This window comes from Pseudomonas sp. BIGb0381, from assembly GCF_024809815.1.
Lineage (GTDB): Bacteria > Pseudomonadota > Gammaproteobacteria > Pseudomonadales > Pseudomonadaceae > Aquipseudomonas.
The window spans coordinates 57,672-173,014 of the sequence record NZ_JANUEN010000002.1; the positions used below are offsets into that span (position 1 = coordinate 57,672).

The 115,343-nt window shown below is 59.2% G+C and carries 93 protein-coding genes and 11 pseudogenes (1 of these 104 only partly in view); 44 read left to right on the top strand and 60 right to left on the bottom strand.

Annotated features, from left to right (window positions below):
- Positions 1-87: 87 nt before the first annotated feature.
- Positions 88-354 (top strand): annotated as a pseudogene (locus M2397_RS06635) (chemotaxis protein); the annotation flags it as partial.
- Between the two features lie 8 nt (positions 355-362).
- Here the strand turns inward: M2397_RS06635 and M2397_RS06640 are convergent.
- The 6 genes from M2397_RS06640 to M2397_RS06665 form a co-directional block, all read right to left on the bottom strand.
- On the bottom strand, positions 363-1,274 hold the full coding sequence (locus tag M2397_RS06640; RefSeq protein WP_259242473.1) for a DMT family transporter: 912 nt from the start codon (positions 1,272-1,274) through the stop codon (positions 363-365).
- 264 nt (positions 1,275-1,538) lie between these two features.
- Entirely contained in the window at positions 1,539-2,501 is a 963-nt protein-coding gene (locus tag M2397_RS06645; RefSeq protein WP_259242474.1) for a bifunctional GNAT family N-acetyltransferase/nucleoside diphosphate kinase regulator, read from the bottom strand.
- Positions 2,502-2,965: 464 nt separating this feature from the next.
- Positions 2,966-3,472 carry a ClbS/DfsB family four-helix bundle protein gene (locus M2397_RS06650; protein WP_131696482.1) on the bottom strand — a complete coding sequence of 169 codons (507 nt, stop codon included), beginning with the start codon at positions 3,470-3,472 and terminating at the stop codon, positions 2,966-2,968.
- A 99-nt stretch (positions 3,473-3,571) separates the two neighbouring features.
- Positions 3,572-3,898 carry a DUF2388 domain-containing protein gene (locus M2397_RS06655; RefSeq protein WP_131696481.1) on the bottom strand — a complete coding sequence of 109 codons (327 nt, stop codon included), beginning with the start codon at positions 3,896-3,898 and terminating at the stop codon, positions 3,572-3,574.
- A gap of 71 nt (positions 3,899-3,969) precedes the next feature.
- Positions 3,970-4,557 carry a hypothetical protein gene (locus M2397_RS06660; protein WP_259242475.1) on the bottom strand — a complete coding sequence of 196 codons (588 nt, stop codon included), beginning with the start codon at positions 4,555-4,557 and terminating at the stop codon, positions 3,970-3,972.
- Between the two features lie 49 nt (positions 4,558-4,606).
- Entirely contained in the window at positions 4,607-5,845 is a 1,239-nt protein-coding gene (locus M2397_RS06665) for an MFS transporter (protein WP_145338632.1), read from the bottom strand.
- 155 nt (positions 5,846-6,000) lie between these two features.
- Here M2397_RS06665 and M2397_RS06670 point away from each other — a divergent pair, with 155 nt between their 5' ends.
- Positions 6,001-6,813, top strand: a complete 813-nt coding sequence (locus M2397_RS06670) for a bifunctional 2-polyprenyl-6-hydroxyphenol methylase/3-demethylubiquinol 3-O-methyltransferase UbiG (protein WP_145338633.1) — start codon at positions 6,001-6,003, stop codon at positions 6,811-6,813.
- Between the two features lie 137 nt (positions 6,814-6,950).
- On the opposite strand, the gene M2397_RS06675 is transcribed toward M2397_RS06670, so the two are convergent.
- Positions 6,951-7,337: a TIGR03067 domain-containing protein gene (locus M2397_RS06675; protein WP_259242476.1), complete on the bottom strand. Its 387-nt coding sequence runs from the start codon at positions 7,335-7,337 to the stop codon at positions 6,951-6,953.
- A 393-nt stretch (positions 7,338-7,730) separates the two neighbouring features.
- Between M2397_RS06675 and M2397_RS06680 the strand changes: the two genes are divergently transcribed.
- Complete coding sequence (locus M2397_RS06680; RefSeq protein WP_259242477.1) at positions 7,731-9,038, top strand: Wzz/FepE/Etk N-terminal domain-containing protein; 1,308 nt, start codon at positions 7,731-7,733, stop codon at positions 9,036-9,038.
- 264 nt (positions 9,039-9,302) lie between these two features.
- Positions 9,303-10,202, top strand: a complete 900-nt coding sequence (gene lpxO, locus M2397_RS06685; RefSeq protein ID WP_131696475.1) for a lipid A hydroxylase LpxO — start codon at positions 9,303-9,305, stop codon at positions 10,200-10,202.
- Positions 10,203-10,220: 18 nt separating this feature from the next.
- Here lpxO and ligD read toward each other — a convergent pair whose 3' ends face one another.
- Positions 10,221-12,698, bottom strand: a complete 2,478-nt coding sequence (ligD, locus tag M2397_RS06690) for a DNA ligase D (protein WP_259242478.1) — start codon at positions 12,696-12,698, stop codon at positions 10,221-10,223.
- A 24-nt stretch (positions 12,699-12,722) separates the two neighbouring features.
- On the bottom strand, positions 12,723-13,562 hold the full coding sequence (locus tag M2397_RS06695; RefSeq protein ID WP_259242479.1) for a Ku protein: 840 nt from the start codon (positions 13,560-13,562) through the stop codon (positions 12,723-12,725).
- Between the two features lie 184 nt (positions 13,563-13,746).
- Between M2397_RS06695 and M2397_RS06700 the strand changes: the two genes are divergently transcribed.
- The gene (locus M2397_RS06700) at positions 13,747-14,061 is read left to right on the top strand and encodes a hypothetical protein (RefSeq protein ID WP_145338638.1); all 315 of its coding nucleotides are present in this window, start codon (positions 13,747-13,749) and stop codon (positions 14,059-14,061) included.
- 12 nt (positions 14,062-14,073) lie between these two features.
- Positions 14,074-15,231 carry a PQQ-dependent sugar dehydrogenase gene (locus tag M2397_RS06705; RefSeq protein ID WP_259242480.1) on the top strand — a complete coding sequence of 386 codons (1,158 nt, stop codon included), beginning with the start codon at positions 14,074-14,076 and terminating at the stop codon, positions 15,229-15,231.
- Positions 15,232-15,273: 42 nt separating this feature from the next.
- On the opposite strand, the gene M2397_RS06710 is transcribed toward M2397_RS06705, so the two are convergent.
- Positions 15,274-15,753, bottom strand: a complete 480-nt coding sequence (locus tag M2397_RS06710) for a nuclear transport factor 2 family protein (RefSeq protein WP_259242481.1) — start codon at positions 15,751-15,753, stop codon at positions 15,274-15,276.
- Positions 15,754-15,807: 54 nt separating this feature from the next.
- Entirely contained in the window at positions 15,808-16,371 is a 564-nt protein-coding gene (locus M2397_RS06715) for a TetR/AcrR family transcriptional regulator (RefSeq protein ID WP_259242482.1), read from the bottom strand.
- Positions 16,372-16,496: 125 nt separating this feature from the next.
- On the opposite strand from M2397_RS06715, the gene pssA reads away from it, so the two are divergent.
- Positions 16,497-17,840: a CDP-diacylglycerol--serine O-phosphatidyltransferase gene (pssA, locus tag M2397_RS06720; RefSeq protein ID WP_131696468.1), complete on the top strand. Its 1,344-nt coding sequence runs from the start codon at positions 16,497-16,499 to the stop codon at positions 17,838-17,840.
- A gap of 439 nt (positions 17,841-18,279) precedes the next feature.
- The gene (locus M2397_RS06725; RefSeq protein ID WP_259242483.1) at positions 18,280-21,717 is read left to right on the top strand and encodes a hypothetical protein; all 3,438 of its coding nucleotides are present in this window, start codon (positions 18,280-18,282) and stop codon (positions 21,715-21,717) included.
- A 42-nt stretch (positions 21,718-21,759) separates the two neighbouring features.
- On the opposite strand, the gene efeO (M2397_RS06730) is transcribed toward M2397_RS06725, so the two are convergent.
- The 6 genes from efeO (M2397_RS06730) to M2397_RS06755 form a co-directional block, all read right to left on the bottom strand.
- Entirely contained in the window at positions 21,760-22,578 is an 819-nt protein-coding gene (gene efeO / locus M2397_RS06730; protein WP_131696467.1) for an iron uptake system protein EfeO, read from the bottom strand.
- Between the two features lie 25 nt (positions 22,579-22,603).
- Positions 22,604-23,908, bottom strand: a complete 1,305-nt coding sequence (gene efeB / locus M2397_RS06735) for an iron uptake transporter deferrochelatase/peroxidase subunit (RefSeq protein ID WP_131696466.1) — start codon at positions 23,906-23,908, stop codon at positions 22,604-22,606.
- A 14-nt stretch (positions 23,909-23,922) separates the two neighbouring features.
- The gene (gene efeO / locus M2397_RS06740) at positions 23,923-25,125 is read right to left on the bottom strand and encodes an iron uptake system protein EfeO (protein WP_259242484.1); all 1,203 of its coding nucleotides are present in this window, start codon (positions 25,123-25,125) and stop codon (positions 23,923-23,925) included.
- 10 nt (positions 25,126-25,135) lie between these two features.
- Positions 25,136-25,981, bottom strand: coding sequence for an iron uptake transporter permease EfeU (gene efeU / locus M2397_RS06745; protein ID WP_131696464.1), 846 nt, complete (start codon positions 25,979-25,981; stop codon positions 25,136-25,138).
- 126 nt (positions 25,982-26,107) lie between these two features.
- Positions 26,108-27,100 carry a hypothetical protein gene (locus tag M2397_RS06750; protein ID WP_259242485.1) on the bottom strand — a complete coding sequence of 331 codons (993 nt, stop codon included), beginning with the start codon at positions 27,098-27,100 and terminating at the stop codon, positions 26,108-26,110.
- On the bottom strand, positions 27,097-28,695 hold the full coding sequence (locus M2397_RS06755; RefSeq protein WP_145338645.1) for a J domain-containing protein: 1,599 nt from the start codon (positions 28,693-28,695) through the stop codon (positions 27,097-27,099). The genes M2397_RS06750 and M2397_RS06755 overlap by 4 nt, the downstream gene beginning before the upstream one ends.
- 127 nt (positions 28,696-28,822) lie before the next feature.
- Here M2397_RS06755 and M2397_RS06760 point away from each other — a divergent pair, with 127 nt between their 5' ends.
- The gene (locus M2397_RS06760; RefSeq protein ID WP_259242486.1) at positions 28,823-29,839 is read left to right on the top strand and encodes an AraC family transcriptional regulator; all 1,017 of its coding nucleotides are present in this window, start codon (positions 28,823-28,825) and stop codon (positions 29,837-29,839) included.
- 19 nt (positions 29,840-29,858) lie between these two features.
- Positions 29,859-30,383 (top strand): hypothetical protein, encoded by a 525-nt coding sequence (locus M2397_RS06765; RefSeq protein WP_259242487.1) that lies wholly within the window; start codon positions 29,859-29,861, stop codon positions 30,381-30,383.
- Positions 30,384-30,510: 127 nt separating this feature from the next.
- Here the strand turns inward: M2397_RS06765 and M2397_RS06770 are convergent, their stop codons facing one another.
- The 9 genes from M2397_RS06770 to M2397_RS06810 all read right to left on the bottom strand — a co-directional run bounded on the left by M2397_RS06770 (position 30,511) and on the right by M2397_RS06810 (position 44,422).
- Positions 30,511-31,926 (bottom strand): efflux transporter outer membrane subunit, encoded by a 1,416-nt coding sequence (locus tag M2397_RS06770; protein ID WP_259242488.1) that lies wholly within the window; start codon positions 31,924-31,926, stop codon positions 30,511-30,513.
- Positions 31,923-35,102 (bottom strand): efflux RND transporter permease subunit, encoded by a 3,180-nt coding sequence (locus M2397_RS06775; RefSeq protein ID WP_259242489.1) that lies wholly within the window; start codon positions 35,100-35,102, stop codon positions 31,923-31,925. Before M2397_RS06775 ends, M2397_RS06770 begins: the two co-directional genes overlap by 4 nt.
- Positions 35,103-35,117: 15 nt before the next feature.
- A complete protein-coding gene (mexE, locus tag M2397_RS06780) occupies positions 35,118-36,359 on the bottom strand; it encodes a multidrug efflux RND transporter periplasmic adaptor subunit MexE (RefSeq protein WP_131696459.1) in 1,242 nt (413 codons plus the stop codon).
- Positions 36,360-36,616: 257 nt separating this feature from the next.
- Positions 36,617-37,465 (bottom strand): HNH endonuclease, encoded by an 849-nt coding sequence (locus M2397_RS06785; RefSeq protein ID WP_131696458.1) that lies wholly within the window; start codon positions 37,463-37,465, stop codon positions 36,617-36,619.
- Positions 37,462-39,759, bottom strand: a complete 2,298-nt coding sequence (locus M2397_RS06790; RefSeq protein WP_259242490.1) for an ATP-binding protein — start codon at positions 39,757-39,759, stop codon at positions 37,462-37,464. The genes M2397_RS06785 and M2397_RS06790 overlap by 4 nt, the downstream gene beginning before the upstream one ends.
- Before the next feature lie 165 nt (positions 39,760-39,924).
- Positions 39,925-42,135: a GMC family oxidoreductase gene (locus M2397_RS06795; protein ID WP_259242491.1), complete on the bottom strand. Its 2,211-nt coding sequence runs from the start codon at positions 42,133-42,135 to the stop codon at positions 39,925-39,927.
- Positions 42,132-42,644, bottom strand: coding sequence for a sorbitol dehydrogenase (locus M2397_RS06800; protein ID WP_259242492.1), 513 nt, complete (start codon positions 42,642-42,644; stop codon positions 42,132-42,134). Before M2397_RS06800 ends, M2397_RS06795 begins: the two co-directional genes overlap by 4 nt.
- Positions 42,641-44,008 carry a cytochrome C gene (locus tag M2397_RS06805; protein ID WP_259242494.1) on the bottom strand — a complete coding sequence of 456 codons (1,368 nt, stop codon included), beginning with the start codon at positions 44,006-44,008 and terminating at the stop codon, positions 42,641-42,643. The genes M2397_RS06800 and M2397_RS06805 overlap by 4 nt, the downstream gene beginning before the upstream one ends.
- A 156-nt stretch (positions 44,009-44,164) precedes the next feature.
- Positions 44,165-44,422, bottom strand: coding sequence for a sterol desaturase family protein (locus M2397_RS06810; protein WP_259242496.1), 258 nt, complete (start codon positions 44,420-44,422; stop codon positions 44,165-44,167).
- A 217-nt stretch (positions 44,423-44,639) separates the two neighbouring features.
- On the opposite strand from M2397_RS06810, the pseudogene M2397_RS06815 reads away from it, so the two are divergent.
- Positions 44,640-44,750: pseudogene (locus M2397_RS06815) on the top strand (carboxymuconolactone decarboxylase family protein); the annotation flags it as partial.
- Between the two features lie 18 nt (positions 44,751-44,768).
- Here the strand turns inward: M2397_RS06815 and M2397_RS06820 are convergent.
- From M2397_RS06820 to M2397_RS06835, 4 genes are read right to left on the bottom strand one after another with little or no spacing between them, the layout of a single operon-like run.
- A complete protein-coding gene (locus M2397_RS06820; protein WP_259242497.1) occupies positions 44,769-45,278 on the bottom strand; it encodes a response regulator in 510 nt (169 codons plus the stop codon).
- Positions 45,275-47,590: an ATP-binding protein gene (locus M2397_RS06825; protein ID WP_259242498.1), complete on the bottom strand. Its 2,316-nt coding sequence runs from the start codon at positions 47,588-47,590 to the stop codon at positions 45,275-45,277. The genes M2397_RS06820 and M2397_RS06825 overlap by 4 nt, the downstream gene beginning before the upstream one ends.
- The gene (locus tag M2397_RS06830) at positions 47,587-48,240 is read right to left on the bottom strand and encodes a response regulator transcription factor (protein WP_131696451.1); all 654 of its coding nucleotides are present in this window, start codon (positions 48,238-48,240) and stop codon (positions 47,587-47,589) included. Before M2397_RS06830 ends, M2397_RS06825 begins: the two co-directional genes overlap by 4 nt.
- Complete coding sequence (locus tag M2397_RS06835; RefSeq protein ID WP_184742115.1) at positions 48,237-49,415, bottom strand: sensor histidine kinase; 1,179 nt, start codon at positions 49,413-49,415, stop codon at positions 48,237-48,239. The genes M2397_RS06830 and M2397_RS06835 overlap by 4 nt, the downstream gene beginning before the upstream one ends.
- Before the next feature lie 164 nt (positions 49,416-49,579).
- Between M2397_RS06835 and M2397_RS06840 the strand changes: the two genes are divergently transcribed.
- Positions 49,580-50,098: an SgcJ/EcaC family oxidoreductase gene (locus tag M2397_RS06840; RefSeq protein WP_259242499.1), complete on the top strand. Its 519-nt coding sequence runs from the start codon at positions 49,580-49,582 to the stop codon at positions 50,096-50,098.
- 248 nt (positions 50,099-50,346) lie between these two features.
- On the opposite strand, the gene M2397_RS06845 is transcribed toward M2397_RS06840, so the two are convergent.
- Both M2397_RS06845 and M2397_RS06850 read right to left on the bottom strand, forming a co-directional pair.
- Positions 50,347-52,434, bottom strand: a complete 2,088-nt coding sequence (locus tag M2397_RS06845) for a TonB-dependent receptor (RefSeq protein ID WP_259242500.1) — start codon at positions 52,432-52,434, stop codon at positions 50,347-50,349.
- Positions 52,435-52,517: 83 nt separating this feature from the next.
- Positions 52,518-52,907 carry a DUF2946 family protein gene (locus M2397_RS06850; protein WP_259242501.1) on the bottom strand — a complete coding sequence of 130 codons (390 nt, stop codon included), beginning with the start codon at positions 52,905-52,907 and terminating at the stop codon, positions 52,518-52,520.
- A 201-nt stretch (positions 52,908-53,108) separates the two neighbouring features.
- Here M2397_RS06850 and M2397_RS06855 point away from each other — a divergent pair, with 201 nt between their 5' ends.
- The 14 genes and pseudogenes from M2397_RS06855 (at position 53,109) to M2397_RS06920 (ending at position 67,646) form a co-directional block, all read left to right on the top strand.
- Positions 53,109-53,294 (top strand): hypothetical protein, encoded by a 186-nt coding sequence (locus M2397_RS06855; RefSeq protein WP_259242502.1) that lies wholly within the window; start codon positions 53,109-53,111, stop codon positions 53,292-53,294.
- A gap of 655 nt (positions 53,295-53,949) precedes the next feature.
- Entirely contained in the window at positions 53,950-56,847 is a 2,898-nt protein-coding gene (locus tag M2397_RS06860; protein ID WP_259242503.1) for a PAS domain S-box protein, read from the top strand.
- Positions 56,847-57,476 (top strand): response regulator transcription factor, encoded by a 630-nt coding sequence (locus M2397_RS06865; protein WP_184742118.1) that lies wholly within the window; start codon positions 56,847-56,849, stop codon positions 57,474-57,476. The genes M2397_RS06860 and M2397_RS06865 overlap by 1 nt, the downstream gene beginning before the upstream one ends.
- Positions 57,477-57,792: 316 nt before the next feature.
- Positions 57,793-58,824: a methyl-accepting chemotaxis protein gene (locus M2397_RS06870; protein WP_259242772.1), complete on the top strand. Its 1,032-nt coding sequence runs from the start codon at positions 57,793-57,795 to the stop codon at positions 58,822-58,824.
- A gap of 13 nt (positions 58,825-58,837) precedes the next feature.
- A complete protein-coding gene (locus M2397_RS06875; protein ID WP_027605685.1) occupies positions 58,838-59,206 on the top strand; it encodes a response regulator in 369 nt (122 codons plus the stop codon).
- 33 nt (positions 59,207-59,239) lie between these two features.
- On the top strand, positions 59,240-59,557 hold the full coding sequence (locus M2397_RS06880) for a lipid asymmetry maintenance protein MlaB (protein ID WP_131696443.1): 318 nt from the start codon (positions 59,240-59,242) through the stop codon (positions 59,555-59,557).
- Positions 59,558-59,561: 4 nt separating this feature from the next.
- A complete protein-coding gene (locus M2397_RS06885; RefSeq protein WP_259242504.1) occupies positions 59,562-61,706 on the top strand; it encodes a chemotaxis protein CheA in 2,145 nt (714 codons plus the stop codon).
- Between the two features lie 917 nt (positions 61,707-62,623).
- Positions 62,624-63,247 (top strand): annotated as a pseudogene (locus tag M2397_RS06890) (methyl-accepting chemotaxis protein); the annotation flags it as partial.
- A 321-nt stretch (positions 63,248-63,568) separates the two neighbouring features.
- Positions 63,569-64,147, top strand: a pseudogene (locus M2397_RS06895) (methyl-accepting chemotaxis protein); the annotation flags it as partial.
- Positions 64,148-64,150: 3 nt separating this feature from the next.
- Positions 64,151-64,663, top strand: a complete 513-nt coding sequence (locus M2397_RS06900) for a chemotaxis protein CheW (protein ID WP_131696441.1) — start codon at positions 64,151-64,153, stop codon at positions 64,661-64,663.
- Between the two features lie 55 nt (positions 64,664-64,718).
- Positions 64,719-65,243: a chemotaxis protein CheW gene (locus M2397_RS06905; protein WP_131696440.1), complete on the top strand. Its 525-nt coding sequence runs from the start codon at positions 64,719-64,721 to the stop codon at positions 65,241-65,243.
- 21 nt (positions 65,244-65,264) lie between these two features.
- Complete coding sequence (locus tag M2397_RS06910) at positions 65,265-66,068, top strand: protein-glutamate O-methyltransferase CheR (RefSeq protein ID WP_259242505.1); 804 nt, start codon at positions 65,265-65,267, stop codon at positions 66,066-66,068.
- Positions 66,061-66,579, top strand: coding sequence for a chemotaxis protein CheD (locus M2397_RS06915; RefSeq protein ID WP_131696438.1), 519 nt, complete (start codon positions 66,061-66,063; stop codon positions 66,577-66,579). The genes M2397_RS06910 and M2397_RS06915 overlap by 8 nt, the downstream gene beginning before the upstream one ends.
- Complete coding sequence (locus tag M2397_RS06920; RefSeq protein WP_131696437.1) at positions 66,576-67,646, top strand: chemotaxis response regulator protein-glutamate methylesterase; 1,071 nt, start codon at positions 66,576-66,578, stop codon at positions 67,644-67,646. Before M2397_RS06915 ends, M2397_RS06920 begins: the two co-directional genes overlap by 4 nt.
- Before the next feature lie 30 nt (positions 67,647-67,676).
- On the opposite strand, the gene M2397_RS06925 is transcribed toward M2397_RS06920, so the two are convergent.
- The 8 genes and pseudogenes from M2397_RS06925 to M2397_RS06960 all read right to left on the bottom strand — a co-directional run bounded on the left by M2397_RS06925 (position 67,677) and on the right by M2397_RS06960 (position 76,261).
- Complete coding sequence (locus M2397_RS06925) at positions 67,677-69,323, bottom strand: AMP-binding protein (RefSeq protein WP_259242506.1); 1,647 nt, start codon at positions 69,321-69,323, stop codon at positions 67,677-67,679.
- A 116-nt stretch (positions 69,324-69,439) separates the two neighbouring features.
- Positions 69,440-69,709, bottom strand: a pseudogene (locus M2397_RS30405) (methyl-accepting chemotaxis protein); the annotation flags it as partial.
- Positions 69,695-70,708, bottom strand: a pseudogene (locus tag M2397_RS30270) (PAS domain-containing protein); the annotation flags it as partial. The pseudogenes M2397_RS30270 and M2397_RS30405, both read right to left, overlap by 15 nt.
- Positions 70,709-70,727: 19 nt before the next feature.
- Positions 70,728-71,987, bottom strand: a complete 1,260-nt coding sequence (locus M2397_RS06940) for a GTP-binding protein (RefSeq protein ID WP_259242507.1) — start codon at positions 71,985-71,987, stop codon at positions 70,728-70,730.
- Complete coding sequence (gene nthB / locus M2397_RS06945; RefSeq protein ID WP_131696433.1) at positions 71,984-72,646, bottom strand: nitrile hydratase subunit beta; 663 nt, start codon at positions 72,644-72,646, stop codon at positions 71,984-71,986. Before nthB ends, M2397_RS06940 begins: the two co-directional genes overlap by 4 nt.
- Before the next feature lie 40 nt (positions 72,647-72,686).
- Positions 72,687-73,271 carry a nitrile hydratase subunit alpha gene (nthA, locus tag M2397_RS06950; protein WP_131696432.1) on the bottom strand — a complete coding sequence of 195 codons (585 nt, stop codon included), beginning with the start codon at positions 73,269-73,271 and terminating at the stop codon, positions 72,687-72,689.
- Between the two features lie 84 nt (positions 73,272-73,355).
- A complete protein-coding gene (locus M2397_RS06955; protein ID WP_259242508.1) occupies positions 73,356-74,870 on the bottom strand; it encodes an amidase in 1,515 nt (504 codons plus the stop codon).
- A gap of 332 nt (positions 74,871-75,202) precedes the next feature.
- Positions 75,203-76,261: a phenylacetaldoxime dehydratase family protein gene (locus M2397_RS06960; RefSeq protein ID WP_167655305.1), complete on the bottom strand. Its 1,059-nt coding sequence runs from the start codon at positions 76,259-76,261 to the stop codon at positions 75,203-75,205.
- 241 nt (positions 76,262-76,502) lie between these two features.
- Here M2397_RS06960 and M2397_RS06965 point away from each other — a divergent pair, with 241 nt between their 5' ends.
- Complete coding sequence (locus M2397_RS06965; RefSeq protein WP_131696429.1) at positions 76,503-77,438, top strand: helix-turn-helix domain-containing protein; 936 nt, start codon at positions 76,503-76,505, stop codon at positions 77,436-77,438.
- A 172-nt stretch (positions 77,439-77,610) separates the two neighbouring features.
- Here M2397_RS06965 and M2397_RS06970 read toward each other — a convergent pair whose 3' ends face one another.
- Entirely contained in the window at positions 77,611-78,192 is a 582-nt protein-coding gene (locus M2397_RS06970) for a helix-turn-helix domain-containing protein (protein ID WP_131696651.1), read from the bottom strand.
- Positions 78,193-78,348: 156 nt separating this feature from the next.
- On the opposite strand from M2397_RS06970, the gene M2397_RS06975 reads away from it, so the two are divergent.
- Both M2397_RS06975 and M2397_RS06980 read left to right on the top strand, forming a co-directional pair.
- Entirely contained in the window at positions 78,349-79,242 is an 894-nt protein-coding gene (locus tag M2397_RS06975; protein ID WP_259242510.1) for a DMT family transporter, read from the top strand.
- Positions 79,243-79,467: 225 nt separating this feature from the next.
- The gene (locus M2397_RS06980; protein ID WP_259242511.1) at positions 79,468-81,276 is read left to right on the top strand and encodes an ABC transporter ATP-binding protein; all 1,809 of its coding nucleotides are present in this window, start codon (positions 79,468-79,470) and stop codon (positions 81,274-81,276) included.
- A 52-nt stretch (positions 81,277-81,328) separates the two neighbouring features.
- Here the strand turns inward: M2397_RS06980 and M2397_RS06985 are convergent.
- Positions 81,329-81,550 (bottom strand): annotated as a pseudogene (locus tag M2397_RS06985) (UTRA domain-containing protein); the annotation flags it as partial.
- Between the two features lie 27 nt (positions 81,551-81,577).
- Between M2397_RS06985 and M2397_RS30275 the strand changes: the two are divergent.
- A pseudogene (locus tag M2397_RS30275) lies at positions 81,578-81,871 on the top strand (hypothetical protein); the annotation flags it as partial.
- Between the two features lie 36 nt (positions 81,872-81,907).
- Here the strand turns inward: M2397_RS30275 and M2397_RS06990 are convergent.
- From M2397_RS06990 to glcD, 4 genes are read right to left on the bottom strand one after another with little or no spacing between them, the layout of a single operon-like run.
- Complete coding sequence (locus tag M2397_RS06990; RefSeq protein WP_259242512.1) at positions 81,908-82,309, bottom strand: heme-binding protein; 402 nt, start codon at positions 82,307-82,309, stop codon at positions 81,908-81,910.
- Positions 82,306-83,547 carry a glycolate oxidase subunit GlcF gene (gene glcF / locus M2397_RS06995; RefSeq protein WP_259242513.1) on the bottom strand — a complete coding sequence of 414 codons (1,242 nt, stop codon included), beginning with the start codon at positions 83,545-83,547 and terminating at the stop codon, positions 82,306-82,308. Before glcF ends, M2397_RS06990 begins: the two co-directional genes overlap by 4 nt.
- A gap of 3 nt (positions 83,548-83,550) precedes the next feature.
- Positions 83,551-84,615, bottom strand: a complete 1,065-nt coding sequence (gene glcE, locus M2397_RS07000; protein ID WP_259242514.1) for a glycolate oxidase subunit GlcE — start codon at positions 84,613-84,615, stop codon at positions 83,551-83,553.
- On the bottom strand, positions 84,615-86,114 hold the full coding sequence (gene glcD / locus M2397_RS07005; RefSeq protein WP_259242515.1) for a glycolate oxidase subunit GlcD: 1,500 nt from the start codon (positions 86,112-86,114) through the stop codon (positions 84,615-84,617). The genes glcE and glcD overlap by 1 nt, the downstream gene beginning before the upstream one ends.
- Positions 86,115-86,346: 232 nt before the next feature.
- On the opposite strand from glcD, the gene glcC reads away from it, so the two are divergent.
- From glcC to M2397_RS07020, 3 genes are all read left to right on the top strand, one after another.
- A complete protein-coding gene (gene glcC, locus M2397_RS07010; RefSeq protein WP_259242516.1) occupies positions 86,347-87,114 on the top strand; it encodes a transcriptional regulator GlcC in 768 nt (255 codons plus the stop codon).
- Between the two features lie 133 nt (positions 87,115-87,247).
- Positions 87,248-87,460 carry a hypothetical protein gene (locus M2397_RS07015; protein WP_259242517.1) on the top strand — a complete coding sequence of 71 codons (213 nt, stop codon included), beginning with the start codon at positions 87,248-87,250 and terminating at the stop codon, positions 87,458-87,460.
- Positions 87,461-87,658: 198 nt separating this feature from the next.
- Positions 87,659-89,797 carry a Tat pathway signal sequence domain protein gene (locus M2397_RS07020; protein ID WP_259242518.1) on the top strand — a complete coding sequence of 713 codons (2,139 nt, stop codon included), beginning with the start codon at positions 87,659-87,661 and terminating at the stop codon, positions 89,795-89,797.
- Positions 89,798-90,312: 515 nt separating this feature from the next.
- Here M2397_RS07020 and M2397_RS07025 read toward each other — a convergent pair.
- Positions 90,313-90,705, bottom strand: a complete 393-nt coding sequence (locus M2397_RS07025; protein ID WP_131696421.1) for an MAPEG family protein — start codon at positions 90,703-90,705, stop codon at positions 90,313-90,315.
- Positions 90,706-90,915: 210 nt separating this feature from the next.
- Positions 90,916-91,797: an SDR family oxidoreductase gene (locus M2397_RS07030; protein WP_145338676.1), complete on the bottom strand. Its 882-nt coding sequence runs from the start codon at positions 91,795-91,797 to the stop codon at positions 90,916-90,918.
- Between the two features lie 168 nt (positions 91,798-91,965).
- Between M2397_RS07030 and M2397_RS07035 the strand changes: the two genes are divergently transcribed.
- Positions 91,966-92,496 (top strand): TetR/AcrR family transcriptional regulator, encoded by a 531-nt coding sequence (locus M2397_RS07035; RefSeq protein ID WP_178116815.1) that lies wholly within the window; start codon positions 91,966-91,968, stop codon positions 92,494-92,496.
- Between the two features lie 199 nt (positions 92,497-92,695).
- On the opposite strand, the pseudogene M2397_RS07040 reads toward M2397_RS07035, so the two are convergent.
- The 6 genes and pseudogenes from M2397_RS07040 to M2397_RS07065 form a co-directional block, all read right to left on the bottom strand.
- Positions 92,696-92,899 (bottom strand): annotated as a pseudogene (locus M2397_RS07040) (OprD family outer membrane porin); the annotation flags it as partial.
- A gap of 130 nt (positions 92,900-93,029) precedes the next feature.
- Positions 93,030-93,587, bottom strand: coding sequence for an AraC family transcriptional regulator (locus M2397_RS07045; RefSeq protein ID WP_259242520.1), 558 nt, complete (start codon positions 93,585-93,587; stop codon positions 93,030-93,032).
- Between the two features lie 157 nt (positions 93,588-93,744).
- Positions 93,745-95,163: a sugar porter family MFS transporter gene (locus M2397_RS07050; RefSeq protein WP_131696418.1), complete on the bottom strand. Its 1,419-nt coding sequence runs from the start codon at positions 95,161-95,163 to the stop codon at positions 93,745-93,747.
- Between the two features lie 96 nt (positions 95,164-95,259).
- Positions 95,260-96,219, bottom strand: a complete 960-nt coding sequence (locus M2397_RS07055) for a sugar phosphate isomerase/epimerase (protein ID WP_184742132.1) — start codon at positions 96,217-96,219, stop codon at positions 95,260-95,262.
- A complete protein-coding gene (locus M2397_RS07060) occupies positions 96,216-97,244 on the bottom strand; it encodes a Gfo/Idh/MocA family oxidoreductase (protein ID WP_145338679.1) in 1,029 nt (342 codons plus the stop codon). The genes M2397_RS07055 and M2397_RS07060 overlap by 4 nt, the downstream gene beginning before the upstream one ends.
- A 13-nt stretch (positions 97,245-97,257) precedes the next feature.
- Positions 97,258-97,386, bottom strand: a complete 129-nt coding sequence (locus M2397_RS07065) for a hypothetical protein (RefSeq protein ID WP_259242521.1) — start codon at positions 97,384-97,386, stop codon at positions 97,258-97,260.
- Positions 97,387-97,584: 198 nt separating this feature from the next.
- On the opposite strand from M2397_RS07065, the gene M2397_RS07070 reads away from it, so the two are divergent.
- The gene (locus tag M2397_RS07070; protein ID WP_145338680.1) at positions 97,585-98,610 is read left to right on the top strand and encodes a LacI family DNA-binding transcriptional regulator; all 1,026 of its coding nucleotides are present in this window, start codon (positions 97,585-97,587) and stop codon (positions 98,608-98,610) included.
- A gap of 108 nt (positions 98,611-98,718) precedes the next feature.
- Here the strand turns inward: M2397_RS07070 and M2397_RS07075 are convergent, their stop codons facing one another.
- Positions 98,719-99,621 (bottom strand): LysR substrate-binding domain-containing protein, encoded by a 903-nt coding sequence (locus M2397_RS07075; protein WP_259242522.1) that lies wholly within the window; start codon positions 99,619-99,621, stop codon positions 98,719-98,721.
- Between the two features lie 158 nt (positions 99,622-99,779).
- Here M2397_RS07075 and M2397_RS07080 point away from each other — a divergent pair, with 158 nt between their 5' ends.
- The 4 genes from M2397_RS07080 (at position 99,780) to M2397_RS07095 (ending at position 101,933) form a co-directional block, all read left to right on the top strand.
- Entirely contained in the window at positions 99,780-100,325 is a 546-nt protein-coding gene (locus tag M2397_RS07080; RefSeq protein ID WP_259242523.1) for a sugar ABC transporter, read from the top strand.
- A gap of 4 nt (positions 100,326-100,329) precedes the next feature.
- Positions 100,330-100,656 (top strand): hypothetical protein, encoded by a 327-nt coding sequence (locus M2397_RS07085; protein ID WP_131696412.1) that lies wholly within the window; start codon positions 100,330-100,332, stop codon positions 100,654-100,656.
- 21 nt (positions 100,657-100,677) lie between these two features.
- Positions 100,678-101,517 carry an MBL fold metallo-hydrolase gene (locus M2397_RS07090; protein WP_131696411.1) on the top strand — a complete coding sequence of 280 codons (840 nt, stop codon included), beginning with the start codon at positions 100,678-100,680 and terminating at the stop codon, positions 101,515-101,517.
- 71 nt (positions 101,518-101,588) lie between these two features.
- Positions 101,589-101,933: a hypothetical protein gene (locus M2397_RS07095; RefSeq protein ID WP_259242524.1), complete on the top strand. Its 345-nt coding sequence runs from the start codon at positions 101,589-101,591 to the stop codon at positions 101,931-101,933.
- Positions 101,934-102,449: 516 nt separating this feature from the next.
- Here M2397_RS07095 and M2397_RS30410 read toward each other — a convergent pair.
- A pseudogene (locus tag M2397_RS30410) lies at positions 102,450-102,578 on the bottom strand (transposase); the annotation flags it as partial.
- On the opposite strand from M2397_RS30410, the pseudogene M2397_RS07105 reads away from it, so the two are divergent.
- A pseudogene (locus M2397_RS07105) lies at positions 102,578-102,835 on the top strand (DUF190 domain-containing protein); the annotation flags it as partial. The pseudogenes M2397_RS30410 and M2397_RS07105 sit on opposite strands and share 1 nt — an antisense overlap.
- Positions 102,836-103,254: 419 nt before the next feature.
- On the opposite strand, the gene M2397_RS07110 reads toward M2397_RS07105, so the two are convergent.
- The 3 genes from M2397_RS07110 to M2397_RS07120 form a co-directional block, all read right to left on the bottom strand.
- On the bottom strand, positions 103,255-103,689 hold the full coding sequence (locus tag M2397_RS07110; protein WP_131696405.1) for a universal stress protein: 435 nt from the start codon (positions 103,687-103,689) through the stop codon (positions 103,255-103,257).
- 66 nt (positions 103,690-103,755) lie between these two features.
- Positions 103,756-106,434 carry a cation-transporting P-type ATPase gene (locus M2397_RS07115; protein WP_405046417.1) on the bottom strand — a complete coding sequence of 893 codons (2,679 nt, stop codon included), beginning with the start codon at positions 106,432-106,434 and terminating at the stop codon, positions 103,756-103,758.
- A 451-nt stretch (positions 106,435-106,885) separates the two neighbouring features.
- A complete protein-coding gene (locus M2397_RS07120; protein ID WP_259242526.1) occupies positions 106,886-109,096 on the bottom strand; it encodes an LTA synthase family protein in 2,211 nt (736 codons plus the stop codon).
- A gap of 298 nt (positions 109,097-109,394) precedes the next feature.
- Between M2397_RS07120 and nhaA the strand changes: the two genes are divergently transcribed.
- The 4 genes from nhaA to M2397_RS07140 all read left to right on the top strand — a co-directional run bounded on the left by nhaA (position 109,395) and on the right by M2397_RS07140 (position 114,322).
- Positions 109,395-110,591 (top strand): Na+/H+ antiporter NhaA, encoded by a 1,197-nt coding sequence (nhaA, locus tag M2397_RS07125; protein ID WP_131696403.1) that lies wholly within the window; start codon positions 109,395-109,397, stop codon positions 110,589-110,591.
- A 273-nt stretch (positions 110,592-110,864) separates the two neighbouring features.
- Entirely contained in the window at positions 110,865-111,818 is a 954-nt protein-coding gene (locus tag M2397_RS07130; protein WP_131696402.1) for a TAXI family TRAP transporter solute-binding subunit, read from the top strand.
- A gap of 81 nt (positions 111,819-111,899) precedes the next feature.
- Positions 111,900-113,927, top strand: a complete 2,028-nt coding sequence (locus M2397_RS07135) for a TRAP transporter permease (RefSeq protein WP_259242527.1) — start codon at positions 111,900-111,902, stop codon at positions 113,925-113,927.
- Complete coding sequence (locus M2397_RS07140) at positions 113,924-114,322, top strand: DUF1850 domain-containing protein (protein ID WP_145338182.1); 399 nt, start codon at positions 113,924-113,926, stop codon at positions 114,320-114,322. Before M2397_RS07135 ends, M2397_RS07140 begins: the two co-directional genes overlap by 4 nt.
- A 69-nt stretch (positions 114,323-114,391) precedes the next feature.
- On the opposite strand, the gene dctM is transcribed toward M2397_RS07140, so the two are convergent.
- Positions 114,392-115,343: the 3' portion of a C4-dicarboxylate TRAP transporter large permease protein DctM gene (gene dctM, locus M2397_RS07145; RefSeq protein ID WP_145338181.1), read on the bottom strand. It continues 332 nt past the right edge of the window; the window shows 952 of its 1,284 coding nt (coding positions 333-1,284); its start codon lies off the right edge, out of view; it ends in the stop codon at positions 114,392-114,394.

The following is a 115,343-nucleotide window of genomic DNA, read 5'->3' on the forward strand; positions in this document are numbered from 1 at the left end:
GCAGCCCGTTCATCGCTGCTACGCATTCTATTGCTACAAGTACGAAGGCATTTGCACCTGTTTCTAGCGTCTGCATATGCAGACGCTTTTCTTTGCCGGTTCCTTTCGACGGACGCGACCGACCGAGCCATGGACAGCGCCGATATCGGCACGTTGAAGCGCCTGAACGGACTGCTGAACCAGGAACGCGCAGCCAGTAAAGAGGCCGAGTCCCGCGCCGATCAGTTCGCCAAGGAACGCAACGACCTTGCCGCCGCAGTAGGCCGCATGGAAGGAAAAATCGAAGCCCTCACCAGTCAGGTTGGCCAGCTCACCGAGCGCGTCACAGAGCAAAGCGAAGAGATTCACCGCCTGTTGTTGGATCAATCCGAAGCTGGTGAGGGTTCTTGCTTCGGCTTGCTCTTGCTGAGAACGAACCACACAGCTAAACAGATGAGCCCGCCGCCGTACAAATGCGCGGCCGAAAGATGTTCATCAAGGAACATCACACCCCACAGCACGCCGAAGGGAGGGATTAGGAAGGTTACGGTCAGCGAACGCACCGGCCCGATATCCGCGATCAAGCGGAAGTACAGAATGTACGCACACGCAGTGCAGATGAAACCCTGCGCAACCAGTGCTATCCATACCTCTGGGTTACCCCAGCTCGCCGGTGGGTTTATTGCGGTGGAGATTCCGAAAAACGGAACGAGAAACAGCGTCGCGCCAATCTGACTACCAAAAGCTACGAGTTTCGCATCAAGCCCACCCTTGTCAGCTACCCATCGTTTAGTCAGAAATCCTGCTGCACCATAGCAACTGGTGGCGACTAAACATGCCAACGCGCCCATGACCACGTTCATTGAAAGTGTGACGGGGCCGGTGCTGGTCAGCAACGTAATGCCCATAAGCCCGATCAAAACGCCGACACCTTTTTTCAGTGTCAACGAATCGCTGAAACACATCCAACCGATCAAGACGCCCATCATCGGTGTGGTCGCATTGAAAATTGCTGAATAGCCGGCAGGTAACAGCAGTGCCGCCACGCTATACATCAAAAATGGGATGCCCGAATTGATAACGCCCAATACCATGATCTGCTGCAGCTTGCCTTTGAAGTCGACTTTGGTTTTTAAAATGGCAAGAATGACGGCCAAGCCAATAGCACCCAACAACACGCGAAAAAATGCAGTCGGCAATGCGCCCAAAACAGGAGCCGAGATGCGCATGAAGAGGAAGCTGGCGCCCCAGATCGCCGCCAGAGCAAGTAGTCGAACATAATCGGATAATTTCATGGGCTGCCTTCAGCGCTGTTCGTTAACTCAAAAATGACTCGAGAATTGCATAGCTAATGCCGCGCAATCCAAGAATTTATTGGAGTGGTTAAGGGGAAAAGGCCAGCTATACGGAAGCCATGGTGGACTTCTCTAAGTTTGGAGTCTCATCGTAAGAATCTTCGAAATGTGCTCGCACTCCGATTCTTGCTGCCGAAAATGTATGTGCGTTTGGGCATCACGCCTTTCGGCGTCTGATGGATGAGTACTGAGCCAAAGGCGCAGTTATAGGTGGAAATCGCCCGCAGCCTCCGGCTGGTAAAGCACTTTCTTGATCTCAATCCGGCGGGTCCGATCAGAAATTCGCCAGTCGATGGCATCTCCCTCCTGATAGCCAAGGATGGCGGCGCCTATATCAGAAGACACGGAATGCTTCCCTGCATTGCTGTCCGCGTCTTCAGGGTAGACCAACGCCACTTCGAGCTCTTCGTCGTCCAGTTGCAGCAAAGCCCTAGAGTTCATCGTGATGACATTGCACGCCACCTGCTGCGGCTTGACGACAATGGCTCGTTCAAGCTCATGTTCGAGCTCAACAACCGCCGAGCCTTGCTCGAACGCGATTAGACCGTAGAGCCTGGCCTTGTCGATTTCAGTGATGTAGATCCTACTGGAGTCGCCACCGGCTCCTTCGCGTAAGAACTGGAGATAGCGTTCCTCCGTCATGGACAATGATTTCAATGTCGGCGTTTCGCTCTCAAGCATAAAGCCGCTGCGCAAAAAGGCTTTTAGCGAGCGCGAATTGTCCGGGTGAATCTTGGCGATGAGCTTCTCGGCCCGCATGTCGAGGAAAGCCAGTTTCATGCCTTCGCGGATCGTGCGGGCGCCTAGGTTTCGGCCCCATTTGTCGCTGTCTCCGATGACCAGGACTATCTCGCAATTTGAGCCGGTCTTGACCAGACGGACAAAGCCCACCGGGGCGTCATGCCGGTCATAGGCCATAAAGAATCTGCCGCCCCGGTTGAATAGATGGGTCAGGATCGGCAACTGAGTTCGATCAATGGCTTGCTCGATGGAGCGGGAGACATGACGCGAATCGCTCAGGTAGCAGGTGACGCGCTCATCCTCTAACCAATTCATTAATGTCAGCGCATGCGCCCGAGTAATTTCAGGGCAGAGCGAAATGAAAGGCCTGTTCATCTTAACCACTCTTATTTGTAAAGGATGGAAGGCCTTCATGGATATGAACATGGCGGCTCTTCGGCAACCGGGCATTTTAAGATATACCGCGAGTAATGGCGAACAGCCTAGAGAGTTTGAAGAAACCATCGTTTTGCCGAGCCCATGCCCAAACCAGTCAAGCGCTCAAGGCTCGATGAAGCCGACTACATTCGGAATGATCAGCGCTGTATCGTTCTGTCCCTCTCTTCCGTAATGCAGTGGATGCTGAACGGCACCACGCATAGAGAGATGCCTAATTTTTGGGTGGCAACTTCATACCAACAGGCGTTCTGATCGCCGCATAAAGCCGACGCTGCTTTGCAGGTCGGATGCCTGCTTGACGTACTCCGAGCTCGTTGCCGGCGGGGAAATGAAAGGTGTTTCCAGAACGTTGCTTTCGCTTTTTCCGGCGACCCGTGTGTTTCCTGGCGAATCTCAACGCATGCGTGGCGGGATCGTTGATTGCGTCGCGCCGAACAACCGCGGCTGCATTTTCAGCCTTGCACCTTCAGCCACGCACGAATGCGCGTTCGGGCATTGGCGTAAGGAGACGAAGTATTGAACTGAATCATGCGGCCCTTGGGCCATTTTCCGTACCAGGCGCTGCCATAGAGTTCATCGTCTGACCTTGCCGTGATCGTCGCCGCGAGCCGTGTTTTTGCTTCTACCAGGCGGGCAATCAGTTCGTGCCATTCGAGTGCGTTGTGATCTGCATAAAACTTCTGTGCCAGCAGGCCGAGCTGGTTCCATTTGAAGCCGATCTCAGGAAACTCAACCGGTTCACCCCGGTCGTCGCGGTCCAGCCATTTCAGGACCAACTCGTTCCATCCAATCAGGTAGGCCACAAGATCGGCCGGACTCATGGTGGTACCGTCGACATGACCCTTCAGTGTGGCTTCACGCGCACGATCAGGCGCAACCTTGGCCAGATCGCTCATCAGCGTGTTGAAGGTCGTCGTAATGGCCGCAAGCAATTCTGCCTTGGAGGCTGGAACAGCCATGAGTTCCTCCTTCTATCTGCTCTTACGACTGGCACGGAGGGTATGGAAAACTCAGGTTTCCCGAAGCGTTGAGATCAGTCTCGACGAGGCCCCCCGCGCTCAGTAAGTGGTTGCGATCGCCTGCGCGAGCTGCATGTCGGTCATGGGGCGCGTGTGAGGGTCCGAGCGGTAGTGTAGAGATGCCTGCTCAAACTGAGCGCCGCGAATTTCGCCCTCGGAGCCAATGAATGCAAGGGCATCATCCTTCGCTTTTTTCATTATTGAGGGCGAGTAGACCGTAAATGCCGTGGTCCCGCCGAGGATAATGGTCGGGAACAGGGTGGTGGCGCTCAGCGCTCTCTCGACCGGATTCTCCACATACCATGCCATAGCGTTGGTGCTGATCGATGCCATGAGGGCGATTGCCAGCGTCTTCCATGAATTCATTCTTCGATGCTTCCATTGCGGTCGAAGGACGCACGATAACAGAGTCGGCTGAGCGCCAGAAACTCGGCCCGTCAGCAATTAAACACAGGCGCATAACGCTCTTCGCGTTTCTTGAAATGAATCGGGGCCATAGGGACTTTTTCACCGTTGACGAATATGTCCGGGAAGGTGAGCGTGAAATCATTCATATCGCCTTGACCCAATGCTGTTCCTTTGAACCCGTCGTGGAATGTTTTCCTGGGGTCGAAACCGGTCTTGAGTTGTTCAATGGTGACAGGATAACTTTGCCCATTAGCCAGCGTGACCGTGACAACGGGCGATGCCGCGCTGACCCAAAGTGCCGGGGCGGGCTGTTTGACGGCTGCTGTGCGCTGCACCGAGGTATTAGATGGGTAGAGCCGCCCGAACAGGCGCAGTTCAGCTGCGGTTGAGCGCTGGTTGCCCGGCCAACTGGAGGTGCCGGGTGGCGCCACATAGACCAGCACATGAACCCAGTTGAGTGCTTCTGACAGCGGGGCATAGCTCATCGCCGCTTTCGGGCCGGGGCAGGTGCGCGAAAGCAGGGCGTTGCTGCCCACCGTCGACTCCGGATGCAGATAGGGCCCCGTGCTGCATCCTGCAAGCAGAAGCAATAGCGGATACAGGATGTTTTTCTTCATAGGGGCAACTCCATTTGCTGTTTGGGTTCGGCGCACAGTATCGCTTATATCAGGCGGCAGATGCGTGGGGCGCGAAGATGGGCTTCGCCAGCGTCTCCGGCATCGCCAGCCATAACAGCGCCAACGCGACGAAAGCCACACCGGCCAGGGTGAGGAATGCTGCGTTGTAGCCCGCCTGTTGCACCACGAACCCGGCCAAGCTGCTGCTCAGTGCCGCGCCCAGGCCAAATACCGTGGACAGCGCGCCCAGGCTGACGTTGAAACGCCCGGTGCCCTGGGTCAGGTCCTTGACGATCACCGGGAACAGCGCGCCGAAAATCCCCGCGCCGATACCGTCGAGCATTTGCACAGCCACCAGCCAATAGGGATCGCTGGACAGGGTATAGAGCACACCACGCAGCGGCAGAATCATGAAGCCGAACAGCAGCAGCGGTTTGCGCCCCCACACGTCGGCCTTGCTGCCCACCAGCCAGGCCATCGGCACCATCACCAATTGTGCGGCGACAATACACGCCGAGGTCAGCGGTGTGGCCATCTGCAGGTTGATCTGCGAGAGCTTCTGGCTGACCAGCGGCAGCATGGCTGCATTGGCCAAATGGAACAGGGCGCAACAGATGGCGAACAGCAACAGCGGGCGGTTCGCCAGCAGCACCTTAAGCCCGGACGGCTGCTCGTGATCGGCCGCGTGGGCGGGGTCGAAGCCCCGCGCAACCTCATGGTCGATAGCCTTGGCCGAGACACAACTGACCGCGACGACACTGGCCACCGCCATAAAGGCCATCAGGTAGAACACCACCACGGGCCCAAACAGATACGCCAGGCCACCGGCGAGCAGTGCAGCCACAGCGTTGCCGGCATGGTTGAAGGTTTCATTGCGCCCGGTGCGGCGGGTAAAGGCACGTGGTCCGGTAATGCCCAGGGAAATCGCGGAGATGGCCGGAGCGAACACCGAGGCGGCCACGGCGCTGGCCGCCTGGGTCAAGGCAACGAGGCTGAATGAACTGACGAAGGGCAGCAGCAGGCAACTGCCCGTCACCAGCAGGGCGGCAATGGCAATCACTGCGCGTTTGCTGTGCGTGCGGTCGATCAGTGCGCCCGCCGGGCCCTGGGTGATCAGTGCGGCGATACCCGCCAGGGTCATGACCACGCCGATACTGGCGGGGTCCCACTTGTGCACCGCCAGCAGGTAGATGGCCAGGTACGGGCCAAGGCCGTCGCGCACATCCGCCAGGAAAAAATTCAGGCTGTCCAGGGACAGGGTATTACGCAGGTCGGAGGCTCTGGCCATGGCGCAGTCTTCGGAAGGGGCGTTCAACGGCTGAACACTCGATGGGCTAATGACCTGTGCGCTCCACATTAAGTTTCGCCCGCTCCCCCGGGGTTTTAATCCTTGCCCACTTGGCTTATTTTCTGATCCCCCCTGTAAGAATATCTGGAGACGCAATGGACATGCCCTCAGCTCAACAAGCGATTGCCTGCAACAAGGACGCCTGGGACCAATCCGCCGACCTGCACAAAACCACCGAGACCTGGAGCGCACTGCTTGGCGGGGTCCGCGACCCCGGTTTTTCGTGCCTGGACCCCACCATTACCGGTTTGTTGCAGGACATCGGTGTCGCCGGCAAGGACGTGGTGCAACTGTGCTGCAACAACGGTCGCGAAAGCCTGTCGCTGTTCGCCCTGGGCGCGCGCTCGGTCGTTGGCGTCGATCAGTCCAAGGCGTTTCTCCAGCAGGCGCGTGAGCTTGCCGATGTGTCGCCGCATGCTCCTGAATTCATCGAGAGCGACATCCATCATCTGCCGCAACGCTTGCACGCGCGCTTCGATATCGCCCTGGTGACCATCGGTGTACTCGGCTGGATGCCTGATGTGGCGTTGTTCATGCGCCATGTCGCCAGCACGCTGAAGCCCGGCGGTACGCTGGTGATGTATGAAACTCATCCGTTCCTGGAGGTGTTCGATCCCAAGGCGCAAAACCCGCTGCTGCCTGCCAGTTCATATTTCCAGCGTGAGCCTTTTGTGTTGCAGGAGTCGATTGTCTACGAAGGCCAGGGCGACGTGGCTGGACCGACCTCCTATTGGTATGTGCACACCTTGGGGGATGTCGTGAGCGCAGCGATTGGCGCCGACTTGCAGATCAGCCATCTGCAGGAGTACGCCCACTCCAACCGTGAAGAGCTGTACGACCAGTACGAGCACCAACCTGCTCAGTTGCCCTTGTGCTTTACCCTGACTGCCACCCGGCAGCGAGTCTGAGTGGGATTGTCCAGACAAAAAAAAGCCCGCGAGGAGAGGCGGGCCAAGGGATTCACTGGAGTAGGTAGGCTTCACCCTATAAGACTGGAAGTGAAGGCTTTGTGAAAACGTTGTCGCAAATTCGGATGGCGTACGGCTCAGGAGCTCCGTATGAAACTGCGCATGGTTTGGCCTGCACTCGTCTTGAATGAGAGGGGCCTGGGCATACCTTCATCCGCGGCAATGAACACAAATGTATTGCCTTCGAGGCGATAGCTGGCGGGCAAGTGCTTGCCGGCGTCATCGCCGATGGCGTCCACCCAGGTGATGCTCTTGGGACGCGTGGTGCTGTCCAGGAAAAAACGCCCCTCCAACAACACCTCGCCACTGACGGTCTTGACCTCGAAACGGTCGCCGGCAATCGTGGTAATTGCACCTGGAGCGCTGTGGGCATCCACGGGGTTGAGTTCGCCACTGTCTTCGAGTGAGGTTTGCTCCCAGGTGCCTTGAAGGGCTTGAATATCTGGGTCTGAAAGGGATGACATACAAATTCCTTTTGCTGAAAAATTAGTTGCCGGTCGTTCTGAACAAAGCGGTGTTTTCTTTATCTAAAGCGAAAGTTTATGTAGGAACTATCCTATTTTTTATTTTTTTGTAATTTTGCGTTTACCGGCAGGCAATTTGCGTTACTTTGCCTGCCTGTCGGGTAACGTCTCGTAACGAATCGTCTTTACTCAAGGTAGGTGCCACATACAACAGTCGTGTAACCGAAATGAAACCTCCCGCTGCTTAAGTGTGAGGGTTAAGTTAAATGGATGGCCTTTTGATGGCGTAGTGCCGCATTCGTGGTATGCCGGGAAGCTGCCCCCTGTTTATTCGTTGTTAGTCCGATCTGTGTGTTTGGGCGCCGGATTCCAACTCATCAGAGTGTACGAACTTTGAACAATACCCCCCTGCGTCATCAACATTTGGTATCGGACGAAATTGATCTCCTCGAACTGTTTCACGGGATATGGAAGCAAAAAAAACTGGTAATCGGTTGCACGATTCTGGCGGGTATTCTGGGGGTAGGCTATGCGTTTCTTGCACCCAGGGTTTACCAGGTCAGCAGTGTGCTACGGCCAGCGGCGATCAATGAGTTGGATGCTCTTAACCGTTCCGAAGTCTACAGGTTGCCGCCAGCCGAGGCCTTGGCCAAGGTCGGTGCGCAGTTGGACTCCTATGAGGTCCGGCTGGGTTTTTTCAGGGCTAATCCTGCACTGTTCGAAGCCTTCCAACGCCCAGGGCAAAGCCTGGAGCAGAGCTTTGAAGCGTTCAACCAGAACTCCATCAACCTGGTGATGCCTGATCCGAAGAGGCCCGATGAGGCCAGTTCCTATCTGCGCCTGGAAATGCAGTACCCCAAGGGAATTGACGGCGCGGCCATTCTCAACGGCTTCGTCGACTACGCCATTGCGCAGGAGCGCAACCAGGTGGCGTCCGACCTCAAGGTGATCGTTAATAACCGCCTTAACGAACTCAAGGGCAAGATCGATGCTGCGCGTACCAACTACGAGGCGGATAAAGCGTCGAAGACCGCCATGTTGCTGGAGGCTGACGAAGTCAAACGCGCTAGCTTGCAGGACGAGCTCAAGGCCTTGCGGTTGCAGATGAAAATGGAACGCACCAACCGCTTGGCCGAACTGGCCGAGGCGATCTCGATTGCCAAGTCCATTGGCATCAAGAACCCCACTACTCCCTCTGCCCTGGATCGGAATGGACCTCGTGGCTCGAACCAGGTGACGAGTATTGTCTTGACCAATCAGCCGATTCCTTTGTATTTCATGGGCACCGAAGTGCTGGAGGCGGAAAGGGCTGCGCTGCAACAGCGTACCAACGATGATTTCACCAACAGCAGGGTGGCCGAGATCGGCAAGGAACTTCGCATGCTCGACGTCAACCGCGAAGTCGAAATACTCAACGGCCGCAAGAACGAAGATATGTTCCTGCAGGACGTAGAGCCCCTGCGGGCGGAAGAGGCTCGGTTGCGCGGACTGAATATCGACATGAGCATGCTGAAACTGGTCACCGTGGATCGCCAGGCACTGGAACCGCTGAGTCCGATAAAGCCAAGGGTGGGCGCGATCATCGCAATCAGTTTCGTGGGCGGGCTGGTGCTGGGAATATTCTTGGCATTAATTCGACATTTTGTGCAAGCACGGCGTAACCGTGCCGTGTTCGATGATCGCCGGTCGCCACACCAATAGGTCGGGCTGAATACGGAGTGGGGTAGTTGCACGGTCGGCCGCAGAGGCGCCAGCCCAGCACCTTCAGTAGACAGGTTTTCACAATTCTTGATTAACTTTTGGTTACAAACTGTGGCTAAATAACTGCCACGGACCACGTATCGGGTCATTACTCAGCCGATCGTGCCAATTGTGTGAATTGTGATTTCAGACGCTGCTATCCATCCTCAGCCGTTGTGGGCGCGCAGGTGCAGCCTGTTTTCTTCTGACATGTGACGAACCCCCTTGAAACTCATCATTGTTGTTCTCTATGTGGCCTCCATTGCGTATGTACACCTGCGTGGTCGGGTGCGACATAAGCTGGGCCGCCAACTCAGTGATCATTCGACCTTCCTGGCGCCGATCAACTGCTTGCTTTACCTATGCTCCAAGCTACCCGGTCGTCCCTACCTGTCACCCAGTGATTTTCCTGACTTGAGCCCGCTGCAGGCGCATTGGAAGGAGATTCGCGAGGAGGGCCTGAGCCTGATGCGCGCGGGTGAAATCAAGCGTTCCGACCAGTACAACGATGTGGGCTTCAATTCGTTCTTCAAGTCTGGCTGGAAGCGCTTTTACCTGAAATGGTACGGCGAAAGCCACCCTTCGGCGATGAAGCTGTGCCCGCGTACCACCGAGCTGCTGCAGGGCATAGGCTCGATCAAGGCGGCGATGTTCGCCGAGTTGCCACCGGGCTCCAAGCTGGTGCGCCACCGTGACCCTTACGCCGGCTCGTACCGTTATCACCTGGGTCTGGTTACCCCGAATGATCCGGGCTGCTATATCAATGTGGACGGCGAGCACTACTACTGGCGTGACGGTGAGCCGGTGATGTTCGATGAGACCTACATCCACTACGCCGAAAACACCACGCAGCAGAACCGCATCATCCTGTTCTGCGATATCGAGCGGCCGATGAAATATCGCTGGGCTGCAGCGTTCAATCGTTGGTTCAGCCGCAACGTCATGGCCGCCGCCGGCTCGCCCAACGATGCAGGCGACAAGACCGGCGGGCTCAACCGCGCCTTTACCCGGCTGTACAAAATTCGCTTGCGTGGCAAAGAGCTGAAAAAACGCGACCGCACGCGTTACTACCTGGAAAAATGGGCGATCTTTGCCGCATTGGCGCTCATATTTGTGCTGATTTGAGGCCAACCTGGGCGTAAGTCACTCCGGTGGCGTCGCGCCCAGCTTGTCCCACATCTTCTTGCTGATTTTCTGCCGATTGGCATAACCGGCCCATGGGTCAACCTTCAGCCCCTGCAAGCGTTGGTGCAGGTTGGCCACGGTCCATTGCTGGGCGCCACGCAACCCCTTCAATTCCTCGCGACTGACCGGTACCGATACTGGCAGCCCTGGGCGTGCGCGCACCGAATAGGCCGCTACCGTACTGGCGCCGCGTGCATTGCGCAGGTAATCGACAAAGATCTTACCCACGCGGTTTTTCGGCCCGGAGGTGGCGGTAAAGCGCTCGGGCAGTTGCTCGGTCATGAATTGGGCAATGGCCTTGGCAAAGGCCTTTACGGCGTCCCAGCTATCCCGGCGTGCCAGCGGTATGACCAGGTGCACGCCTTTGCCACCGCTGGTCTTGACGAACGCTTCCAGCCCCAGCTCGTCGAGTACCGACAACGTGAGCTGCGCGGCTTCCAGCATGGTTTTCCAGGGCAGCGCCGGGTCCGGGTCGAGGTCGAGCACAAACAGGTCCGGGGTTTCGATTTTGTCCGAGGTGGCGCCCCAGGTATGCAATTCGATGGTGCCCATTTGCACGGCCCCGATCAGGGCTTTCGTCGTGTCGATCTCCATCAGGCGCGCATGGCCTGGGTCCAGTGCCGGGTCCAGTTGCTTGATATTGGGAATGGCGAGGCGTTCCGAGTGCTTCTGGAAAAACTGCTCACCCTCGATGCCTTCCGGAGCCCTGAGCAGGGACACGGGGCGATGTCGCAGGAAAGGCAGGATCCACTCGCTGATGCCCTCGTAGAACTGCGCCAGTTGCTGTTTTTGCGTGCCGCTCTGCGGGTCGATGACACGCTCGGGGTGAGTGATGTTTACGCCGCCGCGTGGCTTAGGGGCTTTCACCGCTTTGAGGGAGTTTGCCGAGCGCGGCTGTTCATGGATGATCTGCGTTGCTGGCTTGTCGGTACGCAACCCCACGAAGGCTGCCTGGCGCACCACGCCTTCACGGGTCCACTCCGTAAACTGCACTTCGCCGACCAGGCGCGGTTCCACCCAGTGCACACCTCGTGCCTGGGCGCTGGTGAGGGGTTTTTCCAGGGGCGATGCGTCGCGCTCCAGCGGGGTGAGTTGTGCGTAGATGTTTTTCAATGAGGCTTGGTCGAAACCAGTGCCCACCCGCCCGGCGTAGACCAGCCCGCCATCGTCATTAACTGCCAGCAGCAGCGCGCCAAAACCGCTGCGCGACCCCTGGGGCCGGGTGTAGCCGACAATCACGAACTCCTGGCGCAGGCGGCACTTGAGCTTGATCCAATCGGTATTTCGACTGGAGACGTAGGGGCTGCCCTTACGTTTGCCGATCACGCCTTCCAAGGCCAGGTCGCATGCACTTTCGAAGATATCGCGTTGATTGGCGGCAAACGCTTCGGAGAAACGCAGCAGTTTGCTGCGGCTACCAGACAAGGCGTCCTTGAGCGCGGCGCGACGCTCCTCCAGCGGCGCCTGGCGCTGATCGCTGCCGTTTAAAAACGGCGCGTCGAACAGGTAGTAGACAATGTCCAGGCTGCGGCCGATATCAAAGGCATTTTGCAGCGCTTGAAAGTCCGGCAGGCCGTCGCCATTGAGGCTGACCACCTCGCCATCCAGCCAGCTGTCCTTGAGCTTTAGGGCGCGCAGGGCCTTGGCCTGGCGTGGCAGGCGTTCGGTCCAGTCGTGGCCGTTACGTGTAAACAGGCGGACCTCGCCGTCGCGGATGCGGGCGAGCATGCGGTAACCATCGAACTTGATTTCGTAGTGCCAATCGCCTTCTGGCGCGCGGTCTACCAGGGTTGCCAATTGCGGTGCGAATTGCTCGGGGAGGGCTGTCGCCTGCTTCTGTGGTTTGGCGCGAGGCTTGGCCTTGGGTTTACCGATGGATGCATCACTGAGGACGCTCTTTGGCTGGGCCTCCACAATGTCATAGTCGGCCGCAGAGCGGGCCTGTTGGTCGTGTTCCTTGATCAGCAGCCACTGCTCCTTGTCGCCGCTGCCCTTGAGGCGCGTACGCACCAGCGCCCAGTCACCCGAGAGCTTCTCACCGACCAGGGTAAATTTGAGTTTGCCGGCGGCGTAGGCCTTGTGCGGGTCGCCATGGGGTTGCCAGATGCCGCGGTCCCACACGATCACGTCGCCGGCGCCGTACTGGCCGGCCGGGATGCTGCCCTCGAAACCGCCATAACTGAGGGGGTGATCTTCAACATGCACCGCCAGGCGTTTCTGGCTCGGGTCCAGGCTCGGCCCCTTTGGCACTGCCCAACTGAGCAGCACGCCGTCGAGTTCCAGGCGGAAGTCATAGTGCAGGTTGCGCGCATCGTGCTTCTGGATCACGAAGCTCAGGGCCGATGCCTCGCGCTTTCGACCTGCTGCGCTACCTGATGGCTCAGCGGTGACCTCGAAATCGCGCTTGCGGTTGTATTCGCTCAGGGGCTTTGCCATGGAGTTCTCCTGTATATGGCAGGCTCAAGAGGCCTTTTTGCCGGCTTTTTTCGCCGCCGGTTTTTTCGTCGTTGGTTTGCCGGCCAGGCTGCGTTTGAGCAGCTCGGTCAGGTCGATCACATCGGCCGACTTGCGTTCCTCGCTGCCTTCCTGGGATTCCACGTCTTCAATCTTGCCGGCCTTGGCTTTCTTCGCCACCAGCGTCATGATTTTTTCCTGGAAACTGTCGCGATAGTCCTCGGGCTGCCAGTCGGCGCTCATGTCTTCCACCAGACGCTTGGCCATGTCCAGCTCGCCCTTGGCCAGGTCGGGTTTGGTCACGTCGCTGGGGAGTTCCAGTTCATCCAGGCTGCGCACTTCAGCTGGCCAGCGCAGCATCACCAGCACCAGCGCCGACTCCAGGGGCATCAGTGCCGCCAGGTGTTGCTTGGTGTGCAACACCACATTGGCCAGGGCGACCTTGCGGGTTTTCTTCAACGTTTCGCGCAGCAGTGCGTAGACCTTGCCACCGCGTTTATCCGGGGCCAGGAAGTAAGGCGTGTCGATGTTCTGCAACGGAATTTGGTCACTGGCGACAAACGCGATGATCTCGATGGTCTGGGTCGACTTGGGGTGGGCCGAGCGGATCTCATCTTCGCTGAGTACCACATAGCGGCCTTTCTCAAATGCCACGCCTTTGACGATATTCTCCTTGGTGACCTCCTTGCCGGTGCTCTTGTTGATGCGCTTGTAGCCCACCGGGTCCATGCTGCGCTTGTCCAGCCAGTCGAAATCCACGCCCTGGGCGGACGTGGCCGAGACCAGCGATACCGGAATATGAACCAGGCCAAAACTGATGGCGCCTTTCCAGATTGCCCGTGGCATACGTGCGATTCCTTAAGAAGAAGCTGTGTTCTGGTGACTCGACGGCTGCGTGAAAAGTTTCCCCCGGCAGATGCGCGGACAGATCGTGTTACACCTGATGAGAAACTATTTAGTTACGAAAGCCGAACCCAGGGCGTAGCGTGGTATCGAAAGCACGTACTCCTCGCCCCAGAGAGGCTTTGTCATGAAAAGCTGTGTGCGTCATCTCGCGGTGCTGGTGTTAGGCCTGGCACTTGGGCCATTTGCCCATGCGCAAAACCTGCCCGGCAGAAGCGATTCCAATAACGGTCCGATCCACCGGGCCAATCCCAACAGCATGCAGGGCACCCAGCCCAATACACCGACGGTGCGTGGCATTCAGACCGTGCCGACCCCGCGTGCGCCGACCCTGGAAAACGGTGGTATCGGCAATCGCTATCCGCAACGCGATGCGACACCCAGCCGCCCGGCCACCGACACCAAAGCCCCCACCTATGATGCCAACGGCAATCGCCGGTAAGGACGCTGTCTTATGTTTATACGCAAAACCCTGCTAGCCACCCTGTGCGCCACCACGCTGCTTGCGCAGACGGCCGTTTATGCTTCCGATGCGCAGCAGTTCCCCAGCGAACAAGGCAGCATCTCCGCGACGCCGATCGCCAAAGGCCTCGATCACCCGTGGGCCGTGGCATTTCTACCCGACCAGCAAGGTTTCCTGGTGACCGAGCGTCCAGGCCACCTGCGCTTTGTCAGTCCGGACGGCAAGCTGTCTGCGCCGTTGACCGGCGTGCCTGAGGTGTGGGCCAAGGGGCAGGGCGGTTTGCTCGATGTGGTGCTGTCGCCGGACTTCAAGCAGGACCGCATGGTCTACCTGACGTACGCCGAAGGCGGTGGCAAAGGCGGTACGGCCGGCACGGCAGTGGGCCGCGGGCGCCTGGCGACGGACATGAGTGGCTTGACCGATTTCAACGTGATCCTGCGCCAGGAGCCGAAACTCTCCACCGGCAACCACTTCGGTTCGCGCCTGGCCTTCGACCGTGATGGCTACCTGTTCGTGACCCTGGGGGAAAACAACGATCGCCCGACCGCCCAGGACCTGGACAAGTTGCAAGGCAAAGTCGTACGGATCTACCCGGATGGCCGCGTGCCCGATGACAACCCGTTCGTCGGTCAACCCGGGGTACGCCCCGAGATCTGGTCCTACGGCCAGCGCAATCCGCAAGGGCTGGCGCTGAACCCATGGAGTGGCACGATCTGGGAAAACGAACATGGGCCGCGCGGCGGTGATGAAATCAACATTATCGAGCGGGGCAAGAACTACGGCTGGCCGCTGGCGACTCACGGCATCAACTATTCGCTCACACCGATTCCCGAGGCCAAGGGCAAGACCGCAGAAGGCACCGTGGCGCCTCATCATGTGTGGGAGAAATCACCGGCTATCAGTGGCATGGCTTTCTACGACGCCGACCGGTTCAAAGCGTGGCAGCACAACGTGTTCATCGGTGCGCTGGCCAGCCAGGAACTGATTCGGTTGCAGTTCGACGGCGACAAGATCATCCATGAGGAGCGTTTGCTGGGCGGCTTGAAGGCACGTATTCGCGATGTGCGGCAGGGGCCGGATGGCTTTCTGTATGTGCTGACGGATGAGGACGATGGGGTGCTGTATCGGGTGGGCCTCAATCAGGATTGAGCAATGAGCCGCAAGCTTGAAGTTTCAAGCTTGCGGCTTCAGTCAAAGCCCCAGAGCGGACAACCCCGGATGCTCATCCGGGCGTCGACCCAGCGGCCAGTGGAACTTGCGTTCGCTTTCCTTGATCGGCAGGTCGTTGATGCAGGCAAAACGATTGGCCATCAGGCCATTCTCGTCGAACTCCCAGTTCTCATTGCCATAGGAGCGGAACCAGTTACCCGAGTCGTCGTGCCATTCGTAGGCATAGCGCACGGCGATGCGGTTGCCGGTAAAGGCCCATAGCTCTTTGATCAGCCGATAATCCAGCTCCCTGGCCCATTTTCGAGTGAGAAAACCCTTGGCCTCTTCGCGGTTATGGGCGAATTCGGCACGGTTACGCCATTGCGTGTCCAGGGTATAAGCCAGCGACACCCGGTGTGGGTCGCGGGAATTCCAGCCGTCTTCGGCCAGGCGCACTTTTTCAATCGCCGATTCACGGGTAAACGGCGGCAAGGGCGGACGTGTTTCTGCGGTAGATGACATCAGGTGGCTCCTTAAAACCCTACAGCGTTATCGAAAGTTGCCAGGCGTGTGGATTCACAGTCCCAATAACGTTCGCGCCATGCATTGCGCGTTATCAGCAGCTGTTGAATCACCCATAACCAGGGCAACGGTAATGGCGCCATCGATCAGGATCAGCAGTTGCGCGGCCTGCCGTTCGGGGTCGGGGGTGCCATGTGCCTGGCACAGTTCGAGTGCGTACTCGAACAATTTCTGTTTATGGGCCTTGGCCAGCAGGCGGACCGGGTCGTGCGGGTCGCCGGTTTCGCCACTGGTGTTGATAAAGGCGCAACCTCGAAAGTCCGCCGAGGCGAACCAGGCCTTGAGGGCGTCGAACAGCGCGAGCAAGCGTTCGCCGCTGCCATCGACGCGCTCCACTTCGCCGTGCAGCCATTGCATCCAGCGCTCGTCGCGGCGCTGCAGGGCTGCGATCACCAGCTCATCTTTATTGGCGAAGTAACGGTAAATACTTTTTCGCGAGACGCCGGCGGTTTTCACCAGGAAGTCCATGCCGGTGGCGGCGATGCCGTGGCGATAGATCAACTTTTCAGTGACGTCGAGGATAATGTCGCGAGTTTCATTGTGGGTCATGTCGTTCATGCTTATGAAAGTAGAACGATCATTCTTCTTGGTCAATAAAAATTTTACTCTCTGGCACTGCGAGACCTGAGCACCCCCATGGTGTAAGCTCGGGGCCTCCTCGGATTCGACCCATTGCGAGCCCTATGCCGTCGTTCTTCAAACGCTCCCTGTTGCCCAAGCTGCGTGGCTTCCCCCTCACTCCCGACGCCCTTGACGTGCTGTCCGGCGCTGACGCGTTTCGCCGCTGCCTGCTGGAAAAAATTGCCCAGGCCACCCGACGCATCTACATCGTTGCGTTGTACCTGCAGCAGGACGAAGCAGGGCAGGAGATCTACGACGCCCTGCACGCCGCCAAGGCGGCGCGGCCGGAGCTGGACATCGTGGTAGTGGTCGACTGGCTGCGCGCCCAGCGCGGGCTGATTGGCGCCGGCAAGCAACCGGGCAACAGCGCCTGGTACCAGGCCATGACGCAGCGCCATGCCAGTGAAGTGCCGGTGTATGGCGTGCCGGTGCAAACCCGCGAGCTGTTCGGCGTACTGCACCTCAAGGGCTTTGTGATCGATGACAGCGTGCTGTACAGCGGCGCCAGCCTGAACAACGTGTACCTGCACAAGTTCGATAAATACCGCTTCGACCGTTATCACCTGATCCACAGCCAGCCGTTGGCCGATTCGATGCAGCATCTGGTGGAGCACGGCCTGGTGACCTCCAAGGCCGTGCACCGCCTCGACCTGCCCAACCTGCCGACCACCCGCAGCCTGCGCAACGACATCGGCGACCTGCGCAGCCGCCTCAAGCACGCGGCCTACGACACCACCGCAGGGCAGTTGCCCAACGGTCACCTGTCGGTCAGCCCGTTGCTCGGCGTGGGCAAGAACAACCCGTTGAACCGGGTGATCCTCGAACTGATCGCCAGCGCCCAGCATCAACTGACTATCTGCACACCGTACTTCAACCTGCCGCTGCCGGTGACCCGGGAAATCAACCGCGCCCTGGCGCGTGGGGTGAAGGTCGACATCATCGTCGGCGACAAAACCGCCAATGATTTCTACATCCCGCCCAGCGAACCCTTCAAGGTGATCTCGGCACTGCCGTATCTCTACGAAATCAGCCTGCGCCGTTTCGCAAAACGCCATCAATCGGTGATCGACAGCGGCCAGTTGAACCTGCACCTGTGGCGCGACGGTGACAACACCTACCACCTCAAGGGTATGTGGGTCGACCAACGCTACACCTTGCTCACCGGCAATAACCTCAACCCTCGGGCGTTCCGCCTTGATCTGGAAAACGCCTTGCTCGTCGATGACCCGCAAGGCCAGTGGCTGGAACCGCGACGTGCCGAGCTGGCGCAGATTTTCCAGCACACTACGCGGATCGAGCGTTACCAGGATTTGCAAACCCTGGTGGATTATCCCGAGGCCGTCGGCAAGTTTTTGCGCCGTGTCAGCCGTGTACGAATCGAGCGGTTGTTGTACCGAATTCTCTAGTAACGGGTGCGTTGCGGCAGACTCGACTTCTTGAGACTTTGCCTCTGCAGCGGCTTTGGCGTGTGTTGTACGTTTTCTATTGACTGTTCTAAGGGACGAGAACTCTCGCCGTTCAATTGGCCAGGGGTTAATAGATATGTACACCACTCGATTCAGCAGTACTGTCCCGGCGCTCAGTGAGTTTCAGGCGCCCTCCCAGGGGGCGTTGTTGCACCCTGTCGCTGTACCTGACAGCCGGTCCAAACGTGCTGCTTTGGATACCGTAACGTCTCGACGCCATTTCCCCAGCGCCGCTGTTGCCGCTGCCGCGGATACCACGCTGCGCAAAAGGCTGGTTCAGTGGTTGACCACGGGCAGCGCGCCCGAAAACCTCATCCCCCCCAATGCATCCATCGCCCCCTTTCTCCAGATGTACAACGCCGCAATCAATGAGCCGGCCGTGCTTGCCTGGTTTGAAGCCAAGGGCCTGAAGCTGTCGACCGTGCGGGTCTTTCGAGATTCGGTGGCAGGCACGGTGACGCGTGATGGCAAGGATACCTTTGAGCGGTTTACAGCCACGGATGGTTCGGGCTGGTGGGAGGTGAGCACAAAGATCAACGCCATCCAGCAGGTTCTGTCACCCCATGACCTGGGTGTGCCCGTTGCTGAAAGCCCTACCCAAGGTGCGGTGCCACGGGACGTGGTGCTGGATTTCTACGGCGTAAGGCCGCCGCTCAATGAACGGGCCTCGGCTGCAACGGGCACACAACTCAAGCGCGAGGGATGGCCCGCGATTTCTTCCACCTTGCGTGATCAGTGGGAGAAACAGTTCAAGCACCTGCTGCAACAGAACGATGACCAGGCAGTGCGCCGGCAATTGGTTGGCCAGTTGCAGCCGATGATCGCGGGCAAGGCGGACGGCGAATCACTCAAGCTGGATAACCATACGGTCTCCATTGCGAGGGGATCGACCCTGGATCAACTCAGTCAAGAGGCACGAAAGCAGTTCAATGCCTTTCTGACGACGCCGACCTTCCGGGATTTCCTTACGAAAGTGGGGTTCGCGGGAGAGGGCCGCGCATACAGGTTGTCCGAGGGGGAGCTCCAGATGCGCAACGCTGCCGGTCAATGGCGATCGTTGCAGGCGTATTTCGACGATGAAATCCAGAAAACCCTGGCCGCCGGCAGCGAAGAAGCACAACAGTCTGCCCGCCAGTTGAACGCGAATCTCGATGATTTGCTGCAGATGAGTGGCAAGACCGGGAATGCCCTGTACAGCACTCGCACCTATGACGCGCGGCAGGCGTTGGCGTTTTATGCCCCTGATGCGCCGCAAACCGTGAGTGACGTGCGTGCCACATTGAGTTGGTTCAATACGTCGTTCCCGCCGCCGCTGCCGGCAGCCGATTACGCAGCCATGCTGCCCTATGAGCAGAGCGTGGGCGCCGCTTTGTCGGCCGATGCTCGTGAGGTATTGAAAGGCATGGCGCCAGCGGTGGTGTCATTGCTTGGACGCTTTACAGGCTCCAGTGTGGTTGAGCAATCGCCGCATGATCCGGACCGCCGTCTTGCCGACTTTTTCGATTCGCCACCGTGTATCGCCAAGGCCGACGAATTGGCCAAGCGGCTGAAGCTTTACGCCGTGGCCGACGGCCAGCCCTTGAGTAAAGCCAAGCGCCATCAACTCCTCGCGGCGGCGCTGAAGCTGAGTGTGAACGCTCCAGTGCCCGGCCGGCCAGGCGTGGTGGCCGGGTATTGGCTTTACCAGCCAGGCAACCTGGGCCGCACACTCAAGGATGTGCGCCAGGACGTGGAAAAACACCTGGAAAGCAAGGGGGTCGATGCCACGCTTTCGTCCCTGTTCGCCCACCTGTTCCTGGCCCACTCCGCACCGGAAATGCTGATCAAGGCCGATCCGGATGTGCCGAGGGAGGCCGCGCAGGCCTTCAACCGTGACCCGCAAAGCGTCAAGATCGGCTCCACCGGCTGGCTGGAAATGCGCCTGGGCTGCGCAATAGCCGATGCACTGTCCGGCGCGGGCAGTTCGCGATTGATGAACCTTACGCAAATCATGGCACTCTCGCGGCTTGACGCGGGTGGTGCAACGCAAGAGACGCTGCTCAAGACCCTGGCGACCAGGCCCTTGTTGGACTGGGCGGTCATGACCGGTATTTTCCCCATGACCCACGACGGCCAGTACTCCCCAGGGGATTATCAGGCCGCAGCACAGGCCTTTACCTCGCGGGAGAAGCAGATCCGCGAGGCCTTCAGCACGCTGACGAAAGAGCCGCCGACCCAGCGCAGCTTGCTGATCGAGCAACTGGTGCCGTTGTTCCCGGAAATGACCGCCGATGAAATACGTGAATTCAGGCTTGAACTGGACACTGACGTGCCCTTTGACCCTCGCCAGCATGCTCATTTGGAATCCCGTCGGCCGTTGCTGACCGATGTCATTCTGACGGAGCAGGTTCGCGATGACCCGTTGCTGGCCGTCGATCATTGGCTCAATACCCGGATCAGTGGGGAGCGACGCTACCGGTTCACCCATCCCGGAGTTTCCCAGGCAACCTTCGAGGCGCGCATCCGGCAGGTGCCAGAGATTGCCCCATTGGTGGAAGCCGCCGTTGATCGGCACATTGCCGATACCCGCGTGGCTCAGGCTACTGCATTGAAACTGATGATTGCCCAGTTGCCTGCGCAGGAACGTCTAGCGCTGGAGGCAGGCAAAATAGAATTTTTCACCGTACGCCAGGAAACCGGGGAAGCCCTGGAGGACGATCAGGGCCCCGACTCCAAAGTCGACGAAAACTGCGGCAGGCATGGTCTGCTGCTGCGTTATGAAACGGGCGTGGTAGAACCAAGGTTCGGTTACTACGAGGTGTTCCCGCGATCGATGCAGATGGTCAAGCGCACCGATTTGCCTTATCGGTTGACACTCAACGGTACTGTCGAGGAGGGCCGCAAGCCCCACGGGCCATTTGCTTATGTGCGCGCTCCGTTCCGGCTGGGGACTGAGCAAGCGTTGGATGTGATGGCCTACCGTTCAGGTTCGCCACCGCGTACGGGGGCCAAATCGAAGGTGATTCTCGACAAAGCCTCCACAGAACTGCCGCCGACGCCGCTGCCACGCCCTGGGGATACGGCGATCCAGCGTGTGCCCGATACCTTTGCTTCGACCAAAACCCAGCGAATTGTCAACGCTTTGCTGGCGCACAGTTTTGACGACAAGCGCGAGGCGCTGATTGAGTTTGCCAACCAACCCACGGGTCTACAGAGTCGACGCACCTATCCGTTTACCTCCGGCAGTCAGCTGTTCACCGCCGAGAACGCTCGTATGATGCTGAGCCTGATCCCGTTTGTGGGGGCGATTTCAGATATTGCACAAGGCAATGTGAAGGAGGGACTCAAGGGCTTGCTGATTGATTTCGCTTCGTTCGCCGCCACAGGAGGGCTGAGTGGGGCGAGCCGATTTTTGCGCGGCGTAAAAAAGCTGGTGCTGTTCAATGGCAAGTCATTCAGCCTGCCAGGGCTCAAAGGCGCCGCGCCGTTGCTACGTAGCCTGTTCAATCCTCTGGACGGTACGATTGACGTGTTCAAATCCGGGTCGAATGCCATCGATGCAATGCGCAAAATCATGAAAGGTGAAGTCGCTCGCCTGGCGCCCGGCCTCTATATGCCGACCACGGCATTCGAGAAGTGTCGTTGGGCGGTGGGCGTTCAAGGTTGCCTCTTCCCGGGAGGCGTTCGATCGTTCAGGGCTGTGTCGGGCGTTCGAACGGGCAACGTGGGGGCTCTTGAAATCCAGGCGATCCAGAAAAATGCCGGGTGGTATGCGATCAATCCCAGCTCTGGCGAGCCCGAGGGTGCACCGCTGAAGCATTTCAGGGTTCGGGGTTGATAGGTGCCGCCCAGGCTCATTGCGAACCTGGGCGGCCACGGATCAGTTCAGGCCCAGCTTGCCACGCAGGGTCGACAGGTCTTCGGCCAGGGTGTTAACCGGACCCACCAGCGCCTTGCGGTCGTTTTCCTTGACCTTGTCATAGGTCTCGAAGCCGCCGTCCTTGGTCTTGTACTTGGCCAGGATCTTGTCCACGGCGGCAAAGTTCTTGTCGACCTTGGCCAGGAAGGCCTTGTCCTGTTTCTCGATCTGGCCACGGAACAGGTCGACGATTTTCTTCGCGCCGTCGATGTTGCCCTGGAAGTCATACAGGTCGGTGTGGCTGTAGCGGTCTTCTTCACCGGAGATCTTGGTGGCGGCGACCTCTTCCAGCAACGCTGCGGCACCACCGACAACTTTCTCCGGCGGGAAAGTCAGGCCGTCGACACGGGTTTTCAGGTCGTTGACGTCGGTGTTGAGCTTGGCCGTCAGGGCTTCCAGGCCCTTGGTCGAGTTCTGCGAGAACAGCGCGTACTCGATGCGGTGGAAACCGGTGAAGTCTTCGGCGGTCACGCCTTTTTCGTGGTCATCGACACGGGAGTCGATCGAGGCGTCGAGGTCGCTGAACAGCTCGGCGATCGGCTCGATGGACTCATAGTGCACACGGGTCGGCGCGTAGAGCTTCTTGGCGGTGGCGAGGTCGCCTTTGTTGATGGCATCGGTAAAGGCCTGGGTCTGGGTGACCAGCTCGCCGATTTCCTCGGTAACGTAGATCTTGTAGTCCGACACCGGGCCTACCAGGTCCAGCGGCGCGGTGGCGGCGAAGGCTGCCAGCGGCGAAAGGGTCATTAACAACGACAACGCGATAGTCGACTTCTTCATGGGACGTTTTCCGCTCTGGTGTGTTTTAGGTGTTGGCAGTGGTTTGAAGGTGCGTGGCAGCGAGCAGCGTGCGCCCAATGAAATCCTTGGGCCCCGTGACCCCCGGCAACGTGAAGAAGTACCCACCGCCGACCGGCTTGAGGTATTCCTCCAAGGGTTCGCCGTTGAGCCGGGTTTGCACGCTGATAAAGCCTTTCTCCAGGTCAGCCTGGTAGCAGATGAACAACAGCCCCATGTCCAGCTGACCGTTTTTATTGACGCCGTTGGAGTAGTTGAACGGCCGACGCAGGATCAGGTTGGCCTGGGTCTGCGCAGTACGCGGGTTGGCCAGGCGGATATGGGCATCAAGCTTGGTCAGCTTGCCTTCCGGGTCCTTGCTGTAGTCGGGTACCTGGGATTCTTTCTGGCCATCCATCGGCGCGCCGGTTGGCTTGATACGGCCGATGATGCTTTCTTGCTCCTGCAGCGGCGTGCGGTCCCAGCGTTCGACGAAGTTGCGGATGATGCGCACCGCCTGATAGCTGCCATGGGCCGCCCAGCTCGGTTCGTCGCTGCCGGGTTGGACCCACACAATCTGGTCCATGGCCTTGCTGTCGTTGGAGTTAGGGTTGGCCGAACCATCGCGAAAACCCAGGAAGTTGCGCGCGCTCTGCGCCGGCTCGCCGGGCTTGGCCGGCGCCTGGGGCGGCACGCTGCCTTCCTGCTTCCAGCGCACCAGCAGCAGGTCGGGCAGGTTCTTCACGATGTCGCGCAGGGCGTGGATATTGGTGTCCGTGGTGTTGGAGCTGAATTGCAGGCTCAGGTCGCCATGGCACTGCGCCGGTTCCAGCGCATCGTTGGGGAAGCCCACCATGCGGCTCAGGCGCTTGGGTTTGACGGCGGCCAGGCCGAAGCGCTCATCGAACAACGATTCGCCGACGGACACGGTGATGGTCAGGTTATCCGGCGTGACCACCGGGCCGAGAATGCCGGAATCGGTGGGCGGCAGCTTCGGGTCGACCTGGGGCACGGTGCCGCCGGTCATCAGGAAGCCGATGCGCTCGTTCAAGGTGCGGAACAGACGCTCCAGGTCTTCGCGGTCGCTGGCCAGGACATCGAACGCCACGACCATGCCGCAGGCCGGGCGAGGGGTGACGATGCCGCTCTGGTGCTGGCCGAAAAAGTCGTGGTGGTCCTGGGTCTTGTCACTGCGCGGTGCGGTAGTCACTTGCTCGGCGGCGGCCGCCATGGCCGGGCAGGTCAGGGTGCTGCCGGCGATGGCGGCACCGGTTGCGGCCATGCCCAGGAGGACACGGCGACGTTGTGCTGAAAACTGTTCTGAATCACTCATGTGTGCGGTCGTCTTCACTGCAGGCCGGAGAGGCCAAGGGCGGGGTCGATTCCATCGAGTGCGGCGGCCAGAGCCTTGGCCTTGTTTGCGATCTGCTTGCGCTGATCGGCGGTAACGCTGTCGTATGTGGCGTAGCCTTTGTCGAGCTTGAAACCCTGGAGCTCGGTATCGAAGGCGGCGAGGGCGCTGTCGACGGTCGGCAGCAGGTCGGCGGCGGACTTGGTCAGCAGCGGACGCATCAGCTCGACCACCTTGTGCGCGGCCTCCAGGTTCGCGGCGAAACCATTCAGGTCGACATGGCTGTAGCGCTCCTCTTCACCGCTGATGGCGCGTACATCCGCCAGGCTGTTGAGGTTGCGCACTACGATGCTGACCAACTGCTCCGGCGGCAGGGACTGCGCCAGCAATTGCTGCTTGAGGGTGGTGACATCGGTCACCAGGCGCTGCGCAATCGGCGCCAGGCCATCAAGGCTGCGTTGCTGGAACAGGCTGTATTCGAGGCGATGGAAGCCGCTGAAGGCCGGGTCTTGCTCACGTTTTTCAAAATAGTCGGCACGGGCGTTGATGGCGTTGTCCAGCTCGGCCAAGCGCTGTGAGGCCGGGGCCAGACGTTGGTAAGCCTCACGGGCCGGCACATACAGCGCTTGCGCTTGGGCCAGGTCGCCAGCGTCGATCGCCTGTTGCAGGGCGGTCACGGCCTTGACCAGGGCACCGCCCTGGCTGCTCAGGTACACGCGAAACTCAGACAGCGGGCCGATAAACGCCACCATCGACGGCTTGGCCTTGGCCTTGGCGTCGGACTCAGCGGTTGGCGTCACATGCAGGGTGCCGCGCGGGTTGCTCAGCAGGCCGCACGTGATCGCATAGTCCCCCGGCAACAGGTTGGCGTTGATCACCTGGCTCAGGCCTGGGGCGATGTTTTCGCGCTCTTCGACCACCAGCACGCCGTCGAGGATTTCCCACTCCACCGCCCGGTCAGAGCGGTTGATGATGCGAAAGCTCGCCCGGCCGGCCGGCACGCTCAGTGCATTGGGCTCGCAGGCGTGGCCATGGATGGTCACGGCGATTTCATTGTGGTTGGTCTGGCGCTTGCTGGCCGCCAGTTGCGAGGCGTAATAGAACAGGCCACCGGCGGCGATCATCACGACCACCGAGCCGGCCACCGCCCAGCGCAGGGCGCGGGGGGGCGAAGCGGGTTGAGGCGTTGGGTTGGACAAGAGACGGTCCTTACTGGCTGGAAACGGAAGAAGGGCTAGCGGCAGGCTTGGCCGGTGCCGCGGGCAGGAAAAACATCACCAGCGCCACCATCAGATAAATCAGATAGGCGCCCAGGGTGCTGATGGTCGGCGCTTCCTGGTAGCCGAACATGCCGGCCAGTACCGAACCGAGCGGGCTGTCCATCGGCAGCACGGCGCTGAAATCGAATAACACGGTCTGCCAGTGGTTCCACACGCCCGCTTCGTGCAGGGCTTGCACCGAGTTGGCGAGGATGCCGGCGGCGACCACGAGGATGAACAAGCCGGTCCAACGGAAAAACGCACCGAGGTTCAGGCGCATGCTGCCGCTGTAGATCAGGAAGCCGACGATGATCGCCAGGACCAGGCCGAGCAGCGCGCCAATCGGCGCGCCTGGGCCTTCGCTCTGTTGGAACACTGCCAGCAGGAAAAATACGGTTTCCAGGCCTTCACGAGCGACGGCGAAGAACACCATGAGGATCAATGCCGTGACCTGGTGTTTGGAACCGGTCAACGCCTGATCAAGCGAGGCGTGCAGCGAATGCTTGATGGAGCGCGCGACCTTGCGCATCCAGAACACCATGGAACTGAGGATGCCCACGGCGACCAGGCCGACGATGCCTTCGAACAATTCCTGCTGCTTCTGCGGAAACTCGGCGCTGACCAGTTCCAGACCACCGCCCACCAGCAAGGCCAGGGCAGCGGCGAGGAATACGCCGATCCACACGGCGGGCATCCACTGGCCACGGCCGGTTTGTTGCAGGTAACTGGCGATGATGCCGACGATCAGCGCGGCTTCAATGCCTTCGCGCAGCATGATGAGAAAGGGGACAAGCATTCGGCACCAGAGCGTAACTAGATAGGAGCCTAAGTTGTAACATAATGATACTCATTACTAAACAGACAATCTTGACGATTGCTGAACAGCGGCTGAACAGCGGCTGAACGGCCCGGAGAAGGCCGTTCAGTAGTCCTGCCCGACGGCCTGGTTATAGGTATCCACCAGCAAGTCAAAGCGGCGTTGTGTTTCAAAGTAATCGGCGTTTAGCCGCTCTGGGTCGGGGGGTTCGCTTGAATGACGGGCAAGTGTTTGCAGCGCGCCAAGGTAGTCGTAACCGGGTTGTCTAATCCGCTGCCACAGCTGCTGGGCCTTGGCGTCGGAGATGGGTAGGTTGGGGCGCAGGTACTGCTGGGCGTGATCCCAGCTCTGCTGTAAGTCGCTCAATGCGTCCGCCAATTGTTTGGGGGATCGCGGGTCAAGGCTGTGCATCGTGTCGCGGGTCTGCAAGATCAGGCCGGGGATAAGCGCCATCTGGTGTTCGTCACGCACCTGCAAGTGTTGCAGCTGTTGCAGGCGTATCCGGCGGTCGGCTGCGTCCACGGCGGCGCGCAGTTCGGATGAGACCGTGAGGAATTTTTCCGCCACAGGGAAGAACCGCGCATCGCTGATCGCCCGCTGCGCAGGGGTAAGGCCTGGGACGGTTGCGTTGGGGTAGAAGTCGAACTCTTTCACCGATGAATAGACCTGCAGCAGGTGGTCCATATAGTCATTGCGAAGCGCGGCGATCTGCGGCAGGTATTTTTGCAGTGCGCTTCTTTGCGAGGACGTCAGCAGGCACAGGTCCGGGCGTTTGGCGTCGTAGTCCAGCAGGCTCAATTGCGGGCCCTGTGCGCGCTGATACCGTTCGGGGAAACGCTCGATGATATCCAGGCTCGGGTCGTTGGCGCGGGGGCTGCGGCTGCGGTAGTTGGAGTACGCCACTCGCCAATTGCTGTCGACCCGGTTGAGGCAGTCGATCACTGGACGCAGCGCCTGGGCTTGCTGGTGTTCAAGCGCTGCCGGGCGGTTGGCCCAGGTTTTCAGCGGGGCGAGCATATCGGTATTCGTCAGCAGGCCCACGGTGCTCAGCGCCAGGGGCACTATGGTGCACAGTGCAGCAAGGGTGATGCGGTTCATGGTGTACACCCCTGCGCGCCGGCTTTGAGGCCACTGCAAGGGCTCATCAGAAACGGTTGCAAGCCCTCGTCACGGTGGATGCGTTGGTTGTTTGCGTATATCAGCGCGGCGCTCAACAACAGGGCGCCGAGGCCCAGGCAGGTGGCCCATTGGCGTGTCGACGGTCGCGCAGGCCAACGCCACGTCAGTGCTGAACGTATCGACGGTCGTCCGAGCACGCGCTGCGCCAGCCCCAGGCCCTGCAGTGTCAACACATAGCCGGCGAACGCGTAATTGCCGAGGATGATCCAGATCAACAGGCCAAGCACCCAGCACGGCAGAATCTCGCGGATCACCAACGGCGGCGGCCGGCGAAAACTCAGCCAGGGCGATAGGTGGGCGGCGAGCTTCTCGTCAATCTCGCCGTAACCATCAGTGACGGGGCGCCAGATCGCCAGGATGAGCAACGCCGGTATGGCGATCAGGAAGGCCCAGGTTGGGACCATGCCGAGGGATTCCATCAAGGTGTGGTCGGTCAGTTGCTGGTCGTGGATCGCCCAGCCGACGGCCATGCCCAGCAAAGCCACAAACATCGGCCAGGGGCGGCTGGTGCGTTCCCAGTCGCGCCAGAAGTAGGGGTCTTCATCGGGCATCTGTGCGCACAGGGCCGGGTACTGGTTGAGCAGGGTTTCGCTGAGAGTACGGCAGGCATTCCAGTCGGACTCGCCGAAGCGTCGAGCAAAGCGTTGGCGTTGTTCCAGTGTCATGTCGCCGAACAGCAACCTGGCCGCGCGCGCCTTCGGGTCACGGCTGTTCAGGCTGGCCTGGTGGTAGGCCTGCGCACTGAAACGCTCCAGTGCATGGCGTGCCTTTAACGCCGACCATTCGGGTTCGGGGCAGTGGTTTTCCAGGTGTTGATCGGACCAGGCCTGCTCGCTGCACAGGCTCTCAAACAGCGCCTCGGACCAGAACGTGCTGGCCAGCAGCGTGCGCGCGAGTACGTCATCGAGCCGCGCATGGCGCGCCAGGGGCTTGAGCCATTCGGTGTCATGCAACTCGATCAGGGCGGCGTTGAAGGCCTCGACCTGTTGTTGATCGAGTAATTCGGTCAACCGCTGCTCAACCTGGGCAAACATCTGCTCCAGCAGCGCGGCCAGGCGATAGTCGGGCAGCCGCGCCGGGGTTTCCCGTTGCCAGGGGGTGAGCCAGTGCAAGTGCGTCACGGCCCAGTCCGCAATCGCGGGTTCCGTGCCACTCAGGCAGCGTTGCAGCAGCAAGGCTTCAAATGCCTCGGTGCATTCATTGTCCTGGGCGTGCTGATAGAGACGCGCGAGATTGGCCGGCGTGGCATCGGCCACCAGGGCCTGCGCCTGGTCGTAGCGCGTGTCGGGCTCGGCGGTAGCGGGCAGCACCGTGTCGACCTGCAACGCTTGCGGCACTTCGACGGGCGCTTCATAACGGCTCCATTGCAGCGCGTGCTCATAGGCCTCGCGCAGGCGCTGGAAGCCGACAGGGTCTTCGTCCGGGCGATGCTGTTTGAGTAACACCGCGTATTGGCGCTTGATACTGCGAGCATCGGCGTCGGACGGCAGCCCAAGTACTTCCCAGCAACTCATCGATACAACTCCCTGTCGGTAAATCCCGGCGCAGAATACCCGAGACCCAAACCCGAGTGCCTACTCTTTTGCCGCGTGACTGCCTAAGATGGCCGCACTTCACGCCACACAGGGCACGGCAGCGCCAATGTTGGAAAAAGACACTATCTCCCTCCACCTCGTGCGCGAAGCCTTGTTGCAAAGCTGCGCACCGGGTCCGGCCACTGTCGAAGTGTTGAGCAAGGTCGGTATCGATCCGGCATTGCTTGAGCAACCCGACGCCCGCGTTCCGGCTACTGCCTACGCCCGTTTGTGGCGTTTGCTGGCAAGGCGCATGGACGATGAGTTCTTCGGCATGGACCCGCGCAAGCTCAAGTCCGGCAGCCTCGAGTTCCTCTGCCGCGCCGCCATTGCACAACCCAGCCTGGCAGAGGGCCTGCAAACCGCCTTGGGTTTCCTCTCACTGATGCTGGAACACCTGCCGGCCCAGTTGGTGCGCCAACAGAGCCTGGCGGAAATCGTGTTGCACGAACCAGAAGCTGAGCCCAATCGAGCATTCACCTATTTCACCTACTGGATGATCGTGCACGGCGTCGCCTGCTGGCTGGCGGGGCGACGCATTCCGATCCTGGCCATTGAACTGCGCTGCCCGCAGCCGGACTTTTGCGATGACTACCAGGTGATGTTTTCCGACAACCTGCGTTTTGATCGGCCACGCACCCGCATGATCTTTTCCGCTGACTGCCTGGACCTGCCGATCAAGCGCAGCCCGGAAGAACTCAAGCGCTTCCTCGCCCACGCGCCGGCCAACATCCTGGTCAAATACCGCAACCCGGACAGCCTGGCTACGCGCATCAAGCACGACCTGCGGCAAATGCCTCCCGACACTTGGCCTGAGACCGAGGGCCTTGCTGCCATTCACTGTATTTCCGCCTCGACCTTGCGCCGCCGCCTGGCGGAAGAAGGCCAGAGCTATCAGGGGCTCAAGGACAGCGTGCGCAAGGAGTTGGCGATCGTGTGGCTGGCTGAACCGCAGATCAGTTTTGCCCAGATCGCCGAGCGATTGGGGTTTGCCGATACCAGTTCGTTCTACAAGGCGTTTCGCAAGTGGGTGGGGTCCAATCCTGGGCATTACCGCAGTTTGATTCTTAACGATGCCGGATAAGTCTTCAGGGAGACAGGTCGTGCTTAAGTCATGGTTTATCTGTATTTGTTGCGCTTTGTTCCCGCTCACCGCCTGGTCGGCCCTGGGTATCGGTGATTTCACCCTGGGCATGCCTCGCTCGCAGGTCATGGACATCCTGCAACGTTATTTTCCGAAGGTGGAACTGGAGAGGAACCTCTCCTATTCGGTGCCGATGCCTTACTACCGCGCGTTGGAACCGTCACGCCCGTATCAATTGGGCAATGTGCCGATCTACGTGGTGGAGGCGTACTTCGACGAAGCCGACCGCCTCAAGCAACTGAACATCGCCTTTAATATCACCGACCCCGAGCGTCTCAAGCCGTTGATACCGTTGATGCGCGAAGCACGCTTGGTTCCGGACACGAACGGGCGCTATGAGGTGATGGTCGAGGAGGGTGAGCTAACCTATTGGGTTTCCAGAATGTTCGAATGGACTACTGTGGAGATCGCTGACAAAGCCGCGTCGAAGGTCAATATTCCGATGCGTTTTCACGTTGATCAGCAAATCAGAGCGACCAGGTAGCCACCCGGCCAACCCAACATGGAGGGTGGCGCTCTGGCGTTGCTGCAGCCAAAAAAAAGCCCCATGACGAAATAGACCACGGGGCTAAAAATTGGCTGGATGCGACCAACCAAAGGAGCTCTTTACGTTACTTGGCAGTCGCCACGACGGTGTCCGGCTTCCAGCCACCCCCCAGCGCCTTGTAGATCGCCACAATCCCGCGATACAGGTCCACTTCGGCCTGGGCCTGGGAGTCTTCGGCGGCGAGGCGTTCGCGTTGCGCGTCGAGCAGGACGAGGAAGTCCACGGTGCCTTCGCGGTAGCGGATCGCGGCGAGGTCGGCGGCGGCGCGGCTGGATTCGCTTTGGCGGATCAGCGAGACCAGGCGTTGCTGACGCTTGCCGTAATCACTGAAGGCATTCTCGGACTCTTCCAGGGCCAGCAACACTTGTTGCTCGTAGGTTGCGAGGGCGCCATCAGCCTCGGCATCCGCGCCGCGCAGACGGGCGCGCACGCTGCCCAGGTCGAATGCAGCCCAGGTGATGCTTGGGCCAAGGGCCCAGGCATTGGCGGCTGAAGAGCCGATCTGCGAACCGCGCCCGGCGGTAAAGCCAAGGAAGCCGCTGAGGCTGACCCGTGGGAACAGGTCGGCCTTGGCCACGCCGATCCGCGCGGTGGCGGCGGCCAGTTTGCGTTCGGCGCTGAGGATGTCCGGACGCCGTTGCAGCAGTTGCCCCGGGTCGCCGATCGGCAACGCCTTGGCAATCGCCGGCAGGTCTTTCGGGCTCAGGTCCACGCTGAGCTTGTCGGGACGCTGGCCGAGGAGGGTGGCGATGCGGTTACGCTCGCGCACTTGTTCGGCCTGCAGTTGCGGTACGCTGGCTTCCACCGCCGCGAGGCGCGCATCGGCACGTTCCACGTCGAGTTGGTCACCCACGCCGGCATCGCGCAGGCTCTCGGTGATGGTGCGCGATTCCTGTTGGTTCTTCAGGTTGGCCAGGGCAATACGTTCACGCAGTTGCGCACCGCGCAGTTGGCCGTAGGCATCCACCAGTTCGGCAATCATGCTGACTTGCAGTTGGTACAGGTCGGCCTCGGCGGCTTGCTGGTCGGCGTCGCTGGCTTCCAGGTTACGCTGGATGCGGCCGAACAAGTCCAGTTCCCAGGCCATGTCCAGGCCCAGGTCATAGCGTTCGCTGTTGACGCGGCGCGTGGTCTGGCCAGGGATTTGCCCCTTGGCCAGGTCACTGCTGGCCCGGCTGGTGAGGGTGGGCATGGCGTCATTGCTGGCGTCATCGCGAATCGCACGGGCCGCTCGCAGGCGGGCAAAGGCGACGCGCAGATCACGGTTGCCCTGCAGCGACTGAGTCACCAGCTGGTTGAGGGTAGGGTCCTCGAACTGCTGCCACCAGATGCCTTCGAACTTGGCGTGGTCATACTGTTTGGCATTCGCCGCGGCGGTGATGTTCGCCGCCTCCGGGGTCTGGGTTTTGTAGTCCGGGCCTACGGCACAGGCGCTCAACGCCAATACCAGCAAACTCGGCAGGAATACTTTCACGCTCATTGCTGTGTCTCCAGCTTCAAGGCCTTGGCCGCTTTGCGCGCTTCGCTGCGCTCCACATAGCGACGGATCAGTACGTAGAACACTGGCGTCAGCAACAGACCGAAGAAGGTCACCCCGATCATTCCGGAGAACACCGCCACGCCCATGGCATGCCGCATCTCGGCACCGGCACCGCTGGACAACACCAGTGGCACCACACCCATGATGAAGGCGAACGAGGTCATCAGGATCGGCCGCAGACGCAAGCGGCAGGCTTCCAGGACCGCAGCGAGCGGGTCGAGGCCTTCCTGCTGTTTGTCCTTGGCGAACTCGACGATCAGAATCGCGTTCTTGCATGCCAGGCCCACCAGTACGATCAGGCCGATCTGGGTGAAGATGTTGTTGTCGCTACCCGAGATGATCACCCCGGTGATGGCCGACAGCAGCGTCATCGGTACGATCAGGATCACCGCCAGCGGCAGGCTCCAGCTTTCGTATTGGGCGGCCAGGACCAGGAACGCCAGCAATACGCAGAGCGGGAACACGAACAGCGCGGTGTTGCCCGAGAGGATTTGCTGATAGGTCAGGTCGGTCCACTCGTAGGTCATGCCGTTGGGCAGTTCATCCTTCAACAGTTTTTCAATCGCCGCCTGGGCCTGGCCGGAGCTGTAGCCCGGTGCCGCGTTGCCGTTGATTTCGGCGGTGATAAAGCCGTTGTAGTGCATCACGCGGTCCGGCCCCGAGGTGTCGCTGACCTTGATAAAGGTCGCCAGCGGGATCATCTCGCCTCTGTTGTTGCGCACTTTCAGCTGGCCGATCTGGTCGGACTCCTGGCGGAACTGTTGCTCAGCCTGCACATTGACCTGATAGGTACGCCCGAAGCGGTTGAAGTCGTTGGCATACAACGAACCCAGGTAGACCTGCAGGGTGTCGAAGATGTCGCTGATCGCCACGCCGTGGGTCTTGGCCTTTTCGCGGTCGATGGCGGCATCGACTTGCGGCACGTTGACCGTGTAGCTGGTGAACAGGCCGAACAGCTCCGGCACGCCGTGGCTCTTGGTGATGACGTTCTGCACTTCTTTGTACAGCTCGTCATAACCCAGGTTGCCACGGTCTTCGATCTGCAGGCGGAACCCGCCGATGGTGCCCAGGCCCTGTACCGGCGGCGGTGGGAAGATCGCCATGTAGGCTTCTTCGATGTTGGCGTACTGGCCGTTCAGCGCACCTGCAATCGCCCCGGCGGACATGCTCGGGTCTTTACGTTCATCGAATGGCTTCAAGGTCACGAACACGATGCCGCTGTTCGGGCTGTTGGTGAACCCGTTGATCGACAGGCCAGGGAAGGCAATCGCGGCTTCCACACCGGGCTGTTTGAGGGCGATTTCCGACATGCGCTTCATCACGTTTTCGGTGCGATCCAGGCTCGCAGCGTCGGGCAATTGGGCGAAGGCCACCAGGTATTGCTTGTCCTGGGCCGGTACGAAACCGGTCGGGGTGTGGGCAAATCCGAAGAAAGTCAGCACCATCAGGCCGGCGTACACGAACAGGGCAATCCCACTGCCGCGAATCACCCGGCGCACAGTGCCCACGTAGCCATGGCTGGCCTTTTCGAAAAAGCGGTTGAACGGACGGAACAACCAGCCGCCGAACAGCTTGTCGAGGACCTTCGAGAAGCGATCCTTCGGTGCGTCGTGACCGCGCAGCAACACGGCGGCCAGGGCAGGGGACAGGGTCAGCGAGTTGAACGCCGAGATCACCGTCGAGATCGCAATGGTCAAGGCGAACTGTTTGTAGAACTGCCCGGTCAAGCCACTGATAAACGCCGCTGGAATGAACACCGCACACAGCACCAGCGCCGTGGCGATGATCGGGCCGGTCACTTCGCTCATGGCTTTTTCAGTCGCCGGGAACGGCTCCAGGCCCAGCTCGATATTTCGTTCGACGTTCTCCACCACCACGATGGCGTCGTCCACCACGATACCGATGGCCAGTACCAATCCGAACAGCGACAGCGCGTTGAGCGAGAACCCGAACAGGTGCATCACCGCAAAGGTACCGATCAACGATACCGGCACCGCCACCAACGGAATGATCGAGGCGCGCCAGGTCTGCAGGAACAGGATCACCACCAGCACCACGAGGATCAGCGCTTCGAACAGGGTGTGCACCACCGCTTCGATGGAACCGCGCACAAAGATCGTCGGGTCATAGGCGATGCGGTAATCCATGCCGGCCGGGAAGCTCTTTTTCAGCTCGGCCATCTTGCTGCGCACATCGTTGGAGATATCGATGGCATTGGAGCCGGGACGCTGGAAAATCGGAATCGCGACGGCCGGCTGGTTGTCGATCAGCGAGCGCAGCGCGTATTGGCTCGACCCCAACTCGACCCGGGCGATGTCCTTGAGGCGCGTGATTTCACCGTTGGCGCCGGCGCGGATCACAATGTTCTCGAACTCTTCCTCGGTGACCAGGCGACCCTGTGTGTTCACCGACAACTGGAAGCTGGTGTCAGACGGTGCAGGCTGGGCGCCCAGGGCACCGGCTGCCACCTGGCGGTTCTGCTCACGGATCGCGGTGACCACATCGGTCGCAGTCAGGTTGCGCGAGGCGGTCTTGTTCGGATCCAGCCATACACGCAAGGAGTAGTCGCCCATGCCGAACAACTGCACGTCGCCCACGCCGCCCAAGCGGGCCAGCTCATCCTTGATATTGAGGATCGCGTAGTTGGACAGGTACAGCATGTCGTAACGCTGATCCGGGGAGGTCAAGTGCACCACCATGGTCAGGTCGGGGGAGGCCTTGTCCACGGTGATACCGATGCGCGTCACTTCCTCAGGCAGTTTTGGCTGAGTCCGCGTCACCCGGTTTTGCACCTGCACCTGCGCATTGTCCAGGTCGGTGCCCAGGGCGAAGGTGATGGTCAGGGTCAGCTTGCCGTCGGCAGTCGATTGCGAGGACATGTACAGCATGCCCTCGACGCCAGTGATGGCTTGCTCCAACGGCGCGGCCACGGTTTCACCGATGACCTTGGGGTTGGCGCCCGGGAAGTTGGCACGCACCACCACGGTCGGCGGCACGACTTCCGGGTATTCGCTGATCGGCAATTGGAACAGCGAGATCGCACCGGCGATCAGGATCAACAGCGACAGCACCGCTGCGAAGATCGGCCGCGAAATGAAGAACTTGGAAAAATTCATCTTGAGTCGTATCCCTTAACCGCGTGGAGCCGCAACGGCTGCGAGCTTGGGCGCGGTTTTTTCCGGCGCCACTTGCTCCAGGTTGCTGGCTTCAAGCGCTTGTCGTTGTTGGGCCAAGGCGGCGAGGGTTTCCTTGCTGGCCATCGGGATGGTTTCCGGTGCGACCGGCGAGCCGGGGCGCGCGCGTTGCAGGCCCTTGACGATAATGGTGTCGTCCTTGTTCAGGCCGCTGCGCACGATGCGCAAGCCTTCGATCTTCGGCCCCAGTTCCACCGCGCGATACGCCGGCTTGTCGCCTTCCATCACCAGCACGAACTTCTTGCCCAGGTCGGTGCCGACGGCCTCGTCGTTGATCAGCACGGCGGAGTAGGTGCCGCTGCCGACCAGCTTCAGGCGCGCATACAGGCCAGGGGTGTATTCGCCCTTGCTGTTATCGAACACGGCGCGACCACGGATGGTGCCGGTGGCCGGGTTGACCTGGTTGTCGACGAAGTTCATCTGGCCCAGGTGCGGGTTGCCGGTTTCGTTGGACAGCCCCAGGTACACCGGGGTGGTGGCGCCACGGCGGCCTTGGCGAGCCAGTTCGGTGTACTTGAGGTACACACGTTCATCGGCGTCGAAGTAGGCGTAAACCTTGTCGGTGGAGACCACGCTGGTCAGCGCGGTAACGTCGGCGGTCACCAGGTTGCCGGCGGTGATTTCGGCACGGCTGACGCGGCCGCTGATCGGCGAGGTCACACGGGTAAAACTCAGGTTCAGCTTGGCCAGGTCCAACTGCGCCTGGATCCCGGCGACGGCGGCGCGGGCTTCCTGGGCGGCGGTGGTGCGCGAGTCGGCCAGTTCGGCGGAGATCGCATTGCTCTGGCGCAGGCGTTCGCCGCGCTGGGCTTCGTTATCGCTGCGGGTGGCGGCGGCTTTGGTTTGAGCCAGTTGGGCTTCAAGGCGGCGCACTTCGGCCTGGAATGGACGCGGGTCGATCTGGAACAGCAGGTCGCCTTTCTTGACCAAAGCGCCTTCGGTGAAAGCGACTTGGTCAATCTGGCCAGAGACCCGTGGACGAATCTGTACGGTTTCGGGCGCTTCCAGGCGACCGGTGAACTCATCCCACTCGTTGACCGGCTGCTCAAGCACCTTGGCTACGCTGACTTTCGCCGCGGGCATGGCGGCCGCTTGTTCCGGGGTCTTGCCGCACGCGCTCATCACCACCACGGCCAGGATCGCCAGGGGGAAGCGCAAATGTTTGAGTGACTGTTCCATGAGGTGCATCCGCCAATGTATTTGAGATGGGCGGATCATGCGCGGCGAGGCGGTATGTCACGAATCGAATGAAGCAAAGGTAACTATCATTCGGAATGATATAAGCGCGGGATCAGCCCTCTAGCATGGGGGTTTCGTTAGGGGGCTATCAATGGGCGTGATGACAAAAGACTGTTGTTGCGTGTGTAACGAACCTCTCAGGTCCGTTGTGTTGAGCCTACATATCCAGAGTGCGGCGTAGCTTGAAGTCTGCGCGATCAGTCGAACGCAAGCTGTTCCTGGATAGCGCGAGTGGGATCATGAGCGAGTTGCTGTTTGCGTGACCGCGTGTGTTTGCGGCCCGATGTTTTCGGTGCCGCATCTTTGGCGGCGTCATCTGGAACCACCCACAGTGCGCTGGCCTTACCGCCGTCGTTCAGCCGTTCGGCAATCGTTATTTCCATGGCATGGCGAAAGGCTTGCAGTTCTGGGCGGTCTGTTGAATCGCCCTGGGCATCCAAGTCATCGATGGTGCGTTGCCAGCCCGCCAGTGCGGGGTAGCTGCGCTTAAGGCTGCGTTTACCGACCACAGCGCTGAGTAATTGGGTGCACAGGTGTTGTCCTTGGGGCGTGAGGCCGTGATAGCTGACGAACTCCTGGCGATTGGTTTCCATACGGATGAAGCGGATATGTTCATCGTAGCGATGGTGACGGGGATGAAAGAAGGTCATGACGTCTGCCGTGGGGTAAAGCGCCGGGGTCCCAGGGAACTTGCCCCAGTCGGCCTTGCCCTTGACCGAGTTGCAATCGACACACGCAATCGCCAGGTTGCGCGGATGCAAGGCGAATTGAGGATAGGTGTCGCGTGACAGCACGTGTTCGATGGGTGCTGCACTCGCATGGTTAAGCAACCAGCGCTTGCAGTAACAACACCTGGGCTCCTGGCGGCTTTTCAGCGCTAAGCGCAAGCGTTTTTTGAGCGCCGCACAGTCGGCTTTGGCAGGGTCGCCCAGCTTGCCCCAGATACTTTTATCAAAAGCCTTTGCCCCCTTGCGCAATGCGTGCAGAAACTTGCGCTGTTCGCTGTAGAGGAGCGCTGCCTTCGGCTCGCCGGTGGGGCGGGTCATGCTGGCAACGCCTGTTGCGCAAGGGCAAAGGTTTCGGTGATGGCAAGACTCGCGTGTTCGATGAGTTGCAGGTCCTGTTGGTAGCGCTTGTCTTCGGCGTCGCCGGAGGTCTTCATGATGGTTGTCATGTATTCCAGTGCTTTCCTGAGGTCTTCATGTTGTTGGGCATACTTACCCGCCTGGCCCCTGTTGGTTGCTCGAATAGCCTCGGTCACAAGCGCCGCGCAGCGCTCGGCGACTTCCCGGTTGTGCGGGGTGTAGGTCTCGAAGCCCTTGAGCAGGATGGTCTCTACTGAGTGGCGCTGTTCAGGCGCAATTTCTGTCAGTTGATTGTCCTTGGCCATAAAACAATGGCTCAGGTTGTCCTTGGCATTGGCAACCAGGGTCGGTGAATGGGTGGCAATCACGAACCGGGTTTGCAGACGTTCTGCCATCAGGCTGAACAGGCTCGGCAGCAACTGCTGCCAACCGACATGCAGGCTCACTTCTGGCTCATCGATCAGCAGCACTTTGCCGGGGCCGGCGCTTGCCATGATTTTGGCGAACAGGAGCAGCACCTGTTGTTCGCCGGAGCTGAGGTCGGTGAATTTCAGCAGGTTGGAATGGCCTTGGCGACTCAATGCGAGACTCAGTCCCTTGAGGGAAACATGTTCACTGACCGCGAGTGCAAGGGGAATGACTTGGGCGGCCAGGTCGAGTGGTCGCAGCAGTTCGTTGAATGCACCACTGGGCGCAAGGTACAGGCGCTGTTTGAGGCCCAGGCGCTCAAGCAGGTTTTCCAGCAACGCCAGGCGCTCAGGTAGCTCGACCGTTTCGACCAACAGGTCGATCAACTTGCGCTCGATGGTTTGCGATGAATACCCGGTACTCGTCCGGTCGCCCAGGTAGCGATAATGAGGATACTTCTCGCGATTGCCCAAGGGAAAACGGTCAATCGGCCCAACCACAATGGCCACACTGGCGGTGGACTGTTGCTGCAGGTGGTCAACCAGAGAAGCCAACAACAGGCTTTTGCCGGCACCATTGTTACCGATGACGTAGGTGCAGGAAGATACGCTGCCTGGTTGCGCGAGCAAGTGCTCCAGCGGGCGCCGGTCGAGCAGTGAAATTTCCCGTACTCGATCAACGGGCGGAACCCGAGTCCCGCCGATGCGGGTCCTGAGCACATCCTTGGTGTCCAGTTCTACGCAAACGCCGTCGACATCCTCATACCCAGTGTCAAACCATTGGGCAAACAGCCCTTTGAGTGAACCCAGCAGCTTCGACTCAGGGTATTGGCTGAAGCGCAACGCTCCATCTGACCGCCATATCTGGTAAATCGCTGCTGAGAAGTAGGCGAGCTCTTCTGCGCTGACCCCCCGAATGCCAGACAGCAATTTGCGTGTGTCGATGCACAACGTTCTGTCTGCCTGGGATTTTTGGCTATTCAACAACCAGGCGTAGTAGCGGGTGGCGTTGCCAGCGTCGTTATAGCTCGTGAAATCGAACACGGCTTCAAGCAGGTCATTGCTGGACAGGTGTTGCTTGAGTTTATCCAGGGCGGCGGGGGTTGGGGTCCGGCCAGGCGTGAACACCATCAGTGTTCGCCCCGTTAACGTGCCTTCTTCGGTCCGTCGTAACAGTGAGACGAAGGGCTGTTTCAAATAGACCGGATTATCCAGCAGTGAGAGGCTCTCACATTTGAAGTCATTCGGCAGACCTTGGATCAGTTCGGCATTGACGCCTTGCACGATCAGTCTGAGTCGGGTCAAGTGGTGCAGGGCCGCGCTACCTTCAACAAGCAAGTATGCAAACCGGCCCTGATGGAGGTCGAAATGCTTGACGAAGGCTTCGCCACTGTAGGGCTCCAGGTCGATCAGCCCTTCATCGCGCGCCAAGCCGGTGGCGAGTGCTCCGCTGATCTGGGCATGGCGGCGGTCGAAACGGGCTTGGGTGGCAAGAAAATAAAAAAGTGCGTCGAACAGGTGGAGGCACTCTTCTCCGTCCAGTTGCTCCGTGACCTCATCCAGCAGCACTGAAAGCTGTTCGTAGGTCTGTTCGTCGCATGCAGTGATTTTTTCGACGAGGCCACAGTGCTCCATCAGCATGTGCACGCTGGCCTGAATGGTGTCGTGGTAGACCCAGTACTTAGTCTCCCGCTCCTTGACCCATTTAGGGCTGTCCCAGTCCACGATTTGCACGGCGAGGACATAGAGCAAAACCTGCTGGAATTGAGCGTCTGTCATCTCGCCCTGAAGCTGACTGGCCTGTGCGCGTGCTAATAGCTCGCCGAGCCAGATATGACTTTCTTCCATGAATGTCCACCTGTTTCCTATGACATTAAAGACCGGGGACCGCTCCCGAGGTGCATGGGTTTGAAGTTTACCTATCGATTCGAGTAGTGGCGAGTAGCCATTTTCGACTGTCTGCCAGCCACCATTCAAAAAATGGGCTGCGGGTTTTCCCCGCAGCCAAGGACCCTACGTGGTACCGAACCCCACCAACACTGTCAGCGCCCCCTGGTTATCCCCCAACCCAACGCCATAACGCCCCTCCAGATCATCGTTGATACACAGCTGCAATTCCCCGGTCTGCCCCGTTGGAATTTCCGCCAGGTCACCCACCAGAAACGGTGTCCCGCTGCTGCTCACACGGCCAATCAGCGCCCCCTCATTAGCCCCCGCCAAGGTGTAGCCCGCCTTGGCGATCAACCCCGGGCTGCCGTTGCCATCGACCATGCCGCCCACCGGGCTGGCCAGCCACTTGCCGCTGACATAACGCACCAGGCGCGGGCTCGGGCCGCTGATCTGCACGCCGGTACCTTGCCACGGCTGGTTGGCCTGCACCTGTACCGTCGCGGCTTTAAGCTCGTTGCACAGGGTGTCGCCGGCCTGGATCGACAGCGCGGCGATGGTCAGGCTTGGGTTGGAGGTGCCGGTGGTGGGGAACACGCCATCGCCCACCAGGAACAGGTTGTTGTGGTCCCAACTGCGTTGGGTCTTGTCCACCACCGAGGTCTTGGGGTCATCACCCATGCGGTAGGTGCCCATCAAGTGCCCTGCACCCTGGAACGAATAGGATTGCCCTTGGTAGGTGAACACCCCAGGCGGGATGTCGGCAGTCAGTTCGGTAGCCCCGAGCAGTTCGGTGATGACATGACTGGCCAGAATACGCGCCTGTTTGAAGCCCTCCTTGGTGTAGTCGGACAGGTCGTAGTGGATTTCCGGGCGCGGGATACCCAGGCGGTCCTTGTATTGGCCGGAAGGCACGATGTAGCAGTTGGCGTTATTGGGATCCTCCTCCACTTGCTCCACCAGGAAACCCACCCGAAATTGCCGCGTAAGCAGGTTGTTCAACTGTTGCACCAGCGCCGTGCCGAACAGCACCTGGGGCGCGCCCGGGTTGTCTGGCAGCGGGTTGGTGTGGCTGACGTTGGTGCCATCAATCAGGTCGGCGACGGTGGTGTACGGGTCGCCGATCGGCCAGTTGAATCCCTCGTTGCCGATCTCGATCCGCCAGGCCGCGCGCTGGCTGCGGAACGCGCCGTCGCGCAGGCTTTCGATGCCGGAGGTGGACACCGGGCCGCGATACGGGAACACCGTCTTGCCCTCGGGCATCAGGCCCCAGGCCAGGTAGATCGGGTGGTCTGCCAGGCTGCGCCCGACCTGGCCGCTGCTGTTGGCCACGCCCTTGGGCCAGGCGCTGCTGGTGGAGTTGAGCAGCAACTTGGGCGTCTCGATGGCATGGGCGGCGATCACATAACGTTGCCCGACGGCAACGCCCGTGCCGGTCGGTGGTCCATCACCGAGCTGGTACTGGATGAACTCGATACCGCTGATGCTGTTGTCCGCCGCGACGGTGACCTTGCTCGCCACGGTCTTGTACAGCACCCGCACATTGCCGGTGTTGAGCGCGTTGTTCATGGTCACCGTGGCATCGTACTTGGCCTGGATCGGGCAGATCGGCGTGCAGTTGGTGTTGCCTGCGCATACCCGTCGCCCGGCATACGGCTGCGAGTTGCGTCCGGCCGGCGTCGGGCTGACCACCAGGGGCAGGCCCTGAAACGCCTGGCCCTGCACCGCGTTGACGAAGCTGCCATCGACCAGCGACAGCGGGATGCTGGTCATCGGGTATTCATAGTTGGCCGGGAAGGTAATGCCCAGGTACGCCTGGTCGGCCACATTCGCCGCCACACCGATTTCCGCCTCGGCACGGCAATACGCGCTTTGCAGGTCGTTGTAGCTGATCGGCCAGTCCACCCCCACGCCGTACAGCGATTTCATTCGAAAATCATTCGGCAGCATGCGCAGGCAAGTGGCGACCCAATGCCAAGTGGTGCCGCCGCCCACGCGCTCATAAGTACTGGTGAACGGCAACGGGCCTTTTTGCACCAGGTAGCTGATGGCGGGGTTGTTCCAGCCATTGATCAGGTCGGCGATGGTCGCGCGCGGTGCGTTCTGTTCAGCCGGGTTGCGCGCCGGGCTCAGGGTGCTCACCGGTGGGTAGGGTGATTCGGGCGTCTTCAGTGTGGCGGTGTAGAAACGCTCCAGGTACTGGTTGCGATTGGGCGGGATCTCCGGCCCCGATTCCAACACCAGCACTTGCACTCCGGCCAGCCCCAATTGATAGGCAATGAGGCTGCCTGCAAGGCCCGCACCGACAATCACCACATCTGCTTGTTCGCTACTCATGACGATGCTCCTGGCTGCGTGCTGGCGGTGACCCCGGTGAAGTCTTCCAGTTTGGGCGGCGGACTGTTCCAGTAGCCGAAGAAGAACTCGCTGTAGCCCATGGGGTGGGCCTGGGCAATACTCCACGCCCAGCTCTGGGTGTAGGCCTCGTCACTCACCACGGTTTGCTCGCCGAGCGGGAACGCACCCTGGGTATACGGCTGGTACCACACGCCCAGCAGCCAGAGCTTCATGATCGCGCGTGCCACCTGGGCGGTTTGCGTCGGTGCCGGTTGGCCGTTCTGCATCAGGATCGCTGTGCCGATTTGCTGCGGAGTCGCCTGGTCGGCCGCCAGCGTGGCGTATTGCGCGAGCAGGGCGCTGAGCACGCTTTGGCCGACACGCGGCCCGATGAAATCGAGAAAGGTCGTGGGCAGGCCGATGGGGTCTACCGAGGGCGCCAGCAGTTCCTGATTGATGCCGGTGAGCACCACGCTCAGGCCGGTGAAATTGTCCAGGTCGGTACTCATGGCTGACTCCTTGTCACACCGGTGGATTGGGCGCGCTCGAGCAGGTAGGTGAAGTCCGCGAAGCTGGTGCGCGGCGACTGGGTAACGTGGGTGGCGGCATTGCCGTGGCAGGCGATGCAGCTCGATGACGCTTGGGGCACGGTGCCCTGGATATAGGTCTCCAACGTGGCATTGGCGAGGAACGATGGTGCCGGGTTGCCCAGCGGCTTGGTGGCAGAGATCTGGCACGGCGGCTGGCCGCTGAGCGTCGGCCACTGGGTGCTGATCAACTGGTAGTTGGCCCATACGCTGTTGGGGTTAACCGTTCGCAGCAGGGTCTGGTAGGTGGTGTTGAGGGCCTTGGTTTCATCCGTCAGCGGTATCTCGCGCACGATCTGCGAGGGCGTGGCCTTCACCGCCGGGTTCCACGGCCTGGGCGGCGGCTGGTTGACCTCGGCCTGGCTGCTGGCGTTGTAGAACAGGTACGGGCCTTTGCGCTCGGCGGGCGGCGTGGTTTTTTCCGGCACATTGTCGACGTGCTCAAAAGTCGACCACACCCACTGCGGCGCGCTGGTGGTCTTGTGCACGATATGCAGGCCCACCAGCCCGACCGGCTCGGCCACGCAGGACTCGGCCACCACCGGCCCTTTGCTCGGGTCGCTGTTGCCCGGCGTATACACCAGGGCGTCGACGCTATGGAAGCTGGCGGGATTGTCGTTGCCGTCCAGCACCTTCCACGAGGCCTTGACCATCAGCGAACCCACCTCACTGGTGTGCGGGTTACCGCAACTGAACGCCACGGCATTGGTCGGGCTGGCGGCAAAAAACGCTTGTTGGCCTTGAATGCTGTAGAGGCCGTTGTTGACGATACCGTCGAACATCGGTTGGTTGACCACGATTTCATTGCGCGTGTACACGCCGCTCTGGTCCACCAGAGGGCCGCTCTCAAACGGCTGGATAAACTCGTCGAGCACATCCGGGACCTTGCCCATCTGTTGCAGCAAGCGCCCGGAACCCTTGCCTTCACAGGCTTTCGGTACGCTGGCGGGCGCGTGAAAAGGCAGCGGCTTCTGCCCTTGGGCCAGGAATATCTGATAGCTCTCCTTATAGCTTTCCCACACGGTGGCCGCGTCCTGCTGGCCGATCTGCACACCGTTATTGGGTTGACCCGTGTCCAGGGCCGGCCAGTTCAGCGCAATGAACGTCTGCCACGACATTTCATCGAAGTTGGCTTGCAGGCTGTCGAGAGAGAAGGGCGGGGTCGCCGTGACATCGAAGGGTATTTGCGTAGACAACGTGGGGGCCGCGACGACCAGGGGGCTCAGCAACGCGCCAAACAGCGCACAGCCGAACCCGGGCCGGGGGCGATGGGTTTCCATTCTCATCGGTATCTCCTAGGCATCAGGTGCCGGGAGACAGTGGGTCCGTCATGGACTCTTCAATGCGCCTCCTGGCACGGGCTAGAGCGTAGATAAGGTTGGCGGCGCAGGAGTGTGGGCGGCTAGATTTGTTCGTAATAAAAACAATCGCCAAGCAGAGGTTCAGGCGTGCTCTGTTCGAATATAAGTGCGAAACACATGGTCCCACAGCGGTGAAGAAACCCCGAAATTCTTCTCGATGCCTTTGCGGTGATGCAGGTCGTGATTGGCCACCAATCCCGGAATAAAGGCATAGGCCCAATGCTGCGGGCGGTGCATCACGTAGTGCAGCGAGATGTAGACGAAATAGCCGACTACGGCACCGATAAAGGCCGAGGTGAGGCCGGTGAACCAGGCGAGCAGCAACAGAACTGGCAGCAAAATGAGGGGTGTGTCACATCGTCGTAATACTGCGAACGGCGGGCGTGTGTTGTGGGCCCGACCCAATGCGTTGGGCCGGCAGTCGTCGACCATTGTTTCTCGTTACTTCAACGCCGATATCGCCAGCGCACCGCGCTTGCTTGCGCCGCCGTTCATTCTTGAGGACTGTCACTTGGATGAGATAACCGACCAACTCCTGAGTGCGGTGAACAGTACCGTGGTCGAGCTGGTCGGGGTTTTCGGCTATTACGCCCTGGTGGCGATGACCCTGAATGTGTTTGCCGTTCGCCGTGATACCGACACACCGCTTCCATTTGCCGAACCTTGAAAACCGAGCCCGCGGGCACTAGCAGCGTCGTGTCGCCGCTGACCCCGGCTGGGCCTCGACGTTGCCGGGCGTGGAGGTAGCACCGCGCCGCTGCAACAATTCAATCTGGTCCGCCGGCACCACCGTACGCAGCGTCTTGTACAGCACCCGGGTTTCCAGCAGGTTCCACACCCGCAGCATGGTTTCCAGCGCGTCCAGGGGTTTGCTGATGAAGTCCCGGGCGCCCAGGGCCAGGGCGCGCAGGCGCGTGTCACGGGTCGCGTCGGCAGTGAGCACCAGGATCGGCAGGTATTCACCCTGGGGGATGCGCCGGTTGAGTTGTTCCAGCACCGCAAAGCCGTCGAACTCCGGCATGTGCAGGTCGAGGATCACCAGGTCCGGTTCGAAGCTGTTGAACAACTCCAGGGTGCGCAGCGGCTGGGTGCTGCTCAGCACGTTGGTCAGCCCTTCGCGCGCCAGCAGTTGCTCCACCAGGTCGAGGTTCGGGCGTTGGTCGTCGATGATCAGGATACGCAGGTCGAGGTTCACGCGGGCTCCGGAAAAGCTTGGTCGAGGTGGGCGAGAAATGCCGGCACGTTGATCGGTTTGTTCAATACCGCGGTGGCGCCGGCCTCCTGCAAGGCCTGGCGGGTAAGGTCGCTGGCGTCGGCGGTGATCATCAGTACCGGTGTGTCGCGGGTGATCAGTGACTGACGCAAGCGTTGCAGCACCTTCAAGCCATTGATGTCCGGCAGGGACACATCCAGCAGAATCAACTGTGGCGCATGCTGCGCGGCGAGGTCCAGGCCCAGTTGGCCTTGCATGCTCGACAGCAGTCGTATGCCGGGCCGGCGCTGCAGCAGGGTTTCGATCAGCGCCAGGCTGGAGAGGTTGTCCTCGATGCACAACACCTTGCCCTCGAAGGTGCTGACGACGGGGGCAGGGCGCTTCAATTCGATGTCGATGCCGGGCGTGGCGATGCTCGGGGCGTGCGCCACGCGCACGAAGGGCAGTTCCAGAGTGAAGCGCGAGCCGATGCCGGGTTGGCTCCGCACCGTGAGTTGGCCGTCCATGTTTTCCAGCAGGCTTTTACTCAGGGCCAGGCCCAGGCCGCTGCCTTCCACATTCGGGTCGGCCCCCAGGCGCTCGAAAGGCTTGAACAGTTGGCCGATATGATCGGCGGCGATGCCGTTGCCGGTATCGCATACCGACACGCGGATACGCTGCCCATGGATGCCGACCTCAATGCTCACTTGACCATCGCGCCGGTTGTATTTGATCGCATTGGACAGCAGGTTCAGCAGCACCTGGGTCAGGCGCTGGCGGTCGGCAACGATGCCCGTATCCGCCGCCAGCGCCGGCAGCGGCTGCAACTGCACGCCCGCGTCGGCGGCCATGGGCGACACCAGCGTCAGCGCTTCTTGCAAGGTGCCCGCCAGCGGGATCGGCACGATATTCAACGCCAGGCTTCCGGCCTCGATCTTGGCGATGTCCAACACTTCGTTGATCAGCGTGAGCAGGTGCTGGCCGGCGCGCAGAATGTGACCGACATCGGCCTTTTGCGCCTTGGGCGCGTCCATGTCCAACAACTGCGCAAAGCCCAGGATCGAGTTGAGCGGGGTGCGCAGTTCATGGCTCATGCGTGACAGGAACTCGCTTTTAGCGCGGCTGGCGCGTTCGGCCTCCTCGCGGGCGGTGCGCAGGGCGATCTCCGCCGCACGGCGGTCGGTGATGTCGCGGGTGATCTTCGAAAATCCGCGCAGGGCGCCGGTGCCGTCGTACTGCGCGGTGATGACTACGCTGGCCCAGAACCGCGTGCCGTCCTTGCGGCAGCGCCAGCCTTCTTCGGTGTAATCGCCGTTGCGGGTGGCCTCGCGTAAGGCCATGTCCGGGTGCTGCGGGCATTCCTGGGGCAGGTAGAACACCGAGAAATGCTGGCCGATGATCTCCTGTTCGGTATAGCCCTTGATCCGCTCGGCGCCGTTGTTCCAACTGGTGACATGGCCCGCCGTGTCGAGGGCGAAGATCCCGTAGTCCTTGACCCCATCGATGATCAGCCGCAAGCGTTCTTCGTTGTCGCGCAACGCGCGTTCGCGTTCGGCCAGTAACAGTCCGGCTTCCACCAGGCTGGTGCCCAACTGGCCGATTTCGTCTTGTTCCGGCGGCTGTGGCAGCAGCGGCGAGCCCAGGGCCAGGCGCTGGGCATTGCGCTGCACATTCTGGACCCGGGCGACAATGCCCTTGGACAGAAACAGCACCGCGACAATCGCCCCGAACAGTCCGCAGATCGCCGCCAGCCAGGTGGAGAGCAACAAGCGTTGGCGGGTCTCGGACGCGGCGGCGCTGCGCTCGGCCAGCAACGACTCCTCGAGGGTGAGCATGCTGCTGATGTGTTGGCGCAGGGCATCGAGGATGTGCTTGTTACTGATCAGGATGGCACTGATGGACTCCGGTGTGGCGTCGCTGTCCTTGAGCATTTCCTCCAGCCCGTCGACCTTGCCGTCGATCAGCGGCTTGATCGCGCTGAGCTGCTCGCGCACCCGTTGATCGCGTACGTTGCGGTCCAGTCGGCGCAGGGCTGACTCGATCTGGGGCTTGGCGTTCAGGTAGCTGGGCAGGAAGTCTTCGCGGCGGGTGAGCAGGTAACCGCGCACACTGGCTGCGGCTTCCGCGAGCAGGGTATGCACGGCCTGAATATCGCTTTGCACGCGCAAAACACGGCGCACATCCTCTTCGGCGCGGGCGGTCTGGCGTTCCGTGGTGTAGATCAGCACCAGGGACAGCAACAGCACCACCAGTGGCAGTGAAATCACGACCAGCGCCTTGCCGCGCAGCGGCAGGTCGGCCCAGCGCCGCTTCATGTTGGTGTCACCAGGCCCAAGGCGATGCCCCGCACGGCGGCCTGGGTGCGGTCGGCCGCACCGAGCTTGCCGATCACCCGCTCGACATGGGCCTTGGCCGTGCCGGTGGTAATGCCCAGGTGTTCGCCGATGGCCCGGTTGCTCATGCCGTTGGCGACCAAACCGAGGACCTGGCGTTCCCGTGGGGTGAGCGGTTCGCTGGGGGCGGCACCGCTGGCCTGGCGTTCGGTCATGCGCCGCAACAGCCGGGCGCTGACCGCCGTGTTGAGCGCTTCGCCGCCAGCGGCCACGTGTTGCAGCGCCTGGATCACCTCGGCACGGTTGGCGTCTTTGAGCAAGTAGCCCACCGCACCGGCATTCATGGCCGCCTCCAGGTACTCGGGGCTGTCGTCCATGGTGAACATCACCACCTTCACCGCCGGCAGGCGTTGTTGCAGCAAGCGTGCAGCGCCCAAGCCGTTAAGCCCGGGCATGCGGATGTCGAGGATGACAATATCCGGCAGCAGTTGCTCACACAGCTCCACCGCTTGCAGGCCATCGCTGGCTTGACCAACCACCTCGAACTGCGGATGGCCGGCCAGCAGGGACACGAAACCGGTGCGCGTGACTTCATGATCGTCCGCCAGCACCAGGCGCAAGACGTGGGTCATTGAGGTACTCCAATCAAGGGGGCTGGCACGCGGGCGTGCAGTTGGGTACCGCCGTCGACCGCGCTGACGCAGGTGAAGCTGCCGCCCAGCAGGCTGGCGCGCTCCTGCATGGTGGCGAGGCCCAGATGCTGGGCGTCATCGAGGGATGGCGCTGACGTGAAGCCTTTGCCGTTGTCGTCCAGCCGCAGGGACGCCTGGCCGTCGTGCAGCGCCAGGGTCAGTTGCACCCGACTGGCGCGCGCATGCTTGAGCACATTGTTGATGGCTTCCTGGCCGATCCGGAACAAGGCGATTTCCACCTGGCTGGGCAAGCGCGTCTCACAGTGCGCCTGCCACACCACGCTGATTCCGGCGTCACGCAGGCGGTCGGCTTCTTTATCGAGGGCTTTGAACAAACCGAAATCATCCAGCACCGTGGGACGCAGGCCCGCGATCAGTTGCCGGCCCTCGCCGACAGAGTGTTGGGCCAGGGTAAGAATCGCCTGCAGGTCGGCGGCCAACGCGTCTGGCAGCGGCGGGCAGCGCCCGGCAAAGCCCTGCAGCCGTTGGTGCAGACCCGCCAGGGTTTGCGCCAGGCCATCGTGCAGGTCGTAGGCCACACGCTTGCGTTCGTCCTCCTGGGCGCGAAGCAAGCGGTTGACCAGGTCGGACAGGGTTTTGTCACGAAGCTTGAGGGTGGTCAGCAGCCGATCGTTTTCCAGGTGGGCCGCCAGCAGGGTGGCGAGCAGCTGCAGGGATTCGCTGTCTTCGTGCTCCGGCGCCCGCAGGCTGACGCTATTGCCCAGCACCAGTACGCCAAAGGCATGGCCATCACCGGCGCGCAACGGCACTTGCAAGACGCTGGGCAAGTCCTCTGCTGGTCGTTCCTGCCAGCACGGCGTGCGCAGGCTGCGGTCGGCGAGGGCGGCCAGGCTGCCCAATCGCGCCGGGTTGCCATGGCGGGCGCTGGTGTAGGCGACGCCCTCGGCGTCCCACTCCTGCAGCAGCCCGTGGTCCATCGCCAGAAACGCGCAGGCCCGCGCGAGCACGTGTTCGCGCATGGCGTCGGGGGCCAGCTGGCGCAGTTGCTGGCCGGTATCCACCAACAGGCGCAGGCGCGCCGTACGGCTTTGCGATTGGCGAAAATGCGCGCGCATGGCCAAGGCGCTGCCGGGATCATGGGGCGTGTCATGCATGGGTGATGCTCCATTGCTGCGGGCGCGAGGGTTAGCTATTAAACAGGGTCGGGCACCTTGGGCGCTATCTGCCAAATGGCATAGGTAAATACCTCCGGTTGGCCGATGGCGGGCAGCGGGCAGGTTGGCAAAGTGGCCTCAACGACGACCACTGGAGTAACGCCATGAAATTCAAGATCGCCCCAATCGCCCTGATGTTTGCCCTGAGCGTACCGTTTGTTCACGCCGCCGAGACGGCCCCGTATGTCTACCGTGAGGTGGCCCAGGCGCCAGCCAATGTGAAAGACCGCGAGATTGCCAGTTTATTCGACCGCTGGAACAGCGCCTTGCAGACCGGCAATGTGAAATCGGTGGTCGACCTCTATGCGCCGGGCGCTGTGTTGCAGCCGACCGTGTCCAACCAGGTGCGCACGACGCCGGATCAGATCAAGGACTACTTTGACCACTTCCTGGCGCTCAAGCCGGTGGGCCAGATCAACTACCGCGAGATTCGCCAGCTGGGCAGCAACGTGGCCATGGACAGTGGCGTCTACACCTTCACCCTGACCGAGTCGGACGGCAAGGTGCGCCATGTGCAGGCACGCTACACCTTCGTCTATGAGCAGGTGGGTGGCCAGTGGAAAATTCTGAATCATCACTCTTCGGCGATGCCTGAAGTGCAGGCCAAGCACGCCAAACAGTAATGATTGGAGGAAAAATGCCCATCCCTTGCCGGGGGTGGGCATTTTTTTGTTATGGCTGGGAGATTGGTCCTGTGACGGATCCATAGCCTGGCGACATTTGACTGATTGTCTCCTATCCAAATGTGGGAGGGAGGCACTACCTCTTCGATGCAGCGCTGTCGCCCAGTAAACTGGAACCTCTGTGGCGAGCGGGACAAGCCCGCTCGCCACAACAGCGCTGTCTGCCGGACGTTCAGCGTTGAGCCCATTCAGAAGTCCAGCGTCACCCCGCTATACAACGCACGCCCGTCACCCGGTGAGTGCAGCGAGGCTTTGGCACCGTCCGGGTCATACCAGGCGTACTCGTAGTAGCGGTTGGTGAGGTTTTTCAGTTGCAGGTCGACGCTGAGCGACTCGGTTACCCGGTACGTCGCCCCCAGGTTCATCAGGACATAGCCGCCGTAAGTGCCCTGGGTGTTCTCGCGTTCCAGGTAGTAGTGGGTCTGGCCGTTCATCCACGCGGTCAGTTGCAGGGCCGGCGTGGCCTTGAAGCTGACGCCGGCGTTGTACAGGTGATGGGGGATGTGGTCGATTTCCTGGCCCTTGCTGTTGGGCAGCGTCGCGCTGGGCTGGAGGATTTTCGAGTACTGCCAGGCATACGCCAGCCAGATCTCGGTGCGTTCATTCGGGTGCAGGTTCAACTGCGCGTCGTAACCCCAGCGGCGGGTTTCGCCGACGTTGTCCGACTCGCCGCTGGGGTCATTGAGCCTGCGGCTAACTTCGCCACTGGCTTCCTGTTGCCAATACGCCACGCGGCCGTCGACCCAGTCGGCAGGGGTGAATTTGATCCCGGTTTCCCAGCCTTCATTGATGGACGGCGCCAGGTCGGTGTCCCTGGGCGGAATCTTGTAGGCCGCCGCGCCGCTGCCGACCTGGAACGTGCGCCCCCAGTTGGCGTACACGCTGGCCACGTCCCAAGGTGAGTACACCACGCTGAGCTTGGGTTGCCTGATCAGCCCGTAGTCGTTGATGTCGTAGTCCAGGCCGGTCATTTCATTGGTGAAGTTGCCCTGGATCTTGTCGACGCGATACGCCGGGATGATCTTCAACGACTCGAACGGCTTGATCTCGGCCTGCATGTAGGCGCCGTAGGTGTCGAAGTCGAACTGCTGGTCGCGGGTTTGCGCCAGGCGCGCGCGGTCCAGGGTGCGGTAGCGCTCGCTCCGGTTCTGTTGCTGTTGGGTATCGGCGCCGCCTTCCAGGGCGAAGTCATACAACCAACTGACTTGCGGGCGCCAGGTCAGCGAGGTGAGGGCACCGTACTGGGTTTCGTAGGCGTCGCGCTCCTGCTGGGCACTGGTGCGCCAGTACTGGGTCCAGCGTCGGTCATCGAACGTGTTGACGTAGGTTTTCGCCGACCAGGCAAGGGTGTCGGTCAGTTCGGTGTCGAAATGCACACTGACCTGATTCATGCGCCGTGTGCCTTTATCGCTGGCGTTGTAGCGGTTGGTCATGGTCGGGTGTCGGCGCGCATCGTCCTCGCTCAAGTAACCGGGCTCCTGTGCCTCGGTTTCGTAGTGACGGGCGATCAGGCCGATGCGGTAGCTGTTGTCGTCAGGGGTGTAGAACCATTTGCCGGACATCGAGAATTTGTCCGCCTCGGCATGGTCGCGGTAACCGGCGGATTTCTGGTAGGCGAAGAAGTAGTTCTGCGTCCAATTGCTGCCCTGGATGCCTTTGGCGAACTGCGTTTCCTGGGTGTTGAAGCTGCCATAACGCAGGCGCGCCTTGGTGTAGTCTCCGCCCGTGCGGGTGAGCATATTGACGTTGCCGGCGATGTTGTTCAGGCCGTAGCGCGCATCGCTGGTGCCACGCACCACTTCGATACTGTCCAGCTCCATCGGGAAAATCATGTCCATGAAGGGCATGTTGCCGTCGTTGCTGTTGCTCGGAATACCATCGATCAGCAGCTTCACCGCATTCACTTCACCTTCGCCGTTGAAGCCGCGAAAGGAAATCTTGCCGGAGGTGGTGCCCTGGTTGAATTCGGTGAGCATCACCCCCGGCGCGCGGCTGAACAGCTCCCAGCTGTAGTTGACCGGCATTTTTTCGAGGATGTCGGCGCCGAGGATATCCACCGAGCTGAGCACGCTGGCGGTACTCAACGGGCCGCTGGCGCCGCTTGCACCCTGGACCGTGACGGTGCCGAGGGTCAGGGCCGAGTCTTCGCTTTTGCCGGCTTGGGCAAGGGCTGAACATAACGGGTTGAGGGCGAACAGGCCGGCTGAAATCAGCGGCCACAGGCAACGGGACACGGCGTGACGCTGCGCACGCGGCGCAGTCAAGAGAACAGGCATGGACATACTTCCTGATAGCCAAAAACTGCAAGGACGTTCCAGTCACCCGCATAGGGCAACTGATAACGCAGGGTTCGGGGCGATCAGGCGACAGGAGAGGCGCGCGGGTTCAGGTCCGGCCAGCGAACCTTGGGTTGCAACGTCGGCAGTAACGGGTTGTCGAGGGCGATATCGGGTGTATAGCGCGGCAGCAGATGCCGGTAATGGCTGGAGGGCAGGGCGGCTAGCCCGGCATGGCCACAGCAGCAATCGCTGTGCTTCATGGCGGTGGGTGCCGGGGCCTGCTGCGAAGGGTCGATCAGCTTGGCAAAGCCTGGCGGCAGGGCTTGCGACACGCCCCCGGAGCAGAAACCACCCCAAAGCATCAGGCCGCTGTCCGGCGTTTGCAGGGCACGGCTCAGCGGCATGGCCAGCATGTTGAGCAACAGGGCCAGGCAGGCGATCCAGGGGCTGATACGTTTGAACATAGCCATCGAAGCAATCGACGCAAAAGGGCGGGTATTTAGCCGCAGTTCAGGCATGAAATAAAACGCGCTATTTTGCCGCAGCACTGTCTTCGGCTGATGAGAGAGGCGTGGCGGCCCCCGGAGGAAATGGCAGTGTGGTTTCGATACCCTGGCGTGCACCGGTTGCTGATAGGGGCATTGAGGTTTATCTCCCGGCCTTACTCAAACATGGGCGCCCGGCTTTGGTTCTATCCGACCGGGCTCGTAAATGCTGTCGAGCGCGGTGAAGCGCGGGTCCAGCACAACTGGCTCGCCCTGTTGGGCGTGCCCGAGGCGCCTCACTCACTGCTGGAATTCCGACGCCTGTACCTGCAAGACTTCCAGGACGGCGAGGGGCTGTTCGAGGGCGAGTAGGGAGTATCGGAGTTTTTAAGGGGGGCACGCTATCAGGCTGTTAGCAGGTGATGTGTAAATAACGCTGGTAAATGAGCTGAATTCATGCGGCATTTTGAGTGTTGGACTAGTTGCAGTGTATTAAACCGCTCGGCACAAATTAAGGAGGGTTTGTTGATAGCTTTAGTTGCTTCTGCCGGTTTGTTTATTGGTGTGTTGTCGGGAGGGTGATAAGGGTAAAGCAGTGTCATCCGAGTGTGCTCACCGCCCTGTGTTGACGTGTATTTTCGGTTTGGTCGTTATCTTGATAAGTCATCGGAGTTACTCAAGGAAAAAGACAGCGTAGACGCTTAAACGCAGCTTCGCTCTGATGTTCGCTTGTCAGTAACGGGGTGTTTGCTCTCGAAAGGATGAGGTTTGGCGTTCATTGGTGTCATAAACTTTGGTCTGGCTGGCGCAGCCCGTAAATGAGGCTACGATAATCTACAGCGTCGCTGTAGAGACCATCCGTATGGTGCTGCTGGTGTGAATCTTACTGGGATGTGTATTCAATCGAATGGGCGGCTACAGGCTTCGCCGGGAAACTGAATTCTTATTCGTCGACCATAAAAACCTTTCGAAGCGTTTACGGTGGGTTATTTCCTGGTCGTAAGAGTAGACGTTTGCAGGAGCTGCGATGGCTGACAAGGAAGTGCTGCAAACCCTTAAAGGCGTACTTGCCTGCCTTTCGGGTGCGGTTGTTGTCTTGGATCGATCTGCCCTGGTCGTCGTGGGTAACCCTGCGTTTTCGGCGTTGCAGCTCCAGCATGGAGTACCACCTGATGCAGGGGCCGAGTTTCTCGCCCTGCTGCGGCCAGAGGACTACGGGCTTTTTTATGCGGCGCTCGAGAAGGCCGATGGAAAGTCCCGGGTGTTTTTTGAGGCGACAGCGAGGGGAGTGGGCCGGTTGGGCGTATCGATAACGCCGTGGCAGCACGACTACTTTATCGCTGAGATTACCCCTGGCCTGGAACTCACTCGCTCTACCGCCGACGGCGAGCGCTTTTCAGATATACCCCTTAAATCGATTTTCGATTCATCCGGTACCGGGTTGGCGCTCGTGGCGCTTGACGGTCGGTGGCTACGGGCCAATAACGTGATTTGCACGCTGTTGGGCTACAGCGAAGCGCAGCTGCAAAGCACCACGTTCATGGCTTTGACCCACCCCGAGGACCGCGAGGTGGGCAAGCAGTTGATAGAAGAGTTGAAGGGCGGTGCACGGCAGGGCGCCACCTTGCATAAACGCTACATCCACCACGACGGTCAGGTTGTCTGGGTACGCTTGACCGTGGGTCTGGTGCGGGACGACCAGGGGCAGCCGATCTGTTTTGTCTCCCAACTGGAAGACATCACCGAGAACTGGCAACTGCGCGAAACCTTGCTGGGCAGCGAGCTCAAATTCCTCACCCTCGCGGAAAACTCACCCAATATCATTGTTCGTTACGATCGCAACTTGTTGCGCACGTACGTCAACCCGACGTTCCTGCTCTTGACCGGCATGTCCTACGACGAAGCGATCGGCGCCAGCCCCATGCAGGAGTCCGGCGACTACCTGAATCAACTGCGTCACGTGGCATCCACAGGCGAGACGGCTCAATTTCTGAATAGCTGGGTGGTCGCGCCCAGTGGTGATTATGTGAGTTGTGTGGTCAGCTTGATGGCCGAGCGCAGCCCTTCAGGTGAGGTGGTGGGGGTGCTGGCGCTCGCCCACGACATCACTGAGCTGCGTAAGCAGCAAGTGCTTGAAGATGCGCGTTTACGCATATTCGAAACCATGGCCACGGGGGCTCCTTTAGACGAAACGCTGGCGTTGCTGGTGGGCTACCTTCAGTTGGCCTTGCCCCACCGTTCCTGTGGTGTCGTGCTTGCCGACCCGCAAAGTCTCGAGTCGTCGGCACGCAAGCCTTCTGCCGCGACTCTTGCAGAAGGCGTTCCTTCAGTCTGGTCCGAGCCCATCGTGGATAACCAGGGGCACATCCTGGGTGCTTTCGAGTTATCTCAGTCGCCTGGTTCCCTGCCGCAAGAGAGCGACCTGCAGCGCGTACGCCAGACCTGTCACATTGCGGCCATTGCCATTGAGCGCTTGCGCTCCGAATCGTTACTCAGGGAGCGCGAGCGCCGTTACCGGGATATTTCCGACCATACCCTGGACATGTTGTGCCTGCTGGAGGTTACGCCACTCGGTGACCTACGCTGCGTTGAGGTCAACCCCGCGTTGCTGCAGGTGCTTGGAAAACCGCATGATGATGTTATCGGCGAGGCGCTGGAGTCGATTTTTGGTCGGTCGAACGCGCGAAAAATCCAGACGCTCTACGAGCAGTGCAGGGCCGCCGCACGGGTGGTGGAGTCGGATGAAGGCCTGCTGGTTCGCAACGAAGTCCGTAACTTGCATTTTACCTTGGTGCCGGTGGCTGATTCCGGCAGCGCGGGCCAACGGGTACTGGTGATCTGTCGCGATGTGACTCATCTGACCAGGGCCCGGCAAAAAGAACTGGAACGCCAGCACGACATCAACGCACTGGTGGAAAACAGCCCGGACGCGGTCGCCCGATTGAGTGCTCAAGGCGAAGTGCTTTATGTCAATGCGCAGTTGAGGAAGTGGGTGGGCGGTGCATGGCCGGAACTGATGGGCATGCCCATGGATGAGGTGTTTCCCCTGAACGCTCAGTCCCAGCTTTTTCGAGAGTTGGTGGCCCAGGTGATTCAGCAGAACAAAGCCACGGAGCAAGAATTTTTATTGTCGGGTTTGAAAACCGCGCCCAAGGTGGTGTTGATCCATTTTGTCCCTGAGCTTGACGGCCAGCGCGTCGTCAGCGTACTGGCCGTGGGGCGCGATATTTCCAAGCTGCGCGCTGCGGAACGCCGCCTGGCCAATTCCAACGCCCAATTACGTGACCTGTCGACCCGCCGGGAAACGGCGCGGGAAGAGGAACGCAAACTGATCGCCAGAGAAATCCATGATGAACTGGGCCAGCACCTGACGGCACTGCGCATGGGCATCTCGTTATTGAGGTTTCAGTTCGGCACCGATACGCCTGAGCTCACCCCTCAGGTCGAGCGCTTGATGGCCCTGACCGATAAGACGATCCAGGTGGTGCGTGATGTCTCCACCAGCCTGCGACCCTCCGCGCTGAACCTGGGGCTGGTGTCCGGTCTTGAATGGCTGACAGCCGAATTCGTCACCTCTACCCGGGTTCCCTGCGCGTTGAACCTGCCTTTGATTCCCTTGACCCTGCCGGACACCCACGTTACCGCTGCATTTCGCATCGTGCAGGAGTCATTGACCAACATCGCCCGCTACGCCGAGGCGACACAGGTCAGCGTGACCCTGACCCCGCAGGAGACGCACTGGCTGCTGGAGGTCCAGGATAACGGCAAGGGGTTTGACCCCGATGCCGTCGGCCGCAAGACGTTGGGCCTGGCAGGCATGCGTGAGCGTGGCTTGATGTTGGGCGGCAAAGTGATCATTTTCAGCCACCCCGGACAAGGCACGACGGTCCAGGCTTTCATTCCGATGCACAAGGATAGGTATTGATGATTCGAATGCTGATCGCAGATGACCACACCATCATGCGCGAAGGGCTCAAACAGTTGTTCTCGCTGGTCGCCGATTTGCAGGTAGTGGCCGAAGCCGAGAGTGGAACGCAACTGATCGAATTGTTGCGTAAGGTCGAGATCGACCTGTTGCTGCTCGACATGAATATGCCGGGCATCAGCGGCGAGATCTTGATCGCGCGCCTGCATACCCATTACCCGAACCTGCCGATTCTGGTGTTGAGCATGCATAACGAAATCCATATCGCGCAACGGGCATTACGTGCCGGTGCGCTTGGCTACCTCACCAAGGACCGCGATCCCGAAACCCTATTGGTGGCGATCCGTCGGGTGGTCAGCGGCCAACGTTACCTGGACCCTGGGCTGGCAGAACAGATCGCGCTGCAGAGCAGTGGCTTGAAGCAGCAGACCTTTGTCGAAAGCTTGTCCGATCGTGAGTTCCAGATCCTGCGCTTGCTGGCGCACGGCATGAGCGTCAACCAGATTGCCGAGCAACTCGTCATCAGCAACAAGACGGTCAGTACCCACAAGACTCGGCTGATGGAAAAAATGGGATTTTCTTCCACCGCCGACATTGTGCGTTTCGCCATGACCCTGGGTATTTCGTGACGCGCGTACGGGGGTAGGAATTTTCCTAGCCTGATTCCCGGTATCCCTACCCCAGAATAGGGATGCTCCGATGGTGGCGATGCCATTATTGGGCCAGTATTCCCTTCAAGCAGCCGAATTGCCGATCAGGCGGTGGCGACAGGCTTTGACTGGGAGATAGACCGTGACCGATCAGACACCATTTCCTAGCGCGGCTCTGGCTCTGTTTCCCGTCGCCTCTGCGGGCCTGCTCGGCGGACTTGCGATAGCCTACAGCGAGCGCTTCAGTCTGGAGGCGATGGTGGCAGGGGCCGCGTTGTTTACGCTGTGTATTGGCATGGGCTTGTGGACGAACAAGCGGTACCAGGCACACTGCAATCGCCTTCAGCAACAGCTTGATCAAGCGGCTTCGGTGCCACCGACGCTGGCCGTCGATAACGGCTTGGCGCAAGTGTGCGTCAGCGTGCTGCCGATCTGGTCCCGGCAGATAGAAGCGGCTCGCTCGATCAGTGAAACGTCGATCCTCAAGCTCAGCGAACGCTTTGGCACGCTCTCCTCAAACATCAGTCACAGCGTGTCCAGCAACGGCGGCCAGGATGCCTCGCAACAATTGGTCGACTTGCTGGAAGTCGGCCAGCATGACCTCAATTCCATCGTCCTGGCCCTGCGTGCTGCGCTCTCCAATAAAGAGAATGAACTCAAGGAAGTCATGCAACTTTCCGGGTTCACCGAGCAACTTCAGCAGATGGCCAAGTTTGTCGGTGACATCGCCAGTCAAACCAACCTGCTTGCCCTCAACGCGGCGATTGAAGCCGCGCGAGCCGGGGAGGCGGGGCGAGGGTTTGCGGTGGTCGCCGATGAAGTGCGTAAGCTGTCGAGCATGTCCGGCGAGACCGGGCGCAAGATCAGCGAAACCGTGATCACCGTCAACGCCGCCATCGCCCGTACGGTGCAAATGTCCCGCCACCACGCCGAACAAGACACCCTGACCCTCGCCGATTCGGAGCGCGTGGTCTCGCAGGTCATTGAACATTTTCGCGCGACCGCCCAGACCATCGTGCGCAACAGCCATGACCTGCAGCAGCAGAGCGCCAACGTCGCCGACGAGATTGCCCAGGTGCTGGTTGCCCTGCAGTTCCAGGACCGCGTCAGCCAGATGTTGACCTTGATTACCCACGACCTGGACAAGTTGCAGCAGCAACTGGACGAGCGCAATGAGTTGAGCCTCAGCGGACATACCCTGGCGCCGATGACCAGCGACCGTTGGCTGCACGAGCTATCAACGGCTTACACCATGCCGGAGCAGCACGCCATTCATGACGGTAAACCGCATGCGAAGGCGGATGCCAACGAAATCACTTTCTTCTAGAGGAGCTTTTCCGATGAGCAAAACCATTCTGATCGTCGATGACTCGGCCTCCATCCGGCAAGTGGTCAGCATCACGCTCAAAGGCGCCGGTTACGACGTGATCGAAGGCTGTGACGGCAAAGACGCCCTGAGCAAATTGGACGGTCGCAAAATCCACCTGATTGTCAGTGATGTGAACATGCCCAACATGGATGGCCTCAGTTTCGTCAAGGCCGCCAAACTGTTGCCGGCCTACAAGTTTACGCCGGTCATCATGCTGACCACCGAAGCCAGCGATGCGATGAAGCAGCAAGGCCAGGCCTCCGGCGCCAAGGCCTGGATGGTCAAGCCCTTCCAGCCGGCGCAAATGCTGACTGCCGTCTCCAAGTTGATCCTGCCATAGCGATGACCAGCGACCGCTGGCCAGGAGGTTTGCATGAAAAGCTCCGTCCCGATGCTGCGTCGAATCCAGGTCATGGAGGGCCCGCTGACGATCTATACGGCTGCCGAGCAAAAGGACGTGCTGTTGTCGTTGTTTCCTCTGGCCCATGAAGTGGAGTTGGACCTGTCGAATGTCGACGAGCTGGACAGTGCCGGGTTGCAGCTGTTGATCCTCATCAAACGCGAGTCCCTCAAGGAGGGAACCCAGCTGTTGCTGAGCAACCCCAGCGCTACGGTGAGCGAAGCACTGCGCCTCAGCGGTCTTGACGACTACTTCACCAATGCCTGTTTCACCCAGTCGGTCGGAGCGTAATCGTATGGCCCAGCCCATGAACATGGATGATGTGCTGCAGACTTTCATTGCCGAAAGTCGCGAGCTTCTGTTGCAAATGGAAGATGCGCTGCTGCAGATCGAGAAGTCGCCGCAGGACCTGGACACTATCAACGGCCTGTTCCGCGTGGCCCACACCATCAAAGGCTCGGCCGGCCTGTTTGGCTTGATGCCGATCGTTGAGTTCACCCATGTCGCCGAAAGCGTGCTGGACCGGGTGCGCAGCCTGGAGGTGCGCGTCGATGAGGCGCTGAGTGCGTTGTTTCTCGACGCCCGCGACCATATCGGCCAATTGATTGACCTGTTGGCCGAGGACGGCAACCTGGATCGCTTGGATGAACCGCTGCGGGCGCAGGGTCAATCGCTCATTGAGCGGCTGTCGCTGTATCTGGAGACGGCGGTCTCGACACCAGCGCCGGCCCTTCCAGCGACGTCGCCGGCGGATGAGCAGGGCGGCACTCCCGGCCATTGGCATTTGTCCCTGCGCTTTGGCCCGGATGTGTTGCGCAATGGCATGGACCCCTTGGCGTTCCTGCGTTACCTGAGCACGCTGGGACGTTTGCTGCACACCGTTACCTTGTTCGATGGCTTGCCACCCCTGGCCGCCATGGACGCGGAAACCAACTACCTGGGGTTTGAACTCGCACTGGCCAGCGACGCCCCCCTTGAGGTGATCGACGGTGCCTTTGATTTTGTCCGCGAGGACGCGCTCGTGCAGATCCTCGCACCACACGCCACGGTGCAGGCATGTCGCGCCCATCTCGACGCACTACCCGAAGACAATGCCGGGCTGCTCGAGCTGTTGGTGCGTTGCGGCACACTGACCGAGGCCCAGGCCTTGCTCGTGACCCAGGACGCTGAGCCCGCACCGGTCGAGACGCGCAGTGAGCCTGATGCCCAGGATCCGACGACGCCGTTGATCAAGGCCGGCAAGGCTGCGGCGAGCAACGAAGCCAGCCTGATTCGGGTCGATGCCGCCAAGCTGGACCAACTGATCAACCTGGTCGGTGAGCTGATCATCGCCGGTGCCGGCGCCAACCTGGTGGCGGTGCGCAGCGGCATCGGCGAGATGATCGAAGCCACCAGCCTCTTATCGCGATTGGTTGAGGAAGTACGCGACTCGGCACTGACCCTGCGCATGGTGCAGATCGGCGCGACCTTCACGCGGTTCCAGCGTGTGGTGCGGGACGTCTCCAAAGAGTTGGGCAAGGACATTGTGCTGCACATCGGCGGCGGTGAGACCGAGCTGGACAAGACCGTCGTCGAACGCATCGGCGACCCGCTGACCCATTTGGTGCGCAATGCCATGGACCACGGCATCGAGCCGGCGGCGACGCGCCTCCAGCGTGGCAAGCCCGCCCAGGGCACGGTACGCCTGAACGCCTATCACGAATCCGGCAGCATCGTGATTGAGGTGTCCGACGACGGCGGCGGCCTGGCCAAGGACAAGATCCTGGCCAAGGCCCGTGAGCGTGGCTTGGTGGGAGAGGGCCAGCAGCCGTCGGACAAAGACATTCTGAATTTGATCTTCGAGCCGGGATTCTCCACCGCCGACCAAGTCAGCAACCTGTCCGGCCGTGGCGTGGGCATGGACGTCGTGAAACGCAATATCACGGCGTTGCGCGGCAGCGTCAGCCTCGAGAGCGAACTGGGGCAGGGCACCACTGTGCGGATCCGCCTGCCGCTGACGCTGGCAATCATTGACGGCTTTCTGATCGGAGTGGGCAAGGCTTCCTATGTCATTCCGCTGAATATGGTCGAGGAGTGCATCGAGCTGGCGCCTCAGGCGGGAGCCGAAACCGATTACCTGGACCTGCGCGGGGATGTGCTGCCGATCCTGCGGTTAAGGGATCTGTTTGATGTGCAAGAGCCCGGAGGCAACCGCGAGAACGTGGTCGTCGTGCAATACGCAGGCCTGCGGGCCGGCCTGGTGGTAGATCGCTTGCAGGGGGAGTTTCAAACCGTGATCAAACCACTCGGCAAAGTGTTTGGTGACGCCCATGGGCTGGGCGGTTTCACGATCCTCGGCAGCGGAACCGTCGCCCTGATTCTGGACATACCCAATTTGCTGGGACGTATTGCCAAGGAAGCCACCCACCGTTCGACCCCCAATTCTTTATCGACTCAATGAAGCGTCATCAGGAGTGCCTCGCCATGACCGTTATCAGAAACATCATGTTGTTGGTTTTCACGGCAATGCTGGGTGTCGTCGTGTTGGGTGGCACCAGCCTGTATCTGGCTGGTGAAATCAAGACGAGCGCCAGCTATGCCAACGTCAATACGGTGCCCAGCCTGCTGGAAATCGACCGTGCCGCAACAGCGTTCACCGACCTTCACGCCTTGCAATGGCAGCGCTTGAACGATCCCGGAAAAAATCTGGTCCCCAGTTACGCGGACAGCGTGGCACAGGACTTCAGTGTGGTTGGCAAAGCCCTGGATCGCTATCAGGCCGAGTTGACCTCCGACGAGCATGACGCGTCGCTGTTGAAACAACTGCGTGGTCACTTGGCTGAGTTCGCTGCCTTGCAGGCGCGTTTCGACAAGCTTATCGACAACGGTGATCAAGCCTCGGCCCGTACATTGATTGAGACGAGCCAACCGTTGCAGACCACGGTGATTTCAGGGATCAGTGAGCTGCGCGAATACAACCTGGAGCTGGGGCGAAAAGGCCAATTGCAAGCCACCGCCATCGAGAAGAATGCGCGCTACATCATCCTGTTGGTGAGCGGCCTGACTCTGTTCGCAACCATCCTGGTCGGCACCTTGCTCGGGCGTAACCTGATGCGCCGGCTCGGTGCCGAACCGACCGTGGTGCAAGCCTATGCGGCACGTCTATCGGCTGGCGAGCTGAATGCCAAGGCGACGCTCAAGCAGGGCGACACCACCAGCCTGATGGCGAGCATGCAGCAGTTGGGCGCGAACCTGCACGCGTTGATCGTGGAGATGGACCGTATGTCCAGTGAACACGACAAGGGCGAGATCGACGCACAGATCGATGCCGGCCGCTTTCATGGCAGTTACCGCTCCATGGCCCAGGGCATCAACGATATGGTCAACGGCCACATCGCGGTGAAGAAAAAAGCCATGGCCTGCATACGCTCCTTTGGTAACGGTGATCTGTCTGCACCCCTGGAACAATTCCCCGGCAAAAAGGCCTTTATCAACGAAAACATCGAGCTGCTGCGCACCAACATCCTGGCGCTGATCAATGAAATGCAGCACATGTCCAGCGAGCATGAAAAAGGTGACATTGACGTCATGATTGACGTCGAGCGGTTCGCGGGCTCGTACCGTGATATCGGCCAGGGTATCAACGAGATGGTCAACGGCCATATCAGCGTGAAGAAAAAAGCCATGGCCTGTATTCGCGCGTTCGGCGAGGGCGATTTGTCCGCTCCGCTGGAGCAGTTCCCGGGTAAAAAGGCCTTTATCAACGAAAACATCGAGCAACTGCGTGCCAATATCCTGGCCCTTGTCGAGGACACCAGCCAGATCAGTGACAGTGCGCTGATCGGCAAGCTGGACACCCGGCCTGACGTGGCCCGGCACCAGGGGGATTTCCGCCGCATCATCGTCGGGATCAATGGTTCTCTGGACGCAATCATCGTACCGATTACCGAGGCCATGGACGTGTTGTCGGCGATGTCCGGTGGCGACCTGACTCGCACCATTACCGGTGACTACCAGGGCAAGTTCCTCGAGCTGAAGAACTCGGTCAACGACACGGTGGAAAAACTCTCGGAAATCATCGGCGAAGTGCGCGGGTCAGCGGACTCGCTGTCGAGTGCCTCGGAAGAGATCTCCGCCACCGCCCAAAGCATGGCTCAGTCGGCTTCCGAGCAAGCGGCATCGGTCGAACAGACCTCGTCGTCGATGGAGCAAATGTCGGCGTCCATTTCCCAGAACACCGAAAATGCCAAGGTCACCGACGGCATGGCGGGTAAAGCCAACAAGGAAGCGTCGGAAGGCGGTCGTGCCGTGAAGGACACCGTGGCAGCGATGAAAACCATCGCCGAAAAAATCGGCATCGTCGATTCCATCGCCTACCAGACCAACTTGCTGGCGCTCAACGCAGCGATCGAAGCGGCACGGGCCGGCGAGCACGGCAAAGGCTTCGCCGTGGTCGCGGCCGAAGTGCGCAAACTGGCGGAGCGCAGCCAGATCGCCGCACAGGAAATCAGTGAAGTGGCCAAGAACAGCGTGGCCTTGGCCGAGCGGGCGGGCAACTTGCTGGACGAGATAGTGCCTTCGATTGCCAAGACCTCCGACCTGGTGCAGGAAATTGCGGCTGCGTCGGAAGAGCAATCCATCGGTTCCGAGCAAATCAACAGCGCAATGTCGCAGATGAGCCAACTGACCCAGCAAAACGCGTCGGCCTCCGAGGAGCTGGCGGCGACGGCCGAGGAAATGAGTGGCCAGGCCGAGCAGCTGCAGGAACTCATGGGGTTTTTCACCGTGCAAAGCAAACGTGCCGGACGCAATGTCTCGACGCCCCAGATCAGCCGCGCGATGTCCACGCAGGACCATGACAGTCGCTCCTTGGACGGCGGTTTCGTCCGCTTTGGGAGTTGACCCATGGGCACCTCAGCGGTCAGGCAGGGCGCTGTCGAACCTGCGCCGCCAGTGGATGAACCGTTGCAGTACCTGACCTTCCTGGCGGCTCAGGAGATGTACGCGGTCAATACCCTGAGTGTTCGTGAAATCATCGAATACAACCAGGTGACCACCGTACCGATGATGCCGGCATTCCTGCGGGGGGTCATCAATCTGCGCGGCTCAGTGGTGCCGGTCGTGGACCTCAAGGCACGCTTTGACAAGGGGACGACGGAACTGGGCAGTCGGACCTGCATCGTCATCCTTGAGGCCGCGAAGGAGGGCGAATCCCAGGTCCTGGGGGTGGTGGTGGATTCGGTCAGCGAAGTCATCGAGATACTCGACATTGATATCAAGCCCGCACCGGCGTTCGGCAATCATATTCGCACCGACTTCATCCGGGGGATGACCAAGGTGCGAGGCGAGTTCGTCACGCTCCTGCAGATCGAGCATGTGCTGTGTGTCGATGAGATGGCCGGCCTGATGTCTGTTTGACGAGCACACCAGCGCCTGCGGGCGTGACTGGAAAGTATTTGATCCGAGGTGAATCATGGCCCTACCCATCGACAGTCCAGGCAATGCCACAGTCTCGAGCCCGAGCCAGTACCTAACCTTTGTGCTGGGGGAGGAGATGTTTGCCGTGGGCACGCTCAACGTCCGGGAAATCATCGAATACGGGCCGATCACCAGCGTGCCGTTGCTGCCTCCCAGCATACGCGGGGTGATTAATCTGCGTGGCGCGGCGGTCCCCGTGCTCGACCTGGGGGTGCGCTTTCGCGGCGAACGCACGGTGCAGACCCCAAGGACCTGCTTTGTGATCATCGAGGTACAGGCCAATGCCCAGCGCAAACCGGTGGGCATCATCGTCGATGCGGTCAGCGAGGTACTGGAGATCGCCGATCAGGATATAGAGCCTTCGTTGAATTTCGGTACCGATGTGAGGGCCGATTTTTTACTGGGTATCGGCAAGCTGGAAAGCGGTTTTGTGCTGTTACTGGACATCGGTCGCGTGTTGTCCCTGGAACAGGTCGATGCGCTGTCCAACCTTGAGTCTTCGCTACCTTCGATCGCCTGAGTGTGCTGTGGGAATGTCCTTATGAACGTGATCCTTTCTGACGCCGAGTTCGCGCAGTTTCGTGACCTCATTTATCAAATCGCGGGCATCAGCCTGTCCGATGCCAAAAAACAGTTGGTGAGCACTCGCCTGGCCAAGCGCTTGCAGGTGCTCACGCTCAACACTTACGGCGCTTACTACAGGGTGTTGATGAAGGACAGCGCGGAGTTGCAGATGGCGGTGGATCTGCTGACGACCAACGAAACCTACTTTTTTCGTGAGCCCAAGCATTTTGATTTCCTGCGTGATGTAGCGTTGCCCGAACTGCGTGGCAGCGGACCGTTGCGCATATGGAGTGGCGCGTGCTCGACCGGTGAAGAACCCTATACCCTGGCGATGGTCCTGGCTGACAACCTCGCCGGCCGGCCCTGGGAGATTGTCGCATCGGACATTAGCAGCCGGGTGTTGGACAAAGCCCGCCTTGGGCGTTATCCCCTCGACGGCACACGTGGCATCCCTGAGGCGCTGCTGAACAAGTATTGCCTCAAGGGCGTGGGAGCCAACCACGGTTGTTTCATGGTCGACCCGGCGCTGGCGGCAAAGATCAATTTCCAGTCGATCAATCTGAACAACCCGCTGCCGAAACTGGGGATGTTTGATGTGATCTTCCTGCGCAACGTGATGATCTATTTTGACAACGACACCAAAGTGCAAGTGGTCAAGCGACTGATCAGCCACTTGAAGCCGGGCGGGTACTTTCTGGTCAGCCATTCGGAGAGCCTCAACGGCATTACCGACCAGCTGCGACTGGTCAAGCCTTCCATCTACCGGAGGCCACATGCCTGACAGCCGACCGTCCAACGAGGTGTTCCTGAATCCTGGCGATTGGTTTTTCGGCTCGGGTGCGATTCACCTACGTACGGTGCTGGGGTCGTGTGTTGCCTTGGTGTTCTGGCATCCCCGGCGCTTGCTGGGGGGCATGTGTCACTACCTGCTGCCACAGCGCGCCGTGGCCAAACCCGGCGTCCTGGATGGTCGCTACGGCAATGAGGCGTTTGAATTGTTGCTCGCTCGAATACAGTCGATCAAGGCCCGGCCTGCGGAGTTCAGGATCAGCGTATTTGGCGGCGGGAACATGTTTCCTGGGTTTGTGCGCTCGGACAACGATTACGTCGGCCAGCGCAATGTCGAGCAGGCCATGCGCCTGCTCGATCTGCATCATTTGCAGTGTCAACACTTTCATGTGGAAGGCGTGGGTTATCGGACCATTGTGTTCGATCTCACCAGCGGCGAAATAGAACTCAACTACCTGGCCTTGCGAACCCCTAGCAGCCCTCATGGAGAGCGTGCGACATGAGCCTTATCAAAGTGCTGATCATTGATGATTCCGCCGTGGTGCGTCAGGTGCTGACGGCGACCCTGGGGCAAGACCCCGCTATTGAGGTGATCGGCGCGGCGGCAGACCCGGTGTTTGCCATGGACAAGATGAACAAGCAATGGCCGGATGTAATTGTGTTGGACGTCGAGATGCCACGGATGGATGGCATTACGTTCCTGAAGAAGTTGATGGCCGAACGCCCCACGCCCGTGGTCATCTGCTCCACGCTGACCGAAAAGGGCGCGGCCACGACCATGCAGGCCCTGGCGGCCGGCGCGGTCAGTATTGTGACCAAGCCACAACTCAACCTGCGTCAGTTTCTGACCGACAGTTCTGATGAATTGGCGGGCGCCGTCAAGGCCGCTGCCCGGGCCAACATGAAGCGTATGGTGCCGTCCAGTGAACGGGTACCGGCAAGGCTGACGGCCGACGTCATATTGCCCGCGGGTACCCAGGCGATGGCGCGCACCACCGAGAACATTGTCGCCATTGGTACGTCCACGGGCGGCACCCAAGCCCTGGAGTTGGTGTTGACCGCCTTGCCCAGGGTTTGCCCGGGAATCGTGATCGTGCAGCACATGCCCGAACACTTCACCGCTGCGTTTGCCGAGCGCCTCAATCGACTGTGCGAGATCGAGGTCAGGGAGGCGAAGAACGGTGACCGGGTTATCCCCGGTTGCGCGCTGATTGCCCCCGGTGGCCGACACATGGTGCTCAAGCGCAGCGGCGCCCAATACCAGGTGGAAATTGTCGACGGTCCGCCGGTCAGCCGCCATCGACCTTCGGTTGATGTGCTGTTTCGTTCGGTTGCCCGCAGTGCCGGGAGTAACGCGTTGGGGATCATCATGACGGGGATGGGCGACGATGGCGCCCGGGGCCTGAAGGAAATGCACGACAACGGTGCCCGCACCCTGGGCCAGGATGAAGAGTCCTGTGTGGTGTATGGCATGCCCAAGGAGGCGTTCAAGCTGGGTGCCGTGGAGCGTGAGTTGCCCCTTGAGCAGATCTCGGCGGCGATTCTGCAATCCATGCATCAGCGCCGCTGACTGTTCAGCCTGGGCATAACGGCCACGCTTTCATGCATCGAGCGCCTGCTGCCGGGCAATTTCCTGATTGCGCAGAATGAAGCGCTGTAACTTGCCACTGGGGGTCTTGGGGAGCTGGTCGACGAACTCCACTTCCCGGGGATAAGCATGCGCGGCCAGGCGTTGCCGCACATGCAGGCGCAGTACTTCGGCCAGCTCGGCACTCGGCTGATACTGGCTGCCGAGTACGACAAAGGCTTTGATCAGCTCGGTGCGCTGCGGGTCGGGCTTGCCGATCACCGCCGCTTCGATCACCGCCGGGTGTTCGATCAGCGCGCTCTCGACGTCGAACGGCCCGACGCGGTAGCCGGACGTGGTGATCACATCATCGTTGCGGCCAACGAAGCTGATACTGCCGTCGTCATTCAGTTCCACACTGTCGCCGCTGAGGTAATAGCGGCCCACAAAGGCCCGAGTGGGCATACCCAGGTAGCCGTCGAACCAGCAAAGGGGCGAGCGCTCGCGATCCACCGCCAGGACGCCCGGCTGACCCGCCGGCAATTCCCGATGCGCCTCATCCAGCACGACGATGCGGTAGCCGGGCACCGCATAACCCGCCGAGCCCTCACGGACCGGGTGACGCAAACCATGGTGATTGCACAACACCATGCCGATTTCCGTCTGGCCGTAATGGTCGTGAATGGTCACGCCGAGTTGCTCGGCAAACCAACGGATCACGTGTGGGTTGAGCGGCTCGCCGGCACTGCTGACGGCACGCAGGCGGCCGCGCACGGCGCCGGCGAACGCTGCGCCTTCGGCAATCAACAGGCGATAAGCCGTGGGTGAGCCGGCCAGATGGGTGATTGCGTACTTGGCAATGACTCGGCACGTACTCTCCACCGTGAAAGGGCCGTTGTAGAACAGCGTGGCATGACCACACGCCAGCGGGCCGGTCACTGCGTAATACAGGCCATAGGCCCAGCCGGGATCGGCCAGGTTCCAGAAGCGGTCGTCCTCACGCAGGCCAATCGAATCGCGCATATAGCCCTTGAAGGCCAGCATGGCGCGCAACGGCACTTCCAGCGGCTTGGCCGGCCCCGTGGTACCCGATGTGCACATGAGCAGGAACGGCGCGTCGGCGTCCAGCAGCACCGGTTCGCATTCTGCGCCCTGGCAATCCAGGGTGCTCCAGAACGGGTAATCGCTTGGGTTTTGCGGGCAGTCGCCGGTGATGACGACGCTTGGGCAGTTGGCAATCTCATCCAGCTTGGGACGGTTTTGGGGATCCGTTACGATCCAGCGCGCGTTGGAGCAGCCCAATCGTTGCTCGATCGCCTTGGGACCAAATGCGGTGAAGAGCGGTTGATAGACAGCGCCCACCCGCCAGGTCCCCAAGATGGCAATCAGCAGTTCAACCGTGCGTGGCATCAGGCCGGCAACGCGGTCGCCCGGTTTTACCCCTTGCTCGCGCAAAAAATGACCGAAGCGTGCAGCGCTGGCCTGCAACTGGCTGAATGTGTATTGCGTGGCGCTGCCATCCTGCGCTTCGCAATACAACGCCACGGCGTCGTCGTGGGCGTGGGCGTGTCGGTCGCAGCATTCGACGCAGGCGTTCAGGGCAGTGAGGTCGCCGTGCAAAGCCCGTTCGGCGGTCTGCTGGTAATTGAAGGATGTGGCCACAGCTTGATAATCACGCATAACGATACCTGGTTCTTATTGTTGGGTGTGTACTGCCAATAGTTGCGTTGCCCACGACTTGCCCATTGAACGACGACGCGTCGCTGAGGGGGCTAGCTGTCCATCATGTCGGCCGCTTGCTGGGTCGCCTGGCTGGTGCGGGTCGCCAGCTTGCGAACTTCATCGGCGACCACCGCGAACCCGCGTCCGGCTTCGCCAGCGCGGGCGGCCTCAATGGCAGCGTTCAATGCCAACAGGTTGGTCTGGCTGGCGATGCCCTGGATGGTGGCGACAATGTGCGTCAGCTTGCGCAGGGTCTCCTGCATCACTCGGTGCTGGTGTTCCTGAGCCTCACGCAGGGTGTTTTCTTCATGGTGGGCATGGATATCGGTGATGGCGCCCACCACTCTTTGCGGGGAACCGTCCTCTGCGCGGCGCGTTTGCCCACGGCCGCGAAACCAGCGGTAATTGCCACTGCTGTGCTTGAGCCGATAATCGACATCAAAGGGTGTTTTTCCGCTGTGATCTTCGACGTGGGCGACAAACGCCGCGATTGCCCGCGCGCTGTCGTCTGGATGCAGGCGTGAGGTCCAGCTTTCCAATGTATTGGGAAATTCCTCAACCGTGGTGTAACCCAGCAGTCGCCGCATTTGCGAAGACCACCAGATGGTGTTTTTCGGGTTCGCCGGATCACCCGCCACCACCTCAATGTCCCAGAGCCCGTCATGGAGCATTTCACGGGAAATTTCGAAGCGGGTGGCCGCCAGTTCGAGTGACTCTTCGTGCAGGCGCTGTTCATGAATGTCACGCAGGTTTCCGCCGATGGCGACCGGTACGCCTTGCGCATCGCGGCGCGCCACTCCGCTGATCCTGCACCAGCGATAGTCACCGTCTGATGCAAGGGCCATGCGTACGTCCAGCGTAAAGGGGGTTCGCCCGCTGCGATCAGCCAGGTGCCGGGCAAGCGCGTCAAGATGGCGTTGCCGGTCCGTCGCGTGCAGTTGCTCGTTCCAGCGGCCAAGTAGATCAATACCTTGGGTCGGGATCGACGCGGACCCTGTCCACCTCATGGCCCACTCCGGCGCGGGTGCAGCAACACCTGTCGGTTCCAGTTCCCAAAACAGTTCACCTGCGCCTTGAGCGATAAGCGCCCAGCTAGCCTCCCGTTCCTGCAGAAGCGCGTCGCGGCGGGCCAGGTGCTCGGCCAATTGGGCGGCTTCCAATGCCAGCGCGTGTGTCTGTGCTTTCAGTGCTCGCCGCTCTTGCAGCAATGTCTCGACGCCCGCCAGGATGCGTCGCAATAACGGGTTGCTCGACGACAGCGGTGTACTCGCCTGGTCAGGCTCATCCAGTCTGTCGGCAAGCGGAGCCAATACCCAGCGGTTGGTTCGGCTGAAAAAGAGCATGGGCCACCTCTATCTCGGATCAAATGGGGTCGATCGCCATGGGCTGTGTGGGTATGCGGACAAGGGCCCGTTGGTCAAAGGCTGTCGCCCCTGGCAGTGCCTGCCAGGCCAGGGGGCCGGCGGCGATTTCCCGCGCACTCAGCAGGCAGGTGTCGAGCTCGCGCTGTAACGCGTTGGTGTCGAGCCCCTGGCCGATAAACACCAACTCCTGCCGGCAGTCGCCGACCACGCTGTCCCATTTGGCCATGATGCTCTGCAGCCGATATTCATCCCGGGGCCATTGCGACGGCTCGATGAAGTTCCACCAGCGCCCGACATAGTCCCACTGGAACCGCTTGCCGCTTTGCACCAACAGGCCGGTTTCCAAGTGGCGGCTGGCGAGCCAGAAGTAACCTTTACTGCGCAGCAACCGCCCGTTGCACCAGGGCCGCTCGAGAAAGTCGAGCAACCGTTGCGGGTGGAAAGGCGCGCGCTCACGGTACACCCAGGACGTCACGCCGTAGGTGTCCGACTCGGAGACCGCCGCGTCTGCCACTTCCATTTTCCGCATCCAGCCCGGCGACGCCGCGAGGCTGGGTAAATCAAACAGATGGGTGCCAAGGAGGCTGGCTAACGGCACGTTACCGTGGGCCATCGGCAGGATCCGCGCAGTCGGGTTGAGGCCCGTGAGGATCGCCTGCACGGCCTGGTAGCGCGCCGCATCGATCAGGTCCAGCTTGTTGACGAGAATAACGTTGGCGTACTCCACCTGTTCGATCAGCAGATCGGCCAGATGGCGCTTGGGCGCGTCCGGCGTTGCGTCGTCGCGGTCAACGGTGTCCGGTGATTCGAGCAGTTCCTGGAAACGACTGCCATCGACCACCGTTACCAAGGTATCCAACCGCGCCAGTTCGCTGAGGCTGAAGCCCTCAGCGTCAAGGAAGGCGAACGTCTCCGCGACCGGCATCGGCTCGGAGATCCCCGTGGATTCAATCAGCAGGTAATCGAAACGCTGCTGGCGTGCGAGCATACTGATCTGCTCGAGCAAGTCAGCGCGCAGGGTGCAGCAGATGCAACCGTTGCTCATCTCGATCAGCTCATCGCGACCCCGGTGCAGCGCGACATCGCGCTGCACCTCTTCGGCATCGATATTGACTTCGCTCATGTCATTGACGATGACGGCCACGCGCAGGCCTTCGCGATTGCGCAGGATATGGTTGAGCAGGGTGGTTTTGCCGGCGCCGAGGAAGCCCGAAAGGACCGTCACCGGCAGTCGACTTGCCTGGGCGCCGTCTGTCATGCGTTCACCGCGCCCGCGCCGGCGGCCTTGTCCAGGTAGCTTTCGAACAGGTCGACCACCACAAAACCCTCATCGGCCGCATCCCCCCACAAGTCTTTCACGGCAAACTCGACGTGGTAGGTGGGTTGATGGGCGGCGCTTACATCGCCATGGCCAATCGCGTCGGGGAAGGGCCATTTCTCTGACGTCCGGTGCAGGACCACGCCTTCCTTGCCGCGCACGTAGGCGGGCATGCGGATGTGTCCGGCCACATATTCGTCTCGCACGACCACCCGATCTCCCACCTCGAAGGGCGTCCGCCCCGTGATCGCCGCGCGGCCCTCGGCATGGGCGGGATTCGCCAGCTTGAAGTGGGAGCCCAAGGCCTGATCAAGCTCAGCCTGGGTGATCACGCCGGTTTCGACCAGCAGGGTGGCGGTCGCGATGACGTAGCGTTCGTAGTACTGGGTGCCGACATGCTGGCGCACGTCCAGGCGTTCGACGGCGTGACGCACTTCGTCCACGCTGAACTTTTTCAAGTGGTCGGCACCGATGAACATCAAGCTGTAGGCCAGATGCTCCCAGTCCTGCTTGAACACCTGTTTGTAGCTCAGGCTATTGATGGTGTGGGGGACTTTTCCAAAGCCTTGGAAACCGCCGAGATCGTGAAAGCCATCCATAATCAAAACTCCGGGAGTGAACGATGATGAGGTGTTGTTTTCAGCCCACGCGGGGCAGGGCGACGCCAATCAGCACGTCTTTGGTCACCAGCGTTCGAAGCTGCTCTTCGCTCATGTGTTCTGAGCCTTCAGGCCTGACCGGCACGACCAGGTAGCGGCTTTCGGCGCTGGTATCCCAGACCTTGACCACCATGTCCCGCGGCAACTCCGTTCCCAGTTCGCGCAGTACCGTACGCCCCTCCCGGACCAGGCGTGCGCGAAACTCGAAACCCTTGTACCACTCCGGTGGCAGGCCGAGGACCGGCCAGTTGGTGCAGGAGCACAGGCTGCAGACAATGACGTTCTTCACCGTCGGCGTATCCTCCAGGGCGACGATGTATTCGCCCTGGGGGCCGGTGTAGCCGAACTGGGCGCACGCAGCGGTGCCGTCCTTGAGCAACAGTGCCCGGAACTGCGGATCGACCCATGCCTTGGCCACCACACGGGCGCCGTTCTCGGGGCTCCAGCCGTGCTCCATCAATTGCGTGAGCTGCTCGACATAGCCCTCCGGGATGAGTTCCTTGCTCTTGAGGACTTGAAACAATGCCCAGGCTCTTTCGCCGGGCGTTGAAGTAGCTGTACTCATGGGGTTATTCCTATCAGTCAACACGGGGATAAAGTCATTGGATTTCTTATCGTTCTTCGGGCGCCGGCGACGCCCGTCGACGGCTCAGAGCGTGCGCCAGTCCACGGATGCTTCAAACGCCGCCGCAGCCTGGTAAAGGGTGCCTTCGGCATAGTGTTTGGCGACGAGCATCAGCCCGACGGGCAGGCCGTCTACCCGCCCGCACGGAATCGACATGGCGGGATGCCCGGTGATGTCCTGTGGCGCGGTGTTGCCGATCATTTCCAGTGCGCGCGCCACGTACTCAGTGATCGAGCAATCGGCCGGTGGGTGGGGTTGGGCGATGATCGGCGTGGTCGGCATCACCAGCAGGTCGTAGGTCTGGAGTGCCTTGTCATAGCCCTGTCGGGCAAAGCGCGCGAGGTTTTGCGCTTTGGCGTAATAACGCCCGTTGTAGTGGGTGAGTCCGTATTGACCGACGAACATGCACAGCTTGAGCGACGCGGATAATTGGTCGGCCTGTTCGCGCCAGCCGGCCTGTTTGTCCAGCAGGCCGACATCGTAGAGGCCTTTCCAGTTAAAGCCCGCGCCGTTGCCATGCATCATCTGCATGGTCAAGCCTTCGCAGCCGATGGGGTGCCACAACGACCCTGCCAGGTTGTGCTCGGGAACGGACACCGGCTCGACATGCGCGCCCAACGCCTCGAGACGGGCGATGGCGTCACGCACTTTCTCGGCGACGCGAGGATCCTGGTTGGCAAGCGCAAACCCCTCTTGCAATACGCCGATCCTGAGCCCGCGCACACCCCTCGCCAGGTAGCTCTGATAGTCATCGACCTTCGGCGAGGCCTGGCGTGGGTCAAGCCCATCCGCGCCGGCCATGGCTTGCAGCATCAGCGCGTTGTCGCGCACGTTGGCGGTGATGGGGCCGACATGATCGATCGTGGCTTCAATCGCCATGACCCCGGAGTAGGGCACCAGGCCGTGGGTCGGCTTCATGCCGTAGGTGCCGCAGAAGGACGACGGGATTCGGATGGACCCGCCTTGATCACCGCCAACGGCCATGTCCACCTCTCCGGCTGCGACCAACGCCGCACTGCCCGAGGAAGAACCGCCGGCGGCGTAACCGTGACGATGGGGGTTGTGCACGGGGGCCGGATCAGAAGTGTGGCTGCCGCCGGACAAACAGTAATGCTCACAGGTGGCCTTGCCCAGGATCGTCACCCCGGCATCCAGCAGACGCGTGACCACGGTGGCGTCGAATGACGGTACGAAACCGGCCAGCGGCGCCGCGCCGTTCATCATCGGCACACCCGCCAGGGAAATGTTGTCTTTCAACGCGACGGTTTTGCCGACCAGCAGGCCCTCACGGGCACCGTTCACTTCAGCCCGGCAGTACCAGGCGTTCAGCGGGTTTTCCTTGTCCGAGGGCCGATAGCCCGAACTGCGTTCGTAGCGTATGGGCGGAACGAAATCAGGCAGTTCGTCGACCAGGTCGTAGGCGTCGAAACTCGGTTGCATCAGGTCCAGATACTGCGCTGCCTGTTCAGGCGTCAGTTGCATGTGCAACTGGGTGGCGAGGTCCTGCAGTTGATCAAGCGTGGGACGAATAATGGCCATGATTTTCCTTGAATTCATCGGTGGTCGGTGGGAAGACGTGAGGCTGTTCAAACACTTCCTGCACCTTCGGGGTCGGATCATTCCGGGTGGCAATGGAGAACAAATTAGGCCTGTTTTGCCACGGCGGCTTGGTTGAACAGGACACTCGTTTGGCTGAACAGGACAGCTCATCCGGGTGCCACTTCAAGGGCTTGGCTTTTGACGAACGGCACCATTCCCAGCGCGACTCGACGAGACTTCATGGTCAAATACCTGCCAAAAAGTGGCCCCGACCTCATGCGCTAGAGACGAGGGCCAAAAAATAATCGGGACGAAGGGCGCGGTGCCGGGTGTCAGCTTTGCGCGACACCTGCATCACGCAACATGCCGGTCTGCGGGTGGCAGTTGATGTACTCGAACAGCTGGCTCTTGGCGTCCGAGACCGACACTTCGTGGTACAGCCGCAATTTCACCAGGCCGGCCGCCACGCGGAAGAAGGTGACGAAAATGCGCAGGTGGGTGGGATGGGATTCCGCCCAGCGTTCCAGTTTCTCGACCGAACGCCAGTGGCCGATGTTGTAGCTCATGTCGAGGAAGTTGCCGTCGAGGTCGATGTTGCGTACGAATCGATTGCTGTAGCAGCCCAGGGGCGCCCCGTTATCGCGCAGGAAATCCATGCCGTCCTGCAACGTCGGCAGGATTTCGTCGAGGTACAGTGAACGCTCGTCAGCCTCGGCGTCAGCCCAATCCTGGCCGGAGCGAATCAGCGCGATGTTGTCATGGCCCATGACGATGACGCGGCCACCTTTGGCCGGGTCGCCCAGCACCACCTTCAGTTCGCCCGTGGGGCTCATCCAGTCCGTCTGGGACGCCGGGAAACGATCGCGCATCGAGCCCCAGTAACCGTGCTCTTCGATCTCGCCGCTGGTCGTGTCCATGATCGCGCCCACCCCCGGCAACTGCTTCTGGAAGGCGTAGAGGGTTTCGAATTGCTCGGCACGCGGCGCGGTGATTTCGCGAAAATAACCCAGGCCGTCGTTCAGGCGATCCGGCGATGCCCACCAGTCATTGACGGGCGGTGATCGCAACCAGCGGCAATAGGCCGCCGCGTCCTTCCAGTAGCCGACGATCATCAGGTTGTCGTAGCCACTGTTGTCCGTGTGGTGGGTCAGATCATGGGTCTGCGGGCCGTCGGGCAGGCTGAAGCTGCCGACGATGTCGCGCATGGCCTTAAGGGCGCGCGCACGCTGCGCCTCACCGCGAAACTGCACGCCCAGGTAGGCCATCACCACTTGCTTCAAGTGTTCGTCGGCGCGGCCGACCCACATAGGGAAGGGCGGCTGGTAGTCCTCGGGCACACGGCGGGACAACGTCCGTGGGCATCTAAGGTGTTTGTCGATCGCAGATTCCATGGGCGGCTCCTTGTTTTTTTCAGGTTCAGGCGTAGCGGGCTGGACAGGCCGTGAGGTCATAGTCAGGCATGTGCGAACCGCCTCGCTTTGTTCGCCAGGACAACCGTTTGGTTGGAAAAGACAGGTGCCGGATGCCAGGGCTCAGGAGCGATAAAGGGGGCTGGGCGTGGTCTGAATTTTGCTTTCCAGGATCGACCGGCAGCGTGTCGCTGCTTCAAGTCGTTGCATTAAGGTGAGTGCCATGGCTCAGAACAATCAATATTCCACCCTTGCCGTTTCGCAACCGCGTCGCTTCGATTACTGGAAAGAAGTGGTGTGTCGCCATTGTCTTATGGCTGACAGCAAACCCTCGACCCAGAGCGATTTCAACGGAACGCTCCAGGTCTCCGGTGTGGGGGCGCTGGATGTCTCCAGGCTGTCGTCCCCGCTGCATCATTGGGTCCGTTCCGAGCGGCATTTACGCAGTGGCCCCGCAGAAGACCTGTGGCTGGGCTTCACCCTCAATGGGTATGGCGAAATTGAGCAAGAGGGGCGCAAGGCCACACTGGGGGCCGGTAATTTGTTCCTTTATGACGCAACCCGACCGTTCCGATTCAGCCTGGGGGGGAGCGAAAACCACTTGATGCGCATCCCTCGGCAGTTACTGACTGAGCGGTTGCCGCGTGTGGCGGAATGCACCGCAATGGTGCTGGATGACCGCCGCCCCGGCGTGGTGCCGTTGCGCGAGATGCTGCGCCAGATGGCGAACACTCCCGTGCTTCTGGAGGATGGAGGCATTTGCAATCGTTACTCCAACACGATAATCGACCTGCTCGTGATTAGCCTGGAACTCCAGGACCTGAAGACGACTCATCAGGAGCTGGATCTTTATGCGCGGATAATGACCTACATCCAGCACCACTTGAGCGAGCGAGAACTGTCGATCGAGCTGATCGCCCAAGCCCACCACGTGTCCACCCGCACGGTGACCCGTGCATTCGCCCGTCATCAGAAAAGCCCGGTCGCAGAGATCTGGAAAGAACGGCTGAATGCCAGTCGCGCGGCCATCGAGTGCGGCCAGGTGCGCAGCGTTTCCCAAGCCGCACTGGACTTCGGTTTTTCCGATTTCTCCCACTTCAGCCACGCGTTTCGCAAGGCGTTTGGTGTTGCGCCTCACACGCTCTTGACGCGCAACTGACGGGGCCCCAAAAAAAGGCGGGGGTTATTGGCGTCCTGCTCGATAAAATTGACGAGATGAAAGGGTTAAGTTGCTAGCGATCCCCCTGCCGATTCAGGCCCGAGTCGCGACCGACGCAGCCTCGCCGGGGCTCGGCAGCTACGGATTTGACAGGCGTCAAGGTGCTCCCACTTCAGGAATGCTCGATCACCATCACCGCCGTGGTGTCCGCCTCAAGTGCCTCGAACACATGAGGCACATTCGCCAAGTAGCTGATGTAGTCGCCGGCGTTGAGCAACACCGGGCCACTCGCCGGGCCGATACGTGCACTGCCACTGCACAGCACCACATGCTCTACGGTGCCCTGCGGGTGAGGCTGAGACAGACGAACTTCGCCGGGCTGCACCTTGAGTCGGTAGATATCGCGCTGTACGCCGGCCGGGCAATCGGCAAGCAGTGTCGCTGCGTAATGGGCCGTCTCGGCATAGGCGGTCATGCCCTCGTTAGCGCGAATCACCCGCAGGGCCTGCCGGGGTTGTTCGAAGAACCGGGTGACTTGCAAGCCCATGGCCATCGCCAGCGACCACAAGGTTTCGATGCTGGGGTTACCGATGCCCGACTCCAATTGAGACAAGGTCGACTTCGCTACCCCGGCGCGCTTCGCCAGCTCGGTCAAGGAAAGCCCGGCGGCCAGGCGCTCGCGCTTGATTGACAGCGCCAGCAGATCGATTCGACTCGGATTATTTCCCGGCAGGTTGTTCGTTATATCGGTCATTTGTTTTATAAACCATCCTTGAATGGGTTGACGCTCTTGGGGGGTATGTTCAGTATATCGGCCATTAGTTCATTATAAAGTCGTATTTGCCAGCCTATTTCCCCGCGAACGGTGGCTTGGGCCATGGTGATGTCGATAGCAAGGAAGCCGTGAGTGATGAAGTCGCAAACCCGTGGGACGCTCGAAATGATCTCGGCCATGGCCATCTCCGGCACAGTCGGCTGGTTCGTCGTCATGTCGGGGCAGAGCCCGGAGGCGGTGGTGTTCTGGCGTTGCCTGTTCGGCGCCCTGGCGATGCTGGTCGCGTACCTGGTGCCTGGGGGGCTGCGCAGCGCGCGGATCGCTGCCCGGCCATTCATTCTGGTGTGCCTGGGCGGGGTGGCGCTGATCCTCAACTGGGTGCTGCTGTTCGGTGCCTACACACATGCCTCTATCGCCATTGCCACGGTGGTCTACCACGTTCAGCCGTTCATGCTGGTCGGCCTGGGTGCGCTGTTTTTTGCCGAACGCCTCAGTGTCGCCAAGGTCGGCTGGCTGCTGTTGGCCTTCGCCGGGCTGATGCTGATCGTGTCCGCCAAGGGCCGTGGGCAGGCCACCGGCGCCGACTACCTGCTGGGCGTCTGCCTGGCGCTGGCTTCGGCCTTTTTCTATGCCGTGGCGGCAGCGATCACCAAGCGTCTCAAGGATTTTCCCGCGCACCTGATCGTGCTGATCCAGATGGTGGTCGGCGTGCTGGTGCTGGCACCGTTCGTGGACTTCACTGGGGGCGAAACGCTCAAGGGCGCCTGGACTTACCTGATCATTATCGGGGTAGTCCATACCGGGCTGATGTCGACCCTGCTGTACAGCGCCATCCAGAAAATCCCCACGGCACTGGTCGGGGCACTGTCGTTCATCTATCCGATTGTCGCTATCCTGGTCGACTGGGTAGCCTTCGCCCATCCCCTCAGCACCCTGCAGGTGATGGGCGCAGGCGCGATCCTGCTGGCGGCGGCGGGCATGAATTTTGGCTGGTCGCTGGGCCGCGCGGGGCGTCAGGACGTGACGTAAGGTCGGGCGCCCAACCGCCATCGAGTCAAAAGACATCACGCCAACCACTGGCGGCGATGCGCCTGGGAAGAACATCCATGAATACTCATGGTTCCGGTGTCACGGCCTGTCATAATCCGGGGGGCGCGCCTGGATCCGGAAGCGAGTGGCGCAGTGCCCCACCCATATCCATGGCTCTCGGCAGTCCGGCCCGCTTTCACAACCCTCTAGGAGTCCGTGCCATTCATGGTGCTGTTCAATCGATTGAGCGCGTTTTCGATCCAGGCGCGCAGGGCACTGGGACTGGTGTGGGAAACCTCACGGCCACTGTTCACGGGGCTGTTGCTGGCGACGATTGTCGCCGGACTGCTGCCCGCACTGGCCGCCTGGATTGGACAGCGCATTGTTGATGGCGTGGTCCACGCCATGCAGGTTCATGCGGCCGGCAGCCAGGCACCCGTGTGGCCGGTGATGCGCTACGTGCTGGCCGAGGCCGGTGTGCTGGCGTTGTTGGCGGCGGCGCAACGGGCGCTGTCGATGCAGCAGTCGCTGCTGCGGGTGAAGCTGGGCGTGAAGGTCAACCTGATGGTCCTGGAGAAAGCCCAGACCCTTTCGCTGCTGCAATTTGAAGACGCCGAGTTCTACGACAAGCTGGTGCGCGTTCGCCAGGGTGCTTCGACGCGCCCGCTGAGCCTGGTGACGAAAGGACTGGGGTTGGTGCAGAACCTCATTTCGCTGGTCAGCTTTGCTGTCCTGTTGGTGCACTTTTCGCCGTGGGCCCTGTTGATTCTAGTGGTCGGCGCGTTGCCGGTGTTCTTCGCCGAGACGCATTTTTCCGGCAATGCGTTCCGCTTGTTCCACCGCCGTGCACCGGAGACGCGTCAGCAGAACTACCTGGAATCCTTGCTCTCCCACGAGTCCCATGCCAAGGAGGTCAAGTTGTTTGGCCTGGCACCGCTGTTCCTCCAGCGCTATCGCGACAACGCCCAGCGTTTGTATACCGAGGACCGCCAATTGACGCTGCGCCGCGATGCCTGGGGCTTCGCATTGGGCCTGCTGGGCACCGCAGCGTTTTACCTGGCCTACGCCTGGGTGGTACTCGACACCGTGCGTGGCCAGACGAGCCTGGGCCAGATGACCATGTACATCGTGCTGTTCAAGCAGGGGCAAGCCGCAATCACCGCCAGCCTAAGCGCCATTGCCGGGCTGTACGACGACAGCCTGTTTCTCTCGGACCTGTATGAATACCTTGAAACCCCCGTAATCACGCCGCGCGGCCGACTCACCCAAGGGGCGCGCCCTGGCGATGGCCTGCGCTGCGAACAGGTGAGTTTCACCTACCCGGGTGCTGAATCTGCCGCGCTGCGCAATATCAACCTGCACCTGGCACCGGGGAAAAGCCTGGCGCTGGTGGGTGAAAATGGCTCCGGCAAAACCAGCCTGATCAAACTGCTAACCCGTCTGTATGCCCCGGATGAAGGCCGCATCCTGCTGGATGGCAGCGACCTGCAGGAGTGGGACGAACACACCCTGCGCCAGCGTATCGGCGTTATTTTCCAGGACTACATCCGCTACCAGATGACCGTCGGCGAAAACCTGGGGGTGGGTGACGTCGACGCCCTGGACGACCAGGTACGCTGGCGCAGCGCTGCCACTCAAGGCGTGGCGGCCGATTTTATCGAGCGCCTGAGCCATACCTATTCAACCCAGCTGGGACGCTGGTTCGGAGGTCAGGAACTGTCCGGTGGGCAGTGGCAGAAAGTCGCCTTGTCGCGGGCGTACATGCGTCAGGATGCCGATCTGCTGATCCTCGATGAACCCACCGCCGCGCTGGATGCCGGGGCTGAGGCGGCGGTGTTCGAGCACTTTCGCGAGCATGCCAAGGGCCGCATGACTCTGTTGATTTCCCACCGGTTTTCCAGTGTGCGCAGTGCGGATCACATTATTGTGTTGGAACGCGGGCAGATTCTGGAGGAGGGCAGCCATAGCCAGCTGATGGCTGCGGGTGGACGGTATGCCGAGCTGTTCGACGTTCAGGCGCGGGGTTATCGCTAGGAAACCCACCGCCGCGTATCTTCCGATCCCTTCAAGCGACGTGTGCGGACCTCTATTTGGCAGGGCCGGATTTGAACACGCCGCTGAGCACAAACGCATAGCGTTCCGGGCGGATAAAGAAGGTGGTGCGGTCGCAGCAGCGCCCGTCGGCAAAGTAAGAGCTGCGCTCCATCACCAGCAGCGCGGTGCCGCGTTTGACGTGCAGGGTGCTGGCCAGGCTGGTATCGGCCGTTTGCGCACGAATGGCCAGGTCGGCACGGATGACGGCCAGGCCGGGTGAATTCGTCGCGATCCTCGGGCCGTCCGGTTGCGCCTGGGCGGCGCACGCATCAAGGACCGCTATCGCGGCGCCTACTGGACCGGAGAAATGCGCGTGACGGGAGCGGTCATCAACGGCTTTCGCGCCTTGGGCCTCGATCACCCGGAGCAAACCGTATGGCGCAAGGACGCCACGACCCTGGCCTTTCGCACCGACACCAACGGCGACACCGACAGTATCGAAATCGACCTGTCGCAATTGGCCGGCGCGACGTTGCAGATCCGCAGCCGCATCGACAACTACATCAAGGTCGGCGATCCGTCCGAACCGCAGCCCAACGCGGGGCAAGCCCGCTCGCCACAAGGGGCCGGTTCAGCTCAGGCATTGCGCCCCGGCTTTGGCCACCTGTGCATCCTGGCCAGACTTGACCCCGGACACACCGACGGCGCCGATTACCTGGCCGTCGACGATGATCGGCACACCGCCTTCGAGGGAGGTCAACAAGGGCGCTGACAAAAAGGCATAGCGTCCGCCATTGACCATCTCTTCATACCCTTTGGACTCACGCCGACCCAGTGCCGAGGTGCGGGCCTTTTCGGTGGCGATGTAGGCACTGACCGGCGCGCAGCCGTCGAGGCGTTCAAGGGCCAGGGGATGGCCGCCGTCATCGACAATGACGATGGTCACGGCCCATTGATTGCTGCGGGCTTCGGTGCGTGCAGCCGCAAGGATTTGGCTGACTTCGGTCTGGCTCAGTACGGCTTTGGTTTTCATGGGGATTCTCCAGTACTGGGTGAGGGCAACGCGGCCTCGACCAGTTCGATCCAGTGCCTGACCGGGGTGCGCCCCGCTCCGTCGAGGTGGGACTGGCAGCCAATATTGGCGGTGGCGATGACGTCGGCGTGGCCGCTTTCCAACGCAGTGAGCTTGTTATCGCGCAGTTGTCGCGACAATTCGGGCTGGGTCAGCGAGTAGGTGCCCGCCGAGCCGCAGCACAGGTGGCTGTCGGGAACAGCGGTCAGGTTGAATCCCAGGCTTGTCAGCATGGCTTCAACGGCACCGCCGAGTTTTTGCGCGTGCTGCAACGTGCAGGGGCAGTGGAACGCCAGGCGCTGGTCGCTGTGTACGCCGAGCTTATCCAGCGGCTCGCCGCGCAGCACTTCAACCAAGTCCCTGGCCAGGGCACTGACCCTTTTCGCCTTGTCGGCATACGCCGGGTCGGTGCTGAGCAGGTGGCCATAATCCTTGATAAAGGCACCGCAGCCGCTGGCGGTTTGCACAATGGCCTCGGCACCGCTTTCAATGCTCGGCCACCATGCATCGATGTTGCGCCGCGCACGCTCAAGGCCGGCCGCCTGAGCGTCGAGGTGATAGTCCACGGCACCGCAGCAGCCTGCCTCATGGGTCGATATGACGCTGATCCCCAGTCGATCCAGCACCCGCGCCGTGGCGGCGTTGGTATTGGGGGACAGACTCGGCTGCACGCAGCCCTCAAGCATCAATACCTGGCGGGCGTGGTGTGGGGCCGGGCGCGGTTTGACCGGGTAGGCGCGGCGAGGCAACTTGGCCTGCAAGGTGTTGGGCAACAACGCCCGAAATAGCTGGCCACTGCCGATCAGCACGTTGAATAGCGCGGGATTGGGAACGACGCTGCGTAACCCTTCGCGCAGCAAGCGTTGACTGAGCGGGCGTTGCACTGCCGCGTCGACCACCGCCCGGCCGATGTCGAGCAAGTTGTGATAGTCGACGCCTGAGGGGCAGGTGCTTTCGCAGTTACGGCAGGACAGGCAACGGTCCAGGTGCTCCTGGGTCTTGCGCGTGACTTCATTGCCTTCGAGCACTTGCTTGATCAGGTAGATGCGCCCCCTCGGACCATCCAGTTCATCGCCCAGCAGTTGATAGGTCGGGCAGGTGGCATTGCAAAAACCGCAGTGCACGCAACTGCGCAGGATGCTTTCGGCTTCTTCAGCGCGAGGCAGTCGGCGGGCGTCTTCGCTCAAGGTGGTCTGCATGGTTCAAAGCTCCGCGTACAGGCGACCGGGGTTGAAGATGCCCCGTGGATCGAGTTGCTGCTTCAGATTCCGGTGGTAGCGCATCAACGTGTCGGGCAGCGGTTGGAAGGGACTGTCGATCAGGCCCAGGTGGTAGCAGGTCGCATGCCCGCCGAGTTTATCGACCACCGTGCGAATGACACTCGCGTCGGCGTCGGATTTGAGCCAGCGCTGGGCGCCCCCCCAATCGATCAGTTGCGTCCCTGGCAGCGACAATCGGGGCGTGTTGTGCGGCAAGGACAGGCGCCAAAGGGGCAGGTCCTCATCGAAGAAACTCAACCGGTGTTCGTTCAGGTCATGCCAGTAGGCAGCGTCCAGACACTCACCGCCCAGGCGGTCATGGGCCGCCGCCACCGAGCCTTCACCCCCTTCGAGTCGCAGGTGCAGGCGCTGGCCATCGTGACACGCGGCGCTGATCGGCAGCGGTTGTTGCCCCCATTCCGCCAGGCGCAGCAAGGCACGGTCGGTGTCCAGCTCCAGGCTGATGCTCAAGGTTTGCCGTGGTTTGGGCAGGACCTTGAGGGACACTTCGGTCACCACCCCAAGCGCGCCGTAACTGCCGGCCATCACGCGCGACAGATCGTAGCCGGCGACGTTCTTCATGACCTCGCCGCCGAAGCGCAAATGCTTGCCCTGTCCGGTGATCAGCCGTGTTCCGAGGATGAAGTCGCGGACCGATCCTGACCACGGGCGCCGTGGCCCCGAGAGTCCGCAGGCAATCATGCCGCCCACGGTGGCGTGTTCACCGAAGGAGGGCGGTTCGCAAGGCAGCATCTGTTGCGAGGCGTCCAGCACTTCTGCCAACTCCGCCAAGGGCGTGCCGCAACGGGCGGTGATCACCAGTTCAGTCGGGTCGTAGCTGACGATGCCACGGTGGGCGCGCGTGTCGAGGACTTCACCTGTGACTGCGCGTCCAAGGAACGCCTTGCTGTTGGAACCCTGGATGAGCAGCGGCGTGGCGTTGTTCAGCGCCTGGTTGACCTGCTCCAGCAGCGCTGCGCTGGCGTCGATAGCGTGTTCACTGTGCATCAGAAACGCTCCAGGTCGGGGAAGGGCATCTGACCCAGATGAACGTGCATGGCGCCAAACTCGGCGCATCGATGCAACGTCGGGATATTTTTGCCCGGGTTGAGCAATCCGCCTGGGTCGAATGCGGCTTTGACGGCGTGGAACACGCTCAGCTCATCGCTATTGAACTGGGCGCACATCTGATTGATCTTTTCGCGGCCCACACCATGTTCACCGGTAATGCTGCCGCCGACCTTCACGCACAATTCGAGGATCTTGCCGCCCAGGGCTTCGGCGCGATCGAGTTCCCCCGGTTGATTGGCATCGAACAGGATCAGCGGGTGCATGTTGCCGTCGCCGGCGTGGAAAACATTCGCTACCCGCAGGTCGTACTCGGTCGATAACGCCGCGATAGCGTGCAGCACGCCAGGCAGTTCGCGGCGCGGTATCGTCCCGTCCATGCAGTAATAATCCGGTGAGAGGCGGCCCACCGCCGGAAACGCATTCTTGCGCCCGGCCCAGAAACGCACGCGTTCGGCCTCATCGCGAGCCTGGCGCACTTCGGTGGCGCCGGCCTGTTCCAGCACTTGGCGCACGCGGTCGCAGTCGTCGTGGACGTCGGCTTCTACGCCATCGAGTTCACACAACAGAATCGCTTCGGCGTCCACCGGGTAGCCGGCGTGAATGAAGTCTTCGGCGGCGCGAATGGCCAGGTTGTCCATCATTTCCAGGCCGCCTGGGATGATGCCGGCGGCAATGATGTCCCCCACCGCACGGCCAGCCTTTTCGACGCAGTCGAAGGCTGCCAGCAGCACTTTGGCCGTTTGTGGTTTGGGCAGCAGCTTGACCGTGACCTCGGTGATCACCCCGAGCATGCCTTCGGAGCCGGTGAACAACGCGAGCAGATCGAAACCCGGAGAGTCGAGGGCCTGGGACCCCAGGCTCACGTGTTCGCCGTCGACGGTTAGCACGTCGACGTTGAGCAGGTTGTGCACGGTCAGCCCATACTTCAGGCAATGCACGCCACCGGCGTTTTCCGCCACATTACCGCCGATGGAACAGGCGATCTGCGAGGAAGGGTCCGGCGCGTAATACAAGCCAAATGGCGCAGCCGCCTGGGAAATCGCCAGGTTGCGTACCCCCGGCTGAACCCGGGCGGTGCGGGCGGCGGGGTCGATGTGCAGAATGTTGTTGAAGCGCGCCATCACCAGCAACACGCCTTTTTCCAGCGGCAGCGCACCGCCGGACAAACCAGTGCCCGCACCACGAGCCACAACCGGTACACGCCGCTCATGGCAGACTCGAAGCACGCCCTGCACCTGATCGATGTGGCGCGGCAGCACCACCAGCATGGGCGTGGTGCTATAAGCGGAGAGGCCGTCGCATTCGTACGGCTTGAGCGCTTCGCGCTGGTGCAGGATTTCCAGATCAGGCAACCGAGTCTGCAGGGCGTGCAGCAGCGCCTGTTTGTCGACGTCAGGCAGGACGCCGTCGACGCGTTCATCGTAGAGAATGTTCATAGTCGGTAGGCGACCCTCAGTTGTTTTTATTCGAGGTCTGTTCCGATGCAGCTGGCTTGCATCATTCGCCTGGGGCGTTTTACTGTCTATGGGTTGTTGGTCTGGTCGAACCAGTTGTTTAATCGTTGTTTCTTTATTCGGTTAAAAAAGACCATCAAAAACAGTCGATTAGCCGGGTGTTTGAGCACTGGCGAGTCGGACGCTGAAGCTGGTCATACCAGTTGGAGATCGCATGGACAGCACAGAAACGGGCCGTACCCAGCAAGTTGCCGACGTGGTCTGTGAGCGGATCGAGCGCCTGATCGTCGACGGTGTGCTCAAGACCGGGCAACTGTTGCCTTCGGAGCGGCGGTTGACGGAAAAACTCGGCGTCTCGCGTACCGCCCTTCGCGAGGGACTCAAGGTGTTGCGCGCTCGCGGGATTATCAACACCGAGCAAGGCAAGGGCTCATTCGTGGCCGACCTGTCGGGGCCGGGCGTGGCGTCACCGCTGCTGCACCTGTTCAGCTCGCAGCCGCGGACGCTCTACGACCTGTTCGAAGTGCGTAGCCTGCTCGAGGGCGAATCCGCCCGCTTAGCGGCCCTGCGTGGCACCGACGCCGATTTTGTCCTGATCACCCGCGCTTATGAGGCATTGCTCGATGCCCACGGCCATTTGCTGGAGGCGAGCGAACATGCTCGGCTTGATCATGCGTTCCACCTGGCGATCTGCGAGGCGTCGCACAACCCGGTGCTGGTGCAGACCTTGCTCTCGCTGACGGACTTGCTGCTCAACACCGTCTTCGCTTCGGTCAACAACCTCTATCACCGTGAACCGCAGAAGCGCCAGATCGATCGCCAACACGCACGGCTGTATAACGCCGTGATCGGGCGCCTGCCGGAGCAGGCGCGCAAGGCGGCCATCGCGCACATCCAGAGCATCTGCGAAAACCTCAGGGAAATTGAAAGCGAAGAGCAACGGCTGATTCGGTCCACGTTGCGACTGGAGGGGTGGGCGTGATGCAGCGCCTGGATCTATTATTCATTTTAGGAATAAGAATAATAGAATATATTCCTTGGTAGTATTAGTCATCATGCTACCTTGCTGTCACCGGACCGCCGGATATGTTCAATCCTATTGTTATGGTACGACTATGTCTGGCGCCCGAATCTTCCAAATCAGCCTTGAGGCTCTGTCGCATGACGGCGCCCACGCAGCGATTTATCACGCCGGCAATATCCGCATCAGTTCTTTTTCCTCCATTGCCGTTCCATTCGTTACCGGCAAACCTCTCCCTTGTCAGGCCAACAGCGAAGCCTGCAGTGCAATCAGCGGAGGCTTGGCGTTTCTTCTCTACGCCATGTGAATCGTCGTTGTTGGGTGGACTGCCCCCGGCATCGTAGACATCTCCAGCCTATGCTTGGTACTAAGGCTCTGTCCAGGCGCAGGTGAGCGCCTGGTAGAGCACGTCACGCTTCTCAAGCTGGAAAATGAGAGACCCAGCCGGAGCGGTCTCATCCTCAAACGACTCAAAAACTTACCCAGCAGTGTCGGTCTGCCGTCATTGAAGCTCCTCAAGGAATTCACAGCCATTATGAACAACGCTAAAAAACTGACTCTAGTGGCTGCTCCACCTGGCACAGATTTCCATCGCGGTGACGGTTTCAATAAGAAGTTCGTCGCTTCCAGATGCTTGGTACTTGCAGTGTCGCTTGGTGGGTTGTCGACATTAGCTTCCGCCGCGTCTCAATCCCCGCCGTGTGAAACACCACCGGGCGGGATAATGTTCATTACTCAAGACTGCGTCGATCCGGAGTTCGACCGCCCGGTAATAGATAGCCGAGAAGATTTGAAAAGCCCTGTTCTGACGCATCGCGTTTCCGGGCACTTCGAAGGCACCGATGTAAAGTTCAGCTTTTTCTTCCCGCCGAAAGCCCAATGGAAAGGGCGTTTCTTCCACAAGGTTTATCCCTTGGGTGACGGTAGCGTTCCGGACCGGGTAATCAAATTTGGTGCCGACAGCGGTGCGTATACCGTGGATACTGTTTCGCCCTCTGGCTATCGAGCCAACGCGGCGGCTGCAAAGTTCTCGAAGATGGTCGCTGGGGAATACTATGGACTGCCCGCTTCTCAGATCCACGGCTACATCTATGGTGGCAGCGGCGGGTCTTATCTGACCATTGCAGCGGCTGAGAACTCGTCGGGGGTATGGGAGGGTGCCGTTCCATTCGTCATTGGCGTTCCAACATCCATTCCTACCAATTTTTTTGTTCGTGCTTTCGCACGTCTTGTACTCGAAGATAAAGCGTCACACATTGCCGACGCTATGCGACCGGGAGGTAGCGGCGATCCTTTTGCAGCACTTGACGCCACGCAGGCCTCGGTTCTTGCGGAGGTCACGGCAATGGGCGTGCCCCTGCGCGGTTGGGATAATTACGCCTACATCCTGGGTCTCAACGACCCGCAAGGTTTACTGGGGTTTGCCAGTTCGGTCAAAGGCATTGATCCCGGTTATGCAGATGACTTCTGGAGTAAACCTGGCTACCTCGGTACCGCGCAATCCACTCTGGGCACTCTTGTACGAAGGGCGAAAATTGAGCGCGTAGTGTCGGTTCAAAGGATAGATCGTGACTCGGCTGGTAAGCCATTAAGCTTGCACGTGGCCGGGTTGTCGCACCTCAAAAACAGCTCTTGGTTGGACTTCACTCTCGAAGGGGCAGAAGGGGGCAATCGAAAATTGCTTGGGTCTTTGGATGCCGAGCGCGGAGTCATTACGCTGTCCGCGCAAAATCAAGTCGACATGCTCAACACTCTGAGAACTGGAACCAAGATTCGTGTCGACAATCGCTGGGCAATTGCGTTGACCTCCTACCATCGGCATCAGGTACCGGTTTCTGGTGGATTTGCTGTGTGGGATCAATTTCGCAATGCAGACGGTTCTCCGCGCTACCCGCAACGCCCCCAAGAGGTAGGTTCAATAATCAGCGCAGGTGTCAGCGGAGGCGGTAGCTTCACCGGCAAGATAAACAGCAAGATGATAATCATAGCCAATGCACTTGATGTCGATGCCTACCCTTGGGATGCCAACTGGTATGGCCAGCGATTGAAGGCGGGAGAGGGTAATCAGTACGACGCGAAGGTGCGGATCTGGTTAAACGATAATGCAGACCATTTGGATGGCAGCGTTGTTGCCTCGGGCGCGGCTGACAATCAGTTTGTGAGACTTGTAGATTACAACGGCATCCTCGAACAGGCCGTCAGGGACGTAAGTGCCTGGGTGGAAAATGGTACAGCGCCGCCTCGCTCCACTCAGTATGGGCTCAATAATGGCCAGGTCTCATTACCTGCAGACGCATCAGCAAGGCAAGGCATCCAGCCTGTTGTGAAACTCACGTCCAGGAGCGGTGAGAGAATCATTGCCAAAGTCGGGGAGCCCGTCACGCTGCTGGGTGACATTACCGTCCCGCCATCTGCCGGCAAAATTGTGAAAACGGAATGGAGCCAGACGGGGAACGATGATTTTCTAGACGCTCCGCTTCCTCATCAGCCGTCAGAAACGCTCGCTATACATAAAACACTCACCTACTCGGAACCTGGCACCTACTATCCCGTGCTCCGCGCTACCGTCCAGCGTGAGGGTGACGCCACGGCGGAGTTTACGCGGGTCGGAAATCTGGCAAGAGTGCGAGTAGTAGTGGAGTAGGAAATGCCCAGGTAATTTCTCACGAATTCGGCCATAGGCCATTGGTGCTGCGAGTAACATGCAACCGGTAGGCCGGGACTTGTTTCGCAGCGATGTTCCTGCTCGATAGGTTCAGGGTTTGAGAGCATGCCGTAGCTGGTGTCCGTGCCGGTTCAGCTGCCGTTCGCGGCGCTCTTCATCCCAGCGATAGAACCCTTGCCCGCTGCGCAGACCGGTATTGCCTGCGGCCACTTTCTCCCTGAGCGGCTCGATGAGTCCACAGTACGGGCATCGCTGAAAAACCGCCTGCTGTCGCAGCAATCAAACCGACCAGTTGCAATCCAGGTTAGCCACTTAGGGTGCTGGCGAACCACCCCAGCGCTGAGAGCTCTGCAGCAAAAGCGAAATGACCTGCGCGCTCCTGGCCGCGATCAGAGGAGGCACACAGCAGAGGCATCAAAATGATCGCTGCTAACTTGGAAGTGCAGCCGCAAGTCCGACATGTGAACTGCATGCTGACCGCATTGCACGCCTAATTAGGCCCCACCAAAATACCTGCAAATGCAAAGCACAGCCGAGGAGGACAGGACTAAAAGAGTTGCAATAATGCCGGCGTTACGACCAAAAATATTATTGGTTGTAAACGAAAGTGCATAGCCATGCAGAATGCGACCAACAAGCAGTATTGAACCAAGTGCGTGCAGTTGCCATTGCGGTGAGCCGCTTAATTCTAGAAGTCCAATCAGCAAGAGTGCCAGTGGAACGTACTCAGCGAAATTGCCGTGTCCTCTGATGCGCCGAAACATGACGGGGTTGCCACCGTCACCAAAACTGGGACTGCCGGGACCTACTCTTCCAATAATTACTCGGACACTTAGCACAACGAACAAAATTGCAAGTAGTCCGCTATAGAGGATTGTAACTTTCATTATGTGTTCCTTGCCCAAAGAGGGGGCTTGGCTAGTGTCTAAAGTCGCTCGCTTCGAAGTATTGTGCAGTCCGTGTAGTGGCCATCTTCGCTCTTTCAATTGCGCTGCGTTAGTCGAAGCTGAAGCATTGCTACTGGACGTCTCCCAAGGAAGAATGCGATTTTGATATGGCGGAAACAGGGCAAGAAATAGTTTGCCCTGATACAGGATTTAAGCGTCAGCACCGCCTAAAATATTTTCAAGTTGCATTTCTTTTAAAACACGGTCTTGAATGGGCTGCTTGGCAGCGTTAATTTCATCAACACCCCAAACCATGCCGACAGCTGTGCGCGTAGGGCGTTTGCCAGCAGGCATATCTGCTAGCGCTAAATAAGTATCTACGACCAGCTGTGGATCGGGTGCTTGGTCAGACTGCATGAATTTCGCGAACTCAGCGAACATAGCGCCAGGTATCTTTGCCAATTCACCATAACTGTCAAGCACGTCAAGACGGGAAGGCTCTTGCCCGCCTGCACTCAGACCTGTAGGGAACGGGCCTGGTTGTACGATGGCAACATCAATACCGAAGGGAGCCACTTCGTAACGTAAGCCTTGGACGTAGCCTTCCAGAGCGTGCTTGGTGGCGGCGTATGTAGAGAAATACGGCGCTGAGATCTGGCCGACCATTGATGAGGTGTTAATGATCAGGCCGGACTTGGCTTCCCGCATCGCGGGCAAGACAGCCTGTATAATACGCATAGCGCCATAGTAGTTGGTTTCCATCTGTTCCCTGGCTTGGGCAATACTAAATGCCTCCGTAATACCAAGGTACATTACGCCTGCATTGTTAATCAAAATATCAATCTTGCCCGCTTTAGCCAGCAAACCGGCAACGGCTGTTTTGACGGATTCGTCGCTGGTGACATCCATATCTACAACATGGATGAGGTTGCTATACGCTTCCAGCTCGGCCTTGACTGCGGCGTTCTTGCCTTCTGTGCCACGCATGGTAGCGAACACTCGGTAGCCCTTGTCGGCAAAGTCTTTCACTGCTTTTAGGCCAAATCCGCTGCTGCTACCGGTGATGATTACGTTTTTTTGTGCTTCGCTCATTTTTCTTTCCTGCCTGGCTGTAAATTAAGTACCGTGTGGTACGATAATGTGGGGTGGCATCATGTGTCAAGTTAAAATACTGGGTGGTACGAAATGATTTTAGATCCAACAAAACCTTTAAGGGGACGACCTAAGACCCTAGACCGCGATCACGTTTTGGATGTGGCAATGGAAGCCTATTGGAAAGAGGGTGTACGTGGTTTGTCCCTTAATGAGATTTGCAGAAGATGTGATATATCGAAGCCAGGTCTTTATCGTGAATTTTGGAATGAAGATGGCTTGATGAAAGCGGTTATTCTTAAATATCAGGAACAGGTGCTAGATTCTGTGCTGCAGATGTTAAACACAGAAATGCCGTTTCGAGAGGCGCTTGATAACCTAGTGTCATTTGCCACCTCAGTGAGTGATAGTCAAGAAGTTCCAAAGGGATGTCTTTTGATAAAGATGCGCGAATCACGCATGCACTTGGGTGAAGCAACACGAGCACAAATTGACTTCATACAGGAGCAAGCTTTGGCTGCCTACAGGAAATGGGTGGAGCGTTCAAAGGCCAAAGGTGAGTTTTCTGCAGACATTTCATCAGAGTTTGCATCTGCCTATATCGATGCACAGTTAAGTAATGCTGCGTCGCAGATATCTCGTGGTGAGGATCCGCAAATTGTAAAGAAAATGCTATTAGTCGCTTTTTCTGTGTTCTGAGGAGTATGACTCTTTGCTCAGTGTTTCTGGTTAGACGAAAAACCAGTGTACTGTCGCCGAAATCGTTTACGGCCTGAGCGCTGCCCTTTGGGTAGGCGAGTTGGCGCGAAATAAGCTCGTCACGACCGGCAGCGGACGGTGCCTTCTTATGACGTTGGTGGGTGCGGCTGGACGGCTGTTGGCGCAGCCGACCATTCCATCAAAATTTAAGTGAGTACCGGAAAATCAGGCGGTTTTCGTTGGCGCTATCGGCGTACGTCGACCGATTGGTCGAGTTGCGCCACTGCGCTGACACATTTTTGAACGGCCCACTCTGGACGGTGTAGGTGATATCGGTCACTCGCTCCCATTCCTTACCGTCCTCTCCTCCGAGTCGCAAGCGGGCAGCCTGACGTGTAGTCAACCGCCAGATAGGTGAAATGATCGGCTTTTACAGGCTTGTACCCAAAGGCCGTGAGCCGTTCGAAGTCGGTTGAGTTGCGTTGTGGTGCAACGCAGTGCACGAAGTTGGGCGGGGCGTAACAGGGGGGAGGTTATTCTTCCAGGTGGCCGCGTCGATAGGCGCCAGGGCTGACGCCAGTCCATTTCTTGAAAGCCCGATGAAACGCGCTGGTTTCCTGGAAGCCGGTGGCGGCGGCGACTTGCGTTACCGTAATATCGCCACGCGACAGCAGGTCAATCGCCATGTCGCGGCGAAGGTCGTCCCTGAGGCTTTGATAATGCGTGCCCTCTGCCTGCAAGCGGCGTTGCAGCGTGGAGTTGGACATGTGAAGTTCCACCGCCAGGTCATCACGTTCGGGCCATTTTTCCGGGCAGTCCAAGAGCGCATGGCACATCAGTTTGAAGCTGCCGCGACGCATGGGATGACTGTCGATGCCAAAAAATTCATCGTCCAGCAGGTTGGCTATCTCCACCCACAGGCGGGTAAAGGAGGTCGCTGAGACCCTGGCTTTTGGGGCGTTGAGCAGTTGAGGGTCGAAGTCTGCATTGGCTAACGCAGCTGTCAGGTCCAGTTGCCTTCGCCTGGCGCTATACAATGCTTCATGCACCAAGGCAATTGACGTGGTGCCTTTATCCTGGAGGGGCGTCATGGATATTCCGCACAGGTGTGATTGGCAATAATGTAGGGCTAACGCCGGTTCACCGCCAGTGCGACGAGCCGCTTCAGCAGAGAAGAGCCGCTTCCCAAAAAAGGCGACGAAATAGGAAGCGGAAGAACGGAAGTCAGCGTAGAGACTTCATCCTCGTCTAACCATACAACCGCTGTTCAATCTCTTCGAGCGTGCTGCCTCGTGTCTCTGGTACCCACACTGCAACGAAGGTCAGGGACAGAAGTCCTGCTCCCACGAACACAAAGAAGGTTTGGCCGATCCCGATCGTTGCAACCAAGGATGGAAAGAACATGCCGATCATCACGTTGGTCAACCAGAAGGCTGCGATCGCCATGCCCATGCATCCGCCACGGATGCGCATTGGGAAAATTTCTGCCAAAAGTACCCAGAAAGCAGGCCCGATCAGCCCTTGCATGGAGGCCAAGAACATCGCCATGGCGCCGAGAATGAGCATGGCGCGGGTGACGGAGGGGTCGACAAAAACTGAAACCAGGCCAATCAACAGCAAAGACAATGTGGTGCCGGTGAAGCCGAGCAACATCATTGGGCGACGCCCCACGCGGTCCAGCAGAGCAATACCCACGAACGTTGCGCCAATCGAGATAATGCCGTTTACGACATTGGCTATCAGTGCGCTACGTTGTTCCAGGCCTGCTTCTGTGAGGATCTGGGTGCCGAAGTACATGATTGAATTGACTCCGGTCAGCTGCGACGTAACAGCGATACCGATGCCAATCAAAAAGATTCGTCGCGCGCCTTTTTGAGACAGATCGCGCCAGCCACCTTTTTTGATGAATCGCTCGTTGCTGATCTGCTGAGTGATGGCCTCCATCTCAGCCTTGGCGTAGTACTCCTCCCGTACCAGTTTCAGTACCTCCAGGCCCTCTCTGAAGCGCCCTTTGGTGGCTAGCCAGCGCGGGCTTTCCGGCATGTAGAGCATACCCAACCAGAGTGCCACGGCTGGCAGGGTTGCCAAGGCAAGCATCCATCTCCAAACACCATCGAGATCGCTGAACAAATTGCCCAGTGTGGCGTTGGTGGTGAAGGCCAGGAATTGCCCGGTGACGATCATCAGCTCGTTGCGAGTGATGATGCGACCGCGGATGCTGGATGGGGCCATTTCCGCAAGATACGCCGGCACGACGACCGACGCGCCGCCCACCGCTAACCCCAGCGTGAAGCGGGCGGCCACCATGACGTTGAGGGTGGGCGCCAGCGCACAGGCCAACGCGCCAAGAAAAAACACTACGGCGAGGAAAAGAATGATACGGCGGCGACCCTTGAGGTCCGATAGGCGACCGCTGCACAGCGCCCCCATCATTGCGCCGATCAATAGGGCGCTGGCGACCAAGCCCTCCGTAAATGGCGTCAGGCCCAAGTCATCCTTCATATAGAGCAGGGCGCCATTGATGACGCCGGTATCGAAGCCGAACAGCAGGCCGCCAAACGTGGCAATCCAAGTCACTTTTTGCAGGTAGCGCTGTGCCTGGCGTTTTTCAGGACTTACATAGGCGGCTGAAGTGTCTGCCGTATTTCCGTAGGAATTAATTGTCATTGTGATATTCCTGACTGAAACTTATGGGGATGCTCACTCGCCATTGCGGTGAGCGATTTAATATGGAATTACATTGGTTTTTTCTCGTGGTGCGATTCAGATGGACTGGGGTTTGAAATCGCTGGCGGCAACCGGCATGACGCTCTTTAGCAGTCTTACGGACTTTTCCAAGCCCTCGAGGCTGTTGAGTAAAACGTCCTCATGCTCAATCGATAGCCAGCCATCGTAGCCAGCCATCTTCAAGCGGTAGCAGAATTGCCGCCACCATTGCTCACCGTGGCCGAATCCAAGCGTGATGTAGGACCAGCTTCGGGATGGGATATCCATCAATGAGCCATTTTCCAGGAGTGTATCCACGGCCTGGACTGGCGCGTTAAGCAAAGTATCTTTGGCGTGCACATGGTAAATGGCGTCGCCCAGTGCCTCGGCGGCGACCAGCGGGTCAGCGCCCATCCAGAACAGATGCGAGGGATCCAGGTTGGCTCCTATCACCGGTCCGATCGCATTGCGTAGTTTCAGCAGCGAACGGACGTTGTAGACGCACTGGTTACCGTGCAATTCCAAAGCGATACGCTCCACACCGTTCTCCTTGGCCAGATCAGCGATCTCGCTCCAGAAGGGCAGCAGGCGTTCTTCCCATTGATAGCGCAGCATTGTCTGGGTTTCGGGAGGCCATGAGGCAACCACCCAGTTCGGCATCCTGTCGCCGGCCCGACCCTCTGGTAAGCCGGACATGGTGCAAACGGTCTTGACTCCCAGTTCACCGGCTACGCGTATCGTGTCCTTGAGACACTGGCCTTGCTCGGGCTGCGTGGGATGCAAAGGGTTGCCGTTGGCGTTCAGGGAAATGATTTCCAGGCCGTGCTCCTGGAAGCTGCGTTTGAGTGCCTGGCGTTCCTCGGCGCTGGCGAGCATCTGCGCCAAGTTAAAGTGCGGCGCGGTCGACCATCCGCCGGTGTTGATCTCCAGGCCCGACACTTCCAGGCGTTCAGCCTGCTTGAGCATCTCCCGCAATGGCAGGTTACCGAGGCTGTCGGTGACGAATCCCAGCTTCATGACGTAGCTCCTTCTCGCGATCGATAGAGGGGCGGTACTTCCAGCGTTGGCAAAACTACCCGGCGACGCTGATTGAGTGCCTCGATACCGGCTTGGGCGACGATGGCTGCGCAATAGCCGTCCCAGGCATTCGCGGCATGGACAGGGAATACGCCTGTGTTGATGAACTCCACGAATGCTTTGTTCTGCAGGCGGTAGGCGTCGGCGAAACGCGGCCGCCAATCGGCAGCGTACCGTTCAAAGCCTTGAAGACGGGTATTGAAACGAGCATTTACGGGTGTGGCCAGTTGCACGGAACCCAGCTCGCCCACGAGCTCGCCACGCACGTCGTACCCGTAATGGGCGTTGTTGTTGATTTCGATGTTCACCAGATGGCCTTCCCGGGTTTCCAGCACCATGAATACCGGAGCACCGGCGCCATCCTCAGACGTGCGGGTAGGTTGGAACACTGAAATGGCAACGTATTCAGTGTCGAGCACATGACGGGCAACATCGAACTCATGAGGCGCGGAGTTACTGATCGCCATTTGCCCGCTGAAGTTGGCGGGAGCTTCTACGTTGCGATGGAAATTGTGCATCATCACAGCCCGACCTATCACGCCGTCGCCCAAGGCACTTTTCATTTCCCTGTACGACGGGTCAAACCGGCGCATGAAGCCCAGTTGCACGAATTGGCGACCCCGGGAGGCCTCTTTGTCGATGACCGCCAGGCACTGGTCCGGGCTTTGAGACAGCGGCTTTTCACACAGTGCAGGTTTCCCAGCCTCGATGGCTGCCATGGTCAGGACCGCATGGGTTTCGTCCGGGCTGGCGATGATGATTGCATCGACATCGGACCTTGAAAGTGTGAACAGTGGATCAGTGGAAACGTCAGCGGCGCCATAACGGTCAGCTATCAGCTTCGCTCGCTCTGGCGACGCATCACACACCACATGCAACGTGGCTCCCGGAAGGTCCTGGGCAATGATGCGGGCGTGATCTTCCCCCATAATCCCTGCGCCGATAACGGCGATTCGTATGCTCATATTCAACTACCTATCAATGGGCGAAAGTCATCAACGCGGCGTCGAACTCGCGAGCGTGTTGATTGAGAAAGGCGGTGCACAATGGGGCAAAAGCGGCGTAGCCGCGGCGGTCGAAATCAACCGATGGGGACGAGTTACTCATGGGGCGATCCTGGCGGTTTGTTGTGTTTGTTATGCCTCGATTATTAGCACCGAAAAAGCAATCATCAAGCAGCGCCATAGGCGGTTTATGATGTAAAACACCTCAAATACGAAGATGCTTTCATGCCTGTCATTGCTCTTGAAACAATTATTAGCAATGCGTATATGGTGTAAATAACATCAAAAAAGGGCTGGCTATATGACCATGCAAACATCGGCGCGTTTATGGAAGGGGCCCACTGTTCAACAGGTCGCCAAGGTGGCCAGGGTCGGGGTAGCGACCGTTGATCGTGTGCTGAATAACCGTCCTGGCGTACGGGAAAACACCCGTCTGAAAGTGCTGGCGGCGCTGGATAAGCTAAAGAAAGATTTGGCTGACGGCATGGCAACTTTGCAGATCAAGCTATTTTGCGATTCGGGTGAAACCTTCAATGCTACGTTGGCCGGTGCCGAGGCGTTGGTGAACGCTTCGACACCTGGCGTCGTCGTGCATGGCTACTATGTACCGACTAACCAGGTCGATCCCGCCACTTTTGCTGATCAGGTTCAGGCTGAGGGCGCCTCAGCGGATGGTGTGATCGTCGTATCGCGCGAGCATCCGGCGATCAACCGAGCGATTCGCAAACTGTGCAGCCTGGGTATCCCCGTCGTGTGCCTGACCACCGACCTGCCTAACTCCGGGCGTAGTGCTTACGTTGGCAATGATCAATATGCGGCGGGCAGTGTCGCTGGATTGCTGATCGGCAATGCTTTACCTAAAAAGCCCGCGAAAATCCTGCTGGTGACCAGTGTGCCGTTTCGCTGTCAGCAGGAGCGGGAGATGGGGTTTCGCAGGGTGCTCCGTTCCGAGTTTCCGTATCTGAAAATCGACGAACGAGTGATGTCCGACGATCGCCCTCAGACCACGACTGAACAATTGACGCGCTATTTTTCCAAGCACAACTATCCCGCAGCCATCTACAACGTGGCCGGCGCCAATCGGGGTGTTGCTCAGGCCATAGAGACTATTGCGGCTGAGGATCGGCCTATTTTTGTCGGTCATGAGCTGACGGTTCATACGCGGGCGATGCTTGAGTCCGGCGTCATGGATTATGTTATCTCTCATGATTTCGTTGGCGAGACTGCCGCAGCGGTGCGCTGGATACGAGGAGCGATTGAGGGAGCGGTGACAACGCCACCTTCAACACAGATCTTGATTCACACCCGATACAACTGTGGTGCGTAAGGTCACGTTGCGGTCGGTATCCAATTTTGTACTTCGACCACTGCGTCCTCGATGCCTACATAAAAGCGTATGGGACAACCTGGTGGCAGGCCTGCAAAAGGAGGTTCCCTACGACTCAACCGTCGTTGTTTTCTTCGCTTCGTCTAGCATCCATTGAGCAAACGCTTGTATTGGCTCTCTGCTCAATGCGATGGGCTCGGGGAGGATGAGACAGAAGGTTTTGGAAGTGGTTTTCCCCTCTGGCCACGGAGCGACCAGACGTCCTAACGCAAGTTCGGTTTCAACGTAAAGACGCGGGACCAGCGCAACACCGAGGCCGGCCAATGCAGCCTCGATCAACATGCCGTGAAGATCGTAGCGTGCACCAATCGCTGGATTGGTAAGTGGGATCCCCGTTTCCAGGGAATAGCGCTGCCAGGCATCCGGGTTCTGGCGTCGGTGCAGGCGTGGAAGCTTGTCCAGTGTTGCTGCTCCTGTGCTCTCCTGGAGCAATGCAGGATGACAAACAGGAACCAGCACTTCATGCAAAAGGTGGTGAGTCCGCATCCCCGTCCAGGCTGGATGCTCGAAATGGATGGCAGCATCGAATCCGCTCCCGGCGAGAACGAAGGGGTCCATGCGCTCAGCCAAATGCACAGTGATGTTCGGGTGCTTTTGCTGGAATCGTGTCAAGCGAGGGATGAGCCATCGCATCGCGAAAGTCGGGATAGTGGCGATGTCCAGGCTCGCGCCATCGTTCGGCTGCCCCATTAAGTACTGACTGTCCCGATCCAAGCGGTCCAGCGATTCGCGAACTTGGGCCGCGTAGCGTTCCCCGTTGGGCAGGAGCCGGACACGATTGCCGACTCGCTCGAATAGCGCGACACCGAGGAAGGCTTCCAGCCGGCCAATCTGGCGACTGATGGCGCCTTCAGTCAAAGACAGTTCCTCTGCCGCGCGCGCGAAGCTGCCGTGACGAGCGGCCGCTTCGAATGCTGTCAATGCCGTGCTGCTCGGGATTTTCTTTCGCATAAGCGTTTCCGTTGTGAAGATGGCGATCCAGCTTAGCTTGATCTTTTGTCACTGAAGCGTACCGAATAATCGTTTTATGCGCCGAGATCAAGGTCATACGATGATGAGACATCAATAAAGAGGGCCGGACGTACAAGAAGTCCGGTAGCGAGTGATCCATGATCTACACCGTAGAGTGCAGCTTTGCCGACCCAGCCAGCGAAGCAGAGTGGAATGATTTCTATAGCCTGGAAAAGCTACCCGCGCTTATTTCCGTGAGCGGGTTCCATACCTCGCAGCGCTTCAAGGCGTTGAGCACGGGTTGCCCTGTCTACCTTGCCGTGCATTCGATCGACGGTCTGGCCGTGCTTGAGGGCGATGAGTATCGCCAGAAGGGCGGGGGCAACTTCGCACGTTGGCAGCAGCACATCACCGATTGGCACCGCAATCTTTACGGCGGCCTTGAGCGTGCACCTGCCATCGGTGAAGGCGAGCATCTGATCGTGAGCGCAGTCGGTCCCGAGCCGCTCATCGAGATGGGGCTCACGCCTGAGCAGATGTGGGCTGTCGCATTGGAGAAGTGTCCTGAAAACAGGTGGCTGGCGAAGCTGAATAGCGCCATTAGTCTTGGTTTGAATGCGCTTCCCAAGGGCGTGCATCTCTATGCCCCGATGACCGCGCAATTGACGAGTCACGACGGCACAGTGCCGCAGACCCAGGTGTAGGACCATGCCTAACCTGACGATCTTCATCCAGGCGGAAAACATGCCGCCCGAAGCGTATCTGTCGGAACTCACTGAAGAATGTACTCGGCTTTGCACGGATGTCCTCCAGGCTACGTTGGACAACGTGCATGTCATCTATGTCTCAGTTCGCCAAGGGCGCGGGCATCCTGCTTACGCGGAAATCAGGTACCGCCTCGAACCGCTCCGAACGCCATCAGTCATGGACGCCTTCACGGCGCGATTGGATGTGACCATAAAGCGCCATACAGGGCTAACGGCGCGCATCCGTTGCTTCGGCTATTCGCCCCTCGCCATCTACGCGCGGAACTGATGACGCGCAAGGAGTACCGCAATGAGCGACATGAAATTTCCGGGCCAGCAGATCGGCGAGTTTTCGATTACGGCCCTCAGTGACGGATACCTTTGCGCAAGTCTGGATCTCCTCTCGAATATCGATCCTGCGGAGGCGTCCAAGTTGCAGCAGGACGCAGGCGTGAGCGACCCATCCTCGATCCACATCAACTGTTACCTGGTGCGTGGAATGGGCCGCACGATCCTCATCGATGCGGGGGCTGGTGGTTTCAAGCAGTGGGGCGGCAAGCTAAAGGCGAATCTCGCGCTCGCTGGCGTGCAACCCGCTGACATTGACACCATTCTTCTTACCCATGCACATCCCGACCATGTTGGGGGCCTGCTTGACTCTTCAGGGGAAGCAGCCTTTCCCGATGCAGAGCTAGTCGTCCACCAGCGTGAGGTTTCTTTCTGGGAGGACGATGGCAATCTCAGTCGAGCAAGTGAGCGTGCTCGTGGCAACTTCCTTTTGGCTCGGAAGGTGTTCGATCAGTATCGGGAGAAGACGCGCATGTTTACTGATAGCGAAGTTCTCCCTGGCATTAGTGCGATGCCCCTTCTGGGGCACACCGCAGGACATTCCGGTTATCGTCTCGATTCCAATGATCGTAGTCTGCTGGTTTGGGGAGATATCGTTCATTTCCCCCAAATTCAGATTGCTCGTCCCGACGTATCCATTGCATTCGACCAAGATCCGCTTCTTTCCGCCGAAACACGATCCAAACTATTGAATGTTGTTAGCTCGGATAAGATTCTTATCGCTGGTATGCACCTTGGCGAACTCGGATTTGCACAGGTCGAGCGGATAGGTAAAACCTACAAAATTTCCTACGAAACTTAGCGGCTGTTCGAGATGCCTACGATGCATCGGCTGCGGCGAATGAGGTCATTGATCCCACAGCGCCTACTGCGGTGCTGCTGGCGATTTGGGCATCGGCGCAGTCGTTGCCGTTGATGGTACTGCTGACGGGCCTGCTGGGTGCGTTGACCTATGTGGCGGTACCCGCTTTGCAGGCGCGGGTGATCGAGTTGTCGCACACCCACGCGCCGCAGGCACCCGCAGTGGCGGCTGGGCTGAACATCGCCGGCTTCAATGGCGGCATCGCGCTGGGTTCGCTGCTGGGCGGGGCCAGCCTGGAGGCGATGGGGCTGACCAGCACAGCCTGGGTCGGTGCGATTGTCGTGGGCCTGGGGATCGTCTGGATGCTCTGGCAGATGCGAGAAAACCGTGCTGAACGCACCGAAGTGCCTGGATGAGGGGATAGCGATGGAGCTTCGTCACACTTGCTCGGCATCTGCCTGGCCCTGGCTTCGGCTTTTTTCTACGCCGTGGTGGCGGCGGGCATGAATTTTGGTTGGCCGCTGGGCCGTGCCCCGCGTCAGGAAGTGACCTAGGGCTGGGCGCGACACCACACGCCATCTGAACCATCGTTAAATCAAGGGAGTTGATCGCGACTGTGATCTTGTGTGGCCTGGGAGGCTGCCTTCCGCCTCAGATAATTGACAATCAGTAAATTTCCAGAGGGCTGGATACCACGCCCGAATGGATAGAATCGCGCACGGGCATTCGTAAGCGTCGAATGGTCAGTGATGGGTTGAGCGTGTGACCGCCGTGGATAGCAGGATTGACCTGGGTGGTGTTCCAACTCAGCTACCTGTGGCTGTGGCTGTGGCTGTGGCTGGTGCTGTCATATGACCTTGCGGATTACCGGGAAAGGCGCTCTTGATCTTCCTGAAAAAGAATTCGCTATCCCGGTAACCGTACGCCATCCGCTTGATGACCTTGGGGGCGGGCTTGTCATGACGCAACCGGTTAGCCTCGTCGACACGGACCCTATCAATCACTTCTCGGCCATATTTGGCCACCACATGGAAGAGGTCGTAGACCACTCGTGTGTTGGGACTGGATCGTTGATGTGGCCAAAGAAATGGGGCTGCGTGGCGCGACCCTCTCTACAGGTATCGAGGGTTTTGGGCATACCGGTCGGTTGCATTCCTCGCATTTTTTTGAAATGGCGGATCAGCCGACCGAGATTCGCATGGCTATCACCGAGGACGAATACGAAAGGTTGTTCAAGCGGTTGGAGCTTGAGGAAATCTCCGTGTTTTACATAAAGACCCCAATCGAAATGGGCACCGTCGGCAAAAAGGCCAACTAGCCTCACCCCTCATTAGAATCCTGGGGTTATGAATATGAGCTATGCGGAGGATACGGTTCGCCTAGCTATCTTCAGTGCTACGAGACATTGACCACGGCTCGTCCAGGCTGGTCGTTGCTATCAATGATTTTGAAGAGGGCATTGTAGAAGGCGATTGCTTGATCGCGAAATTCACCATGAAGAAGCAAAGCGTCACTTCTTAGGTCAATGGGGGTGGGCAAAGCCGCGAAGGTTGGGGTACCGACCACTCGCGCCGGGCACCCTTTCGGGTGCCCGGCGCGACCCCGCCCATAACGCAGACAACGCGATAGCATGTGCTTCATGGTCGGCTACGGGCAAAGCTCAATCAAAATTTTTCCAGAGTACCCATCTTTGATAATCCAGTTGTGGGGCCGTGCTTTCAAGCAATTCAGGATCTCTTATTTGACTAAGGTGATTGGTACATCCGAGAGCTGAATCACCTTGGCCGCGACAGAACCCAGAAAGATCCCCGCAAGAAAACCGTTACCATGTGAGCCTAAAATGATGCTGTCACATCCTAGGGATTGGGAGCACGCCACGATTTGGCTGGCTGAATCGCCTTGTAGCGTATGGAGTGTGAATGCAATACTTTCGTGCTTCAGAAGCTCGACAGCCTTTTGTGAGTCTTCAGCACTTTTATCACCATAGTAACGGTCAAGCTCATCCGAGCTCATGTCGTGTGCGATTCGAGTGGGTAAAAGTGGCTGCACATTCACCAGATAGACCTCAACACTCCCCCCCAGTAATCCGCCATCTTGGACTAGCCCAATAAGATAACGTACCGCCCGTTCCGAATGCTCGGAACCATCGACAGCTACAAGTATTTTATGCATTTTCCAAATCCTCTTTCAGTGGCATGAAGATGCTTGTAGGTAGGGTATGGCCAACTTGCACCCGTTCTACTCGGACAAACGGATTCGAATCTGTTTTTCAATCTCGATTATGGCAAATAACGCAACGCCCACCCCGATGATCAGCAGACCATCAAGGACGGGGATCGCTTCAGTAGCAAACACCTTTTGCAGCGGTGGTGCGTAGGTAATGGCGAACTGAGCTAAGGTCACTACTGCGACGGTCATCCACACAACCTTGGTGCCACGAATGCCCTTCCAGGTAATTGATGTGCTGTAGAGATTGCGAATGAAGAACAGATGGAAAATTTCCATCACGACTAACGTGTTCACTGCGATGGTTCGGGCCAATTCCACTGAGTAACCACGGTCGAGCGCATACGAAAAAATACCGTAAACGCCGCAGAGAAACAGAATGGAAACTAGCACCATATGCCAGACCAAAGCACCACTTATGAGTGACTGTTCGCGCGAGCGTGGCGGTCTGCGCATAGTGTTTTCTTCGGTGGGCTCGAACGCTAGCGCGATGCCGAGCGTCACTGCGGTTATCAGATTGATCCACAGAATTTGTATCGGCGTCACCGGCAGCGTAGTACCAAGCAGCAGCGCGACGATGATGGTCATGGTCTCGCCCGCGCTGGTAGGCAGCGTCCAGCTCAGCACTTTCTTGATGTTGTCGTAGACCGTCCGGCCTTCGCGCACCGCAGCAACGATGGACGCGAAGTTGTCATCGGCCAGCACCAGGTCTGCGGCTTCCTTGGCGGCTTCACTGCCTTTTCCACCCATGGCGATACCGGCATCGGCTCGCTTTAGTGCTGGTGCATCGTTGACGCCATCGCCGGTCATGGCCACTGTCATGCCATTCGATTGCAGCAGCATTACCAGTCTGAGCTTATGTTCTGGGCTGGTGCGCGCAAAAATATTGACGTGCTTTACCGCCTCTTTCAAAGCGGCATCGTTCATGGCGTCGAGGTCTACGCCGGTTAACACACTGTCGGGATTTTGCAGGCCAATTTGGCGACCGATGGCGGCGGCGGTACCGCCGTGATCGCCAGTAATCATTTTTACGACAATGCCTGCTGCTTGGCATTGTTGAACTGCTTTTATCGTCTCGGGTCTAGGCGGGTCAATCAGTCCGACCATGCCCAGCAGAGTTAACCTTCCTTGTACGTCCCCAAACTCCAACACGGTGTGCTCGGGAGGGACTGATCTAACTGCAAACGCCAATACACGCTGCCCCTTGGCAGCAATGGCGTTTGCCTGTTCGTGCCAGTAGTCCGCATTGAGCGGTTCAGTCCCGCCAGCGTTTACGCGCTGCTGCGTGCTCATGGCCAGTATTTGTTCTGGCGCGCCTTTTACATAGATAAAGGCATGTCGATCATGGTTGTGATGCAGGGTCGCCATGAAGCGGTGTTTCGCGTCAAACGGAATGGCATCGGTGCGGGGCCAGGCCCGATGATCTTCATCACTATCGATACCGGTCTTTCCGGAAAATGCCAGCAGGGCACCCTCCATTGGGTCACCCTCTACCTTCCATAAGTCATCATGCAGGCGCAGTACAGCATCGTTGCACAGGCCGGCTGCTCTCCCCAGTTCTGCCAACGCAGGGTGAGTCGATATGTCGACTAGCTGATCTGCAAGGCTGATGCTTCCCGCTGGCTGATAACCAGCGCCATCGACCGTGAAGATGAGATCGTTCGTCACTACCGATTCCACCATCATTTCGTTGCGGGTAAGTGTGCCGGTCTTGTCAGTGCAGATGACGGATACCGAGCCGAGCGTTTCGATGGCTGGCAGGCGACGCACGATGGCGTTGCGGCGAGCCATTGCTCGCACTCCAACAGCCAGCGTAATGGTAAGGACGGCGGGCAGCCCTTCAGGTATCGCCGCTACCGACATACCAACCACTACCATGAAGATCTCGGTGAATGCGTAGTGCCCAACATAATGGCCAAACACGAGCAAAAGGCCGCCGACTAACAAGATCAAGATCGTCAGCCAACGCGCCAATACGTTCATTTGCTGCACCAGCGGAGTGGTCAGTGTTTCTACTCCGGCAAGCAGCGTACTGATGCGTCCGATTTCAGCAGATGCTGCGGTAGCAACGACAACCCCTGTTGCTTGCCCGCAAGTCACGAGCGTGCCGCTGAATGCCATACAAGTACGATCACCCACGGCTGCTCCAAGGGCTACTGGTTCCGTATGCTTTTCTACGGGTACGGATTCACCGGTAAGAATGGCTTCTTGAATCTGTAGTCTGTTCGCGTGCAGCAGGCGTAAATCGGCAGGGACGTTGTCTCCCGCCTCCAGCAAAACGATATCGCCCGGTACCAGTTCCTCGCCCACAATACTTAAGCGTTGGCCTGCGCGGATCACGGCGGCGTGCGGTGCCAGCATCTGCCGGATAGCGTCCATGGCTTTTTCCGCTTTGCCTTCCTGGACGTATCCAATGATTGCGTTTGCAATAACCACTGCAAGAATCACCGCCGTGTCCCACAGATGCTGCAGCATCGCGGTAATCGCAGCGGATCCTAGAAGCACGTAAATCAGAATGTTGTGAAATTGCAGCAGGAATCTGAGCCACGCGGGTCGACGTGCTGCTTCTGGTAGCCTGTTGAAACCAGTGCGGGCAAGCCTGGCTTGGACTTCGGTTGCCTCCAGCCCGACATGTTCATTCACCTCAAGCAGGTTCTTCACTTGCTCGGCAGGCAGGGAGTGCCAGACCACGGAATGCGGGGGGATTGGTGTTTGCTCAGTTGCTGCGTCGACCACCGGCTTCTTCAATGATTATCTCCTGTGCACACATCTCGACTGAACGGGGCTGAGGTGGTCATGGGCGGGCGTGGGTATAGCAGAACGCTAAAAAATCGTTGGATGTTCTTACATTCTCTCTGTCATCTAGCTGATACGAACTAAAAGATCCATGCAACCAAGCGCTTGATGATTATTGACTTAAATCAAATTGTTGGCAGTCGGTAGTGTGACAAGATATTTACTGAGCAATCTATTCTTCGATCTACGCCACTTGTGATTTATGGTGTCAGCACCCGGATATTGTTTTTAGTAAGTTCGATCTATTAATAGTTTGGAGTGCAGTTACTGCAATACTTTGATAAATCATTACGTTACAGTCTACATATGGGTTGCACTCAAAGTAAGAGTGCAAGCACGGAGGTGTCTAGCTCGATTGAGCGCTGTTGTCGACCGGGTTTTCATCCAGCACCTCTAGTGCTTCTGGCAACTCGGTAATCACGCTGAAGTCGCTCACTTCAACTGCACCCAATCCATAGCCCAACAAGTGGAACGAAAACGCCTTACGCGACTGCGGATTGTCAAAGCTGAAGTACATCTCCAGTGGCTGGTCTGCAGTGACGACCATTTCGGCTGGCAGGCCCAACTGGACATCCTGCTCCAGCTCCTTGGCCTTGAGCAGTATGTAGGCGTTCTGTTGTGGATCTACCGAGCGCACGGTCAGGCGAACTCGAGTGTGCGAGCCCTTGGGCATTTCCAGGTACTGAGCACCGATAAGGTTGTCGGCCCAGTCATCCTTGATCTGCGCTTGAAGCGGGATGATGGCGGGGCTGCCGAACTGGTAGTGCTGGTTCAACGGTGTCCGGAGCAGCGAATGATCCAGCGCTGTCGCTCTTGCGGTGATTTGTCGGGCGCGTTTACCGCCGTACTGACCAGTTAAAGTCGCACGCTCGGCGATGAAGCCTTTGCTGGTGTAAAACCGACAGCGCTGTTGAAAGTCGCATTCGGTCAAGGTGCCCTGTCCATCGTGATAGCGAAGCTTGTCGTTGGTGAACGACATGATCTCGCGGCCCGTTTCATAGTCACGAAATAGGGAGCGACCGCTCAAGGCTGAGGGGACTGGTAAGGCAAAATAGTCGAGTATCGAAGCGCTCAGATCGACATGGCCATACACGCCGGACTTCACATGGGGTAACTGATCCTGCTCGGGTGCAAGCGTCAAGTTGAATCCCCAAGACGAGGCCAACCGCACGCCATCAATACCATGAGATTCGTCCGAGGTGATCACCACCAAGGTGTCGTTCAAGATGCCCTTACGTTCCAGGCCATTGAGGAAGTGCCCAAGTGCATCATCCAGATAAGCGACGGCGGCCTGCTTGGGGGTGTCGTAGCGCTGCAGGTAGTCTTCAGGGGCTGAATAGGGTTGGTGGGTGCCAACGGTCAGCAGAGTCAGCATCCACGGTTTTTTGTGCTTTTTCAGCTGGCCGACGTAGTGCAGCGCCCCTTCGAAGAACGCCTTGTCATCTTTGCCCCAAGGAAACTCCAGATAGTTGCTGTTGGTGAACCATTCCAAGCCATGGGTGGCATCGAAGCCGATGTGCGGCATGATTTTGTCTTTGGCCATGAAACGCAGGCCTGCGCCCTGAAGGTAATGCGTGGCAAACCCGTGCTTGTGCAACTGTGCCGGCAGGCATGCGCGGTTGCGTTCGTTCTGGGTTAGCATCTCGACGCCCTTGGGGGTGCCGTTGTCGAGCTTGTCGTAATCACCGCAGAGCATTGAGTACAGGCCACGAATGGTTTGATGGCTGTGCAGTACATAGTCCGGCGTATTCATGCCGCGCTCTGCCCAACGACTGAGGTTGGGCATGAGGTTTTCTTGATAGCTGCTGTGCAGGGCTTGGCGGTTGACGCCGAGGTAAGCGCCGGGAATACCTTCCAGCGCGATGATCAACACATTGCGCGCTCGCCCTGGTGCCGCGAGCAATTTCTGTCCGTCCAAATCGAGTTGAGTGAGCCCCGCCATTTGCGGTGGGGCATCGACAACATCACCTTCCAACCACTCTTCTGCGCTTGCCTGAACATCGCCAACGCTCGCGGCCATCAACTGATGCGGGAGGTTGAACAAGCGCCACTGGTCTTCCTCTGAGGGGTACAGGTGCTGAGCGCCCCAATGGGCGATCAATAGCAGTAGCGGTGCTCCCCACGCGCTTCGCGGCAAGCCCGGTGCGGCAGTGGAGCGCCCCGGATACTGCGTGATCAGCCAAATCACCAGTCCAAGAAACAGAGTGGCTGCTAGCCAAGGCTGGGCGAAACCACCACCGGTAGAGTTTTCCAAAAACTGAGGGTCGATCAGGTAGTGCAGGTCTGAGGAGTTTGGAAGCCTACCGACCGCGCTGACCAGCTCAGCAGTCGCCAGTGTCATAAGTCCCCATGCCAGCAGCACTGGAAGTGCTAACCACCAAGGACGGCGATGCAGGAGTACGATGAGCAGGCTCGCAATTCCCAGATCCGAAAGGTAGCCGAGTGGATTCGACCAGCCCAGTGCCGCACGCATGGACACAGGCACGATCAGAACCAATCCGATCAAAGTGATAAGGCGTGCATAGGGTTGTCGTAACCAGCGACGGATAATGTTCACAGAGTCCTTCCAGACATTAAATCTTCATACAAGTGTGCTGGATGGTATCAAGCGATGGGAAGGCTGAGCGGGTTATTCGAAAAGGGCAGGGCACGGGGTATGGAGCCGATGGGCGGCATGTATATTGTTTCGCATGCCAATATGTTCTGGTCTAAAACCCCATTCCAGAGCACAGAACAAAAAACATTGATGCCAGGTTATGGACTTGTACATTAACTGTTTCAGGCTGTTTAACGCCGCCGTTTTCGTGTAGGCCAGATGTTAATCTATTACCTTTTAAGTGATCCCAAGGACGTTGATGACCAAGCATCAAGCTAAAGCCGAAACCCCTCGAGCGGCCGCGATTCTGGCTCGCTTTCTGTCATCGGAATCCGCTGGCGGTCTCGTGTTGATGGGTGCTGCTCTGGCCGCTCTGATTGTTGCTAACTCGCCCCTATCCCAGAATTACTTTGCAGCCTTGCACAGTGTTTGGATGGGCATGTCTGTAGAGCATTGGGTGAATGATGGCCTGATGGCGATCTTCTTCCTGATGGTCGGGCTCGAAATAAAACGAGAAGTGCTGGCTGGTGGGCTTTCCACTTGGGGGCAACGCGCCTTACCTGGATTTGGTGCTTTGGGCGGCATGGTGGTTCCTGCGCTGATCTACATCGCAATCAACTGGGGTAATCCTGAGACCCTGGGGGGGTGGGCGATCCCGGCCGCTACTGACATCGCATTCGCCTTAGGTGTTTTGTCGTTGCTGGGTAAGCGAGTCCCGACTTCGCTGAAAGTGTTTCTGGCTGCCTTAGCGATCATTGACGATCTGGGCGCGGTGGTGATCATCGCCTTTTTCTACACCTCGGGCCTTTCCATGCCGATGTTGCTGGCCTCGCTTGCTACCCTGGTCATTCTGATCGCAATGAATCGATTGGGCGTAAGGCGATTGTTCCCGTATCTCCTGGTCGGTGGTGTGCTGTGGTTCTTCGTGCTGCAATCGGGTGTACATGCCACGCTGGCGGGTGTCGCTGTGGCGCTGTGCATCCCCATGGGCAAGCCAGAAGAGGAAGCCCGATCTCCGCTGCTTTTCCTGGAAGAGAAGCTGCACATGTGGGTAGCGTTCGCAGTGGTGCCGATTTTTGGTTTTGCCAACGCGGGTGTTTCATTGGCCGGTATTTCGATGGAGAACCTGGTCGATCCGGTTCCGTTGGGTGTAGCTCTGGGGCTTTTGGTGGGCAAGCAGGTCGGTATTTTCCTATTGGCTGCTCTGGCCATTCGTATGGGCCTGGCCAAGCTCCCGGAAGGGAGTACCTGGGTTCAACTCTATGGCGTAGCACTGTTGTGCGGCATTGGTTTCACTATGAGCCTATTCATTGGCAATCTGGCGTTCGCCGGATCAGCTCTTTTGATTGATGAAGTCAAAGTCGGTGTATTGATCGGATCGATTCTGGCAGCGTTCGGCGGCGTTATAGTCCTTCGCCGCAGCAGCGTCCTAACGAGTGCTGCCGTAGCCAAATAATCTCTCTTGATATGACCACAGTATTTCTCGAAGCCTAGAAATACTGTGGTTTAGAAGCCTGCGTCGAAAAGCGATTCAGGCCTACAGCGAGAAATGGACGTTGAAAGCAAGCTCCGTGCATTGCTCGGAGAGTACATCCCGATTAGGCGCCATCGCAGCGACTGAACGATAACCCCAAAATTATTAGGCTAACTCAGCTTCCCACTCAAGGCGTTGGTTTCGACTACAGTAGAAAGACTCTGCATTAAGCCATAACAAGACGGAGAGTTTTCCATGCGAGTAAACAAACGCTTTAGCCTCTTTGCGGCCACCGCTGCGTTGACAGTCTCGTGCGCAGCTAACGCCGCACCTGTGTTCATAAATATCCTTACAGGTGGTACTAGCGGGGTTTATTACCCCATTGGGGTTGGGCTGTCACAGATATACAGCGATGGGATACCGGGGGCGAAGACTTCTGTCCAAGCGACAAAAGCCTCGGTGGAAAATCTCAACCTTTTACAAGCTGATCGTGGGGAGCTCGCTCTGGCGCTTGGGGACTCTGTGGCGGATGCAAAAAACGGTGTGGAAGATGCAGGGTTCAAGGCCCCGCTGACAAAGTTGCGAGCAATTGCAGGAGCCTATCCGAACTACATTCAAATTGTTGCGAACAAAGAGTCCGGCATCAAAACCTTGGCGGATCTGAAAGGGAAAACCATCTCCGTCGGCGCCCCCAAGTCCGGTACCGAGCTGAACGCGCGTGCGATCTTTAAAGCGGCGGGATTGACGTACGAAGACATGAGCAAAGTCCAATACCTACCCTTTGCGGAGTCGGTCGAGCTGATCAAAAACCGTCAGTTAGATGCCACGCTTCAGTCCTCGGGGTTAGGAATGGCGGCCATCCGCGACCTTTCCTCAACCATGTCATTGAACTACGTCTCCATCCCTCCTGATGTGGTTTCGAAAATCGGCAATGCCGCGTATCAGCCTGCACAAATTCCAGCCAATACCTATGACGGACAGCCTGAGTCAGTGCCTACGGTGGCGATCACCAATATTTTGGTGACGCGCGAGAATGTCTCGGATGACGTTGCCTACCAGATGACCAAGCTGATGTTCGAAAACCTCACTCGTTTAGGTAATTCTCACTCAGCCGCCAAGGACATCAAGTTGCAAAATGCTACCAAGAATCTGCCCATTCCACTTCACCCCGGCGCCGAGCGCTACTACAAGGAAGCTGGAGCGCTGTAATCCAAAAATGCGCCACGGGGATGGTCGCTAGAGCGATAGAGCGGTTCGTACCCTTCTATGTAGTTTTGATGCAGGTACCCAATGAGCGAAGATCATCATGGCATAGCCGCCAACCCACGTGACTGGCCTAAGACGCTGTTCTACGTGGCGTTGTTGTTTTCAGTTTTCCAGATTATCACCGCTGCGTTTGCGCCTGTTTCCAGCCAGGTGCTGCGCGCGGTGCACGTTGGTTTCCTGCTGTGGGTGGTGTTTCTGAGTTACCCGGCGTATGGCAGAACGCGACCTTGGCAGCCGTTGGCCTGGATATTGAGTCTCGCCGGGATTACCACTGCCTTGTATCAATGGTTCTTCGAGGCGGATTTGATCCAGCGTTCGGGTGACCTGACATCTGCAGACATGGTCGTTGGGCTGGTATTGATCGCATTGGTGTTTGAGGCGGCTCGTCGGGTGATGGGTATCGCATTGCCCGTCATCTGTGGACTGTTTTTGGCATACGGTTTATTGGGTGAATACCTGCCAGGCGACCTGGCACATCGAGGCTACGGATTGGATCAAATCGTCAACCAGCTGTCATTCGGCACCGAGGGGCTCTACGGCACACCAACCTACGTTTCCGCTACCTATATTTTCCTGTTCATTTTGTTCGGTTCCTTTCTCGAACAGGCGGGAATGATCAAATTGTTTACTGACTTCGCAATGGGATTGTTTGGCCACAAACTCGGAGGACCGGCAAAAGTATCGGTCGCGTCATCGGCTTTGATGGGGACGATCACAGGCTCAGGCATTGCAAACGTTGTCACGACCGGACAGTTCACGATTCCATTGATGAAGCGCTTCGGCTACAAGGCAGCATTTGCTGGCGGCGTAGAGGCAACTTCGAGCATGGGCAGCCAACTGATGCCGCCTGTGATGGGGGCTGTCGCTTTCATTATGGCGGAAACAATTAATGTCCCGTTTGTAGAGATCGCCAAAGCTGCGTTAATTCCAGCCATCCTGTATTTCGGTTCGGTGTTCTGGATGGTTCACCTTGAGGCAAAACGCTCCGACCTTAAAGGGCTACCCAAAGACCAATGTCCCAGCGCATGGGTTGCGGTAAAGGAAAGCTGGTATTTGCTGATTCCGCTTTTTGTCCTGGTCTACCTGCTGTTTTCCGGACGTACCCCACTGTTCTCCGGGATGGTGGGTCTGGCGCTGACAGCCATCGTTATTCTCGGTTCGGCAATCATTTTTCGGGTGTCCAGTTTCGCGTTGCGATGTGCTTTTTGGATCGCTCTGGGTGTCCTCTGCGTCGGTTTTTTCCAGTTGGGTATCAGCGTGATCTTTGCGGTGATCGCCACGTTAGTGGTCATCTGTTGGTTTATTCAGGGAGGCCGAGAAACCCTGAGTATTTGCCTGCATGCGTTGGTCGAAGGTGCTCGTCATGCTGTGCCGGTCGGGATTGCTTGCGCGCTAGTGGGAATCATCATCGGTGTAGTGTCATTGACGGGCATAGCCTCGACCTTCGCCGGTTACATACTGGCCATCGGCAGGGATAACTTGTTGTTGTCACTCATACTGACGATGGTTACCTGCCTGGTCTTGGGTATGGGTATCCCGACGATTCCCAACTACATCATCACCAGTTCGATTGCAGCACCCGCTTTGCTTGAGTTGGGTGTGCCGCTGATCGTGTCGCACATGTTCGTTTTCTATTTCGGAATTCTTGCAGACCTTACCCCTCCGGTTGCCTTGGCATGCTTTGCCGCAGCGCCCATTGCCAAGGAAACAGGATTCAAGATCAGTTTGTGGGCGGTTCGTATTGCACTGGCAGGATTCGTCATTCCGTTCATGGCGGTCTACAACCCTGCGCTAATGTTGCAAGGCGACAATTTGTGGATGACTGCCTATATGTTAGTCAAGACGATGTTGGCCGTTGGCCTTTGGGGAATGGCGTCCACAGGTTATCTGCAACAGAAGATGCCGGTTTGGGAGCGTTTATTGTGTTTCGCGGCAGGTGCTTTGTTGGTCGTTGCGCTGCCGTTGACCGACGAAATCGGTTTTGTGCTGGGTGTGTTGCTGATCCTTCAGCATGTCTGGCGGTCTCGCCGTGGCGGACTGGCCAGAGCATGATCAGCTTGTGCCTGGGTTTGGCGGGGGTCGCCTGGGCCCAACTCCCAATCTCAAGCTTTACACTGGCTTGGAATCACACAATCGAAAAAATTCGTTGGGAAGAAGACTACCGTGTCTCGGAGCAAGGGCTCGTTCTTATGGAGGCAAGGGTCAAAGGAAATGGCGCGGGTATGGAAATTCCCGCAGAGGCGAGATTGGAAAAAGGCAGCTGGCACTATCAGCGCCACCTACCACCCATGCAGCCGCTGAACCTGGGACGTACTCCGGAAGCAGGTGACTACCAGTTGTGCTTTGATCAGCATTGTCACGAGATGAGTGAGTGGCTGGGGCCACCTGTCAGCAATCCGTCCTCGGTGGAGCTATGGAGTTGCGTGACGGACTCAGAACAACACTAAGTGGCCGGGGTAGCGCAAACGTGAAAGTCCTGTCCGGATACGAACGTCCAGTACCCGGACAGGCAGGTATCAGCTCATGCCCAGCCAGCTTGGCAAAGCCAGGGAGATCCAAGGCACGTAGGTAATCAGAATCAGGAACAGGAGCAGTATCATCAGCCAGGGCATGGCTGCTCTGATGGTTGCAGGCAGCGTCATACCTGTCACAGCAGAGGTCACGAACAGGTTCAGACCCACGGGTGGAGTGATCAAGCCGATTTCCAGATTCACCACCATAATGATGCCAAGGTGAATGGGATCGATACCCAGCTTCATGGCGATGGGAAACAGTATCGGTGCCAGGATCAGGATGATTGCCGAGGGCTCCATAAAGGCCCCTGCAATCAACAGCACAATGTTCACCACAAGCAGGAACATCACCGGTGTCAGCCCCGCTTCAATCACCCACGCGGTGATCTGTTGCGGTAGCTGCTCAGTGGTCAAAACGTGCGCGAAGAGCATGGCGTTGGCAATAATGAACATCAGCATGATGCTCAGCTTGGCCGAGTCCAGCAGGACCTTTGGCGTTTCGCGGAACGTTAAGTCTTTGTAGACGAACAAGGCAATGAAGGCCGAGTATACGGCCGCCACCGCCGCCGCTTCGGTCGGGGTAAACATCCCGGAGTAGATACCTCCCAGGATGATGAACATCAGCAGTAGACCCCAGATCGCCTTGCGTGCCGTGCTAAGCCATTCACGGAACGTCGCGCGCGGCATGGCGGGCAGCTTTTTCTTCACGGCGACGATGTAGATCGCCACCATCAACGCCAGCCCCAGAAGCAGGCCTGGTAACACGCCAGCCATAAACAGTTTGCCGACTGACGTTTCGGTCGCGGCTGCATAGACCACCATCACGATCGAGGGTGGAATCAGGATACCCAAGGTCCCGGCGTTACAGACGATCCCCGCACCGAAGGCTTGCGGATAACCGGAGCGGACCATGCCGGCAATGGCAATTGAACCCACCGCCGCCACAGTGGCTGGG

Coding starts and splice junctions, on each gene's coding strand:
- M2397_RS06640 (WP_259242473.1), bottom strand. CDS start 1,274: ATGAAATTATCCGATTATGTTCGACTACTTGCTCTGGCGGCGATCTGG.
- M2397_RS06645 (WP_259242474.1), bottom strand. CDS start 2,501: ATGTTCATATCCATGAAGGCCTTCCATCCTTTACAAATAAGAGTGGTT.
- M2397_RS06650 (WP_131696482.1), bottom strand. CDS start 3,472: ATGGCTGTTCCAGCCTCCAAGGCAGAATTGCTTGCGGCCATTACGACG.
- M2397_RS06655 (WP_131696481.1), bottom strand. CDS start 3,898: ATGAATTCATGGAAGACGCTGGCAATCGCCCTCATGGCATCGATCAGC.
- M2397_RS06660 (WP_259242475.1), bottom strand. CDS start 4,557: ATGAAGAAAAACATCCTGTATCCGCTATTGCTTCTGCTTGCAGGATGC.
- M2397_RS06665 (WP_145338632.1), bottom strand. CDS start 5,845: ATGGCCAGAGCCTCCGACCTGCGTAATACCCTGTCCCTGGACAGCCTG.
- M2397_RS06670 (WP_145338633.1), top strand. CDS start 6,001: ATGGACATGCCCTCAGCTCAACAAGCGATTGCCTGCAACAAGGACGCC.
- M2397_RS06675 (WP_259242476.1), bottom strand. CDS start 7,337: ATGTCATCCCTTTCAGACCCAGATATTCAAGCCCTTCAAGGCACCTGG.
- ligD (WP_259242478.1), bottom strand. CDS start 12,698: ATGGCAAAGCCCCTGAGCGAATACAACCGCAAGCGCGATTTCGAGGTC.
- M2397_RS06695 (WP_259242479.1), bottom strand. CDS start 13,562: ATGCCACGGGCAATCTGGAAAGGCGCCATCAGTTTTGGCCTGGTTCAT.
- M2397_RS06700 (WP_145338638.1), top strand. CDS start 13,747: ATGAAAAGCTGTGTGCGTCATCTCGCGGTGCTGGTGTTAGGCCTGGCA.
- M2397_RS06705 (WP_259242480.1), top strand. CDS start 14,074: ATGTTTATACGCAAAACCCTGCTAGCCACCCTGTGCGCCACCACGCTG.
- M2397_RS06710 (WP_259242481.1), bottom strand. CDS start 15,753: ATGTCATCTACCGCAGAAACACGTCCGCCCTTGCCGCCGTTTACCCGT.
- M2397_RS06715 (WP_259242482.1), bottom strand. CDS start 16,371: ATGAACGACATGACCCACAATGAAACTCGCGACATTATCCTCGACGTC.
- pssA (WP_131696468.1), top strand. CDS start 16,497: ATGCCGTCGTTCTTCAAACGCTCCCTGTTGCCCAAGCTGCGTGGCTTC.
- efeO (WP_131696467.1), bottom strand. CDS start 22,578: ATGAAGAAGTCGACTATCGCGTTGTCGTTGTTAATGACCCTTTCGCCG.
- efeB (WP_131696466.1), bottom strand. CDS start 23,908: ATGAGTGATTCAGAACAGTTTTCAGCACAACGTCGCCGTGTCCTCCTG.
- efeU (WP_131696464.1), bottom strand. CDS start 25,981: ATGCTTGTCCCCTTTCTCATCATGCTGCGCGAAGGCATTGAAGCCGCG.
- M2397_RS06750 (WP_259242485.1), bottom strand. CDS start 27,100: ATGAACCGCATCACCCTTGCTGCACTGTGCACCATAGTGCCCCTGGCG.
- M2397_RS06755 (WP_145338645.1), bottom strand. CDS start 28,695: ATGAGTTGCTGGGAAGTACTTGGGCTGCCGTCCGACGCCGATGCTCGC.
- M2397_RS06760 (WP_259242486.1), top strand. CDS start 28,823: ATGTTGGAAAAAGACACTATCTCCCTCCACCTCGTGCGCGAAGCCTTG.
- M2397_RS06770 (WP_259242488.1), bottom strand. CDS start 31,926: ATGAGCGTGAAAGTATTCCTGCCGAGTTTGCTGGTATTGGCGTTGAGC.
- M2397_RS06775 (WP_259242489.1), bottom strand. CDS start 35,102: ATGAATTTTTCCAAGTTCTTCATTTCGCGGCCGATCTTCGCAGCGGTG.
- mexE (WP_131696459.1), bottom strand. CDS start 36,359: ATGGAACAGTCACTCAAACATTTGCGCTTCCCCCTGGCGATCCTGGCC.
- M2397_RS06785 (WP_131696458.1), bottom strand. CDS start 37,465: ATGACCCGCCCCACCGGCGAGCCGAAGGCAGCGCTCCTCTACAGCGAA.
- M2397_RS06790 (WP_259242490.1), bottom strand. CDS start 39,759: ATGGAAGAAAGTCATATCTGGCTCGGCGAGCTATTAGCACGCGCACAG.
- M2397_RS06795 (WP_259242491.1), bottom strand. CDS start 42,135: ATGAGTAGCGAACAAGCAGATGTGGTGATTGTCGGTGCGGGCCTTGCA.
- M2397_RS06800 (WP_259242492.1), bottom strand. CDS start 42,644: ATGAGTACCGACCTGGACAATTTCACCGGCCTGAGCGTGGTGCTCACC.
- M2397_RS06805 (WP_259242494.1), bottom strand. CDS start 44,008: ATGAGAATGGAAACCCATCGCCCCCGGCCCGGGTTCGGCTGTGCGCTG.
- M2397_RS06825 (WP_259242498.1), bottom strand. CDS start 47,590: ATGAAGCGGCGCTGGGCCGACCTGCCGCTGCGCGGCAAGGCGCTGGTC.
- M2397_RS06830 (WP_131696451.1), bottom strand. CDS start 48,240: ATGACCCACGTCTTGCGCCTGGTGCTGGCGGACGATCATGAAGTCACG.
- M2397_RS06835 (WP_184742115.1), bottom strand. CDS start 49,415: ATGCATGACACGCCCCATGATCCCGGCAGCGCCTTGGCCATGCGCGCG.
- M2397_RS06840 (WP_259242499.1), top strand. CDS start 49,580: ATGAAATTCAAGATCGCCCCAATCGCCCTGATGTTTGCCCTGAGCGTA.
- M2397_RS06845 (WP_259242500.1), bottom strand. CDS start 52,434: ATGCCTGTTCTCTTGACTGCGCCGCGTGCGCAGCGTCACGCCGTGTCC.
- M2397_RS06850 (WP_259242501.1), bottom strand. CDS start 52,907: ATGGCTATGTTCAAACGTATCAGCCCCTGGATCGCCTGCCTGGCCCTG.
- M2397_RS06855 (WP_259242502.1), top strand. CDS start 53,109: ATGGGCGCCCGGCTTTGGTTCTATCCGACCGGGCTCGTAAATGCTGTC.
- M2397_RS06860 (WP_259242503.1), top strand. CDS start 53,950: ATGGCTGACAAGGAAGTGCTGCAAACCCTTAAAGGCGTACTTGCCTGC.
- M2397_RS06865 (WP_184742118.1), top strand. CDS start 56,847: ATGATTCGAATGCTGATCGCAGATGACCACACCATCATGCGCGAAGGG.
- M2397_RS06870 (WP_259242772.1), top strand. CDS start 57,793: ATGGGCTTGTGGACGAACAAGCGGTACCAGGCACACTGCAATCGCCTT.
- M2397_RS06875 (WP_027605685.1), top strand. CDS start 58,838: ATGAGCAAAACCATTCTGATCGTCGATGACTCGGCCTCCATCCGGCAA.
- M2397_RS06880 (WP_131696443.1), top strand. CDS start 59,240: ATGAAAAGCTCCGTCCCGATGCTGCGTCGAATCCAGGTCATGGAGGGC.
- M2397_RS06885 (WP_259242504.1), top strand. CDS start 59,562: ATGGCCCAGCCCATGAACATGGATGATGTGCTGCAGACTTTCATTGCC.
- M2397_RS06900 (WP_131696441.1), top strand. CDS start 64,151: ATGGGCACCTCAGCGGTCAGGCAGGGCGCTGTCGAACCTGCGCCGCCA.
- M2397_RS06905 (WP_131696440.1), top strand. CDS start 64,719: ATGGCCCTACCCATCGACAGTCCAGGCAATGCCACAGTCTCGAGCCCG.
- M2397_RS06910 (WP_259242505.1), top strand. CDS start 65,265: ATGAACGTGATCCTTTCTGACGCCGAGTTCGCGCAGTTTCGTGACCTC.
- M2397_RS06915 (WP_131696438.1), top strand. CDS start 66,061: ATGCCTGACAGCCGACCGTCCAACGAGGTGTTCCTGAATCCTGGCGAT.
- M2397_RS06920 (WP_131696437.1), top strand. CDS start 66,576: ATGAGCCTTATCAAAGTGCTGATCATTGATGATTCCGCCGTGGTGCGT.
- M2397_RS06925 (WP_259242506.1), bottom strand. CDS start 69,323: ATGCGTGATTATCAAGCTGTGGCCACATCCTTCAATTACCAGCAGACC.
- M2397_RS06940 (WP_259242507.1), bottom strand. CDS start 71,987: ATGACAGACGGCGCCCAGGCAAGTCGACTGCCGGTGACGGTCCTTTCG.
- nthB (WP_131696433.1), bottom strand. CDS start 72,646: ATGGATGGCTTTCACGATCTCGGCGGTTTCCAAGGCTTTGGAAAAGTC.
- nthA (WP_131696432.1), bottom strand. CDS start 73,271: ATGAGTACAGCTACTTCAACGCCCGGCGAAAGAGCCTGGGCATTGTTT.
- M2397_RS06955 (WP_259242508.1), bottom strand. CDS start 74,870: ATGGCCATTATTCGTCCCACGCTTGATCAACTGCAGGACCTCGCCACC.
- M2397_RS06960 (WP_167655305.1), bottom strand. CDS start 76,261: ATGGAATCTGCGATCGACAAACACCTTAGATGCCCACGGACGTTGTCC.
- M2397_RS06965 (WP_131696429.1), top strand. CDS start 76,503: ATGGCTCAGAACAATCAATATTCCACCCTTGCCGTTTCGCAACCGCGT.
- M2397_RS06970 (WP_131696651.1), bottom strand. CDS start 78,192: ATGACCGATATAACGAACAACCTGCCGGGAAATAATCCGAGTCGAATC.
- M2397_RS06975 (WP_259242510.1), top strand. CDS start 78,349: ATGAAGTCGCAAACCCGTGGGACGCTCGAAATGATCTCGGCCATGGCC.
- M2397_RS06980 (WP_259242511.1), top strand. CDS start 79,468: ATGGTGCTGTTCAATCGATTGAGCGCGTTTTCGATCCAGGCGCGCAGG.
- M2397_RS06990 (WP_259242512.1), bottom strand. CDS start 82,309: ATGAAAACCAAAGCCGTACTGAGCCAGACCGAAGTCAGCCAAATCCTT.
- glcF (WP_259242513.1), bottom strand. CDS start 83,547: ATGCAGACCACCTTGAGCGAAGACGCCCGCCGACTGCCTCGCGCTGAA.
- glcE (WP_259242514.1), bottom strand. CDS start 84,615: ATGCACAGTGAACACGCTATCGACGCCAGCGCAGCGCTGCTGGAGCAG.
- glcD (WP_259242515.1), bottom strand. CDS start 86,114: ATGAACATTCTCTACGATGAACGCGTCGACGGCGTCCTGCCTGACGTC.
- glcC (WP_259242516.1), top strand. CDS start 86,347: ATGGACAGCACAGAAACGGGCCGTACCCAGCAAGTTGCCGACGTGGTC.
- M2397_RS07015 (WP_259242517.1), top strand. CDS start 87,248: ATGTCTGGCGCCCGAATCTTCCAAATCAGCCTTGAGGCTCTGTCGCAT.
- M2397_RS07025 (WP_131696421.1), bottom strand. CDS start 90,705: ATGAAAGTTACAATCCTCTATAGCGGACTACTTGCAATTTTGTTCGTT.
- M2397_RS07030 (WP_145338676.1), bottom strand. CDS start 91,797: ATGAGCGAAGCACAAAAAAACGTAATCATCACCGGTAGCAGCAGCGGA.
- M2397_RS07035 (WP_178116815.1), top strand. CDS start 91,966: ATGGAAGCCTATTGGAAAGAGGGTGTACGTGGTTTGTCCCTTAATGAG.
- M2397_RS07045 (WP_259242520.1), bottom strand. CDS start 93,587: ATGACGCCCCTCCAGGATAAAGGCACCACGTCAATTGCCTTGGTGCAT.
- M2397_RS07050 (WP_131696418.1), bottom strand. CDS start 95,163: ATGACAATTAATTCCTACGGAAATACGGCAGACACTTCAGCCGCCTAT.
- M2397_RS07055 (WP_184742132.1), bottom strand. CDS start 96,219: ATGAAGCTGGGATTCGTCACCGACAGCCTCGGTAACCTGCCATTGCGG.
- M2397_RS07060 (WP_145338679.1), bottom strand. CDS start 97,244: ATGAGCATACGAATCGCCGTTATCGGCGCAGGGATTATGGGGGAAGAT.
- M2397_RS07065 (WP_259242521.1), bottom strand. CDS start 97,386: ATGAGTAACTCGTCCCCATCGGTTGATTTCGACCGCCGCGGCTACGCC.
- M2397_RS07070 (WP_145338680.1), top strand. CDS start 97,585: ATGACCATGCAAACATCGGCGCGTTTATGGAAGGGGCCCACTGTTCAA.
- M2397_RS07075 (WP_259242522.1), bottom strand. CDS start 99,621: ATGCGAAAGAAAATCCCGAGCAGCACGGCATTGACAGCATTCGAAGCG.
- M2397_RS07080 (WP_259242523.1), top strand. CDS start 99,780: ATGATCTACACCGTAGAGTGCAGCTTTGCCGACCCAGCCAGCGAAGCA.
- M2397_RS07085 (WP_131696412.1), top strand. CDS start 100,330: ATGCCTAACCTGACGATCTTCATCCAGGCGGAAAACATGCCGCCCGAA.
- M2397_RS07090 (WP_131696411.1), top strand. CDS start 100,678: ATGAGCGACATGAAATTTCCGGGCCAGCAGATCGGCGAGTTTTCGATT.
- M2397_RS07110 (WP_131696405.1), bottom strand. CDS start 103,689: ATGCATAAAATACTTGTAGCTGTCGATGGTTCCGAGCATTCGGAACGG.
- nhaA (WP_131696403.1), top strand. CDS start 109,395: ATGACCAAGCATCAAGCTAAAGCCGAAACCCCTCGAGCGGCCGCGATT.
- M2397_RS07130 (WP_131696402.1), top strand. CDS start 110,865: ATGCGAGTAAACAAACGCTTTAGCCTCTTTGCGGCCACCGCTGCGTTG.
- M2397_RS07135 (WP_259242527.1), top strand. CDS start 111,900: ATGAGCGAAGATCATCATGGCATAGCCGCCAACCCACGTGACTGGCCT.
- M2397_RS07140 (WP_145338182.1), top strand. CDS start 113,924: ATGATCAGCTTGTGCCTGGGTTTGGCGGGGGTCGCCTGGGCCCAACTC.